Source organism: Celeribacter sp. (assembly GCF_048259695.1).
Lineage (GTDB): Bacteria > Pseudomonadota > Alphaproteobacteria > Rhodobacterales > Rhodobacteraceae > Celeribacter.
Genome location: NZ_JBLXHL010000007.1, coordinates 1 through 113,707 on the forward strand (window position 1 = coordinate 1; position 113,707 = coordinate 113,707).

General features: G+C 58.8%; 105 protein-coding genes and 1 pseudogene (1 of these 106 cut by a window edge). 61 read left to right on the forward strand and 45 right to left on the reverse strand.

Going from position 1 to position 113,707, the window contains the following annotated elements:
• Positions 1–331 precede the first annotated feature (331 nt).
• Positions 332–2,194 (reverse strand): CheR family methyltransferase, encoded by a 1,863-nt coding sequence (locus ACN0Q0_RS12985; RefSeq protein WP_417244012.1) that lies wholly within the window; start codon positions 2,192–2,194, stop codon positions 332–334.
• 141 nt (positions 2,195–2,335) lie between these two features.
• Positions 2,336–2,686: pseudogene (locus ACN0Q0_RS12990) on the reverse strand (chemotaxis protein CheB); the annotation flags it as partial.
• A gap of 262 nt (positions 2,687–2,948) precedes the next feature.
• Between ACN0Q0_RS12990 and ACN0Q0_RS12995 the strand changes: the two are divergent.
• Both ACN0Q0_RS12995 and ACN0Q0_RS13000 read left to right on the forward strand, forming a co-directional pair.
• Positions 2,949–3,320, forward strand: a complete 372-nt coding sequence (locus ACN0Q0_RS12995; RefSeq protein WP_417243830.1) for a response regulator — start codon at positions 2,949–2,951, stop codon at positions 3,318–3,320.
• A gap of 178 nt (positions 3,321–3,498) precedes the next feature.
• Entirely contained in the window at positions 3,499–5,655 is a 2,157-nt protein-coding gene (locus tag ACN0Q0_RS13000; RefSeq protein WP_417243831.1) for an ATP-binding protein, read from the forward strand.
• On the opposite strand, the gene ACN0Q0_RS13005 is transcribed toward ACN0Q0_RS13000, so the two are convergent.
• A complete protein-coding gene (locus ACN0Q0_RS13005; RefSeq protein WP_417243832.1) occupies positions 5,544–7,547 on the reverse strand; it encodes a putative bifunctional diguanylate cyclase/phosphodiesterase in 2,004 nt (667 codons plus the stop codon). The genes ACN0Q0_RS13000 and ACN0Q0_RS13005 overlap by 112 nt on opposite strands.
• A 533-nt stretch (positions 7,548–8,080) precedes the next feature.
• Between ACN0Q0_RS13005 and ACN0Q0_RS13010 the strand changes: the two genes are divergently transcribed.
• Complete coding sequence (locus ACN0Q0_RS13010; RefSeq protein WP_417243833.1) at positions 8,081–8,707, forward strand: cysteine hydrolase family protein; 627 nt, start codon at positions 8,081–8,083, stop codon at positions 8,705–8,707.
• A 138-nt stretch (positions 8,708–8,845) separates the two neighbouring features.
• Here ACN0Q0_RS13010 and ACN0Q0_RS13015 read toward each other — a convergent pair whose 3' ends face one another.
• From ACN0Q0_RS13015 to ACN0Q0_RS13030, 4 genes are all read right to left on the reverse strand, one after another.
• Positions 8,846–10,588 carry an FAD-binding protein gene (locus tag ACN0Q0_RS13015; protein WP_417243834.1) on the reverse strand — a complete coding sequence of 581 codons (1,743 nt, stop codon included), beginning with the start codon at positions 10,586–10,588 and terminating at the stop codon, positions 8,846–8,848.
• Complete coding sequence (locus ACN0Q0_RS13020) at positions 10,588–11,274, reverse strand: ferric reductase-like transmembrane domain-containing protein (protein WP_417243835.1); 687 nt, start codon at positions 11,272–11,274, stop codon at positions 10,588–10,590. The genes ACN0Q0_RS13015 and ACN0Q0_RS13020 overlap by 1 nt, the downstream gene beginning before the upstream one ends.
• Before the next feature lie 2 nt (positions 11,275–11,276).
• Positions 11,277–11,552, reverse strand: coding sequence for a 4Fe-4S dicluster domain-containing protein (locus ACN0Q0_RS13025; protein WP_417243836.1), 276 nt, complete (start codon positions 11,550–11,552; stop codon positions 11,277–11,279).
• Positions 11,553–11,658: 106 nt separating this feature from the next.
• On the reverse strand, positions 11,659–12,261 hold the full coding sequence (locus ACN0Q0_RS13030) for a class I SAM-dependent methyltransferase (RefSeq protein WP_417243837.1): 603 nt from the start codon (positions 12,259–12,261) through the stop codon (positions 11,659–11,661).
• A 269-nt stretch (positions 12,262–12,530) separates the two neighbouring features.
• Between ACN0Q0_RS13030 and ACN0Q0_RS13035 the strand changes: the two genes are divergently transcribed.
• A complete protein-coding gene (locus ACN0Q0_RS13035; protein ID WP_417243838.1) occupies positions 12,531–14,147 on the forward strand; it encodes an alpha-glucosidase family protein in 1,617 nt (538 codons plus the stop codon).
• Here the strand turns inward: ACN0Q0_RS13035 and ACN0Q0_RS13040 are convergent.
• From ACN0Q0_RS13040 to ACN0Q0_RS13075, 8 genes are all read right to left on the reverse strand, one after another.
• Complete coding sequence (locus tag ACN0Q0_RS13040; protein WP_417243839.1) at positions 14,144–16,537, reverse strand: glycogen/starch/alpha-glucan phosphorylase; 2,394 nt, start codon at positions 16,535–16,537, stop codon at positions 14,144–14,146. The two genes, ACN0Q0_RS13035 and ACN0Q0_RS13040, sit on opposite strands and share 4 nt — an antisense overlap.
• A 206-nt stretch (positions 16,538–16,743) precedes the next feature.
• Positions 16,744–18,375: an alpha-D-glucose phosphate-specific phosphoglucomutase gene (locus ACN0Q0_RS13045; protein WP_417243840.1), complete on the reverse strand. Its 1,632-nt coding sequence runs from the start codon at positions 18,373–18,375 to the stop codon at positions 16,744–16,746.
• Between the two features lie 47 nt (positions 18,376–18,422).
• Positions 18,423–20,507 (reverse strand): glycogen debranching protein GlgX, encoded by a 2,085-nt coding sequence (gene glgX / locus ACN0Q0_RS13050; protein WP_417243841.1) that lies wholly within the window; start codon positions 20,505–20,507, stop codon positions 18,423–18,425.
• Positions 20,504–21,934, reverse strand: coding sequence for a glycogen synthase GlgA (gene glgA / locus ACN0Q0_RS13055; RefSeq protein WP_417243842.1), 1,431 nt, complete (start codon positions 21,932–21,934; stop codon positions 20,504–20,506). Before glgA ends, glgX begins: the two co-directional genes overlap by 4 nt.
• A complete protein-coding gene (glgC, locus tag ACN0Q0_RS13060) occupies positions 21,931–23,187 on the reverse strand; it encodes a glucose-1-phosphate adenylyltransferase (protein WP_417243843.1) in 1,257 nt (418 codons plus the stop codon). Before glgC ends, glgA begins: the two co-directional genes overlap by 4 nt.
• Before the next feature lie 59 nt (positions 23,188–23,246).
• Entirely contained in the window at positions 23,247–25,448 is a 2,202-nt protein-coding gene (gene glgB / locus ACN0Q0_RS13065; protein ID WP_417243844.1) for a 1,4-alpha-glucan branching protein GlgB, read from the reverse strand.
• A gap of 329 nt (positions 25,449–25,777) precedes the next feature.
• The gene (locus ACN0Q0_RS13070; protein WP_417243845.1) at positions 25,778–27,796 is read right to left on the reverse strand and encodes a PAS domain S-box protein; all 2,019 of its coding nucleotides are present in this window, start codon (positions 27,794–27,796) and stop codon (positions 25,778–25,780) included.
• A gap of 139 nt (positions 27,797–27,935) precedes the next feature.
• Positions 27,936–29,120, reverse strand: a complete 1,185-nt coding sequence (locus ACN0Q0_RS13075; protein ID WP_417243846.1) for an NAD(P)/FAD-dependent oxidoreductase — start codon at positions 29,118–29,120, stop codon at positions 27,936–27,938.
• Positions 29,121–29,287: 167 nt separating this feature from the next.
• Here ACN0Q0_RS13075 and ACN0Q0_RS13080 point away from each other — a divergent pair, with 167 nt between their 5' ends.
• The 7 genes from ACN0Q0_RS13080 to ACN0Q0_RS13110 all read left to right on the forward strand — a co-directional run bounded on the left by ACN0Q0_RS13080 (position 29,288) and on the right by ACN0Q0_RS13110 (position 36,803).
• Positions 29,288–29,965 carry an HAD family hydrolase gene (locus tag ACN0Q0_RS13080; RefSeq protein WP_417243847.1) on the forward strand — a complete coding sequence of 226 codons (678 nt, stop codon included), beginning with the start codon at positions 29,288–29,290 and terminating at the stop codon, positions 29,963–29,965.
• 2 nt (positions 29,966–29,967) lie between these two features.
• Positions 29,968–30,927: a sugar-binding transcriptional regulator gene (locus tag ACN0Q0_RS13085; RefSeq protein ID WP_417243848.1), complete on the forward strand. Its 960-nt coding sequence runs from the start codon at positions 29,968–29,970 to the stop codon at positions 30,925–30,927.
• Between the two features lie 113 nt (positions 30,928–31,040).
• A complete protein-coding gene (locus ACN0Q0_RS13090) occupies positions 31,041–32,342 on the forward strand; it encodes an ABC transporter substrate-binding protein (RefSeq protein ID WP_417243849.1) in 1,302 nt (433 codons plus the stop codon).
• Between the two features lie 190 nt (positions 32,343–32,532).
• A complete protein-coding gene (locus tag ACN0Q0_RS13095) occupies positions 32,533–33,399 on the forward strand; it encodes a carbohydrate ABC transporter permease (RefSeq protein ID WP_417243850.1) in 867 nt (288 codons plus the stop codon).
• Between the two features lie 12 nt (positions 33,400–33,411).
• Positions 33,412–34,242: a carbohydrate ABC transporter permease gene (locus ACN0Q0_RS13100; RefSeq protein ID WP_417243851.1), complete on the forward strand. Its 831-nt coding sequence runs from the start codon at positions 33,412–33,414 to the stop codon at positions 34,240–34,242.
• 11 nt (positions 34,243–34,253) lie between these two features.
• Positions 34,254–35,261, forward strand: a complete 1,008-nt coding sequence (locus ACN0Q0_RS13105) for an ABC transporter ATP-binding protein (protein ID WP_417243852.1) — start codon at positions 34,254–34,256, stop codon at positions 35,259–35,261.
• Positions 35,262–35,309: 48 nt separating this feature from the next.
• Complete coding sequence (locus ACN0Q0_RS13110) at positions 35,310–36,803, forward strand: mannitol dehydrogenase family protein (RefSeq protein WP_417243853.1); 1,494 nt, start codon at positions 35,310–35,312, stop codon at positions 36,801–36,803.
• Here the strand turns inward: ACN0Q0_RS13110 and ACN0Q0_RS13115 are convergent.
• The 3 genes from ACN0Q0_RS13115 to ACN0Q0_RS13125 are packed head-to-tail and all read right to left on the reverse strand — an operon-like array spanning position 36,800 to position 38,840.
• Positions 36,800–37,597, reverse strand: coding sequence for a metal ABC transporter permease (locus ACN0Q0_RS13115; protein ID WP_417243854.1), 798 nt, complete (start codon positions 37,595–37,597; stop codon positions 36,800–36,802). The two genes, ACN0Q0_RS13110 and ACN0Q0_RS13115, sit on opposite strands and share 4 nt — an antisense overlap.
• Positions 37,594–38,361 carry a zinc ABC transporter ATP-binding protein ZnuC gene (gene znuC, locus ACN0Q0_RS13120; protein WP_417243855.1) on the reverse strand — a complete coding sequence of 256 codons (768 nt, stop codon included), beginning with the start codon at positions 38,359–38,361 and terminating at the stop codon, positions 37,594–37,596. The genes ACN0Q0_RS13115 and znuC overlap by 4 nt, the downstream gene beginning before the upstream one ends.
• A complete protein-coding gene (locus tag ACN0Q0_RS13125) occupies positions 38,358–38,840 on the reverse strand; it encodes a transcriptional repressor (RefSeq protein ID WP_417243856.1) in 483 nt (160 codons plus the stop codon). The genes znuC and ACN0Q0_RS13125 overlap by 4 nt, the downstream gene beginning before the upstream one ends.
• 92 nt (positions 38,841–38,932) lie before the next feature.
• Between ACN0Q0_RS13125 and ACN0Q0_RS13130 the strand changes: the two genes are divergently transcribed.
• The 8 genes from ACN0Q0_RS13130 to ACN0Q0_RS13165 all read left to right on the forward strand — a co-directional run bounded on the left by ACN0Q0_RS13130 (position 38,933) and on the right by ACN0Q0_RS13165 (position 46,258).
• A complete protein-coding gene (locus ACN0Q0_RS13130; RefSeq protein ID WP_417243857.1) occupies positions 38,933–39,937 on the forward strand; it encodes a zinc ABC transporter substrate-binding protein in 1,005 nt (334 codons plus the stop codon).
• 54 nt (positions 39,938–39,991) lie between these two features.
• Positions 39,992–40,786: a S49 family peptidase gene (locus tag ACN0Q0_RS13135; protein ID WP_417243858.1), complete on the forward strand. Its 795-nt coding sequence runs from the start codon at positions 39,992–39,994 to the stop codon at positions 40,784–40,786.
• Between the two features lie 168 nt (positions 40,787–40,954).
• Entirely contained in the window at positions 40,955–41,911 is a 957-nt protein-coding gene (locus ACN0Q0_RS13140) for a calcium/sodium antiporter (protein ID WP_417243859.1), read from the forward strand.
• A 10-nt stretch (positions 41,912–41,921) separates the two neighbouring features.
• Positions 41,922–42,704, forward strand: a complete 783-nt coding sequence (locus ACN0Q0_RS13145; RefSeq protein ID WP_417243860.1) for an SDR family oxidoreductase — start codon at positions 41,922–41,924, stop codon at positions 42,702–42,704.
• A gap of 303 nt (positions 42,705–43,007) precedes the next feature.
• Positions 43,008–44,888, forward strand: a complete 1,881-nt coding sequence (gene uvrC, locus ACN0Q0_RS13150; RefSeq protein WP_417243861.1) for an excinuclease ABC subunit UvrC — start codon at positions 43,008–43,010, stop codon at positions 44,886–44,888.
• Between the two features lie 18 nt (positions 44,889–44,906).
• The gene (pgsA, locus tag ACN0Q0_RS13155) at positions 44,907–45,578 is read left to right on the forward strand and encodes a CDP-diacylglycerol--glycerol-3-phosphate 3-phosphatidyltransferase (RefSeq protein ID WP_417243862.1); all 672 of its coding nucleotides are present in this window, start codon (positions 44,907–44,909) and stop codon (positions 45,576–45,578) included.
• Positions 45,574–45,819: a molybdopterin converting factor subunit 1 gene (gene moaD, locus ACN0Q0_RS13160; RefSeq protein WP_417244013.1), complete on the forward strand. Its 246-nt coding sequence runs from the start codon at positions 45,574–45,576 to the stop codon at positions 45,817–45,819. The genes pgsA and moaD overlap by 5 nt, the downstream gene beginning before the upstream one ends.
• A gap of 1 nt (position 45,820) precedes the next feature.
• Positions 45,821–46,258: a molybdenum cofactor biosynthesis protein MoaE gene (locus ACN0Q0_RS13165; RefSeq protein ID WP_417243863.1), complete on the forward strand. Its 438-nt coding sequence runs from the start codon at positions 45,821–45,823 to the stop codon at positions 46,256–46,258.
• Positions 46,259–46,405: 147 nt separating this feature from the next.
• Here the strand turns inward: ACN0Q0_RS13165 and ACN0Q0_RS13170 are convergent, their stop codons facing one another.
• Positions 46,406–47,908 carry a CoA-acylating methylmalonate-semialdehyde dehydrogenase gene (locus tag ACN0Q0_RS13170; RefSeq protein WP_417243864.1) on the reverse strand — a complete coding sequence of 501 codons (1,503 nt, stop codon included), beginning with the start codon at positions 47,906–47,908 and terminating at the stop codon, positions 46,406–46,408.
• 180 nt (positions 47,909–48,088) lie between these two features.
• Between ACN0Q0_RS13170 and ACN0Q0_RS13175 the strand changes: the two genes are divergently transcribed.
• Complete coding sequence (locus tag ACN0Q0_RS13175) at positions 48,089–48,973, forward strand: LysR family transcriptional regulator (protein WP_417243865.1); 885 nt, start codon at positions 48,089–48,091, stop codon at positions 48,971–48,973.
• A 19-nt stretch (positions 48,974–48,992) separates the two neighbouring features.
• Here the strand turns inward: ACN0Q0_RS13175 and ACN0Q0_RS13180 are convergent, their stop codons facing one another.
• From ACN0Q0_RS13180 to ubiA, 3 genes are all read right to left on the reverse strand, one after another.
• Positions 48,993–49,322 (reverse strand): hypothetical protein, encoded by a 330-nt coding sequence (locus tag ACN0Q0_RS13180; RefSeq protein ID WP_417243866.1) that lies wholly within the window; start codon positions 49,320–49,322, stop codon positions 48,993–48,995.
• On the reverse strand, positions 49,309–51,243 hold the full coding sequence (locus ACN0Q0_RS13185; RefSeq protein WP_417243867.1) for an OmpA family protein: 1,935 nt from the start codon (positions 51,241–51,243) through the stop codon (positions 49,309–49,311). The genes ACN0Q0_RS13180 and ACN0Q0_RS13185 overlap by 14 nt, the downstream gene beginning before the upstream one ends.
• Positions 51,244–51,313: 70 nt before the next feature.
• A complete protein-coding gene (ubiA, locus tag ACN0Q0_RS13190; protein ID WP_417243868.1) occupies positions 51,314–52,279 on the reverse strand; it encodes a 4-hydroxybenzoate octaprenyltransferase in 966 nt (321 codons plus the stop codon).
• A gap of 11 nt (positions 52,280–52,290) precedes the next feature.
• Between ubiA and ACN0Q0_RS13195 the strand changes: the two genes are divergently transcribed.
• The 3 genes from ACN0Q0_RS13195 to ACN0Q0_RS13205 all read left to right on the forward strand — a co-directional run bounded on the left by ACN0Q0_RS13195 (position 52,291) and on the right by ACN0Q0_RS13205 (position 54,976).
• Complete coding sequence (locus tag ACN0Q0_RS13195) at positions 52,291–53,016, forward strand: 16S rRNA (uracil(1498)-N(3))-methyltransferase (protein ID WP_417243869.1); 726 nt, start codon at positions 52,291–52,293, stop codon at positions 53,014–53,016.
• Positions 53,016–53,522: a hypothetical protein gene (locus ACN0Q0_RS13200; RefSeq protein WP_417243870.1), complete on the forward strand. Its 507-nt coding sequence runs from the start codon at positions 53,016–53,018 to the stop codon at positions 53,520–53,522. The genes ACN0Q0_RS13195 and ACN0Q0_RS13200 overlap by 1 nt, the downstream gene beginning before the upstream one ends.
• A gap of 83 nt (positions 53,523–53,605) precedes the next feature.
• Entirely contained in the window at positions 53,606–54,976 is a 1,371-nt protein-coding gene (locus ACN0Q0_RS13205; protein WP_417243871.1) for a glutamate--cysteine ligase, read from the forward strand.
• Between the two features lie 18 nt (positions 54,977–54,994).
• Here the strand turns inward: ACN0Q0_RS13205 and plsY are convergent, their stop codons facing one another.
• The 5 genes from plsY to ACN0Q0_RS13230 are packed head-to-tail and all read right to left on the reverse strand — an operon-like array spanning position 54,995 to position 58,891.
• Positions 54,995–55,591: a glycerol-3-phosphate 1-O-acyltransferase PlsY gene (gene plsY, locus ACN0Q0_RS13210; RefSeq protein ID WP_417243872.1), complete on the reverse strand. Its 597-nt coding sequence runs from the start codon at positions 55,589–55,591 to the stop codon at positions 54,995–54,997.
• Between the two features lie 3 nt (positions 55,592–55,594).
• On the reverse strand, positions 55,595–56,860 hold the full coding sequence (gene pyrC / locus ACN0Q0_RS13215; RefSeq protein ID WP_417243873.1) for a dihydroorotase: 1,266 nt from the start codon (positions 56,858–56,860) through the stop codon (positions 55,595–55,597).
• Complete coding sequence (locus ACN0Q0_RS13220; RefSeq protein ID WP_417243874.1) at positions 56,857–57,372, reverse strand: aspartate carbamoyltransferase catalytic subunit; 516 nt, start codon at positions 57,370–57,372, stop codon at positions 56,857–56,859. Before ACN0Q0_RS13220 ends, pyrC begins: the two co-directional genes overlap by 4 nt.
• Positions 57,369–57,932: a hypothetical protein gene (locus ACN0Q0_RS13225; protein WP_417243875.1), complete on the reverse strand. Its 564-nt coding sequence runs from the start codon at positions 57,930–57,932 to the stop codon at positions 57,369–57,371. The genes ACN0Q0_RS13220 and ACN0Q0_RS13225 overlap by 4 nt, the downstream gene beginning before the upstream one ends.
• Positions 57,929–58,891 (reverse strand): aspartate carbamoyltransferase catalytic subunit, encoded by a 963-nt coding sequence (locus ACN0Q0_RS13230; protein ID WP_417243876.1) that lies wholly within the window; start codon positions 58,889–58,891, stop codon positions 57,929–57,931. The genes ACN0Q0_RS13225 and ACN0Q0_RS13230 overlap by 4 nt, the downstream gene beginning before the upstream one ends.
• A gap of 162 nt (positions 58,892–59,053) precedes the next feature.
• Here ACN0Q0_RS13230 and ACN0Q0_RS13235 point away from each other — a divergent pair, with 162 nt between their 5' ends.
• The 4 genes from ACN0Q0_RS13235 (at position 59,054) to ACN0Q0_RS13250 (ending at position 65,446) form a co-directional block, all read left to right on the forward strand.
• A complete protein-coding gene (locus tag ACN0Q0_RS13235; RefSeq protein ID WP_417243877.1) occupies positions 59,054–59,884 on the forward strand; it encodes a uracil-DNA glycosylase in 831 nt (276 codons plus the stop codon).
• 11 nt (positions 59,885–59,895) lie between these two features.
• On the forward strand, positions 59,896–60,438 hold the full coding sequence (locus ACN0Q0_RS13240; protein ID WP_417243878.1) for a molybdenum cofactor synthesis domain-containing protein: 543 nt from the start codon (positions 59,896–59,898) through the stop codon (positions 60,436–60,438).
• A gap of 143 nt (positions 60,439–60,581) precedes the next feature.
• Positions 60,582–62,066, forward strand: a complete 1,485-nt coding sequence (locus ACN0Q0_RS13245; protein ID WP_417243879.1) for an efflux RND transporter periplasmic adaptor subunit — start codon at positions 60,582–60,584, stop codon at positions 62,064–62,066.
• A gap of 2 nt (positions 62,067–62,068) precedes the next feature.
• Positions 62,069–65,446 carry an efflux RND transporter permease subunit gene (locus tag ACN0Q0_RS13250; protein WP_417243880.1) on the forward strand — a complete coding sequence of 1,126 codons (3,378 nt, stop codon included), beginning with the start codon at positions 62,069–62,071 and terminating at the stop codon, positions 65,444–65,446.
• 6 nt (positions 65,447–65,452) lie between these two features.
• Here ACN0Q0_RS13250 and ACN0Q0_RS13255 read toward each other — a convergent pair whose 3' ends face one another.
• Positions 65,453–66,256: a protein-disulfide reductase DsbD domain-containing protein gene (locus ACN0Q0_RS13255; RefSeq protein WP_417243881.1), complete on the reverse strand. Its 804-nt coding sequence runs from the start codon at positions 66,254–66,256 to the stop codon at positions 65,453–65,455.
• A 131-nt stretch (positions 66,257–66,387) separates the two neighbouring features.
• Here ACN0Q0_RS13255 and ACN0Q0_RS13260 point away from each other — a divergent pair, with 131 nt between their 5' ends.
• The 6 genes from ACN0Q0_RS13260 (at position 66,388) to ACN0Q0_RS13285 (ending at position 71,209) form a co-directional block, all read left to right on the forward strand.
• The gene (locus ACN0Q0_RS13260; protein WP_417243882.1) at positions 66,388–66,960 is read left to right on the forward strand and encodes a YqgE/AlgH family protein; all 573 of its coding nucleotides are present in this window, start codon (positions 66,388–66,390) and stop codon (positions 66,958–66,960) included.
• Between the two features lie 122 nt (positions 66,961–67,082).
• Entirely contained in the window at positions 67,083–68,795 is a 1,713-nt protein-coding gene (locus ACN0Q0_RS13265) for an acyl-CoA dehydrogenase (RefSeq protein ID WP_417243883.1), read from the forward strand.
• Positions 68,795–69,826 carry an MBL fold metallo-hydrolase gene (locus tag ACN0Q0_RS13270; protein ID WP_417243884.1) on the forward strand — a complete coding sequence of 344 codons (1,032 nt, stop codon included), beginning with the start codon at positions 68,795–68,797 and terminating at the stop codon, positions 69,824–69,826. The genes ACN0Q0_RS13265 and ACN0Q0_RS13270 overlap by 1 nt, the downstream gene beginning before the upstream one ends.
• A 3-nt stretch (positions 69,827–69,829) precedes the next feature.
• On the forward strand, positions 69,830–70,321 hold the full coding sequence (locus tag ACN0Q0_RS13275) for a DUF6173 family protein (protein ID WP_417243885.1): 492 nt from the start codon (positions 69,830–69,832) through the stop codon (positions 70,319–70,321).
• An 87-nt stretch (positions 70,322–70,408) separates the two neighbouring features.
• Positions 70,409–70,543, forward strand: a complete 135-nt coding sequence (locus ACN0Q0_RS13280; protein ID WP_417243886.1) for an aa3-type cytochrome c oxidase subunit IV — start codon at positions 70,409–70,411, stop codon at positions 70,541–70,543.
• Between the two features lie 27 nt (positions 70,544–70,570).
• Complete coding sequence (locus ACN0Q0_RS13285) at positions 70,571–71,209, forward strand: hypothetical protein (protein ID WP_417243887.1); 639 nt, start codon at positions 70,571–70,573, stop codon at positions 71,207–71,209.
• Here the strand turns inward: ACN0Q0_RS13285 and ACN0Q0_RS13290 are convergent.
• The 4 genes from ACN0Q0_RS13290 to greA are packed head-to-tail and all read right to left on the reverse strand — an operon-like array spanning position 71,198 to position 73,753.
• Entirely contained in the window at positions 71,198–71,521 is a 324-nt protein-coding gene (locus tag ACN0Q0_RS13290) for an AzlD domain-containing protein (RefSeq protein WP_417243888.1), read from the reverse strand. The two genes, ACN0Q0_RS13285 and ACN0Q0_RS13290, sit on opposite strands and share 12 nt — an antisense overlap.
• Positions 71,521–72,234 carry an AzlC family ABC transporter permease gene (locus ACN0Q0_RS13295; RefSeq protein WP_417243889.1) on the reverse strand — a complete coding sequence of 238 codons (714 nt, stop codon included), beginning with the start codon at positions 72,232–72,234 and terminating at the stop codon, positions 71,521–71,523. The genes ACN0Q0_RS13290 and ACN0Q0_RS13295 overlap by 1 nt, the downstream gene beginning before the upstream one ends.
• A 4-nt stretch (positions 72,235–72,238) precedes the next feature.
• A complete protein-coding gene (locus ACN0Q0_RS13300) occupies positions 72,239–73,252 on the reverse strand; it encodes a hypothetical protein (RefSeq protein ID WP_417243890.1) in 1,014 nt (337 codons plus the stop codon).
• A gap of 30 nt (positions 73,253–73,282) precedes the next feature.
• Entirely contained in the window at positions 73,283–73,753 is a 471-nt protein-coding gene (gene greA, locus ACN0Q0_RS13305) for a transcription elongation factor GreA (RefSeq protein ID WP_417243891.1), read from the reverse strand.
• A gap of 255 nt (positions 73,754–74,008) precedes the next feature.
• On the opposite strand from greA, the gene ACN0Q0_RS13310 reads away from it, so the two are divergent.
• The 3 genes from ACN0Q0_RS13310 to ACN0Q0_RS13320 all read left to right on the forward strand — a co-directional run bounded on the left by ACN0Q0_RS13310 (position 74,009) and on the right by ACN0Q0_RS13320 (position 78,307).
• Positions 74,009–75,661 (forward strand): electron transfer flavoprotein-ubiquinone oxidoreductase, encoded by a 1,653-nt coding sequence (locus ACN0Q0_RS13310; RefSeq protein ID WP_417243892.1) that lies wholly within the window; start codon positions 74,009–74,011, stop codon positions 75,659–75,661.
• 185 nt (positions 75,662–75,846) lie between these two features.
• Positions 75,847–77,487 (forward strand): tetratricopeptide repeat protein, encoded by a 1,641-nt coding sequence (locus ACN0Q0_RS13315; RefSeq protein ID WP_417243893.1) that lies wholly within the window; start codon positions 75,847–75,849, stop codon positions 77,485–77,487.
• Positions 77,477–78,307: a 4-(cytidine 5'-diphospho)-2-C-methyl-D-erythritol kinase gene (locus tag ACN0Q0_RS13320; protein ID WP_417243894.1), complete on the forward strand. Its 831-nt coding sequence runs from the start codon at positions 77,477–77,479 to the stop codon at positions 78,305–78,307. Before ACN0Q0_RS13315 ends, ACN0Q0_RS13320 begins: the two co-directional genes overlap by 11 nt.
• A 16-nt stretch (positions 78,308–78,323) precedes the next feature.
• Here the strand turns inward: ACN0Q0_RS13320 and ACN0Q0_RS13325 are convergent, their stop codons facing one another.
• Entirely contained in the window at positions 78,324–79,322 is a 999-nt protein-coding gene (locus ACN0Q0_RS13325) for a polyprenyl synthetase family protein (RefSeq protein WP_417243895.1), read from the reverse strand.
• Between the two features lie 79 nt (positions 79,323–79,401).
• Here ACN0Q0_RS13325 and ACN0Q0_RS13330 point away from each other — a divergent pair, with 79 nt between their 5' ends.
• From ACN0Q0_RS13330 to ACN0Q0_RS13340, 3 genes are all read left to right on the forward strand, one after another.
• The gene (locus ACN0Q0_RS13330) at positions 79,402–79,620 is read left to right on the forward strand and encodes a DUF2007 domain-containing protein (RefSeq protein WP_417243896.1); all 219 of its coding nucleotides are present in this window, start codon (positions 79,402–79,404) and stop codon (positions 79,618–79,620) included.
• Positions 79,617–80,387 (forward strand): tRNA1(Val) (adenine(37)-N6)-methyltransferase, encoded by a 771-nt coding sequence (locus ACN0Q0_RS13335; RefSeq protein ID WP_417243897.1) that lies wholly within the window; start codon positions 79,617–79,619, stop codon positions 80,385–80,387. The genes ACN0Q0_RS13330 and ACN0Q0_RS13335 overlap by 4 nt, the downstream gene beginning before the upstream one ends.
• Positions 80,388–80,531: 144 nt before the next feature.
• Positions 80,532–80,699, forward strand: coding sequence for a YdcH family protein (locus tag ACN0Q0_RS13340; RefSeq protein WP_417243898.1), 168 nt, complete (start codon positions 80,532–80,534; stop codon positions 80,697–80,699).
• Between the two features lie 26 nt (positions 80,700–80,725).
• On the opposite strand, the gene ACN0Q0_RS13345 is transcribed toward ACN0Q0_RS13340, so the two are convergent.
• The 4 genes from ACN0Q0_RS13345 to ACN0Q0_RS13360 form a co-directional block, all read right to left on the reverse strand.
• Positions 80,726–81,589, reverse strand: coding sequence for a DMT family transporter (locus tag ACN0Q0_RS13345; RefSeq protein ID WP_417243899.1), 864 nt, complete (start codon positions 81,587–81,589; stop codon positions 80,726–80,728).
• Positions 81,590–81,684: 95 nt separating this feature from the next.
• The gene (phbB, locus tag ACN0Q0_RS13350; RefSeq protein WP_417243900.1) at positions 81,685–82,407 is read right to left on the reverse strand and encodes an acetoacetyl-CoA reductase; all 723 of its coding nucleotides are present in this window, start codon (positions 82,405–82,407) and stop codon (positions 81,685–81,687) included.
• Between the two features lie 280 nt (positions 82,408–82,687).
• Complete coding sequence (locus ACN0Q0_RS13355; protein ID WP_417243901.1) at positions 82,688–83,863, reverse strand: acetyl-CoA C-acetyltransferase; 1,176 nt, start codon at positions 83,861–83,863, stop codon at positions 82,688–82,690.
• Between the two features lie 180 nt (positions 83,864–84,043).
• Positions 84,044–84,868 (reverse strand): EAL domain-containing protein, encoded by an 825-nt coding sequence (locus tag ACN0Q0_RS13360; protein ID WP_417243902.1) that lies wholly within the window; start codon positions 84,866–84,868, stop codon positions 84,044–84,046.
• Between the two features lie 284 nt (positions 84,869–85,152).
• Between ACN0Q0_RS13360 and ACN0Q0_RS13365 the strand changes: the two genes are divergently transcribed.
• Positions 85,153–86,466, forward strand: a complete 1,314-nt coding sequence (locus tag ACN0Q0_RS13365) for a hypothetical protein (protein ID WP_417243903.1) — start codon at positions 85,153–85,155, stop codon at positions 86,464–86,466.
• A 21-nt stretch (positions 86,467–86,487) separates the two neighbouring features.
• Here ACN0Q0_RS13365 and ACN0Q0_RS13370 read toward each other — a convergent pair whose 3' ends face one another.
• Entirely contained in the window at positions 86,488–87,081 is a 594-nt protein-coding gene (locus tag ACN0Q0_RS13370; protein WP_417243904.1) for a TlpA disulfide reductase family protein, read from the reverse strand.
• Positions 87,082–87,094: 13 nt separating this feature from the next.
• On the opposite strand from ACN0Q0_RS13370, the gene argH reads away from it, so the two are divergent.
• The 4 genes from argH to ACN0Q0_RS13390 are packed head-to-tail and all read left to right on the forward strand — an operon-like array spanning position 87,095 to position 92,517.
• Positions 87,095–88,486 (forward strand): argininosuccinate lyase, encoded by a 1,392-nt coding sequence (gene argH, locus ACN0Q0_RS13375; RefSeq protein ID WP_417243905.1) that lies wholly within the window; start codon positions 87,095–87,097, stop codon positions 88,484–88,486.
• Positions 88,483–88,650, forward strand: a complete 168-nt coding sequence (locus tag ACN0Q0_RS13380; protein WP_417243906.1) for a hypothetical protein — start codon at positions 88,483–88,485, stop codon at positions 88,648–88,650. Before argH ends, ACN0Q0_RS13380 begins: the two co-directional genes overlap by 4 nt.
• Positions 88,651–88,690: 40 nt before the next feature.
• Positions 88,691–89,956, forward strand: coding sequence for a diaminopimelate decarboxylase (gene lysA, locus ACN0Q0_RS13385; RefSeq protein ID WP_417243907.1), 1,266 nt, complete (start codon positions 88,691–88,693; stop codon positions 89,954–89,956).
• Between the two features lie 47 nt (positions 89,957–90,003).
• Complete coding sequence (locus ACN0Q0_RS13390; RefSeq protein WP_417243908.1) at positions 90,004–92,517, forward strand: DUF4175 domain-containing protein; 2,514 nt, start codon at positions 90,004–90,006, stop codon at positions 92,515–92,517.
• Positions 92,518–92,520: 3 nt separating this feature from the next.
• Here the strand turns inward: ACN0Q0_RS13390 and ACN0Q0_RS13395 are convergent, their stop codons facing one another.
• Positions 92,521–93,564, reverse strand: a complete 1,044-nt coding sequence (locus ACN0Q0_RS13395) for a zinc-ribbon domain-containing protein (protein WP_417243909.1) — start codon at positions 93,562–93,564, stop codon at positions 92,521–92,523.
• A 157-nt stretch (positions 93,565–93,721) separates the two neighbouring features.
• Here ACN0Q0_RS13395 and ACN0Q0_RS13400 point away from each other — a divergent pair, with 157 nt between their 5' ends.
• Genes ACN0Q0_RS13400 through ACN0Q0_RS13410 form a run of 3 tightly spaced genes read left to right on the forward strand, consistent with a single transcriptional unit; the run spans position 93,722 to position 96,026 of the window.
• The gene (locus ACN0Q0_RS13400; protein WP_417243910.1) at positions 93,722–94,393 is read left to right on the forward strand and encodes a cell division ATP-binding protein FtsE; all 672 of its coding nucleotides are present in this window, start codon (positions 93,722–93,724) and stop codon (positions 94,391–94,393) included.
• Positions 94,390–95,289, forward strand: coding sequence for a cell division protein FtsX (locus tag ACN0Q0_RS13405; RefSeq protein ID WP_417243911.1), 900 nt, complete (start codon positions 94,390–94,392; stop codon positions 95,287–95,289). The genes ACN0Q0_RS13400 and ACN0Q0_RS13405 overlap by 4 nt, the downstream gene beginning before the upstream one ends.
• Entirely contained in the window at positions 95,289–96,026 is a 738-nt protein-coding gene (locus tag ACN0Q0_RS13410) for a lysophospholipid acyltransferase family protein (protein WP_417244014.1), read from the forward strand. The genes ACN0Q0_RS13405 and ACN0Q0_RS13410 overlap by 1 nt, the downstream gene beginning before the upstream one ends.
• A 90-nt stretch (positions 96,027–96,116) precedes the next feature.
• Here the strand turns inward: ACN0Q0_RS13410 and ACN0Q0_RS13415 are convergent, their stop codons facing one another.
• Both ACN0Q0_RS13415 and ACN0Q0_RS13420 read right to left on the reverse strand, forming a co-directional pair.
• Positions 96,117–97,079, reverse strand: coding sequence for an acetyl-CoA carboxylase carboxyltransferase subunit alpha (locus ACN0Q0_RS13415; RefSeq protein ID WP_417243912.1), 963 nt, complete (start codon positions 97,077–97,079; stop codon positions 96,117–96,119).
• 165 nt (positions 97,080–97,244) lie between these two features.
• Entirely contained in the window at positions 97,245–98,204 is a 960-nt protein-coding gene (locus tag ACN0Q0_RS13420) for an L-malyl-CoA/beta-methylmalyl-CoA lyase (protein ID WP_417243913.1), read from the reverse strand.
• A gap of 303 nt (positions 98,205–98,507) precedes the next feature.
• Here ACN0Q0_RS13420 and dgcN point away from each other — a divergent pair, with 303 nt between their 5' ends.
• Genes dgcN through ACN0Q0_RS13435 form a run of 3 tightly spaced genes read left to right on the forward strand, consistent with a single transcriptional unit; the run spans position 98,508 to position 101,394 of the window.
• On the forward strand, positions 98,508–99,530 hold the full coding sequence (gene dgcN / locus ACN0Q0_RS13425; RefSeq protein ID WP_417243914.1) for an N-acetyltransferase DgcN: 1,023 nt from the start codon (positions 98,508–98,510) through the stop codon (positions 99,528–99,530).
• 11 nt (positions 99,531–99,541) lie between these two features.
• Positions 99,542–100,507 (forward strand): N-acetyl-D-Glu racemase DgcA, encoded by a 966-nt coding sequence (dgcA, locus tag ACN0Q0_RS13430; protein WP_417243915.1) that lies wholly within the window; start codon positions 99,542–99,544, stop codon positions 100,505–100,507.
• Positions 100,508–100,533: 26 nt separating this feature from the next.
• On the forward strand, positions 100,534–101,394 hold the full coding sequence (locus ACN0Q0_RS13435; protein ID WP_417243916.1) for a D-amino-acid transaminase: 861 nt from the start codon (positions 100,534–100,536) through the stop codon (positions 101,392–101,394).
• A gap of 118 nt (positions 101,395–101,512) precedes the next feature.
• Here the strand turns inward: ACN0Q0_RS13435 and ACN0Q0_RS13440 are convergent, their stop codons facing one another.
• Both ACN0Q0_RS13440 and ACN0Q0_RS13445 read right to left on the reverse strand, forming a co-directional pair.
• Positions 101,513–102,760 carry a calcium-binding protein gene (locus ACN0Q0_RS13440; protein ID WP_417243917.1) on the reverse strand — a complete coding sequence of 416 codons (1,248 nt, stop codon included), beginning with the start codon at positions 102,758–102,760 and terminating at the stop codon, positions 101,513–101,515.
• Between the two features lie 179 nt (positions 102,761–102,939).
• Positions 102,940–103,725: an N-formylglutamate amidohydrolase gene (locus tag ACN0Q0_RS13445; RefSeq protein WP_417243918.1), complete on the reverse strand. Its 786-nt coding sequence runs from the start codon at positions 103,723–103,725 to the stop codon at positions 102,940–102,942.
• A 135-nt stretch (positions 103,726–103,860) separates the two neighbouring features.
• Between ACN0Q0_RS13445 and pyk the strand changes: the two genes are divergently transcribed.
• From pyk to pheS, 5 genes are all read left to right on the forward strand, one after another.
• A complete protein-coding gene (gene pyk, locus ACN0Q0_RS13450) occupies positions 103,861–105,306 on the forward strand; it encodes a pyruvate kinase (protein WP_417243919.1) in 1,446 nt (481 codons plus the stop codon).
• Positions 105,307–105,342: 36 nt separating this feature from the next.
• Positions 105,343–105,564, forward strand: a complete 222-nt coding sequence (locus ACN0Q0_RS13455; RefSeq protein ID WP_417243920.1) for a hypothetical protein — start codon at positions 105,343–105,345, stop codon at positions 105,562–105,564.
• Between the two features lie 148 nt (positions 105,565–105,712).
• Positions 105,713–105,913, forward strand: coding sequence for a 50S ribosomal protein L35 (gene rpmI / locus ACN0Q0_RS13460; protein ID WP_058247396.1), 201 nt, complete (start codon positions 105,713–105,715; stop codon positions 105,911–105,913).
• 14 nt (positions 105,914–105,927) lie between these two features.
• Positions 105,928–106,287, forward strand: a complete 360-nt coding sequence (rplT, locus tag ACN0Q0_RS13465; protein ID WP_062216829.1) for a 50S ribosomal protein L20 — start codon at positions 105,928–105,930, stop codon at positions 106,285–106,287.
• Positions 106,288–106,440: 153 nt separating this feature from the next.
• The gene (pheS, locus tag ACN0Q0_RS13470; protein ID WP_417243921.1) at positions 106,441–107,511 is read left to right on the forward strand and encodes a phenylalanine--tRNA ligase subunit alpha; all 1,071 of its coding nucleotides are present in this window, start codon (positions 106,441–106,443) and stop codon (positions 107,509–107,511) included.
• Here pheS and ACN0Q0_RS13475 read toward each other — a convergent pair.
• The gene (locus ACN0Q0_RS13475) at positions 107,502–107,942 is read right to left on the reverse strand and encodes a hypothetical protein (protein WP_417243922.1); all 441 of its coding nucleotides are present in this window, start codon (positions 107,940–107,942) and stop codon (positions 107,502–107,504) included. The two genes, pheS and ACN0Q0_RS13475, sit on opposite strands and share 10 nt — an antisense overlap.
• On the opposite strand from ACN0Q0_RS13475, the gene ACN0Q0_RS13480 reads away from it, so the two are divergent.
• From ACN0Q0_RS13480 to ACN0Q0_RS13490, 3 genes are all read left to right on the forward strand, one after another.
• Complete coding sequence (locus ACN0Q0_RS13480; protein ID WP_417243923.1) at positions 107,920–108,363, forward strand: ASCH domain-containing protein; 444 nt, start codon at positions 107,920–107,922, stop codon at positions 108,361–108,363. The two genes, ACN0Q0_RS13475 and ACN0Q0_RS13480, sit on opposite strands and share 23 nt — an antisense overlap.
• A 54-nt stretch (positions 108,364–108,417) precedes the next feature.
• Positions 108,418–110,811, forward strand: coding sequence for a phenylalanine--tRNA ligase subunit beta (pheT, locus tag ACN0Q0_RS13485; RefSeq protein ID WP_417243924.1), 2,394 nt, complete (start codon positions 108,418–108,420; stop codon positions 110,809–110,811).
• Between the two features lie 70 nt (positions 110,812–110,881).
• Positions 110,882–111,325, forward strand: a complete 444-nt coding sequence (locus ACN0Q0_RS13490) for a YtoQ family protein (protein ID WP_417243925.1) — start codon at positions 110,882–110,884, stop codon at positions 111,323–111,325.
• A gap of 1 nt (position 111,326) precedes the next feature.
• Here the strand turns inward: ACN0Q0_RS13490 and ACN0Q0_RS13495 are convergent, their stop codons facing one another.
• The gene (locus ACN0Q0_RS13495; RefSeq protein WP_417243926.1) at positions 111,327–112,031 is read right to left on the reverse strand and encodes a glutathione S-transferase N-terminal domain-containing protein; all 705 of its coding nucleotides are present in this window, start codon (positions 112,029–112,031) and stop codon (positions 111,327–111,329) included.
• Between the two features lie 165 nt (positions 112,032–112,196).
• On the opposite strand from ACN0Q0_RS13495, the gene mscL reads away from it, so the two are divergent.
• The 3 genes from mscL to ACN0Q0_RS13510 all read left to right on the forward strand — a co-directional run.
• Positions 112,197–112,628, forward strand: coding sequence for a large conductance mechanosensitive channel protein MscL (gene mscL, locus ACN0Q0_RS13500; RefSeq protein WP_417243927.1), 432 nt, complete (start codon positions 112,197–112,199; stop codon positions 112,626–112,628).
• 207 nt (positions 112,629–112,835) lie between these two features.
• Positions 112,836–113,294 (forward strand): Lrp/AsnC family transcriptional regulator, encoded by a 459-nt coding sequence (locus ACN0Q0_RS13505; protein WP_417243928.1) that lies wholly within the window; start codon positions 112,836–112,838, stop codon positions 113,292–113,294.
• Between the two features lie 80 nt (positions 113,295–113,374).
• Positions 113,375–113,707, forward strand: the start of a protein-coding gene (locus ACN0Q0_RS13510) for a GAF domain-containing protein (RefSeq protein WP_417243929.1). It continues 618 nt past the right edge of the window; 333 of the gene's 951 nt are visible here — the first part of the coding sequence; it begins with the start codon at positions 113,375–113,377; the stop codon falls past the right edge of the window.

The following is a 113,707-nucleotide window of genomic DNA, read 5'->3' on the forward strand; positions in this document are numbered from 1 at the left end:
TGGCTCGATAAACAGAGCAACTGTTCATGGTACGTCTCTTAGGCCACCCAAGGAAGCCGCTTGGCTGTTGCGAGCAGCCGCAAAGGAGGCCTTCTCATTGACCAAAGCTTAGCCGACGAAACATAACTAAGTGCGGGTCAAATCTCGGTGACATCATCGGGTTAGTTCTCAATGACATTCAATATGGTTCGTGACTTACAACTTCGGGACTTACAACAATGGAAGCCCAAACATGGGCATCGGCGGCATGACCCCGATGCAGAAACTGAAAGCAGCTTAGAGCTTACTGATACGTTCTGGGGGGATTACCATCGCCCCTGAGCGTTTCGTGTTACGCGGCTGGCAGGCTTTTGAAAATCAGGACCGCAGACGGCATTTCGCCGCCGACCATATCGGTCTGCATCGGGTGAACTTCGATTGCATAATTGGTTCCGTCCTGCGCGCCGCTGACAAGCGCAATTTCATTATTTTCTATCACTTGGGCCGTCAGAGCGGGCAGATCAACAAAATCAAGTCGTGGGCCAATGATGCGCAGATTTCGCCTCACATCATGTGCTTCCATTTCGAATGCGGAAGCCACCAATGTACTGAACCGCAGAATCCGCAGATCGGCATCGACAACGATCACGCCAATGCCGAGTGCCTTTAGCAGATAATCTGTTTCGGAATTGAGAGCCGTATAAAGCTCGATCTTGCGTTCATGCTCGGTGCTGAGCGAGACGAGTTCCTCGTTCACGGCATGCAGCTCCTCGTTCGAGGCCTGAAGTTCCTCTCCACTCGCTTCGAGGCGTTCTGTGACATGCTGCAGGGTTTCTTCGGTCAGCTTCAAGTCCCGTTCCAACTCGCGAATGCGGCGGGCGAGCAAGGCTGTGTCCTCGGAGGTTGTTGTCGACACTTCGAGGCTTTCCGCGGCGCGTGGTTGTTCGTCCGGATCCTCTTCGAGTTGGATGCGGACAAGCATCAATTGCGGTGTGAGCGACATTTCGAGAGCTTCGAGCGTCAATACACAGGTTTGCCTGTGATTGGTCCCCATATCGACGCTCACTTTGCGGCTGAGGCTTTCCAATTCGCCTGAACGCAATTTCTGGATGCCCACATTGATCACAAATTGCAGGTCGGGATGAATGACCCCTTCGACCGTCCATTCGGCCATGTTGTTCATGGTGTCGATGAATGCCGATGCCGTGCCAAACCAACTGAGCACGGAACCATCCGACGTAATCAGGATGGACGACGGGGCATATTGTTTGAGCAACAAATCATAGCTGCGCATTAAGGTTTCACGGCTGCGCGTTTCAGAGACATCCTGAAGCATTGAATTGCGCTTGCGGGCGGGTACAGGTTCGATCAAATCCTGATAGGGACGATTTACGCGGCGCCCGACAGTTGACGACAACAACGCGGGATTGAGATGACGACTGCGCGTCGATTTCTTCTGAAACAACCGCCAGCGACTTTCGATCACCGTAAAATCGTCCGAATGTTGGCCAAGGCTTTCGGATGGGCCCAAAAATAGGTAGCCTTCGGACTTCAAGCCGAAGAGGAACATCGCAAGGACGCGGATCTGGGCCTCGTCCTTGAAATAGATGAGCACATTGCGAAACGATACCAGATCCAGATCCAGAAACGGCGGGTCAGTGAGGGCGTTGTGAATCGAGAAAATAATGCGTTGGCGAAGATCATGGGAAACGGTCCAGTTATCGCCTGAATTCTGGAAATACCGGTGGCGCAACTCCTCGGGAATGTTTTGTATCGAATCGGTCGTGTAGACACCGGCCGATGCGATATCCAGGGAGCGCTTGTGAACATCGGTCGCAATTATGCGAAACTGGCATGTGGCCTGGGATTCACGGATCGTTTCGGCAACGAGCATGGCGATGGTATACGCCTCCTGCCCGCTCGCGCAGCCGGGGACCCAGATGCGCAGTGGCTTATCAGGCGTCGCGTTCGCCACCAAAGGCTCTATCACCATTTTGCGTAATAGGATCATAGCCTGAGGATCACGGAAAAAGTGGGTCACCCCGATGAGTAGGTCCTGATACAGCTCGTCGATCACACTCGTGTTCTCATGCATCTGCTGAAGGTAGGCATCCATGGATTTGAGCCCGCGCAAATGCTGACGGCGCTCGATGCGGCGCACCACGTTGTCCGCTTTGTAGGGAGTAAAATCGATATTGTGTTGTTCTTCGAGCAAGCGCAGGATTTCCTTGGCCGTATCCTGGCGCTCCCCGCCAAGGTTAAGCTGAACCCGCCGCCCCTGTTCGAATATCTGTGCAATTGCAGATGGCATATCAGCCGCTTTGAGGATGTGGTCGGCATTGCCCGCTGTGATCAGCGCTTTGGGCATGGACGGGAAATCGGCCTCACTCGGGGATTGAGCAATCACGGCGCCGCCCGAGTTGTGTACGGCTTGCGTGCCGCGCGTTCCGTCACTGCCCGAACCCGACAGGATCACCGCTGCTGTGTGAGCCATATTGCGCGGTGGAAGCGAGGCAAAAAACGTGTCAATCGGCAGATGGGGCAGATTATCGTTGCTCTGGTACTCGCGCGTTCTGAAGACGCCATCTTCGAGCACTGCCGACGAATTGGGGCGATTCAGAAACACCGTATTCGGTTCGATCTGCGTCCCATCGTCGATATGCTTTATCTTCATTGTGGTCTTGCGCCCGAGCAGCTCGTTCATCATCGAGCGAAAATCCGGCGACAGGTGTTGGATGACCACGTAGCATCAACCCCGATCCGTGGGGGCATTTTTGAAAAATACTTCGAGCGGCTCAAGGCCACCTGCCGACGCGCCGATCGCGACAAGAGGGATGCCGCTTAGCTCGCGGGACGTCTTTGCACTGACTTTGACCGAACTCATAGCACGCCCGCGCCTCCCCTACACGACTTGTGTTTCACATTAGGCTAACACATAGTAAAAGTTAAACAACCTCAGGGAGTGCGTGATGGCCAGAATTCTGATTGCAGATGATGATGCCGATTATCGCCGTGCATTCACCGCAGGCATGACCGCGCTTGGCCATGATGTTGTCAGCGTGACATCCGGGTCAAGTGTGCCGGATGCACTGAACGCCGCTCCGGACGGGTTCGATGTCGTTTTTCTTGACATCATGATGCCCGATGGCGGGGGGGCCACAGCCTTGCATCATGTCAAGAGTTTCGACCCCGATTTGCCTGCCGTTATTATTACGGGGCGAGCGGAGTTGTTCGATTCTCCCATCTTCAAACGAGGGTTTACAACCGCAGAAGCACGGATCAAGAAAACGGTCTCTCTGGCCGAACTCGATACACTCGTGCGTGATATTCTGGGCATATAGGCGGGAGCGGCGCCAATGAGCGGTATGTCGAAATGAGCGCCGCACTGAACTGCACGACCGCGAAAGGTTGCGGAACGGTTTTTGCCCTATGTGCGCTTGTTCTTGCTACGCTCGTTCTGGCGCTCGGGGGGGAGGCGGGATCGATTTTTTCGTTCGTGTCCACCCCCGCTACGCAGCAATGGTCCCTTCGACCGCAGCCTCCGTGGCGTTGCTTGCTACCGCAGCCATAGCCGCCCAAAGCGGGGAGCGCTACACGCGAAAATTCGCAGTCGGCGCCACCATAATTGTCTGTGCGGTTGCGGTGACCACGTTGGCGGGTTCGATCGCTTCGGTGGACGATCTTTCGCCGCACACCGGTCGCATGTCCCTCACAAGTTCAGGGGCGCTTCTGGCTCTGTCCTTGTCTTTGATTCTCAGCCTACAAACAGGCAAGATCACGGCCGCCATCCACGCAGGCCTGACCACAATCGTGGCCTTGCTCAGTGGTGTCATTATCGCAGGCTATCTGTTCGACGCTCCGGCCCTTTACGAGCTGTTTATCCTGTCGGCCACCTCCCTCAAAACGGGGATCAGTCTGGCCCTGTTGTCCTTTTCCATCCTGTTGTTGCGCAGCACTGAAAACTGGACAGCAAGCCTATTCCAGACGACACAGGCAAGCCGAGCAGCCTTATGGGCAATGCCGGCGGTTATCGCGGTGCCGATTCTTCTTGTCTGGCTTTTGAATGTCACGCCGGCAGGCGAATTCATTCCCCCTTCGCTCAAAGTACCCGTTCTGGCCATTGTTCTCTCTGTGTTGGCCGTCACAATTACAATTCTGGTGACCCGCAATCGCAGCTTTCAAGAATTGGAAGCGCGCAGGACCATTACCCTGTTCGAGGCCATCCTGAATGGCATAGAGGTCGGTGCATTCGTCTTTGACGCGCAGGGAAATCTGGTGACACACAACGCCAAGATCGCGGAATTCGTCGGGCAAGGCGACGATGCGATGACGTGGCTATCAACGACACGTTTCTTTACGCCCGAAACCCGAAGTGTGTTGGAGGAGCGTGATCGCCCATATGAACACTTGGTGCTTGATCGCTCGGACACAACGCTGCACGTGGCCTATCTCGCCGCGGATGGATCCGAACGCGTTCTGATGTTCGCATGCAAACAGACCGGAGCGGTGGCGCAGTTAGACACATCCGGCATCACGTCGCTGACCGTTCTGACCGTCCGTGATCAAACGCAAACATGGCGCCTGCGTCAGAGCCTGTCCGAGATGGAGCGCCACGATGCAATCGCGGTTGTCGCGGGCGGTGTGGCCCATGAAATGGGTAATTTTCTTGGCGCAATTCGGCTATCGGCGGATACCGCGGCGCTACAAAACCCGTCCGAGCAACTGAAGGCACAGCTTGATGTGATCGCGCACGCGTGTGAGCGCGGAGTGGAATTGAGTGCCAAGCTTCTCGACCTGACAAGAAACGAACGTATGTCGAGCACCCCCGTCGACATCGCACGCGTTCTTGCAACGCTTCCAGCCATGGCCCGTGCGGCCGGTTATCCGCCTGAATTCGCGTTGGAGATCCACCCTGTCGACGCGCATTTGATCGCGCTGACGGCACACGGGGAATTGGAAGCGGCGCTGATCAATTTGATTTTGAATGCTGGACATGCGTTAGCGGAAAGTGGCGCTGCAGAAGGCAAAGTTAGCATTACGGCATATGCGCGCGACCACGACACCATTGATATCGTGTGTGAAGATAACGGGCCGGGCATATCCGCCGAGATGCTTGACCGGGTTTGCGAGCCTTTTTTCACCACCCGCGCCCACACTGGCGGGACCGGTTTGGGCCTTGCGATGGTTGACCGCTTTGCGGCCCAATCAAAAGGAAAATTCTCCATTGCATCGCGGGTCGACGTCGGCACCACCGCGACCCTGTCTCTGTCGCGCGGCGATCATGATCACATACCGGCCTTGCCTGACGAGGCTGACAGCTTGGATGGCGCAGTCATTGTCGTGATTGAAACGAACGAGGAGCTGTGCTCCTTGTTACCCGAGGTGTTGAAACTGCGCGGGGCGCGGCCTCACGTCCTAAGTAATGTGACGGAGATTGCATCACTGGATCCCGGTATTCTTGATGCATGCGCAGCTGTTGTGATTTCAAGCCACCTTTGTGAGGGCCACGATCAACGCGTTCACAGCGCACTTCCCAATGCTGCGATCCTGCTTTTGGCCCGTTCTCATGCCTTCGATGCGGCCTGTGCTCGCGGTGCAGCGTTGGTGCTGCAAAAACCGGTCTCAGTCAAAGCAATTGTCCAATCACTGTCGATGCTTTTGACCGGAAAATCGTGAACGGTATTCGTTTCATCGTCACTTTGTGATTTCTCCAGATCCGCCTTTAGGTCGTTCCAGTTTTTGGCATTTAACATGGCGCGAGCGATGAGATCGGCCCGCTGCGGACGCGAGTAGAGATATCCTTGCCCGGCAGTACAGCCCAGATCCGTCACAAATTTATGGACCGCGTCTGTCTCTACGCCTTCTGCCACTACACTCAAATCCAGTTGTGAAGCAATCTCGACAATCGCTTTCACGATGACGCGGTTCCCATGGGTTTCTTCAATGTTGGTCAGAAAGGACCGATCAATCTTCAAGATATCAATCGGCCAGTCTTTCAAGTGCTGAAGGCCGCCATACCCTGTGCCGAAGTCATCAAGGGCAATGCGGGCCCCACGCGACCGCATTTCAGATACGGTGCGAAAGACGGGACCGTTGATCGGTCCCATCATGACTTTTTCTGTAACTTCAATATCCAGTGCCGCCCACGGCAGGCCGGCCTCTTGCAACATGTCGTCCATCGCAAAGACAAATTGGGGATCGATCAATTCGCATGTCGACAGGTTGATCGATACACGCTCCGTACCGGTTTGCGAAAACGAGCGTATTTGCGCCAGTTGTTTGAAGGCCTGTTGGGCCACAGCACGGGTGACCTCCTGGGCCATATCGGGGTCCTTGAACACCTGACGGAAATCGGCGGGGACCAGATAGCCAAGACGATCATCATGCCACCGGGCCAACGCCTCAAAGCCGGATATTTCGCCGGACTGAAGGTTCACAATGGGCTGCAAAAACGGAACGATCTGGCCCGTCTCGATGGCCCGCTTGAACCGGCGCTTCAAAAGCCGGTTGCTAAATGCGTAATGATTGTCTGCGTCAAAGACCAATGGCTGCTTGTTTTGTGGGCCACCCTTGTTGGCATAGACCGCCGCATCAGCCAATTCGATCAAGCGTTCCAGATTGTCTGATTGCAACGGATAAATGGCCGCGCCCATGCTCACATCACCAAGATCGGCCTTGCCAAGTTGCTTGATGGCTTTGCGCACCTGATAGGCGCAGCGACGCATGACATCTGTTGTGAAGCTTTTCATCCATTCATCAAGCCCGCGCGATGACGTGAATTGAATGCGCTGTAAGGCCATCGGCAACGGCACAAATGCGGCAAATTCATCTCCGCCCATGCGCCCGATGATTGACCCTTTTGGCAAACTCGCTGCCATCGCCCGCGCGATCTGCTTGAGATACCGGTCACCGAATGGATGGCCAAAGACATCGTTGACCGCTTTGAAATTATCCACATCCAACAAGATGAGAGTCGCCATTTGAGACGTTTTGCCAAGTATGTCATCGGCGCGCGATTTAAAGGCTGCGGCATTGTTCAACCGGGTCAAATGATCTTGTTGTCCGACTCTCTCAAGCCGTTTGCTACGTTTTTTTTCTGCGACCAACTCAAGTTCGATTTGCAGGTTTGAAAACCAGAGCTGGATGAAGTGTGTGACAATGCCTTGCACATGATCGCAAAGGCGTCGGGCGTCTCTGTGTTCAACTTCGCTCGCCAGGAACCCAACCATAGACCAGACAAGGAGAGTCCCATCCGGGCCGAAGACGCGAAACAAATAGGTGTCCAGATTTGTCACGCCGGTCTCGACATGCTCACATTTTGCTGCGCCATCAGGGGAATCATTCCCGTGATGCTCCACAATCGCGAATAATTCGGCATCCGAAAGGCATGCGGTGGTGCCGTTCCTGTAAATGTGCTCTTCAGCAAACAAGGACCGATCCGCGCCAATGGCAAAATCGGCAACCCCCAATCCACGCACACTGTCATAAATACGCTCGGCGATCGCGTAGAACTGATCCGCATATGGATCATCGGTTTCGCAAATATGGTAGGAAAAACTGGAATCCATCGCACACACCATCGCACATCGTTTATTTCTCATGACGACAGGGAAATCCGCCTTCACATCAGTGGTTTGGAAAATAATGGGACTTGGTTAAAAGAGTCTTTCGATAAAAACGAGATACGTGCCGCCATTTTTCAGGTGTTCTGGCGGTCAATTTTGCTCAGGCGGAGCCCGACAGCCCCCTTTATGTTCTATGCGCATCGGGCTGTTGAGAGTGGTCGGTAACGCATCGGATCAAGCCAAAAGGGATGACGAACTGCCTCCCGCAATGGCACGGGCCCGACAATATAACATGTTGGTCTTTGGGGCAGTTCAACAATCGTCGCCTGCTCGACCCTGTCGCATATACCACGCCACCCGAGGCTGAGGAGGCGTTCTATGCAAAGGTGAACACAGTCGGTAAAGTCGTATAAGATGAACGTAACAGTCTCCGTTAAAACGGGGGCGATTCACTTGGGCATTACTTTTGACGGCGATGAGGTCGGGGATGGTCCTGACCATCTGCGAACCGCGCAAAGGCATTTCGGGAGACACATATGGCACTGGGATATCTAATTGGTGTGCTTATGCTAAGCGCTCTTGTTTGGCTGGGATACGGCGCTTGGCGCATCGGGGCGATCAGTCGCGGTCAGCAAATCGGTGATCGCGCGGGGACGGCATTGCTGCTTATCGATCTGCAAACCGTTTTCTGGGATGATGGGCCTTACTCCGGGGGCGCGAAAGCCGCGGTACAGAAACGAATTCTAGATGAGGTTGACGTCGCGCGAAGCTCTGGTGCTCCGGTGATTGCTGTGCGTCAAGAATGGTCAATACCGTCCACCAAAGCGATCGCCCGTATTGCGATGCACAGTCAGGCCATTGAGGGGACATCGGGAACCGAATTGGCCGAACCATTTTCCGAGTGTGCTGACCATGTATTGATTAAACGGGTTCAGGACGCGTTTGAAACCACAGAGCTAGATTCTCTTCTACAAAAGTACGAGGTTGGGCGCCTTCGTGTTGTCGGATTGGACCTCAGCTATTGCGTGCTGAAAACCGTCCTTTCCGCACGAAAAAGAGGCTACGATGTGACTATCGTTAAAGACGGTACATTGGCGGCCGATCCTAACGCGGCGGCGCGCGCAGAGCGTTTGATGCTGTCCCAAAACGTAAGCATTCAATAGGTTTGTGCCGTGAGCCAAGGCCGCTTTTGAACCGCACGGAACCTTGAGTTTCCGTTCGCCCGGATGATAGCGGGCCTGTGGTCATTGCAAGTGTCTGTGGCGTGTTTCGCCAGTCATGTCGCGCAGGGTTTCGAGCCCTTACGCGGGCCATGTCCCAAACGGTTGTTTTTCTAGCTGCATGGTCCCATCGGCCCCCTTGAAAAGATTGATCCAGGCACGCCAGTTTTCGTCGTCCACATTCGGGTAGTCGAGGCGGTAGTGGCTGCAACGACTCTCCGTGCGCATCATCGACGCGCGCAGTTTCATTTCTGCCGAGAGGATCATGTTTCGCGTCTCATGAGCGAGGCGCAGCTCGTGCATATTGGCGGCTCGTAACATCGGTGCATGGTGATCGCGCAGCTCTTCGATATAGGTCAGGGCCGCCGCCATCATGGTTTCCTTTTTGATGTAGAGCACAAAGTTCGGGATCATGACGCCTTGCAACGTTTGCGTCACCCACGCAGGGCCATAGCCCGCCTCGCGCTTCAGCGGGGCCAGAATGTCCGCGGTGATTTGCGCCAACAGGCTTTCGGAGACGGCAACTGCCGACATACCTGCGGCGTCGGCGGCGGCCGCTTCGCCCGCAATCGCGCCCTGTACCGCCGATCCCGCCAAAGAGGAGCCGATTTGTGTGTAGATGCCGCCCGCCATGTAACTGCCAAGCGCATCGCCCGCCGCATAGAGACCGGGGATTGTGGTGAGGCCCGTTTCATTCACAGGTACGAGGCCTTCGGATTTGTGGATCGCCATGCCCGCAGATGCGCCCCCCATCGAGGGGCTCATTTGTCCGCCACCCGGAGGGCCACCTGGTGCGCCGCCTTCGCCACTGCCAGGGGGCGGGCCAGAGGGCGCCCCACCTTCGCCGCCACCCGAGGGCGGCGCACCCATGTCGCGGACAAACTCCGCCGGCGTGTAGGGGCCGCCCTCGACGGTTCCGGAACTGCGTCCGGGGCCACCCGTGACGGGGTTTCCGGACATATAGGCGGTGTAGTTGTCGTCGACGCCGAGGTCATGGTGGATTTCCACACCGTTTGTCGCAGGGATGCGGTCAAACATATCCCCCCAATTGTCGTAACACGCGGCGGGGTTCACCGACTTGGTCGTGTGTCCGTCATTCCACTCTTTGCCCGTTACCTTTGCGCCGATCTCATAGGCCATGATGGTGCCGTCGTGGGTGAGGTCACAGACAGGGAAACCGCTCGGTTTGAACCCGCCCGCGCCTGTACACAAGACAACGGTTTTCGCCAGAATGGTCACGGTTTCCTCGGTATCTAGCCGAAACCCCGCTGCGCCGACGGCTCGGCCGCCTTCCTTGATCAGATGGGTGACCATCACCCGTTCGACCAACGGGATGTCACGCTCGTTTATAGGGGTCATGAAGGGGCGGTTGGCCAACGTTTGGTCAAAAAATCCCCATTCCTGTAACTCTTGTGCGCGGGCTTTGGAGTGCACGGCAAGTTGCTTGGTGAATACGGGGTTGGATGTCCCAAGGGCCGAGCGTTCAACCGTTTCGGCGAATTCGTCGGGGGTCAGTGTCTCGGTTGCCGCATCGTAGGCGAAAAATCCCTTGGCAAAGGGCGTGAGGCCAGAGGAGCCCAACCGCCCCTTGGATACGATCATCGTGCTTGCGCCTGCATCGTGCGCTTTCACGGCTGCGAACAGGCCCGCCATGCCGCCACCAATCACAAGGACATCCGTGACGTAATCCGTGTTGGTGAGAGCGTCGGGATCAAACTCGACGTTATTGGCGGCCCATGCGGTCATACCCAGACCTGCAATCCCTGCCGCTGCCCCTCCGAGGGCGAGGAATTGTCGACGGTTCGGAGTGAGGGTGCCGGACATTATTTTGCTCCTTGCGGAAAGGTGGTGTCGAGTGGCGCGGGGGGCGATTTTCGGGTGCGTTCGGGCCGATATAGACCCGCGAGCATTCCCACTCCGAGGGTTGCGATGACGAGGAAAAAGCTGCTCATGGCCAGATCTGTATGACGGCCAAGCTCGATCGCATGCCAGATCGCCACCACGGTAAAGCTGACGGCGAGAAACGCATGAAACGCACGCCACCCGCGGTAACGGTTTTTGAAACGGCGCATCATATTTGTGCGAGCATAGGCAGTGATCCCGAGAGAGATCATGGCGGCCCAAGCGATCAGACCCAACACCACGCCGAGGCTGTTGACGTTTGTGACCATGATCCAAAATGCATCCCACGGTTTGATGCCCGCCTCGAAATAGCGCGGCAAAACGATCAGGAAGGGGTGCAGGGCGAGGATCGATATTGCGCTGTAGGCAATGTATTTATGTACTTTTTGCACACTTGGGCCTTTGAACAGGCGCAGCAATGTTTCGTTTGAGCGGGCAAGAAAATATTGCATCAGCATGAGGGTAAAGGCGAGGATCGTGAGGACCGACAGGCCCTCTTTGAGCCAACTGCGTACGGGCGCTTCACCTTGGACATAAAGAAGAAGGGGCAGACCTATAAACGTGGTGGCGGTTAAGGCAAACACAAACGGTTGGGCGTTGAGCTTCATGACTACCCCCACGGCACAATGACGGGAATGGATTTTTCCGGAGACATCTCGATGGCGTCAACGGGGCAATACATTCGGCACAGATGGCAGATTTGGCAGTCAGCGGGATAGGTGATCACCGCTTTTCCGCGGTCCATCCGGATGACGTCGCAAGGGCAGGATTTGACACATTCCCCGCACCCGATACATCCATTGATGCTCTTGATCGTCATGGCCCGTTCTCCAACTGTATTATGCCTAATGTTGGCAGTCTTCCTTTTTACGGATGGGCCGGGCATTTCCGTCGCTGATCAAAGGTCGGGGGCGTTTACCGCATCCCGTCACGAATGGGTGAATGTCCCGACCGTGATGCAAGATGTCTTGTCTTTGGGCTGTCGCAGGGGTTCAGCCCGTCATAAACACGTCGTAACGTGTTGATTTTCCGAGGATCTGGTGGGAGCAGGGGCGAACTCCGTTGATCGGATCGGCTTTGGCGGGCCATTTCAACACAACCCGTTTGAGAGCATGTTCAAGCGCGACACGCACCAGATCAGCGGCGTCCTCATCGGTGCCGACGATCTCGCGGACTTGACGCAATTCGCGTTTGACCAAGGCCGAGTTTTTGCGGGGTGGGTGCATGGGGTCGATCAGGATTGCCTCACCAGACAGAGTTGGCAAAAGCTCTTTGGCGTCGCCTTTCAACAGTGTCATGCGGTCAATGATATCACGAAACTCGCCGCCCTCTTGACGGGCGCGGTCCATGCCGTCGACCAATAAGGCGTGCATTTTTTCGGACCGCTCAATCATGACGACCTGTGCGCCGAGTGACGCCAACAAAAAGGAATCCCGACCCAAACCTGCGGTGGCGTCGACGATCATCGGGGTCTTTCCGGAACGCAGCCCCATTGCTTTTGCGAGTGCTTGTCCGCGCCCGCCACCAAACCGAAGCCGGTGCGCGACGGCTCCGCTGACAAAATCTACGCGCAATTCCCCGACATCCTGCGTCATACCGCACCCATTTTACGTTTTGAATTGGCCCTCTGGCATACGTCATAGCCGCCAGCGCCCGAAATTGAAGACTAAAACACAGCAATGACCGGAGGAAAGTTTTTATGGGGCAAAGGAACCGCATTTCGCAACCTGAACACAGGTTTTTTGGTGTGCTTGCGTCTTGGTCCACCAAGGGGCTCAGGTGGCTATAAAATGCGTCACCATGGTCGTCCGCCCTTTTCATCATGTAAGCGAATGATAAGGTGAAAAGGTCAAGGAGACAGCATATGAACGAATGGTGGCGCAGCGCGGTAATCTATCAGGTCTATCCCCGGTCCTATCAAGATGACAACGGTGACGGGGTTGGCGATCTCGCAGGGATCACCCGCAGACTGGATTACATCGCGGCACTGGGAGTTGACTGTATCTGGCTGTCGCCGATCTTTGCATCGCCACAGGCTGACATGGGCTATGATGTGTCCGACTATAAGGCGGTTGACCCGCTGTTTGGTGACATCGCCGCCTTTGACACGCTCATTGAATCCGCTCATGCGCGCGGGCTAAAGGTTATTGTCGATCAGGTTCTCTCCCACACCTCCGAGAAACATGAGTGGTTCGAGCAGTCGCGCAAAAGCCGCGATAATGCCAAGGCCGATTGGTACGTTTGGGCCGATCCGTTGCCGGACGGGTCGCCACCCACAAACTGGCACAGTCACTTTGGCGGCCCCGCGTGGGAATTTGATCCGCAGCGTGGCCAGTATTACCTCCACAACTTTCTGGCCTCACAGCCCGATTTGAATTTTCACAACCCGGATGTGGTTGATGCAATTCTGGATACCTGTAAATTCTGGTTGGAGCGCGGGTTGGACGGGTTCCGGCTGGATACTGTGAATTACTATTTCCATGACCAAAAGCTGCGCTCGAACCCGCCCGCACAGGCCAAGCCACAAGTGATGGCAACGGATCTGTATGGGATGCAGAACAACATCTACAACAAAACACGCCCCGAAAACCTCGCGTTTCTTGAGCGTTTGCGGCGCCTCACGGATCAGTATCCCGACACGATGATGGTCGGGGAAGTTGGCGAAATGGGGAACCGCTCGATCGAGATTATGGGCGAATACACCGCCGGGACATCGCGGCTGCACATGGCTTACAGCTTTGCCATGCTCGGTCCTGATTTCAACGCAGAACATTTTCGCAATTGCATCGAAGGCTTCCAACGCGGTGCTCCTGATGGCCACCCGTATTGGTCGTTCAGCAACCACGACGTCCCGCGTCAGGTGAGCCGTTGGGCCGATCACGCGGTATCCGAGGATGCGATGGGGCGGCTTGCCTGTGCGATGTTGATGTCGTTTGAGGGGACCATCGGCATCTACCAGGGTGAGGAATTGGGTCAGACCGAAACCGCGTTGACCTATGATGAGCTCACCGACCCGCCCGCAATCCGCTATTGGCCCGCCGTAAAGGGGCGTGATGGATGTCGTACGCCGATGGTGTGGGAAAAAGATGCCCCGAACGCAGGGTTTTCGACAGGGACGCCGTGGCTTCCCGTTAAGGCACCACAGGCCGCTAAGGCCGTGGATCAGCAGGGCAAAGACAGCATTCTGGCGTTTTACAAAGACATGATGGCGTACCGCAAAGCCAGTGCGGCTTTGGCCAGAGGCACCACGACATTCATCTCGTTGCCCGAACCCATTCTGGCCTTTACCCGTACTGCCGGGGGCGAAACGCTCACCTGTGTGTTCAACCTGTCGCCCGACGTGCATGTCATCCGTGTGACGGGCGCCCCGATCGTCACCCTCGCCAATGGTGCGGCATTTGACGAGGGTCTACTGACCTTGCGCGGGAACGGGTTCGCCTATTTCGCGCATGAGGCCGAGGTCGCGCTGACCAAAGTCTAGCCGAGGCTTCGGGTGTGCCATATGTCGGTCATATAGCTTTTGATTGTGCGGTCTGACGAAAAGAATCCGGATCCCGCAATGTTGCGCAGCGCCAGAGTGTTCCAGTGATCCGGGTCGCAATAGGCGCGGTCAACGGCGGCATGGCTCGTGCGGTAACTGTCGAAATCCGAGGCCACAAGGAACGGATCGTGGGTCCACGTCAGATCGACCAGACCGTTATAACGGCTCTTGTCGTCGGGGCTGAAACGGCCCTCAACAATCATTTGTAAAACGTCTTGAAGCGGCTGACTGGCAAGGATCGCGTGGCGGGCGTGATCGGCCGTTTTGTAGCGCTCTTGCACTTGCGCAGCGGTCATTCCGAATAGAAAAAAGTTCTCTGCGCCGACATGGTCGCGGATCTCGACGTTGGCTCCGTCAAGCGTGCCGATGGTCAATGCGCCGTTCATTGTGAACTTCATATTGCCCGTGCCAGACGCCTCTTTGCCCGCGGTCGAGATTTGTTCGGACAGGTCGGCGGCGGGGATCAACCGTTGTGCCATCGAGACATTGTAGTTCGCAGGGTACACCACTTTGAGCAGATCGCCCGTGACGGGATCGTTGTTGATGGTGGTGGCGACATCATTGATGAGATGGATGATGTCCTTGGCCACGAAATACCCCGGAGCCGCTTTGCCGCCAAAGATTTTGACGTGCGGGACCCAGTTGCCTTGTGGGTTGGCGCGGATGGCGGACCAACGGGCAATCGTTTCGAACACGTTCATCAACTGGCGTTTGTATTCGTGCATCCGCTTGATTTGCACGTCGAACATCGCATCGGGATCAAGCGTGATGCCAAGTTGACCGGAGGCCCAATTGGACAATGCAACTTTGTTGTCGCGTTTGGCCGCACCAATCGCGTCGCGCACGGCGCGGTCGCTTTCATGTGCGCGAAGATCGGCAAGGCGATCCAGATCGTTTTCCCATCCTGCGCCAATGGTGTCGGTCAGAACGCGCGACAGTGACGGGTTCGACAGGCGAAGCCACCGGCGCGGTGTGACGCCGTTGGTTTGGTTGAGAATGCGGTGCGGGTATTGCCGGTTCAAATCCGCAAACACCGTTTCTTTCATCAACTGCGTGTGCAGCGCAGATACGCCGTTCACATGTGAGGCCATGACAAAGGCGAGGACGCCCATGTGGACTTGGTCGTCTTTGACGATAGCGAGGTCGGGTGAGGCTCCTGTGGCCGCCAGATGTTCGTGGTCGATGCGCTCGATGATTTGCATATGGCGCGGCAACACGCGTCCCATGAGCCACGTTGACCATGCCTCCAGAGCCTCCGGCAAAAGGGTGTGATTGGTGTAGTTCAAACATCCCTGCGCGATGCGTTTTGCCGCTGCCCACTCCAAGCCATGCACATCAACCAACAGCCGCACCAATTCCGGCCCTGCCAAGGCGGGGTGGGTGTCGTTCATCTGGATTGCGACCTTTTCAGGGAGCAGTGCAAGATCGTCATACTCGGTCAGGAACCGTCGCAAAATATCCTGTAGGGCGGCGGAGGTGAGGAAGAACTCCTGTTTGAGGCGCAACTCTTTGCCGCTCTCGGTCGTGTCCTCGGGGTAGAGAACGCGCGATAGGGTGCGGGCCAGTTCCTCCGGGGCGGCGGCCGCGGCGTGATCGCCCGAATTGAACCGTTCAAGGTCGAACAACTCGGTCGAATGCGCGCCCCAAAGGCGGAGGGTATTCGCCCATTTTCCCTGCCATCCGACCACGGGAATGTCATATGCCCGTGCATGGACTGTTTCGGCGGGGTGCCAGAATGAGGCGCCATCCACCGTCTCTACGTGACCTTTATACGGGATGGTATAGCGGGCTTCGGGGCGTTCAAATTCCCACGGATGGGGTTGGTCGAGCCAGTCTTCGGGGTGCTCGACCTGTCGTCCGCCCTCGAATTTCTGCCGGAACAATCCGTGCTCATAGCGAATGCCATAGCCGTAGGCGGGACAGGCAAGTGTGGACATGCTTTCCAGAAAACAGGCGGCCAAACGGCCCAATCCGCCATTGCCCAATGCGGCGTCCGGCTCGTCCTCGATCACGTCATCAAGTGCGATGCCTTCGCCGTCCAGAACCTCTTTGACGGTGTCCAAAAGGTCCAGGTTGACGATGGCATCGTCAAGGATCCGCCCGATCAAAAATTCCATCGACAGGTAGTAGACCCGCTTGCCGTTTTCGGCATAGGTCTTGCGTGTGGCGTCGAACCATGGCGCGATAATGAGGTCGCGCACGGCGAAGCTGACGGCCATGCGCCAGTCGTAAAGGCTCGCATGTGATTTGTCCTTACCCAACGTGTAGGTCAGGTGCTGTGTGATGCCGAGGCGCAATGAGTCAGCGGACAGATCATTCATGGTGTGCATGGATATTCCTCATGTCGTCATGGTCGCCGCACCGCGTCAAACGGTAGCGGGTCAAATTGTTGTGGGGCCGCGGTTATGGCCGTGGCCGTTTGTGGGCGCGTCTTTAAACACCGCACAGTTTCGGTTGGTCCCTGCCATGTCTTGGAGACGTCCGAAAGACAAGGCAGAGAGCCAATAGTTATGCAAAATTCCGGAGTGTTACGGGGTCAGGTAATGACATCCGGGTCGGTTCTACCGGTTTTTGCAACCAGATCCGTTACGATCAACGCGGCATTGCGCACCTCCGCCAGAGCAACTTCGGGGGCGGCTTGAAGCCTGTCCGTACCGGTTTCCAATTGCTCCAGATAGATGCGGATGGTCGCCCCTTCGGTCCCTGTGCCGGACAGGCGGATGACAACCCGCGCCCCTTGCGTGAACACGATCCGGATGCCCTGACCGGCTGAACGGGACCCGTCAACCGGATCGTCATAGGCGAACTCATCGGCACTTTCGACCGTGAGACCGCTCAGGGAGGTCCCTGAAAGGGTTGGTAACTTGGCGCGTAGCGCGTCCATCATGGCGTTGGCCTTGTCGCTCTCGACCCCCTCGTAATCGTGGCGTGAATAGTAGCATCGCCCGTAGGTGGCCCACAGATCTGCCATCAGATCCGCAACAGATAGTTTGGTCTCCGCAAGGATGTTGAGCCAAAGCAAAACGGCCCAAAGCCCGTCTTTTTCACGCACGTGATCCGATCCCGTGCCGGCACTTTCCTCACCGCACAGCGTCACCTTGCCTGCGTCGAGCAGATTGCCAAAGAATTTCCAACCCGTCGGGGTTTCATAGCATCCGATGCCAAGCTGATCTGCAACGCGGTCGACGGCGCGTGAGGTTGGCATAGAGCGGGCAACCCCTGTCAGGCCGGCTTTGTAGGCAGGGGCCAGATGCGCCTTGGCTGTCAAAACCGCGAGACTATCGGACGGGGTGACATACATATTGCGCCCGACGATCATGTTGCGGTCGCCGTCACCATCGGAGGCCGCACCAAAATCAGGGGCGTTTGCGCCGAACATTTCGTCCATCAACGCCTTGGCCCATGTTGGGTTCGGGTCGGGGTGGCCGCCACCGAAATCGGGACTTGGGGTGCCGTTCACAACCGTGCCTTCGGGCGCGCCGAGTATGCCCTCGAGGATCGCGTGGGCATAGGGGCCTGTTACGGCGTGCATGGCGTCAAAGCGCATGGTGAACCCGCCCGCGAACAAGGCCCGAATTTTGTCAAAATCGAATAGGGTCTGCATCAGGGCGGCATAGTCGGCCACGGGGTCGATGATCTCGACCGTCATCCCACAGGTCTTTACCGTACCCAACCGTTGCAGGTCGACATCGGGCGAGGCCGTGATCTTGTAAAAATCGATCTCTTTGGTGCGTGCGAAAATCTTGTCCGTGACTGCCTCGGTCGCGGGGCCACCGTTCGGGCCATTGTATTTGAGACCGAAATCGGCGTTCGGGCCTCCGGGGTTGTGGCTCGCCGAGAGGATCAGCCCGCCATCTGCACCCCGCTTGCGAATGAGGTGGGATACGGCGGGGGTCGAGAGAATACCGCCTTGGCCGACAATACATTTTGCCGCCTCATTGGCCGCCGCCATACGCAAAATGACCTGAATGGCCTGATCGTTAAAGTAACGCCCATCGCCCCCCACCACGAGGACCTTGCCCTGAACGCCGCCAATCCCGTCAAACGTCGCCTGCACGTAATTCTCAAGGTAGCGGGGGCGCTTGAAAACAGCGGTCTTTTTGCGCAAGCCGCTTGTCCCGGGCTTTTGTCCATCAATCGGGTTTGTCCGAACCATCTGTGTAGGCATTGAAAGCTCTCCCTTATTTTCCCAAGGCGTGGCCGTTCGTGAACGGGTTAATCGCCGTCTCGTTCGTGCGAAAAGACCACAACGGCATTGGCCGCAACGTGCATCCCTTCTGTGACTTTGATCGCGTCATCCTGACTGGTATCGAACCGGCGCACCCATGCTCCGCCATCGTGTAGCGCAGGCGCGGTAATTTCCACGGCGTCGCCGCGATTGAGAACGATCAACAACGCGCCCTCACGCTGTACATATTCGGGTGTGCCGGAGGCCATACGCATTTCGGCCACGATGATGTTTAAATCGGGATTGTCCCAATCATCCTGCCGCATCGGATCGCCGTTGGCCTGACGCCAAAACAAATCGGGCTCGCCATCAATCAGGCGTTGTCGCGAATGCAAGAACCGCCGTTGACGCAACAGCGGGTGCATCCGGCGAAACGCGATGGCCTGTTGGCAAAAGGTGAAAAACGGATCGCCCTCGTCGGGCCAGTTCACCCACCCGATGTCGTTGTCTTGGCAGTAGGCGTTGTTGTTGCCGCCTTGCGAATTGCTCAACTCGTCACCCGCCAAAATCATGGGTGTCCCTTGGGACAACATCAGTGTCGCGATGAGGTTGCGTTTGCGCCTGATGCGTGCGGCGATGATGTCGGGGTCGTCGCTTGGTCCCTCGACACCCATATTGTCGGAATGGTTGTCGGAATGGCCATCACGATTGTTCTCGCCGTTGGCCAGATTGTGTTTGGTGGAATAGCTCACCGTGTCGTGCAGGGTGAATCCGTCGTGCGCGGTGAGGAAATTGAGCGACGAGGTTGCAGGGCGGCCACTATGGTCGAAAAACGGCGCGGAGCCGGAAATGCGTTCCGCCATATCCGCGACCTTGCCGCGATCACCGCGCCAGAACTCGCGGGTATTGTCGCGGTATTTGTCGTTCCATTCCGCAAACGGCGCGGGGTAGGCACCGAGTTGATACCCGCCAGGTCCGATATCCCACGGTTCGGCAATCAATTTGACGCGGTTGAGGACGGGGTCCTGACCGATGGCGCGAAAGAATGGCCCGTCGCGGTTGAAGCCGTCGCGGGTACGGCCCAATGCCGAGCAAAGATCAAACCTGAACCCGTCGACGTGCATCACCTCGACCCAATAGCGCAGGCTGTCCATCACCAGACGCATGACAAACGGGTTTTCGAAATCAAGCGTATTGCCGCAGCCTGCATCGTCGATGTAGTAGCGCTTATCGTCGGCCAAGCGATAGTAGCTCGCGTTATCAAGCCCTCTGAACATCAACGTCGGGCCCATTTCGGACCCTTCGGCGGTGTGGTTGTACACCACGTCCAAAATGACCTCGATGCCCGCGCCATGAAACCGCGACACCATCTGTTGGAACTCGGCGATGTCGTTGCCTTGCATGTAGCGCGGGTCGGGGGCAAAGAACCCGTAGGTCATGTAGCCCCAGTAATTTGTCAGCCCGCGATCCAACAGGAATTTTTCGTTGAGAAAGGTCTGCACCGGTAAAAGTTCAACCGTGGTGACGCCAAGGGTTGTGAGGTGTTCAAGGATGGGATCGGACGCCATGGCAAGATAGCTGCCCGCGTTGGAAATATCCGTGCGCCCCGCCGTCAATCCCTTGACGTGCGCCTCATAGATGATGGAGTTTTCAAGCGTATGGTTCGGGCGCGGCGCGTCGCCCCAGTCAAACGAGGGATCGACCACGACACAGCGCGGCATGTAGGGGGCGCTGTCGGTCTTGTCAAAGCTGAGGTCTTTGTCCTCATGCCCGCTCTCATATCCGAACAATGCGTCATTCCAAACCGGATGCCCCGTTAGCCGTTTCGCATAGGGGTCGATCAGCAATTTATGTGGATTGAACCGATGGCCGTTGTTGGGGTCATACGGGCCATCCATGCGCAAACCGTATTGTTGGCCCGCCTTTATGTCAGGCAAAAACCCGTACCAAACATCGCCCTCGCGCTCGGGCAGGGGGATATTCTGGGTTTCGTTCCCGCCCTCATCGAACAAGCACAACACAACCTTTGTCGCATTGCGAGAGAACACCGCAAAGTTGACACCCCCGTCCATAACAGTGGCCCCGAGCGGGGATGGAAAACCGGGCAAAATGGCAAAGGATACAGGGGTCAACGGCTGGCCTTTGATAGGGACGCATAAATCGCATGGTATTTAGCCGCCGATGCGGACCATCCCACGGGGTGGCTCATGGCGTTACGTTGCAACGTTTTCCACAGTTTCGGCTGTTGATGCAGCTTGCATATCCGCGCAATAGCATTTGTGAAGGCTTGGGCCGTGATCGGGAAAAACTGCACACCTGTGGCCACCTCGCGGGCAAGGGCCGCAGGAGAGGCATTGATGACCGTATCGGCAAGCCCCCCCGTGAGGGACACAAGCGGCAACGTGCCATAGCGCAAACCGTACAGCTGTGTCAGGCCGCATGGCTCGAACCGTGACGGTACCAAAATCACATCGCCGCCCGCCATCATCTGATGTGACAGCGCCTCGTCATAACCGATTTTGACAGCCACGTTGTCATGCGCGGCTGCGGCTTCAAGCAGGGCCACCTCCAAACGCGGATCGCCCGATCCGAGAAGCGCCAACTGGCCCCCGTTTTCGAGCAGCGTGGGCAAGGCGGCCAAGAGCAAGTCGATCCCTTTTTGTTCGGTCAGCCGCGATACGAGCACACAGAGCGGGCCATCTGATGGCCCAAGCCCAAATGTTTTTTGCAGCGCTTTTTTGTTTGCGGCCTTGCCTGCTGCGGTTTTGTACGGGGTGATATCGGGGTCGGTCTGCGGGTTCCAAATGTCCTCGTCGATCCCGTTTACGATCCCTGACAGATCCTGTTGACGGTGGCGCAAAACGCCCTCCATGCCCATGCCGAATTCCGGCGTCAGCAATTCCTCGGCATAGGTTTGGGACACGGTGGTGATTTTGGCGGCGCCCATGAGAGCCGATTTGAGTGCTGAAATTTGCCCCCAAAACTCGAAGTGGTCAGCGTCAAACCGATCCGTGTCCAAGAGCAACGCGTCGATCCGGTCCGCGCCGGTATTGCCGTGGAATGCGATGTTATGCACCGTGAATACGAACGGGGTCTGTGTGCCTGCTGCCTGTAAATACTCCGGCGTGAGCCCCGCTTGCCAATCGTGGCCATGTACAATGTCGGGTGTCCACCCGTCCGCGCCCGATGCGGCGATTTCGGCCGCGACAAATGACAGCGCCGCAAACCGTTCGGGATTGTCGGGCCAATCGTGGCCGTGCGCGTCCACATAGATGCCACCGTCACGGTCGAACAGGTGGGGCGCGTCGATCACAAAGAGGTCCAACCCAGCAACCGCGCAGGCATGTAGTTTTGCAGGTCCACCAAACAGGTCGTCATATGTTCCGACCACTTTGGTTTTGCCGAGGCGCGGCATGACGGATCGATATCCCGGAAGGAGCGTGCGCACCGCGTCGCCGTAGGCCGCAAGCGCATTCGGGAGGGCGCCCGCCACATCGGCGAGCCCCCCTGTTTTAATCAGGGGAGCGCATTCGGATGTGACGGAAAGGACTTTGCTCATAGTTTGGCGGCTCTCTTATCCAACATGTCTTTGGTGATGAGGGTCGTGCCGCGCTCCGTGACGCGGAACCAACGGGCGTCTTCGGTCGGATCTTCGCCGACAACGAGGCCTTCGGGGATGATGACGTTACTGTCGATGACGACCTGACGCAAACGTGCGGAGCGGCTGACGGTCACGTTTGGCAGGACCACGGCCTGATCCAGAACTGCGTAGGAATTGCTATGCACGTTTGTAAACAGACACGAATTGCGCACCTCGGTGCCGGAAATAATACAGCCCCCCGATACCATTGACGAAATCGCCATGCCGCGTCTGTCGCGCTCGTCGTGGATGAATTTTGCAGGTGGCACACTTTCGTTATAGGTCCAGATTGGCCAGTCGCGATCCCAAAGGTCCAGTTCGGGTGTGAAATTCGTCAGATCGATATGGGCCTGCCAAAAGGCATCAACGGTGCCGACATCTTTCCAATAGGCCGGTGCGCCCTCCGGCCGCACACAGCTTTCGTCAAACCGGTGGGCCATGGCCTTGCCGTGTTTGACGATTTCGGGGATCAGATCATTGCCAAAGTCGTTGGTGGAATTGGGGTCTTCGGCGTCCTTGAGCAAAAGGTCGCGCAGGAATTTCCAGTCGAACACGTAAATCCCCATCGATGCGAGTGCCATGTTCGGGTCTTCGGGCGTGCCGGGGGGATTGGCGGGCTTTTCCAGAAAACTGGTGATCCGCCCTTCTTTGTCAGTGTCCATCACGCCAAAGGCCGTGGCCTCAAGGCGCGGCACGGTCAAACAGCCGACGGTGACATCCGCGCCGGTCTCAACGTGTTGGCGCAACATGATTTCGTAGTCCATTTTGTAGATATGGTCCCCCGCAAGAATGATGACATAATCGACGCCATAGCTGTCTACGATATCAATGTTCTGGGTGACCGCATCGGCGGTGCCTTTGTACCAACTTTCGGTTCCGCCGCGCTGGGATGCGGGGAGGACGTCGAGAAATTCGTTGCGCTCCGCTCCGAAAAAATTCCACCCGCGTTGAAGGTGGCGGATCAAACTGTGGGCCTTGTATTGCGTTGCAATCGCCATTTTACGGATGCCGGAATTCATTGCATTCGACAGGGCGAAATCAATAATGCGCCCCTTGCCTCCGAACGGAACAGCCGGTTTTACGCGCCGGTCTGTCAGCTCCTTGAGGCGACTGCCGCGTCCCCCTGCAAGTACGAAAACCATGGATCTTTGTGTCAGACGTTTCGTTTTCATCGTGTTTCCTCCATCCCTTTTTTCAAATCCGGTTGGTTTGTCTCGCAACCCGTGTCTTCTCAGGGCTTTTGCCTTAGCCGCAACACGACAACAGACAGCGGCGGAAGGGTCATTTCCAAGGACTGCGCAAGCCCGTCCGCTGTGACATCTGTCGTCTCCACGCCGCCAAAATTCCCGCGATTCCCGCCGCCATATATTTCGGCGTCTGTATTCAGTACCTCCTCCCAAAACCCTGCCTGAGGGACGCCCAGTCGAAAGCTTGACCGCTCAACAGGTGTAAAGTTGCACATGACGACAACCGGCGCATCGTCCATGTCACCATAGCGCACATAGCCAAGAGTGGATTGCGCTGGATCACCATTGAGCCAGGAAAACCCGTCCGGATCGCAATCTTTTGCATGCAGTGCGGGCGTGGAACGGTATAGCGCATTCAGGTCCTGAACGAGTTTCTGGATGCCTTTGTGGGCGGGTTGATCCGCGACGCCCCAGTTGAGCTCGCCGTTGTGGTTCCATTCCTCGGGCTGCGCAAATTCGCACCCCATGAACAACAGCTTTTTACCCGGTTGGGTCCACATAAACCCGTAATAGGCGCGCAGGTTCGCAAGCTTTTCCCACGCGTTACCAGGCATTTTTTCCAACATCGACCCTTTGCCGTGGACCACCTCATCGTGGCTGATCGGCAAGATGAAATTCTCGGTGAATGCGTAATGAATGCCAAAGGTCAGCAGATCGTGATGGTGTTGACGGTAAACCGGATCGTATTCGAAATACCGCAACGTGTCGTTCATCCACCCCATGTTCCATTTGTACCCGAAGCCAAGCCCGCCCGTGTGAACAGGTTTGGAGACGGCGGGAAAGGACGTGCTTTCCTCGGCGATTGTCATAATGCCCGGGTCTGCGCCATAGGTGGCCGTGTTCATTTCCTGAAGGAATGCGATGGCCTCGTAGTTTTCGGTGCCGCCGTCCTTGTTCGGTATCCATTGCCCCTCTTGGCGTGAATAATTGCGATAGAGCATCGAGGCCACGGCATCGACGCGCAGCCCGTCAAGGTGGTATTCCTCGAGCCAATAGAGTGCGTTCGAGACGAGATAGTTTTTTACCTCACGCCGACCGTAATTGTAGATCAGTGTATTCCAGTCTTGGTGGAAGCCTTCGCGCGGGTCGGCATGTTCGTATAAATGCGTTCCGTCGAATGTTGCCAAGCCATGCGGATCGGTCGGAAAATGACCCGGAACCCAGTCCAACAGGACGCCGATTCCGGCGGCATGGGCGGCTTCGACAAAGTCGCGAAACTCGTGTGGCGGGCCGAACCGAATGGTTGGCGCAAAAAGGCCCACGGGTTGGTAGCCCCATGATCCATCAAACGGGAACTCGGATACGGGAAGCAATTCGATATGGGTGAAACCCATGAATTTGACATAGGCCACAAGGTCTTTTGCCAACTCTTTGTAGCTTAGTGGACGTCCGCCATCATCATAGCGCCGCCGCCATGACCCCAGATGCACCTCGTAGATCGAGATCGGGTTGGCGCGGTCGGCACGGGTCGCGCGCTCTTTCATCCATGCGTCATCCGTCCATCCAAAGCCTGTAATGTCGCGCACGACCGAGGCCTTTTCAGGCGGGTGTTGCGAGCCAAATCCAACCGGATCCGCCTTGAGCGCCACGGATCCGTTCGCGCCGATAATTTCGTATTTATAGAGATCGCCGTCACCAACGTCGGGCAAAAAGACTTCCCATACACCCGTCTGGCCCGCGGGGCGCATCGGATTGCGGCGCCCGTCCCAGTGATTGAATGGCCCGACCACACTGACGCGGCGGGCGTTGGGCGCCCAAACGGCGAAATGCACGCCGTCCACATTTTGATGTGTGGCCACATGCGCGCCGAGCACACGCCACAGCTCTTTGTGGCTGCCTTCGCCGAGTAGATATTGATCGAAGTCTGTCAAAATGGGGTCAAAGGCAAACGGGTCATGTATTTTTTGTTCTGCACCGTCTTTGAACCGCATGGTCAACGTGTAGGCTTTTCCGGCGACAGGGGCCGAAAACACGGCGCCCCCAAGCCGGTTTAATGTGGTTTCCTTGCCCGCAACTGTTGCGATAACTTCGGTGGCGTCAGGTTGGTAGGTCGTGACCCATCGCCGCCCCCCGCTTTTATGTGGGCCAAGAACATCGAAGGGTGCGGCATGTGTTCCGGCGTTGAGGGCGTCCACATCGGGTTGTGATAGGAAGTCCGGGAATTTAGCTGTTGGAGCGAGTGTCATGCCGTTCTCCATCGTTGTGAAATTTAACAGTCAGACTGATAAGGCTAATCGGCACGTGGGATCTTAACGTTAATGAAACACCTCCGCGCTGCGGACGTCAACAGGCCACGGGGCCGCTGTCGCGGCAAAGGGCGTTCGCGGTTTGATTTGAGTGAGCCGTGGAATGCGCAAGGCGGGATAAAAGAAATCGCCCTGTTTCCATTGCCCGGCGCCATATTTCGGACAATGCGCCCTGTGGCACCGGTCGAAGGTCAATTTGACAGGGGACGAGCGCACAAAACCCCGCCGTTAAATGGGCGGGGCTGTGTTCGGGCGTCAGGTCTCCGCGATCACACGCGGAAGTACTTGGCCTCGTCATTGAGGGTGCGTGCCTGTTGGGTCAAAACGGACACCGCCGCAGAGCTTTCTTCGAACATGGCGGCATTTTGTTGTGTGACCTGATCAAGCTTGTGGACGGAATCGTTGATCTCGGCGAGGCCGGTTGACTGTTCGGACGCCGAGGTCGCGATGTCTTGGACCAAAGCATTGACGTCAGTAATCAGGCTTTCGATATCTGTGAGTGCGGTGCCGGATTCATTGGCCAGTTCCACGCCGGATTGAACCTGTTTTCCGGAGGTTTCGATCAGTCGGGCGATTTCGCGTGCGGCGTCCGAGGAGCGTTGGGCCAGAGCGCGGACTTCCGAGGCCACGACGGCAAAGCCGCGCCCGCTTTCGCCGGCCCGCGCCGCCTCGACGCCGGCGTTCAAGGCCAGAAGGTTGGTTTGAAATGCAATGTCGTCGATCACCGATGTGATTTTCGAGATGGCTTGGGAACTGGTTGCGATGTCTGCCATGGCTTGCACCGTCTGGTCTACGAGGTGCTTTCCCTCACTGGAACGCGTGCGTGCAAGGGTTGAGGTTTCTGCAGAATCCTTGGCGCGCTTTGCGGCCATGTCAACGGATTCAGTCATTTCGGTGATGGCGGATGCGGTTTGGACGAGGGCGGCGGCTTGGCGTTCCGTCCGTTGGCCGAGATCGGCGGAGGATGCCGCAATGCTCTCAACCTCGTGTTGCATATGTCCCGTGCCGGTCGTGATCTGGCTGATGAGTGTTGAAAGGCGCTTGATCGTATCGTTGAAATCGGTGCGCAGGTGTTCAAGCTCACCGGGCATTTCGTCGGGCAAATGCACCGTCAGATCCCCATCGCGCAAATGTGCAACCGCGTTTTGAAAGGCGTTGATTGCCGTTTTTTGCGGCGTCACATCCGTGGCGAATTTGACGATTTTGGAGACGCGCCCATACGCATCAAAGATCGGGTTGTAGGAGGCCTGAATAAAAACATTGTGGCCGTCTTTTGCAACTCTGTGGAATTCACGGGCTTGGAATTCACCTTTTTTCAAGGAGGCCCAAAACGCAGCATAGTCTGCGGAGTCGCGTTCTTGCGGGGCCACAAACATCGCGTGATGCTTGCCAACAATTTCGTTTTGGCTGTAGCCAATGACGTTCTGGAAGTTGGTATTGGCCTTGAGAACAATTCCCTCGGGTGAAAATTCGATGACCCCTTCAGAGCGGTCAACAGCGGCAAGTTGTCCTGCATTGTCGAGGCGCTGAATGGTTTCCGCGGTAATGTCACTGGCAATTTTTATGACACCCTGCGCCGTTCCGTCCTGATCGAAAACCGGATTGTAAGAGGCCCGAATGTAGACGTCTTTGCCGTTTTTGGTGCGCCGTGTGAATTCTGCCTCCTGGAAATGTCCGGCTCTCAAATTGTCCCACAACTCCGCGTAGGCCGGACTGTTCTTGTCGGCCTCGCTGACGAACATGGAATGGTGTTTGCCCTGCACTTCGCTAAGGGAGTACCCCATCAGGTCCAGAAAGTTTTTGTTGGCCGTGGTGATCTCGCCCTCGAGTGTGAACTCGATGACCGCGGCGGAGCGGTGCAATGCCGTGATGATAGACCTGTCGCGCGCTGCGGCAACTTCCTTTGCGGTTACATCGGTTGCGAATTTGACGATACCTGTCACATGTCCGGCAGGATCAAGGATGGGGACATAGGAGGCCTCGATGAAAATCGTGTCGCCGTTTTTGCATTGCCGCGCGAATGTCTTTTGCTGCGTTTTTCCACTCGCGAGGTCGCTCCAAAACTGACGGTATTCAGCCGAACTTGCGTCTTTGGGGGACAGGAACATCGAATGATGCTGACCTCTTATTTCGTCAGCCGTGTACCCTAACGTGTCGCAAAATTTCTGATTTGCATCTGTTATGGTCCCCTCGATGTCAAACCAGATAACGGCCATCGACCCAGACAAAGCGGTCATGGTTGCCTGTTCGGGAGATGTCGAGATTTTGGGCTGTCGAAAATGGAACATAGCGCAATCCTGATTTAGGCCTGCGCCATCCTTAAGGCCTTATGTTCTAACATTGGGTTTACGATTTCAATTTTCGCCGTGTTCAATGTGTAGATGGTTAAGGCCCCCCGAAGCCTACAGCGCGCTCGTCAATGTCGCTTTAGCCGAACACCTTGTGGCGCAGTTGTTTGCCCACAGCTTTGAGCATCATCGACAGGGTGAATTCGCTTTTGACGAGCGACACAACTTCGTCCTCGCCAAGACGTGCAAGGCGATCAAGGCTTTTGTCCCAGTCGTCGGCGCCATAGGTGGCGATGCGTTCGTTCGCGGTAAAGCCGAAGCTGTAGTTGCGCTTTAACTCTTTGCGGCATGCCAATTCGTAGCGCACGAGCGGGGCGCGGCAGCCTTGGGTCAGGGTCGCGCCGAGTTGCTCGCCTAAAAGGCGTCCGAATTTGATCGCGATGCGGATGCCTTCGCCAACCGTCGGGGTGGCGAAATTGGCAGTGTCGCCCACGCGGATCACATTGCCGAACACGAGCTTGGGGTCGTAAGGCACGGAGGGAATAATGCCCGCGTTGACCTGTACGGGCGGGCCAAGCTCAAGGCCGTAGCTCGCGAGGAATTCGGGTGTCACCACGGCGTTATAAATGTCGCGCGGCGACAGATCGCTATCGGGTTGAATGATTCCAACTCCGATCCGTATGTGATTGTTGGGCGCGGGAAAAATCCACCCGTAACCCGACTTCACGGCCTCACCGACAAATAGGACAGCGCGGTTTTTTGCGGCCGATCTGATCTCGAACTCATGTTCGATGCCGACGCCAATGCGGTCGGGTTTATCGACCAATCCCAGATCGGCCAAAACTGCGTGAGGGGTGCCAGAGGCGTCGATGATAAACTTTGATGTGATGCGGGTCGCACCGATTTTACGTGACCGGATTTCAGAGGTGAACCCGTCGTCCGTCTCGACGGTGTGGATGAACTTCGTGTCGGTATAGATGTCCGCGCCCGCCGCACGTGCCAGTTCCGCAAGCCATTGATAGGTTCCCGTAATGTCCAACACCGCGCATTTGCGCCGCTGCAAATGCTGGCGCACCTCGCGGTTGTCCGACCGGAACAGGATTTCGTCTATTTGTTGGTAGAGGTGAGGCGGCACGCCAAGCGCCACCATATCCTCCACCCATGTGCCACCCGATGTGCGCACGGGCCTGCCGATTGCGCGGTCCTGGTGGATCACGATGGTTCTGGCATGGGGGGCAAGCGTTTGCGCGGTTGCCAGCCCCGCAGGGCCGCCGCCGACAATCAACACGTCGCAGCTTAAGGTCTCAGGTGTCGGTTCGGTCATTGTGTCGGCTCGCCTCGGGTTTGGTCCATCACAGGTATAGACGCCTTGGCGAGATTTGACGAGATACGCAACTACGGCTTGGAAACCCGCCGTCACTCGCGCATAACGGGCGCGGTCGCATCCCGCGCGACGGTAATTTTCAACGGAGGCGGTGACGGAGCTTGGCAATGGCTGATTTCGATCTGGTGATATTCGACTTCGACGGTGTGATCGTCGACAGCGAGGTGATTTCCGCGCAGATGTTGATTGCCGAGTTGAAACACTATGGCGTTAATGTCGATGGTGCCTATGTCGCGCGGCACTTTTTAGGGCGCAGCTATCCCGTTGTGTTACAGCAAATCCGCGATGAGTTCGGGGTTGCTTTGCCCGACGGGTTCGAGGTCGACTATCGTGCGCGGCTTCTCGCGGCCTTTGAACAAAACCTCACCGCTATGCCCGGGATAAAGGGCGTTCTCGACCAGATCCGCACGCCGTACTGTGTGGCGACAAGTTCAAGTCCCGTGCGCCTGAAAAGTTCGTTGCAGGTGGTGGGGCTGACCTCCTATTTCGAGGGGCGGTTTCATACGGCCTCCGAGGTGGCGCGTGGCAAACCCGCGCCTGATCTGTTCTTGCATGTGGCACAGCGGTACGGGGTTGCACCCGCACGGTGTCTGGTGATCGAGGATTCGTTGGCGGGTGTGCGCGCGGGCCTTGCGGCGGGAATGGTCGTGTGGCGGTTCGTCGGCGGCAGCCATTTGACCGGTCTCGAGCTTCCGACCGATACGGGCGCACAGCCACATCGCATGTTTGACCGGTTTGATGATCTCTTCGAGTTGGCTCCGGAATTAAAAGACGAGATGGAATAGCAATGGCACAGGCAAACTCAGACGATAGCGACCGCTCGAACCGCGGGTTGGCGGCGCGGGCGGCATGGATGTCCTATGTCGGCGGCATGACACAGGACCAGATTGCACAGGAGTTGGGCATTTCGCGCCAACGCGCACAGCGGCTTGTGGCGCGGGCAGGGGCCGAGGGCTTGATCCGTGTCCGCATTGATCATCCGATTGCCGATTGTCTGGAGCTTGAGCGGGGGTTGAAAAGCCGCTTTTCCTTGAACTCTGTGCGTGTGTCGCCCAACGCAGGTGACTCTGTCGACCCGAGTATTGGCATTGCGACCTTTGCCGCCCCTTTCGTGGAAAGCATCCTTGAAGATCCCACTCCTCAAGTGATCGCCCTGGGGACGGGGCGGACTTTGAGCATGGTGGTGGATCAAATGCAGGCCTTTGACGGGTCGCATCACAAGTTAACGTCCTTGATTGGCAACGTGTCCCCCGACGGATCGGCCTCGTTTTACGAGGTCATTATGCGGTTGGCGGAAAAGGTCAACGCGCCGCACTACCCGATGTCTGTTCCGGTTCTGGCACGCAACGAGGCCGAGATGGGCCTCTATCTGTCTTTGCCGCATGTCAACTCGGCACGTAAACTGGCCAAACAGGCCAACACCGCGATTGTCGGTGTCGGACAGATGAGTGACGATGCGCCGCTTTTTGTTGACGGGTTCATTTCCGCCGAGCAGTTGAGCGAGGTTCAGGCGCTTGGGGCGGTGGGTGAGATTTGCAGTCACATCTTTGATGGCGACGGCAAACTGATTGACCACCCCGTGCGGCGACAGATGGTCGGCCTCCTGCCGGATGTGTCCCAAATGCGCGTTATTTGCATTGGCGGCGGTGCCAAAAAGCTGCCCGCGCTACGTGCGGCTCTGCGTGGCGGGTTGATTTCGGATCTTGTGACGGATGAAATTTCTGCGCAAGTCCTTATAAAATCTTAATTTTTATAACGCCCTCAAAAATTGGTGCGAAACCATCTTGACAAGAATCATGTCTGTAGTTGAGTATTTGCTCAACGGATGAGCAATTGCTCACCGTCCAACGGGAGGAAATCATGAATACGACTATCCGCGTCCTTATGGGCGCCACCGCGTTGTCCGCAGCAGCTGTATCCGCGCAGGCCGAGACGCTTACAATCGCAACCGTGAACAACGGCGACATGATCCGCATGCAGGGTCTGACCGAAGATTTCACCGCTAAAACCGGCCATGAGGTCGAGTGGGTGACGCTTGAGGAAAACGTGCTGCGTCAGCGCGTGACGACCGACATCTCCACCAAAGGTGGCCAGTTCGACGTCATGACAATCGGCATGTACGAGACACCGATCTGGGGCAAAAACAACTGGCTCGTCGCACTTGACGATCTGTCCCCCGAGTATGACGTAGACGACATTCTGCCCGCCATGCGCGGTGGCCTGTCCGTTGACGGCACGCTCTACGCCGCACCGTTCTACGGCGAGTCCTCGATGATCATGTATCGTTCGGATCTCATGGAAAAAGCCGGTCTCGAAATGCCCGATGCTCCGACATGGGACTTCGTCGCCGAGGCTGCGCGCGCCATGACCGACAAAGACAACGAAGTGTACGGCATCTGTCTGCGCGGCAAAGCGGGTTGGGGCGAGAACATGGCGTTCCTCACCGCAACAGGCAACGCATTCGGTGCGCGTTGGTTTGACGAAGAGTGGAACGCACAGTTCGATTCCGAAGCATGGTCCAACACCCTCAACTTCTACATCGACCTGATGACAGACGCGGGCCCTCCCGGTGCAGCCAACAACGGCTTCAACGAGAACCTCGCATTGTTCCAGCAGGGCAAATGTGGCATGTGGATCGACGCAACTGTTGCGGCCTCCTTTGTGACCAACCCCGACGACAGCACCGTTGCTGACAAGGTTGACTTCGCTCTGGCACCTGACACGGGTCTCGGCAAGCGCGGCAACTGGCTCTGGGCTTGGGCGCTCGCAATTCCTGCCGGCACACAAAAAGAAGATGCCGCCAAGCAGTTCGTTGAGTGGGCAACCTCGAAAGACTACATCGAACTCGTCGCAGCAAATGAAGGTTGGGCCAACGTTCCTCCGGGCGCACGCACATCCCTCTACGAGAACGACAACTACAAAGACATCCCGTTCGCCAAAATGACGCTTGAAAGCATCCTTTCGGCTGACCCGACCAACCCAACGGTTGATCCGGTACCATACGTCGGTGTCCAGTTCGCAGCTATCCCCGAGTTCGCAGGTATCGCAACTCTGGTCGGTCAGGAATTCTCTGCCGCTCTCGCAGGTCAACAGACCGCCGAAGAGGCTCTGGCCAAAGCACAAGCTTTGACCACAGAAGAGATGGAAGCCGCAGGCTACTAATACGTCCTCCCAAAGGACCTAGAGGGTCGGTTCGCCGACCCTCACCCCTCACTTTATCCTGTCCCGTTCCGGCGGGCGGTTCTTGAAAAGAGAACTTGAGCGCTGTTCTTGACCGCGCGGTGTCGCAAGTTCTCTTTTCAAGCCCCGATAATCAAACCGCAATTTCGCATACGAACCGGAGGAGGCCAGTATGGCTACCCAGCATTCCCGCTCAGCGGCCCGCCTGATGGTCATGCCCGCCATCATCGCCCTGTTTTTGTGGATGATCGTTCCACTGGTGATGACGCTCTATTTCTCGTTCACCGATTATCGCCCCTTGCGATTGACGTTCGAATGTTGCGTGGGCTTTGAAAACTATTCCCGCTTTATGGGGTCCACGGCCTTCTGGTCATCTGTCTGGACGACGCTCACAATGGTCGGCGGTATTCTGGCGATCACTGTGGTTGGTGGTGTGGCTTTGTCCTTGCTGTTGGATCGCGCGATGTGGGGGCAGGGCATTGTGCGCATCCTTGTGATTGCACCGTTCTTTGTCATGCCCACCGTGTCTGCTCTGGTGTGGAAAAACATGTTCATGAACCCCGTGAACGGCCTGTTTGCACACCTCTATAAATTCTTTGGCGCCGAGCCGGTCGACTGGTTGAGCCAGGCCCCGTTGGGGTCGATCATCTTTATCGTGTCGTGGCAGTGGCTTCCCTTTGCGACGCTGATCCTTTTGACGGCCATCCAGTCGCTCGACAGCGAGCAACTTGAAGCCTCCGAAATGGATGGCGCCCCCGCACATAAACGGTTCTGGTACATCATTCTGCCGCACCTGAGCCGCGCGATCACGGTTGTGATCCTGATCGAAACCATCTTCCTTCTGTCGATTTTCGCCGAGATCTTTGTGACCACCGGCGGTTCCTTCGGCACCCGCACACTCACGTACCTGATCTACCAGCGCGTTATCGAAAGCCAGAACATCGGTCTTGGCTCGGCTGGCGGTATCTTCGCCGTGATCCTCGCAAACATCATAGCGCTCTTCTTGATGCGCATCGTTGGCAAAAGCCTCGATAAGTAAGGAGCACGAGATATGGCACGCGCAGTTTCAAACCAAAAGAAAGCCTTTAACACCGCCATTGCGTGGGGTGTGGGCCTCCTGATTTTCTTCCCGATCTTCTGGATCGTTATCACGAGCTTCAAAACCGAAGCCGAGGCAATCGCTGATCCGCCCTCTTTCCTGTTCTTCAACTGGACGTTGGAAAACTACTCTGTGGTGCAAGAGCGCTCCGACTACGGTCGCTTTTTGTGGAACTCGGTGGTGCTGTCGGTCGGGTCGACCATCCTTGGCCTCATTATCGCGGTGCCTGCCGCATGGGCCATGGCGTTTGTTCCCGGAAAACACACCAAGGACGTGTTGCTGTGGATGCTCTCCACAAAGATGCTTCCCGCCGTGGGCGTGCTTTTTCCAATCGTGTTGGTTGCACGTACTCTCGGGATTTACGACAGCTACACGTTGCTCATCACGGTTCTGACGTTGATCAACCTGCCGATCATCATCTGGATGCTCTACACCTATTTCAAAGAGATCCCCGGTGAAATTCTGGAGGCTGCACGTATGGACGGGGCCTCGCTCAAAAGCGAAATCCTGTACATCCTGACGCCGATGGCCGTGCCCGGAATTGCGTCGACCATGTTGCTCAACATCATCCTTGCATGGAACGAGGCGTTTTGGACGCTCAACCTGACAACGATTAAAGCGGCCCCTCTGACGGCCTTCATCGCTAGCTATTCAAGCCCTGAGGGCCTGTTTTACGCCAAACTTTCCGCTGCCTCCACGATGGCGATCGCACCGATCCTCATCATGGGTTGGTTCAGCCAGAAACAACTTGTCCGGGGCCTGACCTTCGGCGCGGTTAAATAAGGAATACGACCATGGGACGCATTACACTTGATAAAGTTCGCAAGGCTTTCGGGGACGTCGAGGTTATTCCGCCGTTGGACCTGACCATCGAAGACGGCGAGTTCACCGTCTTTGTTGGCCCGTCGGGTTGCGGCAAGTCCACGCTGCTGCGCTTGATCGCGGGTCTTGAGGATGTCAGCTCCGGTCAAATCCGGATCGACGGACAAGATGCGACAGACTTGCCTCCGGCCAAACGCGGTCTGGCGATGGTGTTCCAAAGCTACGCCCTTTACCCACATATGTCCGTGCGCAAAAACATTGCCTTCCCCATGAAAATGGCGGGCATGGAGCAAGCCGAGCAGGACCGCCGCATCGACGCGGCTGCCAAGGCGCTCAACCTCACGGATTACCTTGATCGTCGCCCCGGGCAACTGTCGGGCGGTCAGCGTCAACGTGTTGCCATCGGTCGCGCCATTGTGCGGGAACCATCGGCGTTCCTGTTCGACGAACCCCTGTCCAACCTCGATGCGGCGTTGCGCGTTGGCATGCGTTTGGAAATCTCCGAGCTGCACAAACGCCTCGCCACCACGATGGTCTACGTGACCCACGATCAGGTCGAAGCCATGACAATGGCCGACAAAATCGTCGTGCTGCGCGCGGGTTATATCGAACAGGTCGGCACGCCTATGGAGCTGTATCGCACCCCGCGCAACGTCTTTGTTGCGGGCTTTATCGGGTCGCCAAAGATGAACCTCATCACCGGCGCAGAGGCCGAAAAGCACGGCGCGACAACCATCGGGACGCGGCCTGAACATATTGCCATCGATAGCGCAAAAGGCGAGTGGAAAGGTACGGTTGGTGTGTCCGAGCACCTCGGGTCCGACACGTTCTTTCACGTCACCGTCGAGGGGTTCGCTGAGCCATTGACCGTGCGCGCATCGGGCGAAGTGGCCTTTGCCTATGGCGATACCGTGTTCTTGACGCCTGATCCCGAACATTTGCACCTCTTTGGCGCAGATGGTTTGCGGATTGCTGACTAAACACCGCGTGCCGTCCTGGTGCGGCATGTTTGAAACGGGCGGGAGCCGATGCTCCGGACGATTGGAAATATGACGATGAACCTGTGTAATGCCACATTGAATGAGCTTCCCGACGCGATTGAGCGCCCGACCTATGACCGGACGGCGCTTACGGCGGGGATCGTCCATATCGGTCTTGGCAATTTCCACCGCGCCCACCAGTCGTGGTATTTGCACCGCCTGATGCAGCAGGGCCATGCCCATGACTGGGCCATCGTCGGCGCAGGCGTGCGGGCCTATGACGAGGTGATGCGCGAAAAGATGGCCGCACAGGACTATCTCACCACGCTGATCGAACTGGATCCGGCAAGCTCCTCTGCCGAAGTGGTCGGGTCCATGATCGATTACGTGCCTGTCGTGGAGGGCCACGGCCCGCTGATCGAACGCATGGCGCAACCCGATATCCGTATCGTTGCGCTGACCGTGACCGAAGGCGGGTATTTCATTGATCCCGCCACGCAAAGCTTTGATCAAAACCATCCCGACATTGTCCATGACGCCGCCAATCCCGCTGCGCCACGCACCGCGTTTGGCGCGATTGTTGCCGCGCTGAAACTGCGCCGCGACCGTGGTGTCGGGCCATTTACGGGCCAGTCGTGCGATAATCTTCAGGGCAACGGTGGCATTTTGCGCCAAACGGTCGTGACGCTTGCACGCATGTCCGATCCTGATCTGGCGGAGTGGATCGATGCCAATTGTACGTTCCCCAATTCGATGGTGGATTGCATCGTGCCGGCCACGGGGCCGCGCGAGCTTGAGTTTGCCCGTGACTTTGGTGTGGCTGACGCCGTTCCCGTCACGCACGAGAATTTCCGCCAATGGGTGATCGAGGATGATTTCTGCGCGGGTCGTCCCGATTGGGACAAGGCCGGTGCGACGTTTTCCGACCATGTGCATGATTACGAAGTAATGAAAATCCGCATTCTCAACGGTGGCCATCAGGTGATTTCGGTCGCGGGTGAAGTCCTTGGCGTCGAGACGATTTCCGGCTGTATGGAACACCCTGCGATTGCGGCGCTGTTCGATAAGGTCGAGCGTGAAGAGATTATGCCGAACGTGAAACCCGTCCCCGAATTTTCGCCCGAGGAGTATGTCAGACTGATCCATGACCGCTTTTCGAATGCCAAAATCGTGGACACCACACGCCGCGTGGCCTTTGACGGCTCATCGCGTCAGCCCGGGTTTATTATCCCCTCTGTACGTGAAAGTCTGGCGGCGGGCCGCTCCGTTGAGGGCTTGGCGCTCTGTTCGGCGATCTGGGCGCGGTATTGCCTTGGCACACGTGAAGATGGCACGACGGTAGAGCCCAATGATCCGTTTTGGGCCGATCTCACCGCCTTGGCGCAAAAGGCGCAGGACGATCCCAAAGCGTGGCTCTCCATGCGTCACATTTATGGTGATCTGGCGGATGATCCGCGCTTTGCCGATGTGTTCGAGGCATGGCTTTTGACGATCTACGCCGATGGGACCGAGGCCGCGATTGCCAAATATCTCGCGGCCTAAGCCGTCCGTACCAACCGCATGACCTGACCCAGCGCAAAGATGAGCGCCGCAGTGCAGACAATCGTCGGCCCTGTTGGCGTGTCGAGTGCAAATGCGGCCTCGATCCCCGCGATGACCGATGTGATCCCGATGCCCACCGCGATCAGCGCCATGCGCTCGGGCGAGTTGGCAAAGGGACGGGCCGCAGCGGCAGGGATCAACAGGATTGCGGCGATTAACAATGCGCCGACCACCTTGATCGCAACCGCCACGACCATCGCGAGGGCAAGCGACAAAATGAGTTGCTCGCGGCGCGGCGACAGGCCCGCCGAGGTCGCAAGGTCGGGGTTGAGTGTCGAGGTCAAAAGCCCCTGCCAACGCCACACCAACAGCGCCGACACCAAAGCCGCCCCGAGCCAGATCACCACGAGGTCGGCGCGGTCAACGGCGAGGATGTCGCCGAACAGGTAGGACATCAAATCCACCCGCACCCCGTCAATGAACGACACGGCGACAAGGCCGAAGGCCAGTGACGAATGGGCCATAACGCCGAGCATGGTGTCAATCGCCACCCCGCGCCCGTTGAGCGAGGACACCGCCAGTGCCATGATGAGCGCCACGGCCATCACGCCCCCAAAGACCGAGACGTTAAAGGCCAGTGCCAAAGCGACACCAAGGATCGCGGCATGCGCGGTGGCATCGCCAAAATACGCCATCCGCCGCCAAACGACAAAGCACCCCAAAGGCGCGGCGGCAAGTACAACGCCGATGCCCGCAAGCACGGCGCGGACCATGAAATCATCCAGAAAACTCATGGGGCGCTCCCGTGGTTGTGCGTGTGCTCGTGATCGCAAACATCGTCATCACAGGCATCGTGGGTGTGGCTGTGTTCGTGGCGATACAGTGCCAGAGCGCCATGGGTGCCTGTGCCGAACAGGGCGCGGTATTCGGGGGCCGAGGCCACGTGTTCGGGTTCGCCTTGGCAGCACACATGGCCGTTGAGACAGATCACCCGATCAGAGGCGGCCATCACCACATGCAACTCGTGGCTGACCATCAAAACGGCACAGCCAAAATCGCGGCGCACGCGGTCGATATGGTCATAGAAATCCGCCGACCCAGGCTGATCGAGGCCCTGGGTGGCCTCGTCAAGGATCAACAGGTCAGGTTTGGCCAGAAGGGCGCGGGCCAAAAGAACGCGCTGAAACTGACCGCCCGACAGATCGGTCATTTGACGATCGTGCAGGTGACCTGCGCCGGTTTCGGTGAGCGCCATGCCGGCGGCATCATCGGTCACGCGGCGGGGCAGGGATAAAAACCGCCGCACCGTCATTGGCAGGGTTGGATCAATGTGGAGCTTTTGCGGCACATAGCCGATTTTGAGCCCCGTTTTGCGCGTCACGCACCCTTTGGTCGGGGTGATCGCACCAATAATGACACGCAGCATGGTGGATTTTCCCGACCCGTTCGGGCCGACAATGGTGACGATTTCGCCCTTGTTCATTGTGAAGGACACATCGCTCAGGACATCACGCCCGCCTAGGGTGACGGCAACATGATCCAGTGCGACCAAGGTCATGTGCGTGGCTCTTTTTGGCAGTTGGGGCATAGGCCCTCGGCCTCCAACACCGCGCATTCGATGCTGAACCCTGTGGTTTCGGCGATCCGGCTCAACAGGCCGTGTTCGGGGTTGGTTTCGGCCTCCGCCACAGCGCCGCAGATGCGGCAGATGAGGAACGCAGGCGTGTGGCTGTCGCTCGGGTGGGCGCAGGCAACAAAGGCGTTGAGGCGCTCGATTTTATGGGCAAATCCGTTGGTGGTCAAAAAATCAAGCGCGCGGTAGGCCACCGGCGGCTGGGCGCCAAATCCGTCCTCGCGCAGGCGTTCCAACACGTCATAGGCCCCAAGCGCACGGTGGTCCTCTAACAGGATTTCCAAGGCCCGTCGCCGCACGGGCGTCAGTTTAAGTCCGCGTGTCTCGCACTGGCTGTCCACCTGTGCCACGGCATCCGTGACGCAGTGGCTATGATCGTGGCGTGCGAATCCGAGCGGCCCCATGATGATGTCCTTTTTAGGTTTCGGGGTATTGATATGTTATACCATTGCATATATCAAGTCTGCAAAGTGTAATATTATAACAGGATCTTCCGATGTCTTTTGTGCGCTCTACGGCCCTCGCCTTTCTCGTGTTTCCTCTGTCTGCTTTGGCCGATGCCCCGAATGTTGTGACGGATATTCCGCCTGTTCACGGCCTTGTCGCGCGGGTGATGCAGGGGGTGGGTGCGCCGGTCCTGTTGCTCGACAAGGGGGCATCGCCCCATGATTACGCGCTGCGTCCCTCGGATGCGGCGGCGCTACAGGGCGCGGATATCGTGATCTGGACGGGGGCGGGGCTTGCGCCGTGGGTCTCGCAAACGATTGACCGTGTGGCGCCGGATGCGGTGTCTTTGCCGCTGTCCGATTTGCCGCAGACGTTGCGCCTGCCGTTCCGCCAAAGTGCGACCTTTGAGGCCCATGACCATGACCACGAGATTGACCATGACCACGCGGATGAGCCCCACGACGAAAACCACCATGATGAGGTCGGCCACGCCGAAGACACTCACGGTGCTGACGACCACATAGAGGCTGTGCATGATGGTGCGGGTGACGATCCGCATATGTGGCTCGACCCCGAAAACGGGAAGCTTTGGCTCAACGCCATTGCGCAGGCCCTCTCGGACCTCGATCCGGAAAATGCCACCGCATACGTGGAAAATGCAGCGCAAGGACGGGCCGAGATCGACGCGACGACGGCGCGGATTGTCTCCGCGCTTGCCCCGCTTCGTGACCTGAACTTTATCGTGTTCCATGATGCCTACCACTATTTCGAGGCGCGGTTCGGGGTTGAGGCCGTTGGGGCTATTGCGATGAGTGATGCGACGACGCCAAGCCCGAAACGCATCGCCGAGGTCCGTGATGCGGTGGACGCTATGGGCGTGACCTGTGCGCTCTCCGAGCCGCAATTCAATGCAAAGCTCGTGGATACGGTTCTTGGCGATCACGTTGCCGCCCGCGCGGTGATCGACCCGCTCGGGGCGCATCTGGACACCGGGCCACAGTTCTACACGGCCCTTTTGGATCACATTGCGGCGGCGTTTGTGTCATGTCGATAAAATGGCACGCCAACGCCCCTTGTTTGAGGGAGAGTGCCGCTTTACATCCGTTGTATGAAACACTTGATCCCATTTTTAAAGTCCGGGCCGCGCGTCAACGTGGTGCGTCTTAACGGCGCCATCGTGACCAAGCGTGGCGGGTTGAACGATCAGGCGATTGCCCCCGCCATAGAGCGGGCCTTTCGCAAGGGCAAACCTGCGGCTGTTGCCTTGTCGATCAACTCTCCCGGGGGCTCGCCGGTCCAGTCCTCTTTGATCGCAGCGCGTATTCGTCGCTTGGCGGATGAAAAGGGCGTGCCTGTCTTTGCCTTTGTCGAGGACGTGGCCGCATCGGGTGGCTACTGGCTCGCCTGTGCTGCGGATAAAATCTATGTGGATCGCAGTTCGATTGTCGGCTCGATAGGCGTGATTTCGGCGGGCTTCGGCTTTGATCAACTGATTGCCAAACATGGGATCGAGCGGCGGGTCTACACGGCGGGTGGGTCAAAAAGCCAACTCGACCCGTTCAAACCCGAACGCGACGAGGATGTTGTGCGGCTTAAGGCGCTGCAAGAGGACATCCATGTCGCCTTTGTCGATCATGTGAAAACCTCCCGCGGGAGCCGGTTGTCACAAGAAGCCGAGCTGTTTGACGGCTCCTACTGGACCGGCAAAACCGGCGTTGATCTTGGCCTTGCCGATGGGCTCGGGCACCTCTTGCCATGTATGAAAGAGATGTTTGGTGCCAAAACACGGTTTGCGGTCTTTGGTCCGAAAAAGCCGCTCCTCGGGCGGTTCGGGGCGCAGATTTTAGACGGCGCCATGAGCACGGTCGAAGAGCGCGGTCTTTGGGCGCGTTACGGGCTCTAATATGATTTTCAAAATCATCTCGGTCTTTATGATCTTTATGGCGGTCTTGGCCCTGTTCGGGCGCTTTCGCTTTCCAGGCCAGACAAAACTCGCCTCAATGAAGTGCCTTAAATGCGGGCGCTACGTGATTGGCAAAGGCCCGTGCGCCTGCTCGAAAGGGAAACCGTAATGGACTTCTTGTATGCTGCTTTAGGGCTCGCGCTGTTGCTTTTGGCGGGTGATGCCTTGGTCCGGGGGGCGGTCAACCTGTCGCTGCGCCTTGGTGTGCCGGCCTTGATTGTGAGCCTGACTATTGTGGCGTTCGGTACGTCCGCGCCCGAACTCCTGATCTCGGTCTCCGCAATCCGTGAGGGCGTTCCGGGCTTGGCGCTTGGGAACGTGGTCGGGTCAAACACCGCCAACGTGTTGTTGGTCATGGGTATTCCCGCGCTCATCACGACACTGCATGTGGTCGATAATTCAACCCGGGCCAGTTACCTTCAGATGATTGCCGCAACGGCGCTGTTCACCGTATTGGCCTTTATCGGGCCGTTCGGGTGGGTGTCTGGCGCGATTTTGCTCACCGCTTTGGGATTGATGTTGGTCCATGCGGCCCGCGCGGCACAGTGTCACCGCGCCGAGGCGGCGAATACCGCCGCCTGTGCCATGGATGAAAGCGAACTGGAGGGGGCCGACCCACATATGGGGTGGCCCAAGGTTATCGGCTTTCTCGTCGTTGGTTTGGTCGGGTTGCCGATTGGGGCGGAATTGTTGGTCAACGCCGCGACCAATATCGCGAAATCGTTTGGTGTGTCGGATACAGTCATTGGCCTGACGCTCGTGGCGCTTGGCACATCCCTGCCCGAGCTTGCCACCACGGTCATGGCCGCGCTGCGCCGTCAGGCGGATGTGGCGTTTGGCAACGTTATTGGTTCGAACATGTTCAACCTGTTGGGCATTATCGGTATTGCGTCCTTTTTCGGGACGATCCCCGTTGTGCCCGAAATTATGGCATTCGACATCTGGGTGATGATTGCCTCGTCTGTTTTGCTTGGCCTTTTCGTGCTGCGCCGAAAAAGTATCACAAAGGCATGGGGTGTCGTCCTGACCGCCCTATATGTCCTCTATATCGCGATGGTACTCTGAGAGGGACGAGATGAAATCAGGACGGGCATTGGTTACGGGCGCGGGCAAACGGTTGGGCCGCGCGATGGCGCTCTATCTCGGTGAGCGTGGCTTTGATGTCGCCGTTCACTATGCGACCTCGGCCGACGAGGCGCATGAGGTCGTGGATAAGCTGCGCGCGATGGGGGTGGCCGCCGCCGCTGTCCACGCCGATCTGTTGAACGAGAGCGAAGCCGCAAGTTTGGTCGACCGTGCCGCTGCTGCCCTTGGCGGGCCATTGACGGTTCTGGTCAACAACGCCTCGATCTATGAGGCCGACAGCATCGAGACGGGGACGCGCACAAGTTGGGACCGCCACATCGAGAGCAATTTGCGTGCGCCTGTGGTGTTGACGCAAGCCTTTGCCGCGCAGGCCCCACAGGCGGGGCGTGATGTTCGTGGCGAGGCCGTGGCGCAAGCGCTCGTGATCAATATGCTCGATCAGCGCGTTCAAAAGCTGACCCCGAAATTCATGAGTTATACGATTGCCAAAATGGGGCTTTGGGCCTTTACGCAAACCGCAGCGCAGGCCCTCGCGCCGCGCATTCGCGTCAATGCCATCGGGCCGGGACCAACGTTGCAAGGGGCGCACCAAGAGCGTGATATGTTCGAGGCACAGCGGTCCGCAACCATTTTGGAACGTGGGTCGAACCTTGAGGATATCACTGCGGCACTCGGGTATTTTCTCGATGCGGATGGGGTCACGGGACAGCTCTTGTGCGTAGATGGCGGGCAGCATCTGGCATGGAACACGCCGGACATCCTGACCGATTGAGAGGGCTGTCAGGCGAAGCGTTAATGAAGTTGTGCACCGAGCCCGTTCGCGGCGAGTCAATGTAAATAAAATGTAAATATTTTCAACGACTTGCTTGGCGCTATTAAAAATATCCTTTGTAAACAAAGAGATATTGTAGTGCCTATTTTTTAGGCAAAACCCAGAAATCGCCCTATAACAACGGAAAAATCGCGATCACGAAAACTTATCATCAGAGTTATCCACAGATTCCGTGGATGAGTTTCCTCTTGCAGCAAGTGCGCTAAGGTTGCAGCCACAGGCGAGAATCAGGCAAAGGTCGACATGGTCGAAGAGACAGGCGAAAAACGCGAAAAAAACGTTCCCCGCGGTCACAAGGTGATCGACGGTTATCTGCGTATGCTCGACGGATCGCCGGGGGTGTACCGGATGCTCGACCCCGAACACAAAGTGCTCTACGTTGGCAAAGCCAAGAACCTCAAGAACCGAGTGTCCAACTATGCGCGTCCACATGGGCACAGCCCGCGGATCGCGCGTATGATCTCGGAGACATCGCAAATGATGTTCCTGACAACGCGCACAGAGACCGAAGCGCTGTTGTTGGAACAGAACCTGATCAAGCAACTCAAGCCGCGCTACAACGTGTTGCTGCGGGATGATAAATCCTTCCCGAACATCCTTGTGACCAAGGACCATGATTTTCCACAGATCATAAAGCATCGCGGCGCGAAGAAACGCAAAGGGGCCTACTACGGGCCATTCGCCTCCGCGGGCAATGTGAACAGCACGCTCAACCAGTTGCAGCGGGTCTTTTTGCTGCGCAACTGTTCGAACAGTGATTACGAGGGGCGCACGCGTCCGTGTTTGCAGTACCAGATCAAACGGTGCATGGCGCCCTGTGTGGGCAAGATTTCCAAGGAGGATTACGGGCAACTGGTGGCCGATGCCGAGCGGTTTTTGCAAGGTAAGGATACAGGCCTACAGGCGCGATTGGCTCAGGAGATGGGGGATGCCGCCGAGGCGATGGAGTTTGAAAAAGCTGCGGCTCTGCGCGACCGTATCCGTGCGATGACCAACGTCCAAACCGCTCAGGGGATCAATCCGCGCACGGTTTCGGAGGGGGACATCATCGGCCTTCATATGGAGGGCGGACAGGCCTGTGTTCAGGTGTTCTTTATCCGTGCCAACCAAAACTGGGGCAATCAGGATTTCTACCCGCGTGTCGGGGCGGATGTGTCCGAGGCCGAAGTCATGGGGGCCTTTATCGGTCAGTTCTATGATCAAAAAGAACCGCCACGCCAGTTGATCCTTAGTCACGATGTTGACGACAAGGATCTGCTTGAGGAGGCGCTGTCGCAAAAGGCCGAGCGCAAGGTCGAGGTGCTTGTCCCCCAGCGGGGTGAAAAGTTCGAATTGGTGGCGGGGGCGGTGCGCAATGCGCGCGAAAGTCTCGGGCGCAAAATGTCCGAAAGTGCGGCGCAGACCAAACTGCTCAAGGGCGTGGCGGAGGCCTTTGGATTGCCGGAAATGCCGACACGGATCGAAGCCTATGACAACTCGCACATCCAAGGCGCCCATGCCGTCGGCGCGATGATCGTGGCGGGGCCCGAGGGCTTTATGAAATCCCAATATCGCAAATTCGATATCAAGGGGGACGGGATCACGGCGGGCGATGATTTCGGCATGATGAAAGAGGTCATGACCCGCCGGTTCAAGCGTCTGTTGAAAGAAGACCCCGAGCGCAAGGGCGACACATGGCCGAGCCTGTTGTTGATCGACGGCGGCGCGGGTCAGGTCTCCGCCGTGCAAGAGATCATGACGGAGTTGGGTGTGGCCGACATCCCGATGGTGGGCGTCGCCAAGGGGGTGGACCGCGATCACGGGAAAGAAGAGTTCTACCGCACAGGCAAACGCCCCTTTGCGCTGCAACGCAATGATCCTGTGCTGTATTTTATTCAACGCATCCGCGATGAGGTCCACCGCTTTGCCATTGGTACCCACCGCGCAAAACGGTCCAAAGCCATCGGGGCCACGCCTCTTGATGATGTGCCGGGCGTGGGGGCGGCCCGCAAACGGGCGTTGCTTGCGCATTTCGGATCGGCCAAGGCCGTGGGACTTGCCAACCTCGCGGACCTCAAGGCGGTCGACGGTATTTCGGAAACGGTCGCACAGACGCTCTACGACTTCTTCCATGAGGGCGGATAAGGTTGTAAGGACATTGGCATGATATGGAACATCCCTAATATACTCACCGTGTTTCGGTTGCTGTGCGCGCCTGCCATTGCAATCGTCTTTCTTGTGTTGCCGCATCCCTATTCCGATTGGGCGGCCATAGTGTTGTTTGTGGGCGCCTCGTTCACCGACTATGTGGACGGTTATATCGCACGGGCATGGAAGCAAACTTCGCGCTTCGGGGCGATGCTTGATCCGATTGCTGACAAGGCGATGGTGATGACGGCGATTGCGGTTTTGACCATGAACTTCGGGGCGTCGTTCTGGATCGTGTTTCCGGCGGCGTTCATCATTTTGCGCGAGACATTCGTGTCGGGTTTGCGCGAATTTTTGGGCACCACGGCAGGGTTGTTGAAGGTCACGAAACTGGCCAAATGGAAAACCGCGTCGCAAATGGTATCCATTGCGGTTCTGCTCTCGTATGGCCTGTTCTCGCACTACGTTGGCATGGGGACATTCGGCATGGATGGCGTGACCGTCGACGGTATTCTGGCGGGCGATATCGAGGACGTAAACGGTCTTGCGTGGAAATACTCCGGTATGGTTTGGAGCTACACAGGTGGCATCCTGTTGTTCTGGATCGCGGCACTTTTGACCGTCATCACGGGGGCCGATTACCTGCGCAAGGCCATGCCGTTTTTGCGGGAGGCAAGCGATGATTGATGTGGTGTATTTCGCATGGGTGCGCGAGCGCATTGGCGTGCCGCGCGAACAGGTCGAGACACAGGCCAAAACGGTGGCCGGTCTCATTGATGAGCTAAAGGCCCGAGAAGACAGATATGCCTTTGCATTCGAGGACTTAAGCGCACTGCGCGTGGCGGTTGATCAGGAATTGGTCGACTTTGACGCGCCCCTGAACGGTGTGCGCGAAGTGGCGTTTTTCCCGCCTATGACAGGTGGCTGAGATGCGCGTTTCGGTACAGGCGGAAGACTTCGATCTGGCCCGCGTTCTGGACGGCTTTGGCCGTGCGCCGAACACGGGTGCGAGCGTGAGTTTCACGGGTCTTGTGCGCGACGACACCGGCGACCTTCAGTCTATGGAAATCGAACACTATCCCGGCATGTGCGAGGCGGCGATTGACGCGATTGCCCGCGAGGCCGTGGCGCGGTGGTCGCTCTCCGATTGTCTGGTCATCCACCGTTATGGAAAGCTCGTGGTGGGCGACCAGATCATGATGGTGGCCACGGCGGCGCGTCACCGTGTAGAGGCGTTCGAGGCGGCGCAATATTTGATGGACTACCTCAAATCACGTGCGCCGTTCTGGAAGAAAGAAGTGACCAAATCGGGGGCCGATTGGGTCGCGGCCAAGGACGTGGACGAGGACGCGTTGAAGCGTTGGTGAGGCCTCGAAACACGCGATCGGATATGTGTCGGCTCTGCGTCGGACATCTGTCGGACCCTGCGAGCGTTGCGTTCATAGATAGCCCAAAGCATAGGACATGAAAAAGGCGCCCCGGGAGGCGCCTTTTGTTTTGGGATGTGACCCGGATCACCCAAGCGTCGGCATGGTGAATTCGGCGTCGGTGCGTTGACCCGTGGGCCACCGTTGGGTGGTGGTTTTGATGCGGGTGTAGAACCGCACACCTTCCATGCCGTGCATGTGGTGGTCGCCAAAGATCGACGCTTTCCAACCGCCAAACGAGTGGAAGGCCATCGGCACGGGAATTGGCACGTTGATGCCAACCATGCCCACTTCGATATCCTGGGCAAAGGCGCGGGCGGTGTCGCCGTCACGGGTAAAGATCGCGGTGCCGTTGGCGTATTCGCACTGGTCGATCAGGGCGACAGCATCGTCATAGGAGTTGCGGCGCACGACGGAGAGAACCGGTCCGAAAATCTCTTCTTTCCAGATTTTCATATCGGTGGTCACATTGTCGATCAGGGTGCCGCCGACGAAGTACCCGTTCTCGTAGCCTTGTTTGTCCTGTTTGAACGTGCGGCCATCGACGACGATTTTGGCCCCGTCCTGTTCGCCGCTGTCGATGTAGCCGAGGATTTTCTCTTGGGCCTGTTTGGTGACAACGGGACCCATTTCGGCGCCTTTCATCGTGGAGGGACCGATTTTGAGGGCTTCGATCTGTGGCACGAGTTTCTCGATCAGGGCATCGGCCACGGCGTCCGTTACGGGGACGGCCACGGAGATCGCCATGCAGCGTTCACCGGCAGAGCCGAAGGCCGCGCCCATCAACGCACTTGCCGCCATGTCGAGGTCGGCATCGGGCATGATGATCATGTGGTTTTTCGCCCCGCCCAGAGCCTGAACCCGTTTGCCGTTGGCGGTGCCTGTCTCATAGATGTATTTCGCGATGGGGGTGGAGCCGACAAAGGACACGGCTTTTACATCGGGGTTATGGAGCAAGGCATCGACGGCCTCTTTGTCGCCTTGGACCACGTTGAACACGCCATCGGGCAGACCCGCTTCCTTGAGCCAGTCGGCCATCAGGAGCGAGGCGGAGGGATCGCGCTCGGACGGTTTGAGAACGAATGTGTTACCCGTGACCAGTGCAATGGGGAACATCCACATGGGCACCATTGCGGGGAAGTTGAACGGGGTGATGCCCGCCACAACGCCAAGGGCCTGACGGATGTTGAAACTGTCGACGCCGGTGCCGACGTTTTCGGAAAACTCGCCTTTGAGGAAATGCGGTGCGCCAACGGCGAATTCGACCACTTCGAGGCCGCGGGTCACTTCGCCCAAGGCGTCATCGTGGGTTTTGCCGTGCTCGACGGAAATGGCGCGTGCGAGGTCTTCGGCGCGCTCCCACAGGATGTTTTTGAATTTGTCGAGGATACGCGCACGGCGCAGGGGTGGGGTTTTCGACCACTCGGGCCATGCCGCTTTGGCGGCGGCGACAACGGCGTTCACCTCGTCCGTGGTGGCCAGTGCGACGGTTTTGTCGCTCTCGCCCGTGGCGGGGTTAAAGACGGGTTGGCTGCGGCCTGATGTGCTGGCCACGTGGGCGTTGTTGATGAAATGTGCAATCTCGGTCATGGGAAACTCCTGCGGTGGGTCATCAGCGGGTCATCGCGCGACTGACGCGGTTGACGTGATTCAGATAGGGATTGCCGTCACCGTATACGGTTTGCTTTTTGCAACAAACTAATCAATTTTGTGGATTAGGTATGCGTTATTGCATATCAGGGTGCGACTGTGGCGGGGGAAGGTCAGGCGATGAATTGGGATGATGGAAAACTGTTTCTGGCGGTGGCGCGTGAGGGGACGATGCTTTCGGCGGCGCGAAAGCTCGGGTTGAATCAGGCCACGCTCAGCCGGCGGTTGGCGGCGTTGGAGACGGAGTTGCAGGCCACGCTTTTGGTGCGCGGTCCATCGGGGTGTGCGTTGACCGAGGATGGCGAGGCGCTTGTCACCAGACTGGAGCGGGCAGAGAGTGCGATGCTTGAGGGTCAGGCGCTGTTCAACTCGACCGATACGCGGCCCAGTGGGGTGGTGCGCATCGGTGCGCCGGACGGGTTCGGGGTCTCGTATCTGACGCCGCGCCTTGCGCCGTTGTTGGACCGGTATCCCGATTTGCGGATCGAGCTTGTCGCCATTCCGCGCAGTTTTTCGCTGTCCCAACGCGAGGCGGATCTGGCCATCATGGTCGGGCGGCCTGAAAAGGGCCGGCTGATTGCGCGCAAGCTGACGTCCTATTCTCTCGGGCTTTATGCCTCGAAAGGCTACCTTGACCGGCACGGGCGGCCACCGGCGGCGGCGCCGTTTACGGGGCATCGGGTGATTGGCTATGTCGAGGATCTGTTGTTTTCACCCTCGCTTGATTACGCCTCCGACTATTTCGGGGGGACGCGGGCGCAGCTCGGGATTTCATCGGCGGTGGCGCAAATGGAAGCGGTTAAGGCGGGGGCGGGGATCGGGGTGTTGCACGATTACCTTGCGGCGGATCACCCCGATTTGGTGCGCCTGTCCTCGTCGGTGAAAACCCGCCGTGAATACTGGCTTGCCTACCACGAAACCCAAAAAGAGTTGCGCCGTCTCAAGGTCGTGTCGGACTATATCACCGGACTTGTGAGTGCCGACAAAGGGTGGGTTATCGACTGATCTGCCGCGCACCGTTGCTTTATTGTGGCGCGTTCAGGCGTTCGATATAGCCACGCAGCTCTTCGGCCTCGTGGCGGGCTTCGCGTAGCCCGTCCATTGCGGCGCGCAGTTCGGCCTCGGTCTGGTTGAGCTGATTGGTTGTTTCCTGTTCCCGCTGTTGGAAATAGGTGATCGCCTGATCGCGCTGTTCCTCGGCTTCGTGAACCTGTTGTGCCATTTGGTCCAGATCGGACATCTCGCCCTGTCCAACGCGGACAAACCGGTGAACGAGCCAATGGGCGAACCATCCCAGAAGGAAGGCCAGAAAAAGCACGACCGCCGTGGCGAAAATCAATTCAGTTCTGTTCATTCTCGGTCTCGTCCCCGTTGGTTTCTTCTGGCGCGGTCTCGGTCTCGGTCTCGGTCTCGGTCTCTGGCGCGGTTCCGGTCCGGGCGTCCGGATCGCCGTCCGGTGTGGCATCCGCAGTGGTGTCGATGAGTTTGAACGCGATGCGGCGGTTGGCTTCGCGGCCCTCTTCGGTCTCGTTGTCGGCAATCGGCTCTGCCTCGCCATAGCCTTTGGCGGTGAAATCAACGCTGACAACGCGGCGTGAGATCAAGGCGTTCAGGACCGAATTTGCACGTGCCTGACTCAGTTGCAGGTTCATGTCCTCGCCACCCTGACTGTCGCTATGTGCGCCGATTTCGATCTCCATGCCTTCGCATTTCTCGAACGACTTTGCGAGGCGGTCAAGCGTATCCGTGGACGAGTCGTCGACTTCGGTTGATCCGGGAGCAAAGACAATTTTGCTTGCGGAGATGATGTCGTTGGCGCGGCTCACGCATTCATCGGCCGTGGGCAGGTCCAGAACGGGGTCGAGTTGGCGGACATAATCCACCTCGATGTCAAAGGTCTGGCCGCTGCCAAGTTTTTCGGCCAACAGGCGTGTGATCGTTGATTTGGCGGCCGGATCGCCGGTGCGCCCGCGCACACGGACCGACCCCGGTTGCATCGTGACGGAGCCGTTATCGAGTGTTGCGAGGGCCTCGATCGCGGCGAGGGCGCGCACGGACCACCCTTTGGGCAGGCCCTCCACCTGACGCAATGCGGAATAGATCGTGTTGGACCCGAACGCGGATTTTGCATAGGCCTCAACGGCGATCTGGCTGCGCTCGTCGCCGATGCGGCCCCGCAGTTGCACCTGACCCTCGGGAGAGCGCAGCGCGACAAACTGCGCGGTGTCCGTCGCGGTGTCGTTTTCGGGCTCCGGCAAGGTGGTGTAGAGCGTGAATGTGGCGGGCAGGGCAGCTTCGAGCTCGCCGGCGACCGTGTCGAACAGCGCGGCGTTTGTCGTGGGGGTTCCGACCAAGGTGACTTCGCTATCCGAAAAGGTGATGGATCCGGCGCCGAGTGCCTGAATGGATCGCATCCCCGTTTCAACGGCACGCGCCCATTCGGCGGTGGGGGATCCGAGCCCGATTTCACAGGTCGGTTCGGCAATGCCCGCGGCGCGTGCAGCGGCCAGAATGCGGGTTTGGCCCTGTACGGTTTCGGCGGAACAGGCATCGAATTGCGGACCGGACTCGTCGATCAAAAACCGTGCCGTAAAGGGGGTGATGATCGGGCGCGGTGCGGAGATTTTTATGTCCACCGGCAGGCCTTTGGGCATTTTATCGGTCAGGGTGCGTTCGAACCGGCGTTTTTGATCTTCGCTGTCGGCCAGACCGGTGACGGTGATCTGATCGGCCGCCAGAGAGATTTTCGAGCGCGGCAGCAGTTTGATCGCGTCGAGACCGAAATCCATCGCGGTGTCCCATGCCTCTGGCACGGTATAGTCCGCTTGCTCCAACAGGTCCGCAATCGAGCCTGTGGAGCCTGCCGATTTCAGGTCCTCGATGAAGGTGTCGCGCGACCATGTGCTTGGCACCAGTCCGATGAGCGAAATGCCGTCGTCATTGCGCAGGATTTCGATCGAAAACCGCGGTGCTACAATTTTTTCCTGCGTTTCGATGTCCATGACGTTGATCACCCGCGCGGGGTCGACCACGTGACCTGCGGCGCGTTGGGCCGCCAGTTGTTTGGTCTCGTTGGGGGCGGTGCCTGTGAGCACAACCTGAAGCCCGTCGGATTGGACCTCGACCCATTCGTAGCCTTCGAGTTTCAGCTTTCGGGCCACTGCGTGTTCGGACACCGTTTCAATCGCGCGCGCGCTCAGGTTCGCGCCAAGGAGTGCGAGGAGGGCGGCGCAAACGAATGCAACGAGTGTCGGAACAAAAGAAGGCAGGTGCATGGAACGGGTCGATGTCCAGAATTAATCTATAAGTCTCCATGTCTTTAGGGGGTTAAGCCGCCCCCTGCAATCACAGGAAAATCGATGCGGCGAAAAACAGCGCAGCGATAAGGCCCGCATCCCTGTTGGAGCGAAACAGTTTGAGGCAGGTGTCGGGATTGTCGATGTCGAGTCGCGACATTTGCCACACCATGTGCCACCCCATGCCCCACGGCGCCCCGATGGCGATCACGGTGGCAAAGAGGGAGCGGTCGGACAGGGCCTCGATCACGCCACCGGCCATGAGCAAAACGGTGACGATAAAGAAGCGTTTGAGCCATTGCGCGGTGTTGTCGCCGAACAGGCGGGCGGTGGATTTGACGCCGATCAGGGCGTCGTCTTCTTTGTCCTGATGGGCATAGATGGTGTCGTAGAACAGTGTCCATGCAATGCCCGCGAGGTAGAGAAAGACGGGGGCCATGGTCAGTTTGCCCGCAACGGCGGCATAGGCCAGAAGGGCGCCCCAGTTGAACGCGAGGCCGAGGAACACCTGTGGCCACCATGTGAACCGTTTGGCAAAGGGGTAGATCGCCACGGGCAAAAGCGAGGCGATGCCGAGCAGGATTGCGAGTTTGCCAAAGGTCAGCAGGATGAAAAGCGACAACAGGCATTGCAGCCCCATCCAGAGCAGCGCCTGTTTGACGGTGATCTGGCCGGAGGGAATCGGGCGGCTTTTGGTGCGGGCGACGCTTGCGTCGATGTGGCGGTCGGTGATGTCGTTCCATGTGCATCCCGCGCCGCGCATCAAGAACGCGCCAAGGGCCGAGGCGCACAGAATCCACGCTGTGCGCAGGGTGATTTCCCCCGCCGAGGATGCTGCCAGAAGGGCGCCCCACCATGTGGGGATCAGCAACAGCCATGTGCCGACAGGGCGGTCCGCGCGGCTCAACCGCAGGTAGGGTCGGGTCCATGCGGGGGCCAGTGTGTCGACCCAGTTGCCTTTGACGGCGTCAAAAACCTGTCCGTCTGTCTCTGGCGTTGTGCGCTCGTCGGTCATATGTAGGTCTCATGGATAAAGCAAAAATACGCCTCTATGTAGATCAGCCCTTGTCCGAAGGGCAAACCGTTCCTCTGACAAAGGAGCAATCCCATTATCTTTTCGGGGTGATGCGTCAGGACAACGGGGCCTTTGTGGCCTTGTTTAATGGCGTGGACGGTGAATTTGTGGCCGAAGTGACCAAGGCGAATAAAAAGAATGGCGAATTGGTGTGTCGTGGCAAAACGCGTGACTTGCTGATGCCGCCCGACCTGTGGCTGATGTTTGCGCCGATCAAAAAGGCCCGTACGGATTTCATTGTCGAGAAGGCCGCCGAGATGGGCGCACGGCGTATTGTGCCTGTGAACACCGAATTTACCAACGCGGAGCGTATCCGTCAGGACCGGTTGCAGGCCCATGCCCTTGAGGCCGCCGAGCAATGTGGCGGTACCTATGTGCCGCAGGTGACGGAGCTGCAAAAGCTCGACCGTTTGTTGGCGGATTGGGACGAGACGCGGCAGATCATGTTTTGCGACGAAAGCCTTGTCGGTGCGGCGCAGGTCCTGGGCGCTGTGGCGGGCGACAAATGGGCCATTCTGATCGGACCCGAGGGCGGGTTTTCCGAGGCCGAGCGTGCGCGCCTTCAGGCGTTGCCCTATGCCCATGCGATCTCGCTTGGCCCGCGCATATTGCGCGCGGATACGGCCGCCGTTGCGGCGTTGACCCTGTGGCAGCAACAGTTGGGGGATTGGTCCTGATGCGTCCCGAAGTCCGTGCCTTGATGTGGCGGTGGCGCGAAGTGATCGTGGCGCTTGTCGTGGTTGCCGTGATGGCGTGGTGGGCTGCGTCCTCGTTCGGTGTGGTGCGTTGGGTGGCGATGGCCGTCACGGCAATTGCCGTGGTGTTCGCTTTTGCCGCCGTGCAACGCGCCCGTTTCGGACGTCTTGAGGGCGGGGTCGGCGCGGTGGAGTATGACGAGGGCGTCGTGAGCTACCTCACCCCCATGACGGGCGGCCAGATCGAGATCGCGGCGATGACATCGGTGATGTTGTTGCCTGCGCTGCGCGGTCCCGCCCATTGGCAGCTTGACGCGCCGGGTCAGGCGCCGTTGCTGATCCCGCTTGATGCCTTTGGCGCGGAAAAACTGTTTGACGTTTTCGTGACCCTGGACGGGATCGAAACGGAGAAAATGCTACGCCAGATCAAGGCAGCCCCGCAAACGCCGGTGGTGATCTGGCGTAAACGCACAGTCGCGCTGCATTGACTTCCCGCGTGGCTTGACCCACTTGTTAGCGCACAGACGGAACCCTATATCACCGCATAAACACACATACCGGAGACCTCCATATGTCCATTCCCCAGTCCGGCGGCGGCATGATCGAAAGCTATGATGATCTTGTCACCTTCTTTGAAAAGGGCTGTAAGCCGAAAGACGCATGGAAAATCGGAACCGAGCACGAGAAGTTCGGCTATTGCAAGGACACGCTCAAACCGCTGCCCTATGCCGGTGAGCGCTCGATCAAGGCGATTCTGGAATCCCTTCAGGACCGTTTCGGGTGGAACCCTATTTTCGAGGGCGAACACCTGATCGGGCTCGAGTTGAACGGGGCGAATATCTCGCTTGAACCCGGTGGCCAGTTGGAGCTGTCGGGGGCGCCGCTCGATACCATCCACCAGACCTGTGACGAGGTGAACGAACACCTGCGCGAAGTGCAAAGCGTCTCCGACGAGATCGGCGCACGGTTCATCGGTCTGGGCATGGCGCCGCACTGGACCCATGACGATATGCCGTTGATGCCCAAGGGGCGTTACAAATTGATGGACGCCTATATGGATCGCGTCGGCACCACAGGCACACAGATGATGCGCCGCACCTGTACGGTTCAGGTGAACCTTGATTTCGGGTCCGAGGCCGACATGGTGCAAAAGTTCCGCGCGGCCCTCGCGTTGCAGCCCGTGGCCACGGCGCTGTTTGCCAACTCGCCCTTTAAAGAGGGCAAACTCAACGGCCATAAATCGTGGCGCTCCTACATCTGGCGGCACCTTGATCCCGCGCGCACGGGCATGTTGCCGTTCGTGTTCGAGGATGGCATGGGGTTTGAACGCTATGTCGAATACGCGCTCGATGTGCCGATGTATTTTGTCTACCGCGATGGCAAGTATATCAACGCGTTGGGCCAGTCGTTCCGCGATTTTCTCAAGGGAAAGTTGCCCGCGTTGCCCGGTGAAAAGCCGACGCTGTCCGATTGGGCCGATCACCTGACGACGATTTTCCCCGAGGCACGGATCAAGCAATACATGGAAATGCGCGGGGCCGATGGTGGTCCGTGGCGGCGTTTGTGTGCGCTACCGGCGTTCTGGGTCGGCATGATGTACGACCAGAATGCGCTCGATGCCGCGACGGATCTGTTCAAGGACTGGACGCCCGAGTTCCGCGAGGAGCTGCGCGTTGCGGCCTCGGTCGACGGGCTTCAGGCCGAGGTGGGCGGTGTGAAGATGATCGACCTTGCACGCGAATGTGTGACGATTTCCGAGGCGGGTCTGGTGGCGCGTGGCCGTGAGGGCGCGGGTGGTTTGGTCCCCAATGAGACGCATTTCCTCAACGCGGTCAAAGACAGTCTTGAGACGGGCAAAGCGCCCGCCGACGAGTTGATCGAGCGGTTCGAGGATGATTGGAACGGCGATGTGACCCGCGTGTTCGGCGAGTTCAGCTACTAGGGCGGATCACCGCAGGCATCAGGTGGCTTTGTCGCCCTTTTTCCCGATCTTTGTCTCGGTGCCTGCGCGCAGACGGGCGATGTTTTCGCGGTGCTTGAAAAAGATCAGGCCGGTGAGGACCAGAACCAAAATCGCGCCGTGCAGGTGGTAGAGCCATGCGGTGTAGATCGGCGCGAGCAGGGCGGCGACAAGGGCCGAGAGGCTCGAATACCGCGTCGCAAAGGCCACGGCGAGCCATGTCGCACAGGTCAACAGACCCACGGGGAATGACAGGGCCAGAAGCGTGCCGAGGAAGGTTGCAACGCCTTTGCCGCCTTTGAATCGCAAGAACACGGGATACAGGTGGCCGATCATCGCGAACAGGCCCGCCGCCCCTGCGGCCTCTTCGCCGATGGTGGCGCGGGCCAGTAAAACCGCCGCGGCCCCTTTGCCGCTGTCGCCCAGGAGGGTCAGGATTGCGGCGGGTTTGTTGCCCGTGCGCAAAACGTTGGTGGCGCCGATGTTGCCCGACCCGATGGCGCGTAGATCGCCAAGGCCGAACAGGCGCGCCATGACGATGCCGAACGGGATGGAGCCAAGCAGGTAGGCGGCGAGTGCGGTCAGTAGCATGGTCATCAATCAGCCCTCATACACGCGGAAACCCGCGACCCATGTGCCGCGCACTTTGCCCTGTAGGCGTGCGCCGTCGAAAGGTGTGTTTTTGGATTTGGATTTGAGTTTGAAGCGGTCCAGAACAAAGGGCGCATCGGGGTCGAACAGGATCATGTCGGCGGGGGCGTCATCGGACAGGCGGCCAGAGGGCAGGCCGAGGCGCTTGGCGGGGTTGAGCGACATGGCCCGCATGAGTTGCGGCAGGGTGATCTGGCCCGCATGGACAAGGCGCAGGGCGGCGGGCAGCAGCGTTTCCATCGCCACGGCGCCCGATGCGGCCTCCTCAAAGGGCAGGCGCTTGCTCTCTTCGTCCTGAGGGGTGTGCATGGAGCAGATCACGTCGATCAGGCCGCGTTCGACCGCGTCGATTATCGCGAGGCGGTCGTCTTCGGAGCGCAGCGGCGGTTTGACTTTGAAGAAGGTGCGATAATCGCCCACGTCCAACTCGTTGAGCGTCAGGTGGTGGATCGACACGCCGGCGGTGACGTCAAGGCCGTTGGCCTTTGCGCGCTCGAGCGCGGGCAGGGCGCGGGCGGTGGTGATCTGGTCGAAATGGTAGGCGGCGCCGGTCATTTCGATCAGGGCGATGTCGCGGTCCAACCCCATGCGCTCGGCCATCGGCGACACGGAGGGCAATCCGCGCAGGGCCGCGAATTTGCCGGATGTGGCGGCGGCGCCGTTGGACAGGCACGGATCCTGAGGGTGGCCGATCACCAGAGCGCCGCAGGATTTGGCGTAGGTCAGGGCGCGTTGCAACACTTTGGCGTTTTCCACCACGTGGTCGCAGTCGGTAAAGGCCACGGCACCGGCGTCTTTCATAAACCCGATTTCTACCATCTCGCGGCCCGCGCGGTCTTTGGTCAGGGCGGACATGTGTTTGACGTTGACGATGGCGTCGGTCGCGGCGCGGCGCTGCACGAATTCCAACACTTCGGGCGTGTCGATGGCGTTGATGGTGTCGGGGCGGGTGATCATTGTGGTCACGCCCCCTGCGGCGGCGGCGCGTCCGGCGGAGGCAAAGCTTTCCTTGTGGCGCTCGCCCGGCTCGGAGACTTTGACGCCCAGATCGACGATACCGGGGGCGAGGCATTTGCCGCCGCAATCAATGCTCTCGCCGCGGGGCGGGGTGCCTGTGCCGCGTTCGGCGATGCGGTCGCCCTCGACACGCAACCACCCGGGGGTGTCGGTGAGGGCCTCGGGGTCGATCAGTCGGGCATTGGTGAAAATGGTCATGCGATGCCTCTTTGGATGTCGCGGATCAGCGCGAAAACCGCGCGTGCGTCAGGAATGGTGTCGAATTGCGGCGTGGTCAGTGTTTGATTGCCCGTGATACTCACGGCCTCGGCGCGAAAGCGGATCGTGCCGGGATCGTCGCCGTCAAAGTCGATGCCCGTGTGCGGGGTGATCTCGATGGCGTTGAGCGACGGACCGGCCAAGGGAATGCGCATGGCAAAGAATGCACGCGAATTGGACAGCGAGAACCACGTGTTGCGCCGCGCGTACATGCCGAGCCATTTCGGGCCAAAGCCAACGATGAGGCCAACGGCCATGTGGATCAGGCCAAAGGGCCAGAAGCCGCCGGTTTTATAGGCCGAGATCATCCAGAGCACCGCGGCGAGGCAAAATCCCAGTCCGGCCACCATCGTGACAAGTTCATGTTTGGACATGGGGTGTGTTGGCACGGGTTGCCCCTGCCACAGGATGCGCTCGCCGGAACGCAGGATGCCGTCCCATCCGTCCGTCATCCCGAAATCCACACGAACAGCGTGACGAACAGCGCGAGGAAGATCAGGACAAAGGTCGCCACCATGCCGCCAATCCGTGCGTCGGATTTGACGGGTTTGCCTTGGGGCAGGAGGCCCTCGGCACTGGTGGAGGTTAGTTTCTCGTGGGTGGGCAAGTCCACGGGCAAAGCGTACCGGCCAATGAACGAGAGTGGTGCTTTGGGGGCAAAGCGCGTCTGGCCGCCTTTGAGGGCTTGGGAAAAGACCAAGGCGACACCGCCGCGCAGGGCGTCGAGTTTGGCGGCGTCCTCGCCGATGTCCATGCCGTTGGCCTCGGACAGGTAGCGCGAAAATCCGAAGTCTTGGATGGTGTCGAGATCAAACAGCTCGACGAAATCCTGATCGGGATAGGGCGACAGGCCAAGCGCGTCGCCAAGCGGCCAGTGCACGTTGTCGTCGTCTGTGTGGTCCTCATGGCCGAAGGCACGCAGGTCGTTCTCGGGCAGGTCAACGGCAAAGACCCAAACGTAACGGCGATCAGAGTCGGGGACTGTGAGCGGATTTGTGAGGGGATCGGTCATGCCATCACGCCCTGATCCGCCGCCTCGCGGTCGGCTTTGAGGTTGCGGGCAAGCAAGTCCATCGCGGCCATGCGCACAGCCACGCCCATTTCGACCTGTTCCTGGATCACCGAGCGGTTGATGTCGTCGGCAATGGTTCCGTCGATCTCGACGCCGCGGTTCATCGGGCCGGGGTGCATGACGATGGCGTCGGGTTTGGCATGGGCCAGTTTTGCCGCGTCCAGACCGTAGCGGTGGAAGTATTCACGCTCGGACGGGATGAACCCGCCGTCCATGCGTTCCTTTTGCAGGCGGAGCATCATCACGACATCGACGTCCTTGAGGCCCTCTTCCATGTTGTCATAAATCTCGCAGCCGAATTCGCTGAACTGGGCGGGGACCAAGGTGGGCGGCCCGACGAGGCGCACGCGGTTTTCCATTTTTCCCAACAGGATCAGGTTGGAGCGGGCCACGCGCGAATGGGTGACATCGCCGCAAATGGCAATGCTCAACCGGTGCAGGCGGCCTTTGGCGCGGCGAATGGTGAGTGCGTCCAGTAACGCCTGTGTCGGGTGTTCGTGTTTGCCGTCGCCTGCGTTGAGCACGGCGCAGTTCACCTTTTGCGCCAACAGGTCCACGGCCCCCGAATGCGGGTGGCGCACCACCAACAGGTCGGGGTGCATGGCGTTGAGCGTGAGCGCGGTGTCGATCAGGGTTTCGCCCTTTTTGATCGAGGAGGCCTGCATCGCCATGTTCATCACATCCGCACCAAGGCGTTTGCCCGCAAGCTCGAACGAGGCCTGTGTGCGCGTCGAGTTCTCGAAGAACATGTTGATCTGGGTGAGACCCTTGAGCGCGTCGGAATGTTTGTGCGTCTGGCGGTTGAGATCGACATAGCTGTCGGCCACATCAAGCACCGTTTTGATCTCTTCGGGATGGAGCGGTTCGATCCCAAGCAGGTGTTTCTGTCGGAATGCCATATGTGCCTCCCTAAAGCGCGACGGTTCAGGCGTGCCACGCGTGTCGGGTGCGCGGCGGTGCAGGTTTGCCACGCTTATAGAAACTGCGGAGCGGGGCGGCAATGGCGCGCAATGTCGAATGCGTAGATTTACCTCGCCTGCGTGGCGATGTAGCGTGCGCATATGGAGACTCATCTGGATCATATCGACTATTGGGACGCGCATGCCCTGTTGGAGTGGCAAGTCGAGCTTGGCGTGTCCGAACCGATCGGCGAGCAGCCGGTGAACCGCTATGACATGCCCGCCGCCGCACCCAAGCCCGCGCCGCAAGCCGCAGCACAGGCCGCAGCACAGGCAAGGGGCAACACCCCGCCCGTGCGCCCCGTTGCGATGGCGGAGGTCGAGGTGGACGGGATCGGAGAGGCGGCGCGGGTGGCCAGAGCCGCGACCACGCTCGAGGATTTGCGCGACGCCATCGCCACCTTCGAGCATTGTGCGCTCAAACGCGGGGCGCATAATCTGGTCTTTTGCGATGGGACGCCCAAGGCGCGTGTGATGGTTATTGGCGAGGCCCCGAACCGTGACGAGGATCGTGAGGGCAAGCCCTTTGTCGGGCGGGCGGGGGCGTTGCTTGACCGGATGTTCGCGGCCATTGGACTGGATCGCACATCGCCCGATGGCCAGAATGCGCTCTATCTTGCGCCCGCATTGCCGTGGCGCCCGCCCGAAAACCGCGAAGCCTCGGCGGAGGAGCTTGCCATGCTCACGCCGTTCTTGATCAAGCATATCGAACTGGCTGATCCCGATGTGATCGTGATTATGGGCAATCTGGCGTGTCAGGCGTTGACGGGGCGTGCGGGGATCACGCGGTTGCGCGGGGCGTGGCAAGAGGTGTCGGGAAAGCCCGCAATGCCGATGACCCATCCGGCGTATTTGCTGCGCACGCCTGCGGCCAAGCGCGAGGCATGGGCCGATCTTCTGGAAATTCAGGCGCGGTTGCGCACTCTTAGCTAAAGGAACACGACGTGCCGAAAATTGACGAAAGCCTTGAGTTTATCCCTGTGCGTATCGCGGTATTGACCGTCTCTGATTCGCGGACTGTGGCCGAGGATGTCTCGGGCGACACATTGGTGTCGATGATCGAGGCGGCGGGGCATATCGTGGCGGACCGTCAGATTGTCACCGATGATCGCCCGCTTATTCGCGACCGGTTACAGGCCTGGGTCGATGGCGATGCGGTCGATGTGGTGATCTCGACGGGCGGCACGGGTCTGACGGGGCGCGATGTGTCGGTCGAGGCGCACCGCGATGTCTACGAGAAAGAGATCGAAGCCTTTGCGACCATGTTCACCATCGTGTCGATGAAAAACGTTGGCACATCGGCGGTGCAGTCGCGGGCCACGGGCGGGATTGCCAAAAGCACCTATCTGTTTGCCCTGCCCGGATCGCCCGGCGCGTGCAAGGATGCGTGGAACGAGATCCTGATCTGGCAATTGGACCACCGTCACCGGCCGAGCAATTTCGTGCAAATGATGCCGCGCCTTGAGGAACACAAGCGCGTCAAATAGGCCGCGCCGTCGTGCCGCACGTTCAAATGACAAAAAAGTGCGACGGAATTGCGCAAATCATTCGTAGAATGATGTAGATGGACGGCTCGGGCAGATGCGCTAGGTCTGCTGTTAGTCATGCAATTTATATTCGGGGACACGCGATGCGTTTTCTTCGCCGCTCTTTGGTTGGTCTGTTTCTAATGTCGCTCACCGCCGCCCTTCTGGTTGCGGGGGGGTATAAATTCTATTCGGCGTTTCAGGAGCGTATGGCCCGCGAAGGCATGTCGGCGCCTGCGCGTGAGCGTCAGTTTGCGGTCAATGTCATAACGGTTGAGCCCGCGCGCCTTGTGCCTGTGCTGTCGACCTACGGTGAGGTCGAGGCGAGCCGGACGTTGGAATTGCGGCTGCCAACGGGCGGGCGCATTATCGCGTTGTCCGACCGGTTCGAAGAGGGCGGCGCGGTCAAGGCCGGTGATGTATTGATGCGTATCGACCCTGCCGATGCCGCCGCCGCTGTTCGTGTTGCCCAAGCGGATGTTCAGGAATCACAGGCCGAACTGAGCGAGGCCGAACGTGCGTTGTTGATTGCGGCGGATGATCTGGAGGCGGCGCAGGCCCAAACGGATTTGCGCACCGCGGCTCTGGAGCGGCAACAGAACCTGCAAACCCGCGGCGTCGGATCGGCCAGTGCGGTTGAAACGGCAGCCTTGGCCGAGGCGTCGGCGCGTCAGGCGGTCTTGTCCAAACGCCAGTCTCTCGCCAATGCCGAGGCGCGGGTGGATCAGGCCAAGACCGGCGTGTTGCGGGCGGAAATCGCACTGGAAGAGGCCGAGCGCGCTTTGGACGACACGGCGCTTGTTGCGGAGTTTGACGGTGTGTTGACCGGTGTGGTCGGGGCTCTTGGCGGTATTGTGAATGCCAATGAACAGGTCGGTTCCCTGATTGCGCCTGATGCGCTTCAGGTCGCGTTCCGCATCTCGACACAACAATATACCCGCCTTGTCGATGGTCAGCGCAGTTTGCCGCGCCTGCCGGTCTCGGTGTCTTTGGATGTCGCGGGTGTTGATGTGACGGCCACAGGCGAGGTGACGCGTGAAAGTGCCGCCGTGGGGGACGGGCAAACGGGGCGGTTGTTGTTTGCGCGACTTGACCAAGCGGCCGGTTTGCGTCCGGGGGATTTTGTGAATGTGCGCCTTGACGAGCCGGAGTTGGCCAATGTGGCGCGGATCCCGTCCAGTGCGGTGGATGCCGCGCAAACCGTTTTGGCGATCACCGGTGATGACCGTCTCGAAGTGGTCGATGCACCGGTTTTGCGCCGTCAGGGCGATGACGTGATCGTGGATGCCGCCGCGATTGCGGGGCGCCGGATTGTGGCCGAGCGCAGCCCCCTGTTGGGGGCGGGTATCCGCGTGCGGGTGAACGGCGCGGCACAGGGTGAACAAGGCGGCGCAGGGGCGCAAACCCCGCCAGACGGGGCGGGCGGGATGGTTGTGCTCAGCGCCGAGCAACGTGAAAAACTCATCGCCTTTGTCGATGGCAATACGCGGATGCCCGAGGAGGCCCGCGCACGGATCAAGGAGCAACTGGCGGCCGAGGAGGTACCTGCGGAGTTGGTCACGCGTCTTGAAAGCCGGATGGGGAGTTAGAGATGGCCGCGAAACGCTTTGATAAGGCGGGTGGTGTGCTGTCCTATTTCACCCGCCACCGCACGGCGGCCAACCTGTTGTTGGTGCTGCTTTTGGCGGCGGGGCTATATTCGTTGCCACGGATGCGGGCGCAGTTTTTCCCCGATGTCGTCGTCGATACGGTTCGCGTTTCGGTGGCGTGGGACGGGGCCGGTGCCGAGGATGTGGATCGCGCTGTCGTGCAGATCCTCGAACCGACGCTTCTGGCGGTCGAGGGCGTGATGGAAAGCGCGTCGACTTCGACCGAGGGGCGCGCGTCGATCAGTTTGGATTTCGAACCGAACTGGGACATGCAGCGGGCGGCTGATGACGTAAAGGCGGCGATTGATACCGTGTCGAACCTGCCGGACGGGGCCGATGACGCCACCGTGCGATGGGGCGGGTGGACGGATTCCGTGACGGATGTGGTGATCACGGGGCCTGTGGGCTTGGATCAGTTGGCGCGGTTTTCCGACGAATTGGTGGTGCGGCTGTTTGCCGAGGGCGTGACGCGGACCAGTATTGCGGGTGTTGCCGCCCCCGAAACCATCGTCGAGGTCGAGACGATCGACCTGATCAAATATGATGTGACCATGGCGGAGATCGCGGCGGCGATTGCGGCGGAGGCGGACACGAGCCCTGCGGGCAGTGTCGGCGGCGGCACGTCACGGGTGCGCACGGGTGTCGAGAAACGCACGGCGGTGCAGATTTCCGACATTGTGCTGCGCTCGAATGACGACGGATCGAAGCTTACCGTTGGCGATGTGGCCGACATCCGTGTCGAGGGGATCGACCGCGAGGAGGCCTATTTCGTCAATGGCAATGGCGCGGTGAGTGTCAAGGTTGCCCGCTCCGACCAAGGGGATGCGATCGAGTTGCAAGGCATTGTCGAGGACGTCACGGCGCAGATGCAATTGAGCCTGCCCGAGGGGGTGACGCTCGATTTGTTCCGCACGCGGGCCGAGGCGATCAAGGCGCGTTTGGACATTTTGGTGACCAATGGCGCGATGGGGCTCGCTCTGGTCGCGGCGTTGCTGTTTTTGTTCCTCAACACCCGCACGGCCCTTTGGGTGGCCGCGGGTATTCCTGTCTCGATGCTGAGTGCGATTGCGTTGATGTATGCGGCGGGTTTGACGCTCAATATGATTTCCCTCTTTGCGCTTATCATCACGCTCGGCATCGTGGTGGACGATGCGATTGTGGTGGGCGAGCACGCCGATTTTCGGGCGCGTCGTTTGGGTGAGGGGCCTGTGGAGGCGGCGGAAAATGCCGCGCGGCGGATGTTCGCGCCTGTGTTTTCGTCCACGCTGACAACGGTCATCGCGTTCTTTGGTCTGACGGCGATTTCGGGTCGGTTCGGGGATATGATTTCCGACATTCCGTTCACGGTGATTGTGGTGTTGATGGCGTCCTTGATGGAGTGTTTTATCATTCTGCCGAACCACCTGAGCCACACGGTGGCAAGCCACCGGAACGCCCATTGGTACGATTGGCCATCGCGGCAGGTGGACAAGGGGTTTCGCGTGTTTCGCGAGCGGGTGTTCCGTCCGTTTGTGACATGGGTGGTGTGGCTGCGGTATCCCGTGGTGGCGGCGGTGTTTGTGCTTTTGGCGGTTCAGGTGTCGCAACTGATTACGGGCGCGGTGCAATGGCGGTTCTTTAACTCACCCGAGCAACCGGTGATCTCGGGCAACTTTGCGATGGCGCCGGGGGCAACCCGCGAAGATTCGCTGGCGATGATGGCAGAGTTGCAACGCGCGGCGGAGGCCACGGGGCGCAAGTACGAGCAGGAGCACGGGGTCAATCCCGTCGCCTATGCGGTGGCGCAAATCGGCGGCAATGCGGGCCGCGGCCTGTCGGGTTCGGACAGCAAGGAGAGTTATCAACTGGGCGGGATTTCCATCGAGTTGATTGATGCCGATCTGCGGCCCTATACGTCCTATGCCTTTGTCGCGGAGTTGCAGGAGGCGGTGGTCAACCATCCCTTGGCCGAAACGGTATCGTTCCGGCGCGGCAATTTCGGACCGGGGGGCGATGCGATCGATATCGAACTGGTCGGGGCGGATTCCGAGACGCTCAAGGCCGCCGCAGAGGGTCTGAAGGCCAAGCTTGCCTTGTTCTCGGAGGTGTCGGCACTTGAGGACAGTCTTGCCTATGACAAAGAAGAGTTGATTCTGGAGCTGACCCCACAGGGCGAGGCGCTCGGCTTTACCATTGATGCCTTGGGGCGCACCTTGTCCAACCGGCTCGGGGGGATCGAGGCGGCGAGCTATCCCGATGGCACCCGCACGGCAACCGTGCGTGTGGAGTTGCCCGAGGACGAGTTGACGGCGGATTTTCTGGACCGCACCCAAATGCGGGCTACCTCGGGTCAATATGTGCCGCTGTCCGATATCGTGTCGGTCACGCGCCAAACGGGGTTCTCGACGGTGCGGCGTGAAAACGGTCTGCGGGTTGTGACGGTCTCGGGGGATCTGAGCGAAGATAACCCCGTGCGGGCAACCGAGATCCAGACGGCGATTTCCGGGACGATTATGCCGCAAATCGAAGAAGAGTACGGTGTCACCTATAAGGTTGCGGGCCTGTCCGAGCAGGAAAACCAGTTTTTGTCGGATGCGTTACTGGGGATGATGGCGGCGCTGCTCGGGATTTATCTCACCCTGTCGTGGATTTTTTCGAGCTGGACGCGCCCCTTGGTCGTGATGTCGATCATTCCGTTCGGGTTGATCGGCGCGATCTATGGCCATGCGCTTTGGGGTATTCCGCTGTCGATGTTCTCGGTTGTGGGGCTGATCGGCATGACGGGGATCATCATTAACGACTCGATTGTGTTGGTCACGACGATTGACGAATACGCCGAGGATCGGGGGTTGATGCCCGCCATTGTCGATGCGACGGTTGACCGTTTGCGCCCTGTGTTCCTCACCACCATGACCACCGTTCTGGGTCTGGCGCCACTGTTGTACGAGGGCTCCGCGGATGCGCAATTCCTCAAGCCGACGGTGGTCACACTGGCCTATGGTCTCGGTTTTGGCATGGTGATTGTGTTGATGATGGTGCCGGCGATTGTTGCGATGCAACTGGATGTGGGGCGTGCGATTGCCTCGACACGGCGCACGGTTAACCATCCGCGCCGTGTCGGTGCCGTGGGCGGGGCGACCGTTGCGGCGGGTGTGGGAACGCTTGTGTGGCTGATGGTGACGGTGGGCGCGGTTGCCCTGTCCGGTTCCCTGCCTGCGCTGCTCGGGGGTGGGGGTATGGCCAAGGCATTGGGCGTATTCTGTGTCGGAATTGCCGTGGGCTATGCGATGATCTACGCGGTTTCGGCGGGGGTGATCACACGCCGCCGCCGTGCGGGGTAGCGGGCCTTAGCCGCCCGAACAGCCCCGTGCCTCATAGGCCATGCCGCCACCGATCACGGTGATGATCAAATCGGACCGGTTGACCATAAACGGGGCGGCCTCGGCGGGGATCAGTTCACTCACGGCGGTCAGGTGTCCGCCCTGACGTGTCACCATCGCCTCCGACACCCAGATCGAGACATCGGGGTGTTCGATCACGGCAATTTCATCCGCGCCGAGCGATGGCACGCCGAGACGGGCCGCGATTTTGATCCCGTCGGTGATGGGCGTGGCCTCGCAAACGGCCCCCGTGACCTGTTGCGGAATGTTTGCAAGCGACGCGGCAATATCGGGGTCGCGGTCCGTGGTCTGCGTATCGTTCAGGTCCATGCGCACATGTGCCGACATTGGAATACAGATGTCGTCACAGACGCCGAATTCGATGGTGCCATCGAGGTGGATTGCGCCGTTCGCCGCAGGGATGATTTCGATCGGCAAAACCACATCGCCCTCATAGCCAACGTAGCGCATTCCATTTTGCGCGTAGACCCCGGGCGTGGGCCAGACCACTTTCAGGCCCGCGATATTTTGCGATGCGCCCCAATCAAAGCGGGGCGGGATGCCCGCATCCCCGGGGGCGCGCCAATAGGTATGCCACCCCTCGGCCAGAGAAATGCGCAGGGCTGCCATGTGGTGGCCGTTGTCCATGCGCCACCCGTGCAGCACGGTGAGCTCGGCATGTTCGGCGGCGCGCAGGGGGGAGGCCATGAGAGCGGCGCAGATCAGTGCGGCGGTGCGCGCGTGGCGCAAAGGGGAGGGCGTGTGTGTCATGGTGCAGATATAGGCGCTCTCACGAGCACGCAAAACTCACAAATGAGCGACAATGTGTTTCATTCGGCGGTGTGTTGCTGTGCGGGTGCGGTTCCGCTTGCACCTTTGCGTAAGTTGGGGTGAGGTAAGACATGCCTGAAACCATGTTCAATAACCTGACGGGAAAGTTGCTTGTTGCCATGCCGGGGATCGGTGATCCACGGTTTGAAAACAGCGTGATTTTCATGTGTGCGCACTCCGATGAGGGGTCTATGGGCCTGATTATCAATCAGGTGTCCCACGACATTCAGGTGCGCGATGTGTTCGAGCAACTCGGTATCAATCCCACCGACATGATGGCGCCGCTGCCCGTCCATTTTGGCGGCCCTGTCGAGTTGGGGCGCGGATTCGTGCTGCATAGCGTGGATTATGAGGCCGACAGCGCGTCGATGGCGGTCAGCCCGACCTATTCGATGACGGCCTCGCGCGACATCCTGTCCGACATTGCGTTGGGGGGTGGGCCGCGCGAGCGGTTGTTGTGTCTGGGCTATTCGGGATGGGGGCCGGGTCAGTTGGAGCGCGAGATCGTCGAGAACGGTTGGCTCACAGTCGATCCAACGCCCGAGATCGTGTTTGACGTTCCCAATGCGCAAAAATGGGACGCTTCGGTGCGCTCCATCGGGGTCAGCCCCGCGCTTTTGTCGGGAGAGGCGGGGCGCGCCTAGTCGCGGTCCCCCTGTGGCGTGACGCCACGTTTGGGTTGGCGGTTTGAACGCATCCGGTACAGTTCTTGCGATATTTGAGGGACGGTGCGTGTGCTGCACCCCTATGCGGAGGAGCCTGCGCCATGACCTATCGTGCACCCGTTGCGGATTACGCATTTATTCTGGACCACATCGTGGAGTATGCCCGTGTGGCGCAAACAGCGCGGTTTGCGGAGGCGGATCGCGATGTGGTGGCGGCCATCATCGAGGAGGCGGCAAAGCTGTCCAACGATGTGATTGCGCCTTTGGATCGCGGTGGGGATTTGTCGCCCGCGCGGTTGGAAAACGGCGGTGTGGTTTCGTCGCCGGGGTTTGCGGATGCTTTCGGCCAGATCGCAGAGGGCGGATGGATCGGCATGTTGGCCGAGCCGGACAATGGTGGCATGGGGTTGCCGCTGACACTGGCCTCGGTCGTCAACGAGATGATGTCGGGTGCCTGCCTGTCCTTGGCGCTTGAACCGTTGATGTGTCAGGGTCAGATCGAAGCTCTGGAGCATCACGCCTCCGACGAGATCAAGGCGCTGTACCTGCCCAAACTGGTGTCGGGCGAATGGTGCGGCACGATGAACCTGACGGAATCGGGCGCGGGGTCCGACGTGGGGGCGTTGCGCACCAAGGCCACGCGCAATGATGATGGCAGCTATGACATCACGGGTCAGAAAATCTTTATCACATGGGGCGACAACGATTTTTCCGGCAATATTTGCCACCTCGTTCTGGCGCGTTTGCCTGACGGGGCAGAGGGGACAAAGGGCATTTCGCTCTTTCTCGTTCCCAAGTTCATTCCCGACGAGAACGGCGAGGCCGGCGCGGCCAATAGCCTGAGTGTTGTGAGCCTCGAGCATAAGCTCGGCATCCACGGCTCGCCCACCTGTGTCATGGACTACAGTGGCGCGAAAGGGTGGCTTGTCGGCAACGAGCACGAAGGTATGAAATGCATGTTCACGATGATGAACAATGCGCGTTTGGGGGTGGGCATGCAGGGCGTCGGCGTGGCCGAGGCCGCCACGCAAAAGGCGCACGCCTATGCGATGGACCGTGTTCAGGGGCGCACGCCGCTTGGCGCCGATGGCACAGGTGCGATTATCGACCATGCGGACGTGCGCCGGATGCTCGCCGTGATGCGTGCGGATACCTATGTGGCGCGGTGCATTTCGCTGGCGTGTGGTGTGGCGCTTGATCTGGGGCGCGATGATCCCGAATGGCAGGCGCGCGGGGCGTTCCTGATCCCGATTGCCAAGGCGTTCGGCACCGACATCGGTCACGAGGTTGCGCAGCTTGGCGTGCAGGTCCACGGCGGCATGGGGTTCATCGAGGAAACAGGGGCGGCGCAATACGCCCGCGATGCCCGCATTACCTCGATCTATGAAGGCACCAACGGCATTCAGGCGATGGATCTTGTCGCCCGCAAACTGATGGATGGTGGCGAGGCCGCCAATGCCTTGCTCGACGAAATCGAAGCCTTCGCCGAGGCGGCGCGCGCGTCATTGCCTGAACTGGCCGGACCGGTCTGGAGTGCGGCGGAAACGCTGCGCGAGGGGCTTGAGGTCGTGTTGGCGCTTGATCTCAACGACCGCTTTGCGGGGGCCACCGCGTTTTTGCGGGCGTTCGCGCGGGTCTTGGGCGGGTACTACCATTTGAAATCGGCAGTGGCCGAAGGGGAGGCAGGGACGCGCACACGGCTTGCGCGGTTCTATATTCACCGTATGTTGCCCGAATACGCCCCCTTGCTTGCGCAAGCCCGTCTGGGCGCGCGCGATCTTTATGCCCTCACAACGGAAGACCTATTGGCCTGATGAACACACCGCTTCGTACCCCTGTCGAGCCACCACAGACGGGGGCGGCGGTCGAGATCTCCACCGGTCTTTTGTGGGCGCGTATCCCGATGCCCGGACCGTTGGAGCATGTGAACGTCTACCTGTTTGACGAGGGCGATAGTTGGACCGTGGTCGACACGGGTATCGACACCTCGCGCACCCGTGCGGTGTGGGGCGACTTGATGCGCGGGCCGATGGGCGGCAAACCCGTGTCGCGCGTCATTGCCACCCATCACCACCTCGACCACATCGGTTTGGCGGGGTGGTTCATGGCACAGCAGGGCGCCGCATTGGTGACGACGCGCACCGCGTATCTGTTGGCACGGATGCTCAAACTGGACGTTCAGGATGCCCCGACGCCCGAGATGCTGCGCTTTTGGCGCTCCTGCGGAATGGATGCACAGGTTTACGCCGGTCGCGAAACGGCCCGCCCGTTCAACACCGCCGATGCGGTGGCGGATATCCCGCTTGGCTATACCCGTATCCGCGAGGGCGACGAGATCGAGATTGGCGGGCGGCTATGGGATGTGCGCTGTGGCAACGGGCATGCGCCCGAGCACGCAACGTTCTGGAGCCGTGATGGCGGGATGGTCATCGGCGGTGACCAGCTTCTGGCGTCGATTTCTCCCAACATCGGGGTCCACACCACGGAGCCTGATGCGGATCCGTTGGGCGAATGGTTGGAAAGCTGTGAGCGGTTCAAACCTTTTGCGACCGACGATCAGTTGATTCTGACGGGGCATAAACGGATTTTTACCGGCCTGCCGGCACGGTTGCGCCAGTTGACCGACAATCACCACACCGCCTTGGCGCGGTTGCTCGGGTTTCTGGCCGAGCCGCGCACCGCGTGTGACTGTTTTTCGGTGCTGTTCAAGCGCGAGATCAAGGGGGGCGAATACGGGTTGGCGATGGTCGAGGCGATGGCGCATTGCAATCACTTATTCGCGCAGGGGCTTGTCACCCGCACGCTGAGAGGGGATGGTGCCTACCTGTGGCAAAAAACGGGATAAGGCATGGCGGACGACGATCAGATCCAGACAACAGCAGAAGCACATGAGGCGGCGGCCCTGCCCTGTGCGCGGGCGGTTCACGCCAATCCGGATGCGCCGCTTTCGGCCGAGCAACTGCCGCTGCCCGATGCGATGTCACGTAAACCGGTTGCGCAAAAAAGCCCTGCCGAATGGGCCTATGAACGTCTCATCCTCTATATCAAAAACTTTGAGGAGCAGCTCGACAACGAGCACGAGATCGCGATGGGGTCTACCGGTTCGGAATCGGGGGTGCTGCGGATCGAGGGGATCGGCTATTTCGATCCCGATATTGTGACCTTTTACGGCACGGATGGTGCGGGGGCGAAAACCCAACTGGTGCAACACGTCACGCAACTCAATGTCATGCTGCGGGCCTTGGCCAAGAACAAGCCGGAGGAGGCACCGGCGCGGATCGGCTTCCGTCTTGCGCTTGATTTGGAAAACACAGACGCCGATGCGGGTGAAAAGACGTAAATCCAACGGTGACAGCACGCATTGAATCGTCTAAATCACTATCAAATGAGGCGCAAAAGACGCCGCTAGATCAAAGGAAATTGCACAATGGCTGACCATAAACACGGCGAAATGGACATTTCGGTTCAGGAAAAGGCCTTTGCGGGCTTTATCAAAGGCTCCACCTATGTGGCGATCGCCTCTATCGTGGTGTTGATTATTCTTGCCGTTTTCAACGGTTAACCGGATCAGAAATGAAGGATCACTGGTATGTCGCTGTCGCGCCTTTTGGTGGTCCTTTCCCTTTTTGTCCTGACGGCCTGTGGCGCGGCTGAGCCGCGGTGGGCCTCTGAGGCCGATGTGTCGCGTGCGCGATACGTTAGCGGGGCGCCTGCGTCGCTGACGCTGTTTACGGTTGTCGGCAAGCGAAGCGGATCAGGCGCGCATTCCGGCCTTTTGGTCAATGCGCCGTCGCAACGCGTGATATTCGATCCCGCCGGTACATTCAAACACCCCCATCTGCCCGAGCGCAATGACGTCGTGTTCGGCATGAGCGATGCGGCGGTGGCCTTTTACGTCGATTACCACGCCCGCGAGACATATAACGTGATCGAACAAACCATCGTGGTCCCGCCACAGGTGGCCGAGTTCGCATTGGCCCGTATCCAGAGCTATGGCGCGGTGCCAAAGGCGCAATGTGCGCGGAGTATTTCGAGTATTCTGGCCAGTTTGCCAGGGTTTCAGGATGCGCCGGGCACGATGTTCCCCAACAGGCTCACCGCCTATTTCGAGGCGAAGGGCGCCACATCCAAGACGCATTTTGACGACTCGCCTGATGACAACTCCGGCCTTATTCAGGCGCCGGACCTCCGGTTGCGTGGTGATGTTGTGGCGGCGTTAGCCGAGTAACGCACCAACGCCGAACAAGATCCCGAACCCCGTTGCGATGGCCCAAAGCACGTTGCGTGTTGTCAGTCCAACGACGAGCGTGGCCAGTGCCGCGCCAATGCGCAGCGGATCGCCACTATGCGCGCCGGAGCCGATCAGCATCGGGGCGACCACGGCGGGTAGAACCGCAACGGGCGTGTAGCGCAGCATCCGCAACAGCCATTCGGGCAGCGGGCGATCCCCGATCAACCCCATGAACGAGAGGCGGATCAGATAGGTGCAGACGCCAAGGACGCCGATGATGATCCAGATCTGGGTGGGGGAGATGTCCATCACAGGTCTGCCTTTTTCTTATCGGTCCATATCTCGACCTGCGCCCCGACAAACAAGGCGATGAGCGCTGCAACAAGCAGGCCTGACCCGTAGGGCATGAAGCCAAGCGCGAGGACAAGCACGACCGAGGTGAGCGCGGTTGCGACATGGGCCACGGAGCGCATCATCGGGGCAACCACGGCGATAAAGGTGAGCGGAACGGCAAAGTCGACGCCCATGTCCGCGGGGATCCGTTCGCCAAGCAAGGCCCCTGCCAGGGTTGCGGCATACCACGAAATGGCCAAGGGGATGCCAACGCCGAGAAAGTAGCTGACCTTTTCAACGGCTGAGCGGTGTGGCTCTTTTTCGAACGAGATGACGGAGAGCGCATAGGGTTGGTCAAACAGGAAATAGGCCGCCAGAGCCCGCATCCAGAACGGTGATGCGCCAAAGTGTGGCACAAGCGATGCGGAATACATCGCCATGCGCAAATTGACGGCAAGGGCGGTGACAATCACCACCAATGTCGGCGCGTTATCCAACATCAACTGCATCGCGGTCAGTTGCGCCGCCCCCGCAATCACAAGCACGGTAAAGCCCATGACCTGCACGAGGTTCAGGCCGGCTTCGGTGGCGATGACGCCAAAGATGGCGCCAAACGGTACGAGAACCAGATGAAATGGCAAACCGTCAACGGTGCCGCGCCAAAAACGGGATCGGATGAGTGTGGCCATAGCGTCAGTCGAACGTGCCGGTGACGCGTCCGAGCAACATAAACGCGCGGGCGGTACGGGTGTTGGAGAGGGCGGAAATCTCTTCGTCCGAGGCGGAGTTTTCAAACTCGGCCAATGTCTTGTCGAACTTGCGCAAGAAATGGTGCGCGGCATCGCGGAAAATCGCGTCTTGTTTCATCCGGGCGGAGGTCAGCGCCAGAGACGAGCGGTCGCGCACCCCGCCAAGGGGCGCCACGGAAGCGCCACGGTCGCCTTTGGCGAACTTGCGCCACACTTCGGGGCGGGCGCGGTCGGGGGTGAGATCATCCATGTAGATGCCATCCTGGCTCAGCAGTGTCAGGATATCTTGCGCGGCGTGGACCAACTGGCTCACCTTGTGATCCGACAGGGCGCGGCGCAGGGCGCGAAAGCCCTCTTTGTCTTCGGCGGTTTCGGGGAAATTCAATGCCTTGATGAAATCGGCCACGGACAGGGGCGGGGCCAATGCCTCTGACGGGGTTCCCAGTTCGAGCGAGGCCTGTTCATCCATCTGCAACGGAGACGGAATGGCCAAACGGTCCTCGGCGGGGGTCGCGGCGGGACGCACGGAGGTAAAGGTGGCCAGTGTGCTTTCGGTTTTGCGTTGTGCCGCTGCGATTTCTTCGAGCTTTTTCTCGACCGATTGAGAGGTGCCACCGTTGTGTTGTTGGGCCAGATAGCTTTGGCGCATCGCGGAGATGGCAGTTTGCAGGCGGCGGCTTTCCTCGCGCATGGTGGCCGAGGCCCGCACCGCAAGAGCGCCGACCCAGATCATGGCAACGGGCATGAAAATCGCGATCAGAATCATCACAAAGCGGATGCTGTCAAACGGCGCTTCTGTGCCGCTGCCATCGACGATCAGGAAAAACCCCGCCGTCATGGCGAGCCAGATCAGCGACAGCACGCCCGCGATAACCTCGGTGGCGGTGATGCGCTGATCTGCTTCGGGGCGCTGATAGACGCCGAGTTCGATGTGCGGTCTGGATTTCTCTTCAGCCAAAGCGGCCTCCACGAGCAAAGAGTGCGGGGCTTAGATAAATTCGACTTTGAGAATTTCGTAGCTTTTTTCACCGCCGGGGGTACGCACGGTCACGCTGTCGCCTTCCTCTTTGGCAATCAAGGCACGCGCGATTGGCGATTGGATGTTGAGCAAACCACGTTCGATGTCGGCCTCGTACTGGCCAACGATCTGATAGGTTTTTTCCTCGTCTGTGTCCTCGTCAACAATCGTGACGGTGGCGCCGAATTTGATGCCACCCGACAGGGTTTTGGGGTCGATCACTTCGGACAGTGACAGAATTCCTTCGAGTTCCTTGATCCGGCCCTCGATGAAGCTGTGTTTCTCGCGCGCGGAGTGGTACTCGGCGTTTTCTGATAGATCGCCATGCTCACGCGCCTCTGCGACCGCCTGAATGATTGCGGGGCGCTCAACGGATTTAAGGTTTTTCAGCTCGGCGTTCAATGCGATGTGACCCGCCCGGGTCGTCAAGATTTTTTCCATGGCACTCATTCTCAGATACGAAAAACGCGAGACCGGCCCGTGGGCCTCCCGCGTCGCTTTTTGTTTGTGTCACAACACCACAACAGTACTCATCAGGCAAATGCAAGAGGCAGGGCGACCAATCGGCGGGGAAGGGGCAAAAAGCGTCCTAAATGCACTGGTTCGGACGCCACGAAACGGTAGGATCAAATTGACCCCACCCTTATGATGGGGGTAGGAAGGCGCAACGAGCCGCTGGATTGAGGGAGTAATATAATGTCAAACATTGAACGCGAAACGATGGAATATGACGTCGTAATCGTAGGCGCGGGGCCGTCCGGCCTATCTGCGGCCATCCGTCTCAAACAGTTGGACGCGGATTTGAACGTCGTCGTTCTGGAAAAGGGCTCCGAAGTCGGTGCACATATTCTGTCGGGTGCGGTTCTTGACCCGTGTGGTCTGGACGCCTTGATCCCTGACTGGAAAGAGCGCGGTGCGCCGGTTTCCACCAAGGTGACGAAAGACAATTTCTATATGCTTGGCGAAGCGGGTCACATTCGCATCCCCAATTTCCCTATGCCGCCATTGATGAACAACCACGGCAATTACATCGTGTCGATGGGCAATGTGTGTCGTTGGATGGCCGAGCAGGCCGAGGACATGGGGGTCGAGATATTCCCCGGCATGGCGTGTTCCGAACTGGTCTATGGCGAGAACGGCGAGGTCAAAGGCGTGGTTGCGGGCGAGTTCGGCAAGAACCCCGATGGCACCCCGTCCGAGGGCTATGAGCCGGGGATGGAGCTGCACGGCAAATACGTGCTGTTGTCGGAGGGTGTGCGCGGATCGCTCGCCAAAGACGTGATTGCGAAATACGACCTGTCCAAAGGCCGTGAGCCGCAAAAGTTCGGCCTTGGCATGAAAGAGATTTGGGACATTGATCCCGCCAAGCACAAAGAGGGCACTGTCACCCACACGATGGGGTGGCCGTTGGGTGGCAAAGCGGGCGGTGGCGCGTTCATCTATCACGCCGAAAACAACCAGATTTTTATCGGGTTCGTTGTCCACCTGAACTACAAAAACCCCAACGTGTTCCCCTACATGGAATTCCAGCAGTTCAAACATCACCCGATGGTGGCCGAATTGCTCAAGGGCGGAAAACGTGTCGCCTATGGTGCGCGTGCTATTTCCGAGGGCGGGTATCAGTCGATGCCAAAGGCGGTCTTTCCCGGAGGGGCGTTGCTCGGGTGTTCGGTGGGTTTGGTCAACGTGCCGCGCATCAAGGGCAACCATAACGCGATGTTCTCGGGCAAGGCGGCGGCGGAAGCGGTTGTGGCGGCACTCAAGGCGGGCCGGTCGGGCGATGTGTTGGAGGCCTACGAGGCCGAATTGCGCACAGGCGTCGTGGCCAAAGATCTCAAGCGCGTGCGCAACGTCAAACCGTTGTGGTCCAAGCTCGGCATGTCCGCATCTTTGGCCCTCGGTGGCGTTGATATGTGGACCAACAACCTGTTCGGGTTTTCTATGTTCGGGACGCTCAAGCACGGCAAAACCGACGCGGCGGCCACGGGCAAAGCGGTGGATTATCCCGAAATCACCTACCCGAAACCCGATGGGGTTTTGTCGTTTGACCGGCTGACCAACGTGTCCTTTGCGGCGACCAACCACGAGGAAAGCCAACCCTCGCACCTTCAACTCAAGGATCCGGGTGTGGCCATTGATGTGGATTACGCCGTCTTTGGGGGACCGTCCCAACGGTATTGCCCTGCGGGGGTTTACGAATATGTCGGGGAGGCGGGCGATGAGCCCAAATTCGTGATCAACTTCCAAAACTGCGTGCATTGCAAAACCTGCGACATCAAGGAACCGAGCCAGAATATCACATGGACCGTTCCCCAAGGGGGCGATGGGCCGAACTACGGCAATATGTGATCTCTCACAGGATCGTGTCTGAAACAGTTGAAACGGGAGCCGCAATTGGCTCCCGTTTGCGTTGCGGTGCATTGGACGTGCGGTTAGGGTGAAAGACGTTCATACAAGGAGACCGCCACGTGTTCACACGCGCATCGTTTTTGACCCGAGCCTTAAGTACCGTTGCTTTGAGTATGAGCCTCGGGATGGGTAGCGTTGCTCCGCTTCATGCGGATGCGGGGGCCTATCTGGCGTCACGTCAGGCCACTTTTGACAACAACTTCAAAGAACTGGCGCATTACGCGACCGCGGCACTGGTCGAGGCGCCCAAAGATATTGCGCTGTTGGAGGCGGTGGTGTCAGCCCATATCGCGCATGGTGATTTCGACAAGATCAAAGGGTACGCGACCCTTTTGGAAAGCCTTGAGCCGGGCAACCAGATCGCGGCGATGGCGTCCTTTTCCCTGATGGTCAAGGCGGGTGATTTTGATGGAATCATCGCCGCGCTTGACGCCGGACAATCTATTTCCTCGGTCGTGGACGGGTTCATGCGGGCATGGGCGTATGTCGGCAAGGGCGAAATGGATGATGCTGTTGCGGCCTTTGATGCCGCGACCCGCAAGGGGCAGGCCTCCGAGTTTTTCGGGCCGTTCAACAAGGCGATGGCCTATGCGATGGTGGGTGATTTCGAAAGCGGCGAGGCGCTTTTGTCCGAGCCGGGCGCCCCGGAGACCCGGGATGCGTTGATTGCACGGATTCAGATGCTGAGCCAACTTGAACGCAGTGACGAGGCCTTGGCCCTTTACGACAAATTTTTTGCGGGGGCGGCAGATCCGGAGGCGGATGCTTTGGCCGAGGCCATGCGGGCGGGCAAAACGGTGCCCTTCGTCGAGCTGACGACCGCCACCGACGGATTTGCCAATGTGTTCTATGAAATCAGCGCTGCTTTGGTGGGGGGGCCGAGCAATGCCTATACGTTGCTCTATGCGCGGATCGCGTTGGAGCTGCGCCCCGAGCGGGCGCAATTCGTGCTGTTGACGGCCGAGCTTTTGAACTCTTTGGGGAACTTTGACCTTGCCGCCGAGGTCTATGAGAGCCTGCCCGAAAACGACCCGAATTATCACCTTGCGGCCTTGGGGCGTGCCGAAACGTTGCGCAATGCGGGGCGTGAGGACGCCGAACTGGAGGCTCTGCGGCAGTTGGCCGAGGCGCGTCCCGAACGGGCCGATGTGCTTGTGTCCTTGGGCGATGCCTTGCGCCGCGGTGAAGACAATCAGGGCGCGATCAAGGTGTATACACAGGCGATTGATCTGTTCGAGACCCCAACCCGTGCGCAGTGGCCGTTGTTTTTCACCCGCGGAATTGCCTATGAACAGCTCGATATGTGGGACGAATCCGAAGCCGATTTGCGCAAGGCGCTTGAGTTGGAACCGGGGCAGCCATCGGTGCTCAACTATCTGGGCTATTCGTTTCTCGAACTGAATATCAATTTTGACGAGGCCATGGCCATGATCCGTCAGGCGGTGGCGGCGCGACCCAATGACGGCTATATCACCGACAGTCTTGCATGGGGTCTGTACCGTTTGCGGCGGTATGACGAAGCCTTGGCCCCGATGGAAAAAGCGGCGGCCTTGATGCCGGTTGACCCGATTATCAATGACCACCTTGGCGATGTGTATTGGGCTGTGGGGCGCGAGCGCGAGGCGCAATTCCAATGGCACCGCGCCCTGTCGTTCGAGCCCGAAGAGGAGGACGCAGAGCGTATCCGCCTTAAACTCGACATCGGTCTGGACCGTGTTTTGATTCAGGAGGGTGCGCAGCCCACGCGCCCGCTCAATGACGGTTAAGGTTTTCGCCCCCGCCAAGATCAACCTCACCTTGCATGTCACCGGACAGCGCGAGGACGGGTATCATGTGCTCGACAGTCTGGTGGCCTTTGTCGATACGGGCGATCAAATCACCGCAAGCGTGGCCGAGGATAACAGCCTGACGGTCACGGGACCCTTTGCGGACGGGGTCCCGACCGATGGTTCCAATCTTGTGATGCAAGCGGCTCGACTGGCGGGTTTGCCGATGCAGATCGGCCTCGATAAACGGCTTCCGCCCTCATCGGGCATGGGGGGCGGATCAACGGATGCCGCCGCCACGCTCAAAGCCGCCGCACGTTTGGGGGCGGACCCCGTGACGCCTGAACGCGCATTGGCACTGGGCGCGGATGTGCCGGTGTGTTTGCGGGCCAAACCGATGCGGATGCGCGGCATCGGCGAGGATGTTCACCCCGTGACATTGCCCGCGCTGCACATGGTGTTGGTGAACCCGCGGATCGCGGTCTCGACGCCTGAAGTGTTCAAGCAGTTGCAGGTCAAGGACAACGATCCGATGCCCGTGGATTTGCCGCAGTGGCCTGATGGGGTGGCGTTTGCCGATTGGCTGACCACACAGCGCAACGATCTGCAACGCCCCGCGATCACTGTCGTGCCTGAAATTGCGGCCGTGCTGACGGCGCTTGCGCTTTTGCCCGAAGTTCTGATCGCCCGTATGTCGGGATCAGGGGCGACCTGTTTTGCGCTGTTCGAACACAGGGATGCCGCCGCACGTGCCGCCGCGCAACTCTCCGAAGGCAACCCGTGGTGGTGGGTCAAGTCGGCAAGCACATTGCCCGCCTGATCCCCGAAACCCGCCGTTATCGCAGCCGTTCAACCACGTAATCGGCGATCTGGGACAACATGTCGTTGATGTCGCCCGCAGGCACTGTGCTGAGGGCTGCCTTGGCCTTGTCGGCCCATTCGAGGGCGACCTGACGGGTCTCGTCCAACGCGCCGTGTTTGGTCAAAAGGGCGATGGCGTGTTCGAGGTCACCCTCGTCCTGTTTGCCCTTTTCAATTGTGCGGGTCCAAAACGCGCGCTCCGCGTCATCGGCTTTGGCCACGGCCTTGATCAGCGGGAGCGACATTTTGCGTTCGCGGAAATCATCGCCGATGTTCTTGCCGGTTTTGTCCGAGCCCCAGTAGTCGAGCAGATCGTCAACGATCTGGAACGAAATCCCGAGTGCATCGCCATAGTCGAACAGGCCCTGAATGACGCTTTCGTCAGCGTTGGCCAACACGCCGCCGACTTCGGTCGCGGCCGAAAACAGGGCGGCGGTTTTGCCGCGGACAACCTGCAGGTAAACCTCTTCGCTGGTTTTGAGGTCCTGGGCTGCGGTCAGTTGCAACACTTCGCCCTCGGCGATGGTTGCGGCGGCGTTCGACAGGATGTGCAGAACCCGCATGTTTTCGCTGTCTGTCATCAACTGGAACGCACGGGCAAACAGGTAGTCCCCGACCAGAACCGATGATTTGTTGTCCCACAACAGGTTGGCCGTGGGGCGCCCGCGCCGCTGTGCGCTTTCGTCCACCACATCGTCATGCAGCAGCGTGGCGGTGTGAATGAACTCGACCGTGGCGGCGAGGTGGATGTGGTAGGGGCCGTCATAGCCACACAGTTTCGCGGCGGCGAGTGTGAGCATCGGGCGCAGACGTTTTCCGCCCGCCTCAACCAGATGCGCGGTCACTTCGGGAATGCGCGGCGCGTGTTTGGACGCCATGCGTTCGCGGATCAGCGTATTCACATCGGCAAGCTCACCCGCAAGATGCGTGGCGAGGCGTTCATGTGGTTTCTCGACGACCTTATCCAAACCCATCAGGTTTCATCCCTCATTGCCGTGATTGCACCGTCGACAGTTGCTCGACATTTGCAATCATCTGTTCTTAAATTGACGCATGAAACAATTGCTTCGCACCAATGATCCGACACAGATTGCCTTCGCTCAGGCGTTGCTTTCGGGTGAGGATATAACTTGCTTTGAAATGGACGTCCATATGAGCGTCCTTGACGGGTCCATTGGCATATTGCCGCGCCGTTTGATGGTGCGCGATGAGGACCTGTTCCTTGCGCGTCATATCCTTAAGGACAACGGTTTCGATCTGGAGCCGATGTGACGCCCGCGTCCACGCCGACGTCCGACGAGACGTGTGATGATTTTTTGGGGGGGCGGGTGCGGTTGGTGCAACCCGCCAAAGGGTATCGCGCAGGTGTCGATCCGGTTTTATTGGCCGCCGCAACCGGCGCACAGGCCGGCCAACAGATTTTGGAACTGGGCTGTGGCGCAGGTGCTGCGTCGCTGTGTTTGAATGCGCGCGTTTCGGGTCTGTCGTTTGTCGGCATCGAGATGCAAGCGGAGTATGCCGGTCTGGCGCGGCGCAACGCACAGGCCAATGGCGCCGCGATGCAGGTGATCGAGGCCGATCTGCGTCACTTGCCGCCCGAGGTCAAAGCCCGACGGTTCGATCACGTCATCGCCAACCCGCCCTATTACCAACGCGGCAAATCGACATCGGCACAGGACGCGGGGCGCGATGTGGCGCTTGGCGGGGATACGCCGCTTGCCGCGTGGGTCGATGTGGCGGCGCGGCGGCTTGCGCCCAAGGGGTACCTGACCATGATCCAGAAGGCCGACCGCCTGCCTGATGTGCTTGGGGCGCTTTCCGGACGGCTCGGATCGGTGCGTGTTTTGCCGGTGCAACCGCGTGTGGCCCGCCCCGCACAGTTGGTCATCGTGCAGGCGCGCAAGGGCGGACGAGCGGATTTTGTCCTACAGGCGCCCCTGATGATGCACGCGGGCGCGCACCATGAACGCGATGCAGACAGCTATACGCCGCAGGTCAGCGGAATCTTGCGCAATGCACAGGCAATTGCGTGGGCATAGGTTAACTCTTTGGCAATATTTCGCGTGTCACCCTGCACTGGTCATATCGTTACAAATCAACCCCGTGACACGACTCAATTTCTATGCTGCAATCGTTACACAGCTTTTACAGTAGAGCTGAGTTTTACAGAGAGAGGAGACACAATGAGTTTGAGTTCCCACCTGGAAGAATTGAAGAGAAAACACCAATCCCTGTCGGAAGCCGTCGAGGCGGCACAACGCGCACCGAGCGTAGATGATGCTCGAATTACTGATCTCAAAAAGAAAAAACTGCGCCTGAAGGAAGAGATTTTGCGTCTCTCCACGACCTAACACACGTTAGGCGTTGCTTGCGTATATCATTCGGAATGGCGGCTCGCATAAGCTGCCATTCCGGCGCCACAGGTGATCAGGATCGCCGAAAGCACCAGTGTTGCGCGGGGCTCTGCGATGCCCGCGACGATCAACGCGATGGTCGACAGCAACGGAGCTGCGTAGGACGCGGTGCCAAGCAGTTGGATGTTGCCGCGTTTCACCCCGATATCCCAGACATAGAAAGCCGCGCCAACGGGACCGATGCCGAGCGCAATCATGCTTGCCCATCCGTGTGATGTGGAGGGCCAGACCGTTTGCTCAAGCGCCATATGGGCGAGCAACGACAGTGCGGCGGTGGCAAGGCAATAGACCGTGACCACCATGCTCGACACCGATCCGAAGCGGCGCGACAGGACCGAATAGCTCGCCCATGTCAGCGCGCATCCCGCGGCCAGAAGATAGCCCAAACCGTTTGCGCCCGAGAACGCCGCCCCTTGGGCGACGATCAGGGCCGCCCCGACAAAGGACACCGCCGCGCCGATCAGATGCAGCGGCCGCAGGCGCTCGCCCGGTAGAAGACCGGAGAACAGCACGATCAACAGTGGCCAGAGGTAGGCGATAAGCCCCGCTTCGGCGGGGGGCGCTGCCCGCAGGGCGGAAAAGTAGAGAAAGTGATAGCCGAACAGACCGACGGTGCCAAAGGCGTAGATCGAAAGCGGCACAGTGCGCAATTCGCCCCACCGTTTGCTCACCGTGGTCCAGATGACGCCAATGGTGCCGCCGATGGCAAAGCACACGGCGTTGAGTTGCAGCGGGGGAACCTCGTGGGCGCCAACGGTAAACAGCGCCAACAGCGCCCATAGCAGGACGGCGACAAATCCGATGAGTGTGGCGGTTGTTTTTGACATGGGGGCATTAAGCCTGAAAGGCGGGACTGCGCAATAGCGCATGCATATAAAAGGCCGCCCCGAAAGGCGGCCTGTTCATTTGGTTTGATCGTGGCCTAGACGAAGAACTGTGCGCCGTTGGCGGAGATCGTCGAACCGTTGACAAATCCCGCGTCGTCGGAGGCGAGGAAGGCCACGCAGCGTGCGATCTCTTCGGGCTCTCCCAGGCGTCCCGCGGGGATCTGGCCAATAATGGATTCGCGGACTTTTTCCGGCACGGCCATGACCATTTCGGTCGCAATGTAGCCGGGGCAAATTGCGTTGGCGGTGATGCCTGCGCGTGCGCCCTCTTGGGCCAGTGATTTCACGATGCCAAGATCGCCCGCTTTGGTCGCGGCGTAGTTGACTTGCGCAAACTGGCCTTTTTGACCGTTGATCGACGAGATCACGATCACGCGGCCGAATTTGCGCTCGCGCATGCCGGGCCAAACGGGGTGAACGGTGTTGAACACGCCTGTGAGGTTGGTGTCGATGACCTCCTGCCACTGTTGCGGTGTCATTTTGTGAAAGGGCGCATCGCGGGTGATGCCGGCGTTGGCGACAACGATGTCGATGGGGCCGAGGTCGGCCTCGACCTGTTCGATGCCCGCCTTGGACGCGTCATAATCGGCGACATTCCATTTATAGGTCTTGATGCCTGTCTCGTCGGTAAATGCGGCGGCGGCCTCGTCGTTGCCGGCGTAGGATGCGGCGACGGTGTAGCCTTTGTCTTTCAGTTCCTTGGCGATTGCCGCGCCAATGCCGCGCGACCCGCCCGTAACAAGTGCAACTCTAGACATGGTGACTCCTCCCTATCATATTTCTCTCAGTAATGTTGTTATCCAAACACATTTAACTTAGCAACAAAATTACTTAGCCGGTGCAGAAAAATATTGCGCTGCAGCATGTGAGTTTGTTGATTCCGTTCGGACTATGTGAATTGGACCTTCAATCATCTCCGTCTATGACAAGGTGTAAGCCGCGATTAAGCAAGAGTTATTTTAGAAAACCGGTGCTTTAGGCAGGTGAACAAAAAAGGGGCGCCTCTTGGCGCCCCTTTGTTTCGTGATGTGGTGGCGATCAGTCGCGCTCAACGCACAGCGCGACGCCCATTCCGCCGCCGATGCACAATGTGGCGAGCCCTTTTTTGGCGTCGCGGCGGATCATTTCGAACAACAGGGTGTTGAGGATCCGTGCGCCGGAGGCCCCGATCGGGTGGCCGATGGCGATTGCACCGCCGTTGACGTTGACCACGGCGGGATCCCAATCCATGTCCTTGTTTACGGCACAGGCCTGTGCGGCAAAGGCTTCGTTGGCCTCCACGAGGTCAAGGTCTGAGGCTTTCCAGCCTGCTTTCGCGAGTGCCTTTTTCGAGGCATGGATCGGGCCGACACCCATGATGGACGGGTCGAGGCCGGCGGTGGCGTAGGACGCGATGCGGGCCATCGGTTGAATGCCGCGTTTGGCCGCGTTCTCGGCGGACATCAGCAACACACCTGCGGCGCCATCGTTCAGGCCCGATGCGTTGCCCGCTGTAACGGACCCCTCACGGTCGAAGGCAGGGCGCAACTTTTGCAAGCTCTCAAGGGTGGCGCCGTGACGGATGTATTCATCCTTTTCGACAACGGTTTCGCCGCGGCGGGTTTTGACGGTGAACGGAATAACCTCGTCGTCAAATTTACCCGCGAGTTGCGCCGCTTCGGCTTTGTTTTGTGAAGCCAGAGCAAAGGCGTCCTGCATCTCGCGGTTGATTTCCCACTGTTTGGCCACGTTTTCGGCGGTGGTCCCCATGTGGTAGCCGTTGAACGCATCCCACAGGCCATCTTTGATCATGCAGTCGATCATTTGCATGTCGCCCATTTTCTGACCCGCGCGCAGGTAGGCAACGTGGGGGGACAGCGACATGTTTTCCTGACCGCCGGCACAGACAATGTCGGCGTCGCCGAGCATGATGTGCTGTGCGCCGAGCGCGACAGTGCGCAGGCCGGAGCCACAGACCTGATTGATGCCCCACGCGGCGGACTCAATGGGAAGTCCGGCGTTGATGTGGGCTTGGCGTGCTGGGTTTTGTCCCTGACCTGCAGTCAGGACCTGACCGAGGATGGTTTCGCTCACTTCGCCCTTTTCGATGCCGGCGCGGGCGACAAGCGCCTCAAGCACGGCGGCGCCGAGGTCATGTGCAGGGGTGTTGGCGAAGGCTCCCGAAAAACTTCCGACGGCGGTTCGTGCTGCAGATGCGATAACGACATTGGTCATGGTAGCATTCTCTCCCAAATGATGTTTGGGGAGATTGCCCAATGGGCGTGGTATTTGCAACAATGTTGCGCCTCCCCTCGGTATAAAGGTGTATGCTGCGCGTGCAGCGTAATCAACCTTTGCGAGGGGGCGCGGTCCATTTGTTAGCGCAAAATCACGAAATGCGACAGTCGAGCGCGGTTAAACAGCGATTTTGTGGGCCGCTTGGCGTCGCCACGGCGGATCAATCGTTGCGGCGCCAAAGTAGTGACCCTGCATACAGTCGATCCCTGCGCCGACGAGATAGGCGGCGTCCTCCTGTGTTTCGACAAATTCGGCGACCGTGAACATGTTGAAATGCTGTGCCACGGAAATCAGCGAGGCGGTGAGGACCTGATTGTCAGGGCTCTGGGCGATGCCGCGAATGAACGAGGAATCGATTTTGATCATGTCAAAATAGAAATCGCGCAGATAGCGGAAGGACGTGTATCCCGCTCCGAAATCATCCAGAGCAAACGATATGCCGCGATCTTGTTGTTGTTGCATAAAGACGGTCACCAGATCGGGCATGATGATCGCGGAGCTTTCGGTGATCTCGAGGATCAGACGTTCCCCAACGGTCTGGTCGCGTTCCAGACCACGTTTGAGTGTTTCCATCCACCTCGGGTAGCCGATGGAGCGCGCCGACATGTTGATGGAAAGGCGCAGTTCGGGGTTTTCGGCCAGGGTTTCAAGGCCGTATTCAAGGGCGAGACTGTCGAGAATACGCCCCATTTCCGATGTTTCCGCCGTATGTATGAACTCCCGCGCGGGGATGACGCGACCATTGTCGTCAAGGACGCGGATCAGCCCCTCCCAAAAGGCGGGTTTGTCGGGGCGTGCGGATTGTACAATCGGTTGATATGCGAGCAGCACCTGTTTTTTGCGGATGGCATCGCGCACCATTTGAAGCGTGTTTCTATCACGTTCGGCCACGGCGGCCGCCAGTGGGGATTCCATATCGTTCTGCATGTAAGAATCGATCATCTGACTTGGCCCTTTCTGACGTGACCCTTATCGGGAAGCTGGTTTGCGTCGCTGTGTTGATATTCACATTGCAGCCAAGAGAGATAACAGCGGGTAAAATGCCGGATTTGTCGTTGGTTTGTGTAAAACTTTTAAACCTCTGACATCATGCCGGAATTTTGATTTTGGTGCGGAAAGCAGAGAAGTTTACGTAAATCCAATACGAAATATGGTCCTGCGGGAGACTTTAACCGAATCGAAATCTCGTGGTGGTTTTATGCGTGACGATAACCAGAAGGTGCGCAATGAACATACAGACCACATCCCCCGAGTTCACGAACAAGAGCGAGGACGTGCCGTTCGAAATTGATGAGCTGTTCTTTTCCCGGACGGATGAGCGCGGCGTGATTGAATCCGGAAACGCGGTGTTCCGGCGCGTTTCATGTTACGACTGGGATAATTTGGTGGGCGCACCCCACAAAATCATTCGCCATTCCGACATGCCCAAAGGTGTCTTTTTCATTCTCTGGGAGCGCATTAAAAAGGGTTTGCCAACAGGGGCCTACGTTAAAAACCGCGCACAGGACGGACGTTACTATTGGGTGTATGCCATCGTGTCCCCCATTGACGGCGGCTATGTGTCGGTGCGTCTCAAGCCGTCATCGCCGGTTTTTGAAACGGTCATTGCCGAATATGCCGAAGCGTTGCGATCGGAGCGCGAAGACGGGTTGACGCCGGAACAGAGTGCGGCGCGTATTCGCGACCGCCTGCGCGGTCTGGGGTTTCCCACGTATGCGGCGTTTAGTTCCTATGCAATTGCCCATGAAACGGCGGCGCGGGATCATGCGCTCGGGCGCGGCGAAGACGGCCGGACGCAAAGTCTGAAACTGTTGCTGCCGGAGCTAAAGAGTATCGATGAGGACCAGAAAAAGCTGTTCGTTGCGTTCGAGGCCATTCGCGGTATCCCGTCGAATATGCGTATCGTTGCATCCCGACTGGAGCCCGCAGGCGGTCCGATTTCGGCCATTTCGCAAAACTACCGGTTAATGTCCAATGAGGTGACGGATCATTTGGGGGCATTTTTGGCAGATGGCGGCAAGCGCAATCTCTCGGAATCCATTCTGGCGCGGGTCTACCATGCCATGTTCATTGTGGCGGCATCCCGTGTGCAGCGTGAGGTCAGAACTGTCGCGCAAGCGGCGCTTGTCTCGGGGGAGGAACGCCCCGGATTCGAGTTGGAAACAGAAATTCTCACGACGGTATTGGAAGATTACACCCGTAAATCGGCGGAGACACTGGCAACGGTTTACCATGATATCGCCCGTCTGATGCAATCCTCCAAAGACCTTAAACAACTGGTGACGGGTCTCGATTCCATTCGTGTGTTGTGTCGCGTGGAGGCGGGGCGTCTGGGATCCAATTCGGCGGCGTTAACCCCTGTTATCGATCAACTGGACCGGTTCCATATCGAAATCGACAATACGCTCGAACAAATTCTGGAGCATGCCGACGAGGTGAAGGATCTGGTTGAAAAAGCAATGCCGCGCACCGTTAATCGCACATTGTTGCCGAAACACGGTGGTTCGGCGTCGCGGGGCCGGGGGTTCCGGTTCGCTTGATGTTTGCGCGTGGCGCGGCCCCTACTCTTTGTCGGCGGGGGCCGTGGCAACCGGCATGTTTGCGAGCAGCGCCGATATAATGTTCCGCGCGGATTGTGAGTGCCAATCGGCATCTCCGGTCAACCGTGCCAGTTCACGCCCCTGCGCATCCAGAATTAACGTCACCGGAAGGCCCAGAACCCCCATGTCACGGGCCAGCTGGCTTTTCGCATCGAGGGCGTAGTCGATCGTCGTGATGCCGGCCTCGTCGAAAAACCGCTCGATCGCTGGGAGGGGATTATGCCCCGTAGCGATGGGGATCACTGTCAAACCGGCCTCGGAAAATTCGGCGGCGAGGGCGTCGAGCGCAGGCATTTCCTTGCGGCACGGCGCACACCATGTGGCCCAAAAGTTCACAACACTTATTCCGTCCGAGATTTCGGACAGCGACAATTCAGTGCCGTCTTGCAATGTAAACGGCACCCGGGATGTGTCTTTTGCGGCGCTATGCACCACAAGTTTCTTCATGCTGCCGTCGCGCAGAGCCTCGATGTCGCTCGCACCGGACGCCTGCGCAGCAATTGCAGATAGGCTCAGGGCCGTATAAAGGGTGGCAGCAAGCAAAGTTTTCAACATGTGGGGCAGGTCCATGAGTGACAAAAAATCCAATGCGATGTGGGGCGGACGGTTTGCGGACGGACCCGACGCCATCATGGAAGCGATCAATGCGTCTATCGACTATGATAAACGTCTCGCGTCTCAGGACATCGCGGGGTCGCGCGCACATGCCGCCATGCTCGCCGAACAAGGCATCATTGACGCTAACGATGCACAGGCCATTCGGGAAGGCCTTCTCACGGTTTTGTCAGAAATCGAGGCCGGAAAATTCGAATTTTCGGCGGCGCTCGAAGATATCCACATGAATGTCGAGGCGCGGCTCAAAGAGATCATCGGCGAGGCAGCAGGGCGTTTGCACACCGCACGCTCGCGCAATGATCAGGTGGCGACAGATTTCAAACTGTGGACGCGTGACCAAATGGATGCCGCGATTTCGGGAATAGACGCGCTTATCCGCGCCCTGATCGCGCAGGCCGAGGCAGGCGCGGATTGGGTGATGCCCGGCTTTACCCACCTGCAAACGGCGCAGCCCGTCACATGGGGTCACCATATGATGGCTTATGTCGAGATGCTTGGCCGCGACATGTCACGGTTCAAGGACGCCCGCGCCCGGATGAATGAAAATCCGCTCGGCTCGGCGGCCCTTGCGGGGACGGGGTTTCCGATTGATCGCCACATGACGGCCGAGGCGCTCGGGTTCGACCGCCCGACCGCCAACTCCCTCGATGCCGTGGCCGACCGCGATTTTGCACTCGAATTTTTGTCCTGTGCGTCGATCACCGCCATGCACATGAGCCGCTTTGCCGAAGAGTTGGTAATCTGGTCCTCGGCCCAGTTCCGCTTTGTGACGCTGTCGGACCGTTTTTCCACCGGTTCGTCCATCATGCCGCAAAAGAAAAACCCCGACGCCGCCGAATTGATCCGCGCCAAAATCGGCCGTATCTTTGGGGCCAATGTCGCGTTGATGATGGTGATGAAGGGTCTGCCGCTCGCCTATTCCAAGGACATGCAGGAAGACAAGGAACAAGTGTTCGACGCCGCCGACAATCTCATGTTGGCCTTGGCCGCGATGACGGGGATGGTGTCCGACATGAGCGCCAACATCGACAACCTGCGGGCTGCGGCGGCCAGCGGGTTCTCCACCGCAACCGATTTGGCCGACTGGCTCGTGCGTGAGGCGGGGATGCCGTTTCGCGACGCGCACCACGTCACAGGCGCATTGGTGGCGATGGCCGAGAAAAAGGGTTGTGACCTGCCCGACCTGTCTTTGGCCGATATGAAATCCGTTCACGATGCGATTACCGGGGACGTGTTCAACGTCTTAACGGTTGAAAACTCGGTCGCCTCGCGCACAAGCTACGGTGGCACGGCCCCGCAACAGGTGCGCGTGCAAATCGCGCGTTGGAAAGAGGTGCTTCAATGATCCGTATCGCAACTGTTTTGGCTTTGCTTGCCACACTCGCGGCCTGTGGGGCCGATGGTGCGCCGTCCAGGCCTATCGTGTCGGGCAAGCAAACTGTCGGTGTGAATTCGAACACCGGTGCGTATTCCGAAACGAAAATCGGGATCACCTTTCCCATCAATTGACCCGCACCCTGCGGGGACCTGATTTCAAGGGCCGCCATTCATGGACCACTTTCTCTACCGCGACGGCACGTTGCACGCCGAAGATGTGCCTGTAAACGACATTGTTGCCGCTGTTGGCACGCCGTTTTATGTCTATTCCACCGCGACATTGACGCGCCACTTTACGCTGTTCGACGAGGCGCTTGGCGGCATGGATCACCTGATCTGTTTCGCGATGAAATCCAATTCGAACCTCGCCGTGCTCAAGCTTATGGGCGAGCTTGGCGCAGGCATCGACGTGGTGTCGATGGGGGAATACCTCAAGGCGAAAGCGGCGGGGGTTCCCGGTGAGCGGATCGTGTTTTCGGGTGTGGGAAAAACCCGCGAGGAGATGCGCGTGGCGCTTGAAGGCGGGATCCGACAGTTCAACGTCGAGAGCGAGCCGGAGTTGGACGCGCTCAACGAGGTCGCGATGGCGTTGGGCGTCAAGGCCCCGATTGCGCTGCGTGTGAACCCCGATGTCGACGCCAAAACCCACGCGAAAATCGCCACGGGCAAAAGCGAAAACAAGTTCGGTATCCCGATTGCCACCTGTCGCGATGTCTATGCGCGGGCGGGGAAAATGGACGGCATCGACGTGGTCGGGATCGATGTGCATATCGGGTCGCAATTGACACAGCTCGAGCCGTTCGAACTGGCCTTTACCAAGGTCGCCGAGTTGACCGAAGCGCTGCGCAGTGATGGTCATAACATCCGCCGTCTCGACCTTGGTGGCGGACTGGGCATTCCCTATGAACGCTCTAATGACGCGCCGCCGCTGCCCGTCGAATATGGCAATGTCATTCGCAAGACGGTGGGGCATCTGGGCTGTGAGATCGAGATTGAACCTGGCCGTTTGATTTCGGGCAATGCGGGGATTCTTGTCTCCTCGGTGATCTATCTCAAGCATGGCGAGGGGCGTGATTTTCTCATTGTCGACGCGGCAATGAATGATCTTGTCCGCCCGTCGATGTATGACGCGCACCACGATATTATTCCCGTGATCGAACCCGTGGCCGCGACGGAACAAGCGCCCGTGGATATCGTCGGCCCCGTTTGTGAGACGGGTGATACCTTTGCCAAGGGGCGCAATATGCCGCCGCTTGGCGAGGGGGATCTGGTGGCGTTCCGGTCTGCCGGGGCCTATGGCGCGGTGATGGCGTCGGAATATAATTCGCGCCCGCTTATTCCCGAAGTTTTGGTGCATGGCGATCAATTCGCTGTCATTCGGCCCCGTCCGACCTATGACGAGATGATAAACCGCGATACCATTCCCGAGTGGCTTTGATCCCGCGCCCTCGTCGGGGTGCGGCACAGGCCCGAACGGATGAGTGAATGGATTACAAAACGCACCTGCCCAAAGGACCCGCCGCGCGGGTGAGACGCGCCATTCGCGCGACCTATGCGGGCGTGCTGTTCGAACAGGTCGCAGGAGCGTTCTGGCCGTTGTTTTCCGTGCTCGCAGCCCTTGCGGGTTTGGTGCTTCTGGGCGTGCATGAGGCGGTGCCAACGGTGTTGCGCCTGCCCGCCTTTGGTGTCGCTGTCGTGCTGTTTGTGGTCCCCTGCGGGTACGGGGTGTGGCGGTTTTCGTGGCCCGCCAAGGGCGAGGCGCTTTCGCGCGTCGATGCCACCCTGAAAGGCCGCCCGCTTCAGGCCTTGAGCGACACGCCGTTATCGGGGGCGACCGATCCCGCATCCCGTGCTATTTGGACCGCGCATATGGCGCGCATGGCCACCCGTGCCTCCGCCGCGCGTGCTGTTGGCCCCAACCCTACATTGCCGCGCCATGACCCGTTCGGGCTGCGCCTTATGGCGCTGACGGTTCTGGGAATGGGGCTTGTGTTCGGGTCCGTCGATCAGGCCAAAACCGTGGCCATCCGCGGGGGCGAGACGGGCATTGCGATGGGGCCCGTGTGGGAGGGATGGGTCAAGCCGCCTGCCTTTACCGGCAAGCCGACGTTGTACCTTGCGGATTTGGGCGCGGGGTTTGAGGCCCCCAAGGGGTCCGAAGTTACTGTGCGCCTGTATGGGGACGGGCAGGGCGATGTTTTGAGCCTGCGTGAAACAGTGTCGGGTGTGGGCGAAAGCGAGGCCACAGATTTCAGCGTGGTGCAGTCTGGCGATATCGAGATTGACGGCCCGACAGGACGACTTTGGTCTGTCGCACTTGTGCCCGATGCCCGGCCCGAGGCCGAATTGGTGGATGCGATGACCCGCGCGGCCAGTGGTGAGACGCGGCAAGGTTTCCGCCTGCGCGATGATTTCGGGGTGGCCAAGGCCGTGATGGTGTTCGAGCGCGACATTGCCGCCGTGACGCGACGCTACGGGTTTGTTGTCGACCCTGAGCCGCGCGCCGATCTGGCCGTTGAGGTGACGCTGCCTCAGACAGGGAACCGCACCGAGATCGAGGGTGTGTTTGCCGAGAATTTTTCCGAGCATCCGTTCGCGGGACTGCCGGTGATGATCTCCTTGCGGGCCTATGACCAAACAGGGCAGGTGAGTGAGGATGCCATCGGCGAGGGTGTCTTGCCCGGTCGGCGCTTTTTCGATCCCTTGGCGGCGGCGCTGATTGATGTGCGGCGCGAGTTGTTGTGGAACCGCGTGAATGCCGCCCGCAATGCGCAGGTGTTGCGGGCTGTGTCGTTCCAGTCCGGCGAGTTGATTGATGATGCCGCCGTGACGCAGCAGTTGCGCGATGTGATTGCCAAACTGGAGGGCCGCGGTGATCCGGTGTCTGACGCTTTGGTCGATGAGGTTGCCGCACAGTTGTGGGAGATTGCAAACCTGTTGGAAGATGGCCAGTTGAGCGAGGCCTTGGAGCGGTTGCGTCAGGCGCAAGAGCGCTTGCAGCAGGCGATGCGCGATGGGGCGTCGGACGAGGAAATCGCCCGCCTGATGCAGGAGTTGCGCGAGGCGACACAGGATTACATCCAACAACTGGCCGAACAGCAGGGCGAGCAAGAGAGTGAGCAACCCGAGGGCGAGAGCCAACAGATGTCGGCCGATCAGTTACAGCAATTGATGGATCGTATTCAGGAGTTGATGGAGCAGGGCCGCATGGCGGAAGCGCAACAGATGATGGATATGCTCAACCAGTTGTTAGAGAACATGCGTGTGACGCAAGATCCCGACGGGCAGGGCGGCGAGGGCAATCCGTCGATGCAAGGCATGCAGGATATGCTGCGCGAGCAGCAGGAACTGAATGACGATACCTTCTCCGATTTGCAGGACCAGCAGGGCCGAAATACGCAAGGCGAGAGCGATGATGGCCAAGACGGCGAAGGTGAGGATCTGGGCGCGGGTCAAGAGCAGGATCAGGCTCGGGACGGGCAGGGTGCGGATGGCCCCCCCGATATGGAGGCGCTGTCGGATCGGCAACGGGCGCTGCGGCGCGAATTGGAGCGTCAGCTTGGCAATGTGCCGAGTGGCGAGAATGCCGAAGGGATCGGTGAGGCGCTTGAGGGGGCGGGCCGCGCGATGGATGATGCCGAACAGGCGCTGCGCGACAATGATCTGGCGGGTGCCCTCGACAGTCAGGCCGAAGCTTTGGAAGCGCTGCGTGAGGGTATGCGCCAACTGGGCGATCAGCTTGCCCGGAATAGCCAACAGGATCAGGAGGGGCAGCAGGGTCAGGCGGGCGGTGCCGATGGTGTCGAGGAACGCCGCGATCCGTTGGGGCGCTCCCCCGGCAATACGGGGCGGTTTGGCTCGGACGAGGAAATGGCCAATGGCGAAGATGTCTATCGCCGCGCCGAAGAACTGCTTGACGAAATCCGCCGCCGTTCAGCCGAACAGTCCCGCCCTGAGGCCGAGCGCGATTATCTCAACCGGTTGTTGGACCGGTTTTAACCCTTAGCTGTTGAGTTGGCTCAAAAGCGCGTTCAAGCGTGAGCTCAACGCGGACATGCCGCCATCAAGCCATGCGCGGAATACGTTGGCGGCATTGACGTATGTTTCCATCAGTGGCGCGAGTGCGGGAACCGCATTGGCAATGGCCGGTGCGAAAATGTACAGCACGACCAAGAGCGATGCGACGATGATGAACAGGGCAAAGACCGTCCGCGATGTGCCACGCCGAACGCGGGTGAGGCGCGTTTGTGCGTCCGGAACCGTGCCATCGGCGTCGCGTTCCGATGAGGCACTCAGGGTCGAGTTGATTTCTTCGATATCGGGAAGAAGGTCGCGCCGCTTTGCGTGCACTCCCAAGGAACCCGCTGCCAATGCCGGATCGGCGGGATCAAGGCCGCGCAGGCGTGCCATCTTTTCACGCATGGCCTGATCTGTGGCAATTTCGGCCTCTTCGAGGCCAAGATCGGTTTGGACTTCAAAGGGTTCGGTTGATGCCGGCGGGGCGCTGAATTCTTGCTCCTCGCGCAGCATTTCCCGTATCGAATCGTCGATGGACGGACGGGCGCGCGCCTCCATCGCGGGCGCGAGGGCCTCTTCGTCTTCGCCTTCGTCCTTTTCTTCGTCGTCGTCAGAATCGCTGTCGTCGTAGCTGTATTCGGGTTCATGGGCGGGAGTGTCCGCCGCCTCACTGTGCGCATCGTCTACGTGCGGTTCGCCCCATGCGGTGTCGTCATCGTCACCGCTGTCGTCTTGCGCCTCATCGAAATCGGGCGCGACTTCGTTGGGTTCCACATCGTGGAACTGGTCTTCGTCCGTTTCGAAGTCGGGCTTTGGGGGATGCTCGGGGAGTGGCGCCTGGCCAAGGTCGCCCGCGCCATCGGGCGCAATTTCGTACCCCATCTCGTCTGCGAGATCGGCATCAAGATGCTCAGGAGTTTGGAACCACGTGTTACCGCAGTTCGAACATTGAACATCACGCCCGTTCTCGGGAATGACCTTTTCGTCGACCTCGTATTGAGCGTCGCAGTTCGGGCACACTAGCCGCATTACTGACCCCATCCACAGTTCTACCGTGGTATATCTTGCGTATTTTCCCAAAATGTTAACCGCTGAAGCAGGATTGTCCATGTTTTTGCGACAGTTGCATTGAAACACCGTTCACTGTGAGGCAAAACTGTCGCGAATGAGAGACAGGGGTTCCCAAGTGATCGAGTTTCATGACGCGGCATACGGATATGGTGGGCAAGAGTTGCTCACTCAAATAAACCTGTCACTTGCGCCGGGGTCGTTTCACTTTTTGACGGGGCCGTCAGGAGCAGGAAAAACCACATTTCTCAAGCTATGCTACCACGAATTGCAGGCGACTGCGGGACGTGTGTCGTTGTTGGGAATGGACAGTCGTGCTCTCGATCGCAATGACGTGGCCTTGCTGCGCCGGAAAATCGGGGTCGTTCATCAGGATTGTCAATTTCTCGATCACCTCAGCCTGTGGGAAAATATTTCGTTGCCATTGACAGTTGCGGGGCGTCCGGTCGTCGAGACCGATCTGGCGGATCTCATGGCGTGGGTCGGGTTGAGCGATCATGCCAATGCGCTGCCGCCCGAATTGTCAGGGGGCGAACGCCAACGGGCCGCACTTGCCCGCGCGATCATCATGTCGCCGGACGTTATTATTGCCGATGAGCCAACGGGCAATGTCGATTGGGAGATGTCACTGCGGTTGTTGAAGCTGTTGGTGGAACTCAATCGCATGGGGAAAACCGTGGTTATTGCGACCCATGACATGCATTTGATTCGTCAGGCGAAATCACAGGTTAACGCGCGTGTTTTGCGAATCGCGGATCGACGCATCCATCAAGCGGGAGCGGACCTATGAAAAGCATTCTCCTGCCGTTTCTTAAGTTCGAGGATAGCAAGCATGACCGTGTGGTGCCGCCCTCTGGTTTCACCGCGCAACTGTCGCTGTTGACCTCGGGCGCCATGGCCTTTCTGGCGGTGTTTGCGATGGCGTTATCATTTGCCACCGGACGGTTGGCCGATCAATGGGGAAGCGAGTTGGCGCGGGCGTCGACCGTGCGCATTTCCGCCCCCGAAGATCAGGTCGAGGCGCAAACGCAAGCGGCGCTCAATGTGCTTTTGACCACACCCGGTATTGCCTCGGCGCAGGCGTTGACGGCGGAGGATGAGCGGGCCTTGTTGGAGCCGTGGTTCGGGCCGTCGTTACCCGTGGAGTCCCTGCCTCTGCCTGTGATAATCGAGGTCAGGGAAACCGCCGAAGGGTATGACGCCGAAGGGTTGCGATTGCGCCTTGTCGGGGAGGCGCCGGGAGCTGTGCTGGATGATCATAGCCGTTGGCGTTCGCCACTGGTCAAGGCTGCGAGTCGTTTGCGGATGCTCGGGGTCTTGTCCTTGGTGCTGATTGCGGCGGTGACGGCCGGCATGATCACCTTGGCCGCCAATGCGGCGTTGGCCGCCAATGGTCAGGTGATCCGTGTGCTGCGTCTGGTTGGCTCAACCGACCACTATATTGCGCGTGCCTTTGTCCGGCGATTTACAGTGCGCGGATTTACAGGTGCTGTGATTGGTACGTTTTTCGGCATGGTTGCGATTGCGCTTTTGCCCGACGCGCAGGTCGAGGGTGGATTTCTGACAGGGCTTGGATTTCGCGGGGCGCAATGGCTTTGGCCGTGTATCATCCCGCTTCTTGCCGCAATTGTCGCCTATGTCGCGACCCGTGTAGCAGCCACGCAAGCGCTGCGGAGATTGATGTGATGTTCTACCCGATCCAGTGGCTTCTCTCGCTCATTTTCGTCATCCAGATGTATGTAATGTTGGTTGTTCTGGCGATTTTTTACACGCCACTCACCATGATCAACCGTGAATATGCGTTTTCCGCGATCCATGCCTATTGCAACTGGGTGCGGTTTTCGGCGCGGATCATCGTCGGGCTGCGGTCCGAGATCCGTGGCGAGGTGCCGACCGACGAGGTGATCGTCGCGTCAAAGCACCAGAGCTTTTTCGACATCATCATGATCACATCGGCGCTTCCGCGGCCGAAATTTATCATGAAAAAACAAATCACCATGACCCCCATCGTGGGCTATTACGCCAAGCGCATCGGGTGTGTGGCGGTGGACCGTGGCAAACGTGGTGCTGCGATCAAACGGATGGTTGCGGATGTAAAATCGGGTGCGACCCAAGCGGGTCAGTTGATCATTTTCCCACAGGGGACCCGTGTCGGTGCGGGAGAGCAAAAGCCGTATAAGGTTGGAACGGGCGTGTTGTACGAGCAAACCGGTCAGGCCTGTGTCCCTGCGGCGACCAATGTCGGCGTATTTTGGAAACGTCACGGGATTTACCGCGGGCGCGGCTTGGCCGTTGTCGAATTTTTGCCGCGTATTGAACAGGGGCTCGCGATTCCGGCGTTTATGGCGCAACTCGAAGAGACGGTCGAGGTGTCATCCGATGCGCTGATGGCCGAGGCGGGGTTTGTGCCGCGCAAGGGTTGACGGCACGCGATCCTTGATACGAGAAGGGCGCCCGTTTTTACGTGGCGCCCTTTGTGTGTCGTGTGTCCGGTTTCGCGATCGGGCGCGTGATTACGCCGCCAGCCCCTTGGAGCCGATATCGAGGAATTTCTTCCGACGATCCGCGATGAGGGCCTTGGGCGCCATTTTCGACAGCGGTGTCAGCATGGATTGGATGGCCTTTCCGACGGCGGTAATGGCGGCTTGCGGGTCGCGCTGTGCGCCGCCCATCGGTTCGGGAATAATCTGGTCGATCACGCCGAGTTTGTAGAGATCTTGCGCGGTCAGGCGCAGCGCTTCGGCGGCTTCGCGCATTTTTTCGGCGTCTTTCCAGAGGATCGAGGCGCAGCCCTCGGGCGAGATGACCGAATAGACGGAATGGTCGAGCATCGCGACTTTGTTGGCCGAGGCAAAGGCAACCGCGCCGCCCGATCCGCCCTCGCCGATAATGATGGAAATCATCGGTACACCCAGTTGCAGACATTTCTCTGTGGCGCGGGCGATGGCCTCGGACTGGCCACGCTCCTCGGCGCCTTTTCCGGGGTAGGCGCCGGGGGTGTCGACAAGGGCAATGACCGGCAGGCCGAATTTGTCGGCCAGTTCCATCAGGCGGATGGCCTTGCGGTAGCCTTCGGGGCGGGCCATGCCGAAATTGCGCTCGATACGGGATTTGGTGTCGTTGCCCTTTTCCTGGCCGATCACAACGACGGGTTGGTCGTTAAAGCGGGCAAGCCCGCCCATCACGGCGTGGTCGTCGGCAAAATTGCGGTCACCCGCGAGCGGCGTGTATTCGGTGAACAGGGCGTCGATGTAGTTTTTGCAATGGGGGCGGTCGGGGTGGCGGGCCACCTGACATTTGCGCCATGGTGTCAGGTTCTTGTACAGGTCGACCAACATATCGGCCGCCTTTTTGTCTAGTGCAGCGGCTTCTTTCTCGACATCCATCTCCTCATTGGCACGGGCCAGAGCGCGTAGCTCCTCCGCTTTGCCTTCAATTTCCGCGAGGGGTTTTTCAAACTCGAGATATTGCGTCATTTCAGAACTCCGGACAGATAGTTACATCCGTATATGGCGGCACGGCGGGGCAAATGCAATCCGTGAGCGTGCGAGCGGATCCGTGATGGCAAACAAACGCCGCGGGGGGCCTCCCGCGGCGTTCTCTTCGACAAGCGGGCTCCTCCACCCGTTCGGAAGCTCGGGTTAGCTGCTTGCGAGCAGTTCGGACTGGCTGACGATCACTTCGGCCTGTTTGATCGAGGCAATGTCGACCAGGCGGCCTTTGTAGACGGTTGCACCCTCGCCGTTGGCCTTGGCGGTTTCCATCGCTGCGAGGATTTCGCGGGCCTCGGCCACGGCCGCCTCGGAGGGCGTGAATACTTCGTTGGCCAGTGCGATTTGTTTGGGGTGGATGGCCCATTTCCCGACCATGCCAAGCGTGGCGGAGCGGCGGGCTTGGGCGCGGTAGCCCTCGTCGTCGGAGAAATCCCCGAACGGGCCGTCGACGGGCAGGATGCCGTGGGTGCGACAGGCCGCGACGATGGCGGTTTGCGCCCAGTGCCACGGATCGGAATAGTGGCGCGTCTCGCCGTGCAGCATGTAGTAATTTTCCTGTGTGCCGCCGATGCCCGTGGTCTGCATCCCCATCGAGGCGGCAAAATCGGCGGCCCCGAGGCTCATGGCCTGCATCCGCGGGGAGCTTGCCGCGATGGCTTCGACATGGGCGAGGCCCGCCGCACTTTCAATAATGACCTCGAAGGCCACCTTTTTCGTGCGACCCTTCGCGCGTTCAATTGCGGTGACGAGCGCGTCGACGGCATAGACGTCCTCGGCGCAGCCCACTTTGGGGATCATGATCTGGTCAAGGCGCTCGCCCGCCTGTTCCAACAGGTCCACCACATCGCGGTACCAATAGGGTGTGTCGAGCGAGTTGATCCGCACAGCGAGCGTTTTGGATCCCCAGTCGATCGTGTTGATTGCCTCAATAATATTGGCGCGGGCCGCCTCTTTGTCGGATGGGGCCACGGAGTCCTCAAGGTCGAGGTTGATCACATCCGCGTTTGACGCCGCCATTTTCGGGAACAGTTTTGTATTCGAGCCCGGGCCAAACAGTTGGCAGCGGTTCGGACGGGCGGGCGGCGTGGGTTGGAGGCGGAAGGACATGTGGTGGACCCCTTTGGCAATGATATGTCTCAATTGTTGCCTTGTTTGGTATTATCTTGCGCTCCCGTGTGCAAGAAATTTCTGCACTGCGGCGATGCCGGTGTTGAAATTGGTCGACGGGACTCTTTTCCCATGTTGGCATTCCTTGGGTGTATATCCCGATATTGTAATTTTTTATGGGATTTTATCCCGAAAGACGCCTTTTGTGCGATGCAAACGCAAGCACATTCCATCAAAAGCGCTGCATATTGGGTGAAACACATTGGTCACAGTTGCTGACCTTATTGCCACCGGAGAACTGCCATGATTGAGACCCCATACCTGTTGTTCCTCGGGGACGCCCCCGACCAACTCGCCGCCAAAGTTGCACAAGGCATCAAGGACTGGCGTCCCGAATATGCGCTTGGCCAGTTCCGCATGGAGGGCTGTAAAGCCGACATGGGGGTTCCCGACATGACGCTTGTCGAGGCGAAAGCCGCAGGCGTGAAAACACTGGTGATCGGCGTGGCCAACCGTGGCGGCGTTATCAGCCCCTCGTGGAAAAAGGTGCTGATCGCGGCGCTCGAAGAGGGCTTTGACATTGCATCGGGCCTCCACAATCTGCTGCGTGACGAAGAGGATCTGGCCGCGGTGGCCAAGGCCTGTGGTCGCCAGTTGCACGATGTGCGCGTCCCGTCCGTAAAATACCCTATTGCGACAGGCGTGAAGCGTACGGGTAAACGTTGCCTCGCGGTTGGGACCGATTGTTCGGTCGGTAAAATGTACACCGCTTTGGCGATGGACAAGGTGATGAAAGAGCGCGGTGAAAAGTCGACGTTCTGCGCCACGGGCCAGACCGGGATTCTGGTGACGGGCAAGGGTGTGCCGCTTGATGCCGTCATTGCCGATTTCATGGCGGGCGCTGTGGAATGGCTGACGCCCGATAATGATCCCGACCACTGGGACATGATCGAGGGACAAGGCAGCCTGTTTCACGTGTCTTATTCGGGCGTGACGCTTGCGCTTGTCCATGGCGGTCAACCCGACGCGCTTATCCTATGTCACGAGCCGACCCGCGCCCATATGCGCGGTCTGCCCGACTACGACTTGCCGACCCTTCAGCAGTTGCGAGATACCGCTCTTCCCCTTGCGCGTGTCGCAAATCCAGCCTGCGAAGTGGTCGGCATTTCGGTCAACACCCAACACCTGTCCGAGGTGGAGGCCGCCGCCTATCTGGCCAAGGTCGAGATGGAGATGGGCCTGCCGGCGGTTGATCCGTTCCGTCAGGGCGCCGAGCGCCTTGTCGATGCGCTATTGGGACTGCACACTACTCTCGCAGCGCAATAACGGGGACGGCTATGACCATTACAGTAACAGCACAGGCGTTCCGCCTGGCGGAGGCCTTTGTGATCTCGCGCGGGGCGCGCACCGAGGCACATGTGCTCACCGTGCGGATCGAACGTGGCGGCGTTGTGGGGCAGGGCGAATGCGTTCCCTATGCCCGTTACGGCGAAAGCATGGACAGTGTGATGGCTCAAATCAACGCACTGCCGTCGGGCATCACCCGTCAGGCGTTACAAGAGGTGCTGCCCGCAGGGGCGGCGCGCAATGCCGTGGACTGTGCGCTGTGGGATCTGGAGGCCAAGGCGGCGGGCAAGCGGGTCTGGCACTTGCTCGACCTGCCCGCGCCTGTGCCGTTGATCACCGCCTACACGCTCTCGCTTGGGGAGCCCGAGGCCATGGAACGGGCCGCGGCGAAGCATGCGCATCGCCCGTTGCTCAAGATCAAGCTTGGCACCGCCGAGGACATGGCCCGTCTTGAGGCTGTGCGCCGTGGTGCGCCTAAATCGCGGATCATCGTGGATGCGAACGAGGGGTGGAGCGCCGATGTCTACGCCGACCTCGCCCCGCATATGGTGCGTCTCGGGGTCGATCTGGTGGAGCAACCGATGCCCGCGGGTGAGGATGACATGTTGGCGGAGATTGCGCGGCCCTTGCCCGTGTGTGCCGATGAGTCGTGCCATGATCGCGCAAGCTTGCCCGCGCTCAAGGGTAAATACGACATGGTCAATATCAAGCTCGATAAAACGGGCGGCCTCACCGAGGCTCTTGCGCTGCGCACTGCGGCGCTTGCCGAGGGCTATGGTTTGATGGTCGGCTGTATGGTTGGCTCGTCCTTGGCAATGGCGCCCGCCGTGCTTTTGGCGCAGGGGGCAAAGGTCGTGGACCTTGACGGCCCGCTGCTTTTGGCGGAAGACCGTGCGGACCCCTTGGCCTATGATGCGGGTGGCGTTCACCCGCCTGCCGTAGCACTTTGGGGCTAACGCGCATTTAGATTTAGGAGAGCGACATGACCCGCACCGTTTATGTCAACGGCGACTACCTGCCCGAGACCGAGGCCAAAGTTTCCATTTTTGACCGTGGCTTCCTGATGGCGGACGCGGTGTATGAGGTCACGTCGGTGATCGGCGGCAAGATTATCGATTTCGAAGGTCACTCCGTGCGTCTGCAACGCTCGATGAGCGAGTTGGAAATGGTCTCTCCCGTGACGATGGACGAATTGCTCGCCATCCACCGTGAATTGATCATCAAGAACGATCTCGATGAGGGTGGTATTTATTTGCAGATCACGCGCGGCGCCCCCGGGGATCGTGATTTCGCATGGCCCGACCCCGAAGAGGTGCCATGTGGCATTGTGCTGTTCACCTTTGCAAAGCCGCTTGTGGACAGCAAAGTGATGGATGAGGGCATCAAAGTGATCTCGATCGCAGACGAGCGTTGGGGCCGTCGCGACATCAAGACCACACAGTTGCTCTACCCCTCATTCGCCAAGATGCAGGCCAAGAAAAAGGGCTGTGCGGATGCGTGGCTTGTCGAGGACGGCCTGGTCACCGAAGGCACCGCGAACAACGCCTATATCGTCAAGGACGGCACCATCATCACGCGCCAACTTGGTACGGACATTTTGCACGGGATCACCCGCGCGGCGATCTTGCGGTTCGCGCGTGAGGCACAGATGCAGGTCGAAGAGCGCCCCTTTACCATCGAAGAGGCCCAAGGCGCGGATGAGGCATTCGTCACCTCCGCCACCGGATTTGCCCAACCTGTGATCGAGATCGATGGTGCGACGATCGGTACGGGTGTGCCGGGGACAATTTCCAAACGCCTGCGCGAAATTTACACCGAAGAAATGATCAAAGCGGCGATCTGATTTCGACACGTCCATTGGGCGCCAAACCCGAAAGGCCCGCCAGTCCGGCGGGCCTTTTTCTATTCCGGTGGGGCGTGTCCAGATGGGGCCACGGGCCACTTGCCGCTTTTGTACGCCGTTAGGCCGGAGCGGAGGATGCGTAGGAAAACGAACCGGTGATATTAGGAATGTCGGCGGCTGTTAGCCCGTTGAGTTGGACAATTTCGATGCCGTCATAGGTTCCGATTAGGCCATCAGCGTTTTCGGTAAAGATCACGGTATCGCCTGTTTGGACGTCACCGACCCATTCCAGAACCAACACGTCCTCGGCCACATCGAAATCTGTGATGGTCACGATATCCGCTGCGTCTTGTGTGGAGCGGATCACGTTAAAAAGATCCTCGCCCGCCCCGCCTGTTGCTGTGTCGCCGTTGTCGATTGCAATCGTGTCATTGCCGTCGCCGCCCTCGACCGTGTCCGGGGTCGGGACATAATCCGTAACGCCTAAAAAGTCCCTGTCGACGGCGAAAATAAAGTCATTGCCCGCGTCACCGTAAAGCGCGTTGCTGCCCGAGCCATCAATCAGAACGTCATTGCCGCCCCCGCCGTAAATCGTATCGTTTCCGCCGTCATCGGCTTCGCTGGGGGGGGCGGTTGGATCGTCGGTCGGTGTGGTCATGTCGTCGCCATCCCCGAGGTAAATCGTATCATTGCCGTACCCGCCCGTCACAAGGTCGTCGCCGATGCCGCCGTAAAGGGTATCTTCGCCCGCGTTGCCAAACAGGGTGTCATCTCCTGCGGAGCCACGAATGATGTCATCGTTCTGGCCGCCGTCGATGGTATCTTTGCCGTTGCCGCCGTCAATTGTGTCATTGCCGGAGTCACCAAAAAGTGTGTCGGCACCTGCGCCGCCGGTCAGGATGTCGTGGCCAATGCCGCCGTCGATGGTATCGTTGCCATCCCCGCCGTCGATCGTGTCCTCACCATCCTCGCCACGCAGGATATCGTCGCCCGCGCCGCCGGTGATGATGTCGCGTCCGCCAAAGCCCGCAATGAGGTCGTCGCCTGCATCGCCGTTTAACGTGTCGTCGTTTGCTCCGCCGAAAATGCGGTCATCGCCGTCGCCGCCATTGATGGTGTCATTACCGCCAAGTCCATACAAAATGTCGTCGCCGCCATTGCCGTTGATCGTGTCGGCGGGGCCATAACCACGTACGTACTCTGCGTCATCGCTCCCCTCAAAGGGTAGGCCGTTGGAGATGAAAATGTCCTCTGTACCCTCTTCGACGGGGGTGTCGGTCTCGTCACCGCTGTCGTCAGCGTCGTCGTCCCCCGAAAAGGAATCCACCAGAAAACCAAGGCCAATCGCCCAGGGAAGTAGCGTCAAAACCGTAAGCATCGTTCACCCCGAAGTTTAAAATAAAAATCGCAAAATTGCATACTCAATCACCCCTGATTGATCGGGTCACAAGACGCCTGACGGCTTGAGGCGTCAAGAAGAAACAGGCTTTTTAGAGGCGACTGTTGACGGCATGGAGACAGTTCCGCCCCCTTGGGTCGATTGCGTTAAAGATCAATCCGGACAAGCGTGTCGTGTAGGATCGGGGCCAGCAGGTGTGCCCAGTGGCGTTGCGCGTCCGGCGTCTCGATCAGGTCGGAGCGCAGCTCGATCAGAACATTCAGCCGCCCCTTGTGCAGGGCGTGTTGATCAATGGCATCTCCGGCGAACCATCCATCGTAGGGCTCGTTGTTCCCGATACAAAGTCGCTCGCCAAGCCTGTCAGCTGCGGCCAAAAGGGCGGGAGAGGTTTCCATCGCGGCGATCAGCGGATCGGTCAGGCGTTTGTCATAGGCTGAAAGGATGCCGATTTGCCACGGGCGGCGCGGGCGCGATTTGAGTTGGGGGGTGAAGCTGTGAACAGCAACAATCACTGTGTCTGCCCGCCGTGCCGCCAGTGCTTCATAGGTATCATGGTAGGGGCGGTAATAGGTGTCGATCCGGCGGGTGATCTCCGCGCTGTCGGCATGGCGATTGGCGGGGATGATCGTTCCGTCATAGATCTTGCGCACCAAGGTGGGGTCATCCGCGCCGCGGTTCGGGTCAATCACAAGGCGCGAGAAGGTCGACGCAATGGCGGGGCTGTCCAACAGCTCTGACAAGGCCACGGTGACACCGCGTGCGCCAATGTCATAGGCAATGTGGCGCGCCATCTCGGCGGGAGGCAGGCCCAAGCCGCATATCCCGTCGACGGCAATGTCGTCCGGCACGCGGTTGCTCGCATGGTCGCAGGTCACAAGCCACCGTCCGGTGCGGGCAGGTCCGATAATTTCAAAGGGTAAAGGTCGGGTCATCGGTCCATCACATTTGATTTGCAGACTTGTTTAAAGTGTTTGCGCTAAAACCGCCAGTTGTGCCGCCCTCGTGTTTGCGGCATAGAGGGAACGGCCCTGAAAGAAATTTAATGACTTAAAAGGATGTAAGGCAGTATGCGACGTTTACGGAACGTGAAAATCGTGGCCACTCTTGGGCCCGCCTCCAATGACTATAAGATGATCCGCGCGCTCGCCGAGGCCGGTGCGGATGTCTTTCGCCTCAATATGAGCCATGGAGATCATGACGAAATCCGTGTTCGCCATGAGATTATTCGCAAGGTCGAGACAGATCTCGGTCGCCCGATCGCGATTCTCGCCGATCTTCAGGGCCCGAAATTGCGCGTTGGAAAATTCTCGTCCGGGGCGCATGACCTCGAAGAGGGCGATAAGATCCGCCTCGATCTTGATCCGGCTCTTGGCGATAGCAATCGCGTGCAACTGCCGCACCCCGAAATTTTCGCAGCCCTGAAGCCAGGCGCGAACCTGCTCGTCAATGACGGCAAAATCCGCCTTCAGGTCGAGGACTGCGGCGAGGATTACGCCAACTGTGTTGTCATCGTCGGGGGGACGATTTCCGACCGCAAGGGCGTGAACGTCCCGGACGTATTGCTGCCGCTTGCTGCGCTGTCCACCAAAGACCGCAAGGACCTCGAGTTCACCTGTGAACTGGGTGTCGACTGGGTCGCGTTGTCGTTCGTTCAGCGCCCCGAAGATATGGTTGAGGCCAAACAGCTGGTGAATGGCCGCGCTGCGGTTCTTGCCAAGATTGAAAAGCCGTCTGCCGTCGAGAATTTTGACGATATTCTGGCCGCATCCGACGGGATCATGGTTGCCCGTGGTGATCTTGGGGTCGAGCTTCCGGTGCATGCCGTTCCACCGATCCAGAAACGCCTGATCCGCAAGTGTCGCGCCGCCGCCAAGCCGGTGATCGTGGCCACGCAGATGCTTGAGAGCATGATCGAAAGCCCGATGCCGACCCGTGCCGAGGTCTCTGACGTTGCGACCGCGATCTATGAGGGCGCCGACGCGATCATGCTGTCCGCCGAATCCGCCGCAGGGAACTACCCGATTGAGGCCGTCACCACGATGAATAACGTGGCGATGGAGGTCGAGAACGACGCAACCTACCGCGAAGTGATCGATGCCTCCCGTTCGGCCGCCAAAGATACCGTGGCCGATGCCATCGTGTCCGCCGCCCGCGAGATCGCCGAGACCACCAACGTCAAAGCCATCGTATGCTATTCCGAGAGCGGCACCACCGCCTCCCTGACAGCCCGCGAGCGACCTCATGTTCCGATCATCGCCATGACATCGCGCCGCAACACCGCCCGCAAGCTGTGTCTCTATTGGGGCATGCACTGTGTGATGACCGGCGAGGTCGAGCGCTTTAAAATGGCTGTGGTCAACGCGGCGCGGGCCGCGCGCACCGCGGGGTTCGCCACGGAGAAAGACATGATCGTTGTCACGGCGGGTATTCCGTTCAATCAGCCCGGCTCGACCAACATTCTTCGTGTTGCGCCGTGCGAGGAACGCTTGATTTTCAACACCGATCCCGAATAATTGCGTCCGTAAAACGTTTTTGGGGCGGTGGGGACTATGGATACCGATCTATTTCTTGTTATCGGCACGGCTGTTTTGGTCCTCGCCATTCCTGCCGTTATCGGCGCACTGTCGGAAAGCCGTCCGCCCCGTGCGGCGGCCATGCTCGTGATGATCGGCGGGGGTCTTTTGATCCTCGCCGTCACCCAACACCCCGGTGGATATGCCGTGGGCGACATCCCGATGGCGCTCACCCGTGTGCTCGGGCGCTATTTCTAAACGAATTCGCCCGCAAGCCCGACAATCTTTACAAACAGACTTGCCAAAGGCACCCCCCCCGTGTACTTGCACGCGCTCATGGTGCGTGGCCGGCTAAACGGCATGCCGAGTCGCGCGTTACAACCATCGAAATACGAAGGAGATGGAAATGCCCAAGATGAAGACGAAATCGAGCGCTAAGAAGCGCTTTAAAGTGACCGCCACAGGCAAGGTCATGGCAGGTCAGGCCGGCAAACGCCACGGCATGATCAAACGCCACAAGAAATTTATCCGTGACGCACGTGGTACAACCACGCTCTCCGCACCCGATGCGAAGATCGTGAAGTCCTACATGCCATACGACCGCTAAGAAGGAGCTAGGATATGTCCCGCACCAAAGGTGGTACTGTTACCCACGCCCGTCACCGTAAAATCGTTAAGGCCGCGAAAGGCTATTATGGCGCCCGTAGCCGTAACTTCCGCACCGCAACGCAGGCTGTCGACAAGGCAAACCAATACGCGACACGCGACCGTAAAAATCGCAAACGCAATTTCCGCGCTTTGTGGATTCAGCGTATCAACGCTGCTGTTCGCGCCCATGACGATGGCTTGACCTACTCCAAGTTCATCAACGGCCTGTCCCTCGCGGGCATCGAAGTGGACCGCAAGGTTCTCGCCGATCTCGCCGTGCATGAGCCCGAAGCGTTTGGTGCCATCGTCGATAAGGCGAAGGCCGCGCTCTAAGCTACTCACCCTTTTCGGGTAGATATTTGAAGCCGCGGACCTCCTATGGGGTCTCGCGGCTTCTTGCTTTTCAAACCCTCCGTGATACCAAGCGGGGGAACAGGAATACGGAGCATTCCCTCTGTGGGTGCGTCCAGAATACAGGGGTGCCAGATGGACGACCTAAAGACCAAATACCTCACCGCCATTTTGAATGCGGCTGACGAATCCACGCTTGAGGATATCCGCCTGCAAGCGGTCGGTAAAAAGGGCGAAGTGGCTCTGAAAATGCGCGAGCTTGGCAAGATGACGCCGGAGCAACGTCAGGAGGCCGGTCCAAAACTCAACGCCCTCAAGGACGAGATCAACGCCGCCCTCGCCGCCAAAAAGGCGGGCCTCGAAGATGCCGCACTTGATGCCCGTCTGGCCGAAGAGTGGCTTGACGTGACATTGCCCGCCCGTGATCGTCGCCAAGGGACGTTGCACCCGATTTCGCGCGTCTCCGAGGAAATTTACGCGATCTTTGCCGATCTCGGGTTTGCCGTCGCCGAAGGTCCGCAGATCGAGGATGACTGGCACAATTTCGACGCGCTCAACATCCCGCCGCACCACCCCGCACGCCAAGAGCATGACACGTTCTACATGCACCGCGGCGAGGGCGACGACCGCGCCCCGCATGTGTTGCGCACCCACACGTCCCCCGTGCAAATCCGTGCCTTGACCGAACAGGGCGCGCCCATTCGCATCATCGCACCGGGCCGTGTGTACCGCTGTGACTACGACCAGACCCACACGCCGATGTTCCACCAAGTGGAGGGCATGTGCCTTGGCAAAGACGTGTCGATGGCCAACCTCAAATGGGTGCTCGAAGAGTTCTTTACCGCGTTTTTCGGCACCGAAGTCAAAACCCGTTTCCGCGCCTCGCACTTCCCGTTCACAGAGCCCTCGGCGGAGGTGGACATCCAGTGCAAATGGGACAACGGCACCGTCAAAGTGGGCGAGGGCGACGATTGGCTCGAAGTTCTGGGCAGCGGCATGATGCACCCCAACGTGCTCAAAGCGGGCGGCATTGATCCCGCCGAGTGGCAGGGCTTTGCCTTTGGCATGGGCATCGACCGCCTCGCCATGCTCAAATACGGCATTCCAGATCTGCGCGCCTTCTTCGACAGCGACCTGCGTTGGCTGCGCCACTACGGCTTCAACCCGCTGAGCGTCCCGACGTTGGCGGGGGGGATTCACGGGTGAACTTGAGTTGGGTTCAAAAGGTTTGGGTGATGTTGTACCCGACGCATAGGGAGTATCGCGTACTCAAGCAGGTTAGTGCGCAGCGAGGCGGTCCCAATGTTAAACTGATGGACTTGAAACTCACGGATCACTCTTTGCTCACAGATCTTGAAGCGCAAAATCATCTGGCGAATGTGCATATATCTGGTGATCAAGCGGTAGCTCGGATTACGCCTGGCGGACGGGATCGCCTTTGTCAACTTCGTAAAAGGCAACTTTTTTGCCAGCTGATTTTCGGTGGGCCCCTTGTTTTCGCCTTCTTCTTCAATGCCCTGAATGCCCTGTCTGCGACTACTGTTTGCCCGTTGGTGCCGTTTGGATGGGAAACTCATTTCGCAAAGTGCGAGAGCTTCGTAAAAGAGAAAAATCATGACCAACAACTCTGACAACATGGAAGACCTCCAAGATACCTATCCCGGCGCGGGGACGTTTCGGTTGGCGGAGGATGAGGCGCGGTGCAATGCGCTCAACAAACTCGTCGCTGCGGGCAAGAAAACCGCGACCTGTTTGCCGTTTTCCGAGTTCGACAATGATCCTGACGCCCTGCCGCAAGTGGGGCGTGCCGACATCATCGCCAACTGGGACGGCACCCCCGCAATGGTCGTGCGCACGCTCAAAGTGGACCGCATCAAGTTCCGCCATGTGACGCCGCAAATGGCCAAGCTTGAGGGCGAGGACAAAGATATCGACGCATGGCGCAAACGCATCACCAAGGCCTTTGGCACCAAGGGCGAAAAGGGTGTCGAGTTGGACCGTGATACGCTTTTGGTATTTGAAACATTCGAATTGGTTGAGGATCTCGGCGTCCGTTAACGCCGCCCTCCCGACACGCAAACCGACGCCCGCGCGGGCAAAGGAGACACCGACATGAAATTCACTCTCTCTTGGCTCAAAGAGCACCTCGACACCGAGGCCTCCCTCGACGACATCCTCTATGCGCTGACCGATCTGGGTCTCGAAGTGGAAGGCGTGGAAAACCCCGCCGAGGCGCTCAAGGGCTTTAAGCTCGTGAAAGTGCGCGAGGCCGTGGGCCACCCCGACGCCGACAAGTTGCGCGTGTGCACCGTCGACACCGACGAGGGCGAAACCCAGATCGTCTGTGGTGCGCCCAATGCGCGTGCGGGGATCACCGCCGTTCTGGCCAAGCCGGGCATGTATATTCCGGGTCTGGATATTACGATTTCGGTCGGCAAAATCCGTGGTGTCGAAAGCTTTGGCATGATGGCGTCGATGCGCGAATTGAACTTGGGTGAGGACCACGACGGGATCATCGAGCTTGAGGGCGGTGAGATCGGCATGGAGTTCGCCGACTATCTGGCGCAACACGACCCGTCAAAGGTCGAGCCTGTGATCGAGATCGCGATTACGCCGAACCGTCCCGATGCGCTCGGCGTGCATGGCATTGCCCGTGATCTGGCCGCGCGTGGTCTTGGCACGCTCAAAACCCCCGCGACCCCGACTGTTGCGGGCGCGTTTGCCAACCCGATCTCCGTGACAATCGAGGACGCGGCCAAGGATGGCTGTTTCGTCTTTGCGGGGCGTTTGATCAAGGGCGTGAAAAACGGCCCTTCGCCACAGTGGTTGCAAGACCGCTTGACCGCGATTGGTCTGCGTCCGATTTCGGCGCTTGTCGATGTCACCAACTTTTTCACCTATGATCGCAACCGTCCATTGCACGTATTCGACGCGGGCAAAGTGGAGGGAGGCCTGTCCATCCATCGCGCCAAAGGTGGCGAAACACTCGTGGCTCTGGACGAGAAAACCTACACCATGCCCGAGGGCGCTATGGTGATTTCGTCGGGCGGCAAAGTGGAAAGCGTTGCGGGGGTTATGGGCGGTTTGGAAACCGGCTGTACCGATGACACCGTGGACGTGTTTGTCGAGGCGGCGGTGTGGAATACGCTCGATATTGCCAAGTCCGGCCGTGCGCTCAAAATCAACTCCGATGCGCGGTACCGCAACGAGCGCGGCATTGACCCCGCCTACAACATGCAAGCGATGGAAGACGCCACCGCGATGATCCTTGATCTGTGCGGCGGCACCCCGTCCGAGGTTGTGGTCGCCGGCGACGTGCCCGATGTGCGCCGCGCCTATCCTCTCGATACCGACCGCGTGCAGTCGCTGGTGGGGATGGAAATCACGCCCGCGCGTCAGGTCGAAATTCTCACCGCATTGGGGTTCGAGATGGATGGCGATATGGCCAAAGTGCCGTCTTGGCGTCCCGATGTGCTTGGTTCGGCGGATCTCGTTGAGGAGGTCGCCCGCGTTGAAAGTCTAACGCATCTGGAGCCGAAACCCTTGTCGCGCCCTACGGGCGTGGCCAAACAAATCCAGACCCCGATGCAGGTGCGCGAAAGTGCGGCGCGTCATACGGCGGCGGCTTTGGGTTACAACGAATGCGTTACCTATTCTTTTGTGGACGAGAAAAGTGCGCAATTGTTCGGTGGCGGCTCGGATGCGGTGAAATTGCAAAACCCGATTTCGTCGGAGATGAGCCATATGCGACCTGATCTGTTGATCGGCCTGTTGCAAGCGGCGAGCCGCAACCAAGCGCGCGGATTTTCCGATCTGGCGTTGTTCGAATGCGGGCCTGCGTTCCATGGTGGTGAACCTGGTGAGCAGCATGTGCAGCTTGGTGGTTTGCTCGTTGGTGCGACCGGTCCAAAGGATGTCCATGGCGCACGTCGTATGATTGATCTGTTCGATGCCAAGGCCGATGCAGAGGCCGTTCTGGCCGCCATTGGCGCCCCTGCCAAGGCGCAGATCATGCGCGACACGGCGGCGTGGTTCCACCCCGGACGGTCGGGGAAAATCTGTCTTGGCCCGAAAAAGGTCCTCGCGCAGTTTGGCGAAGTGCATCCCAAGGTGCTCAAACAGATGGGCGTCAAAGGTCCGGCTGTGGCGTTCACCGTCTATCTCGAAGCAGCGCCCATGCCGCGCGGCACCAAGGTGGCGCGTTCGGCGTTTTTCACCAATGATCTGCAAGCGGTTGAGCGGGACTTTGCGTTTGTCGTCGACAAAACCGTCAATGCGCTCGACGTGGTCAACGCGGCGGGTGGCGCGGACAAGGCGCTGATCGAAGAGGTGCGTGTGTTTGATGAATTCATCGGCGGCTCGTTGGGTGAGGATAAAAAATCCCTCGCCATCACCGTGCGCATTCAACCGACAGAGGCGACGCTCAAGGAAAAAGACCTTGATGAATTGTCAGCCAAAGTGGTGGCGAAAGTCGAAAAAGCCACGGGTGGCACCTTGCGCGGATAACGCACGCCATTAGGATCATGATATGAAAAGGGGGCTTCGGCCTCCTTTTTGCCAAGAGCGGGAGAGAGATATGAAGGTCTATTTGTCAGGCGAAATTCACACCGATTGGCGTGATCAAATCGTTGCAGGTGCAGCGCAACTTGATGTCGACTTTTCAGCGCCTGTCACCGATCACGGTGCTTCGGATGATTGTGGCGTTGCGATCCTTGGTGGCGAGACGGATAAATTCTGGCACGATCACAAGGGCGCGAAGCTCAATGCGATCCGCACCCGCATGGCCATCGAGGCGGCGGATGTGGTCGTGGTGCGGTTTGGTGAAAAGTACAAACAATGGAACGCCGCGTTTGATGCGGGCTATGCCGCCGCCAAAGGCAAGGCGTTGATCGTCATGCATGGGGCCGATCATCAGCACGCGCTGAAGGAAGTGGATGCTGCGGCGCTTGCCGTTTGCGAAACGCCGCAGCAGGTGGTCGAGATGCTGACCTATGTTTTGAACGGAACCTTGCCGTCCTGATTTACTCGGGGCGTGCGGGAATGTTTTTCGCGCGCTGCACGGCGGGCCGTGCGTAAAAGCGGTCAATGTAGGCGGGGACGTTTTTAAGCTGATCCGCACCTGTGATCTCTTTGGCGCCGTAGAAATCAAGCGCGTTGAGCCACGGGGCGAGGGCCATATCGGCAATCGAATAGTCTCCCATCATCCAATCGCGTCCTTCAAGGCGCGTCTCGATGACATTCAACAGCCGCTTGGCCTCGTTCGCATAGCGGTCGCGGGCGGTTTTATCCTCCATCGCGGCCCCTGCGAATTTGTGGAAAAAACCCAATTGTCCGAACATCGGGCCGACGCCGCCCATTTGGAACATCACCCATTGGATGGTTTCAATGCGGGTTTTGGGATCAGAGGATAGGAATTGCCCCGTTTTCTCAGCGAGATACAAAAGGATCGCCCCGCTTTCAAACAGCTCGATCTGTTGTCCGTCCGGTCCGTTGGGATCAATGATGGCCGGAATTTTGTTGTTGGGATTGAGCGCCAGAAAAGCATCACTTTTGACATCGGCGTCCGACAGGGTGACGAGATGTGGCTCATACGCCAACCCCATTTCCTCAAGCGCGATGGAGATCTTTACGCCGTTGGGTGTCGGGAAGGAATAGAGCTGTAAAACGGTCGGGTTTCGAGCGGGCCAACGGGTAGTGACCGGATGGGAAGAGAGGGTGCGTGACATGTGGCGGCTTTCTATGAGGGTCTGTGACTTTCAGGCGTCTGTTATACTTAAGTGTGCGCGGTGCGCGCCAAAAGGGCTAGAGACTGTTCGGAATTCTGCTATGCAATGTGCGGGGTTGTGACAGGTTGTCGCAGCCATTGGTGGGACTTAAGTGGGAAAAATTCCATGTTGAAAGAATTCAAAAACTTTATCGCCAAGGGCAATGTCATGGACATGGCCGTTGGTATTATCATCGGTGCGGCCTTTACCGCGATCGTGAAATCCTTGGTCGACGACCTGATCAACCCGTTCATCGGCTTGTTCATGGGCGGCATCGATTTTGCGAATAAATATGTGGTTCTGTCTGGTGATGTTGCGGCGGGGACGCCCCTTGCGGATGCCCGCGAAAGCGGTGCCGCGATTTTCGCCTATGGCTCGTTCATCATGGCGGTCATCAACTTTCTGATCATCGCGTTTGTGGTGTTCATGTTGGTGCGCAGCGTGAATAAAATCAAAGCCGCCGCCGAGAAACCCGTCGAGGCCGCCCCCGCAGCGCCCGCGGGCCCATCGGAGCTTGATGTGTTGCTCGAAATTCGCGACTCGCTCGCGAAAAAGTAAGTGGCCACATCATCGCTCGCGTTCGTGGAGCACACAAATAGGCCCGTCGGATTGCTCCGGCGGGCCTTTTGCGTGGCAGGGTGCCACGACTTGGGGGACACATCATATCATACGGGGGATGCCGCGGGTTCCGTCGCCGCTTGCGTATAAAAAATGGCTGTGGAACACTCTCCCGTAATTCGGGTCAGCTTGGGACAATCCGCCGCCATGACAACACTGGACGATACCGACCGCCGCATCTTGCGTATTTTGCAGCGCCATGGCCGCATTTCAAACGCGGATCTGGCGGTTCAGGCCAATGTGTCGTCGTCGGCCTGTCATCGCCGCGTACAGCGGATGGAGGCGGAGGGTGTGATCCGTGACTATGCCGCCATGATCGATCCGCGCCACGTTGACCGGCGTGCCACCGTTTTTGTCGAGGTGACACTCGACAGTCAGGCTGACGAGACCCTGGATGAGTTCGAGCGGGCCGTGGCTCTGGTCGAGGATGTTTTGGAGTGTCACCTGATGGCGGGGTCGGCGGATTACATGCTCAAGGTGGTCGCCGCAGACACCGAACATTTCGCAATCGTTCACCGCCAATTGGTGCGCCTGCCCGGGGTGCAGAAAATGCAATCCTCTTTCGCCATGCGCACGGTGTTCAAGACGACCGCCCTTCCGGTGTGAGGGGCGTGCGCAGTAGTGTTTTGGGAAATACGGGTGTCTATGCTACTCATGGTGCTGTCGTTTCGGGGAGGATGCGATCTATGGCACGGATAAAGCACGCAGATAATGTGATTTCTGCCGTCGAATCGGGATCTGTCGGATCGCGATTGACGGCCAGTTGGCGTCGATCCCTCAACAAGCATGGCCTTGATCCCGCGCTGAGCCACGCCCCGCGCCGGTTTGAACGCGGCGAAGTCAATGAGCGCCGCGACAGTATGGGGCCGTTCATGGAACTCGCCACCCCGAAGCTCGATCACCTGTTCCAGATGGTTGGCCAAACGGGCTGTTGCGTGGTGTTGACCGACCGCGAGGGGGTCGTCCTTGATCTGCGTTCGTCCGATGGCGATGCCGCAACGTTTGACAAGTGGGGGCTG

Coding starts and splice junctions, on each gene's coding strand:
- ACN0Q0_RS12995 (WP_417243830.1), top strand. CDS start 2,949: ATGGCCAGAATTCTGATTGCAGATGATGATGCCGATTATCGCCGTGCA.
- ACN0Q0_RS13000 (WP_417243831.1), top strand. CDS start 3,499: ATGGTCCCTTCGACCGCAGCCTCCGTGGCGTTGCTTGCTACCGCAGCC.
- ACN0Q0_RS13005 (WP_417243832.1), bottom strand. CDS start 7,547: ATGGATTCCAGTTTTTCCTACCATATTTGCGAAACCGATGATCCATAT.
- ACN0Q0_RS13010 (WP_417243833.1), top strand. CDS start 8,081: ATGGCACTGGGATATCTAATTGGTGTGCTTATGCTAAGCGCTCTTGTT.
- ACN0Q0_RS13015 (WP_417243834.1), bottom strand. CDS start 10,588: ATGTCCGGCACCCTCACTCCGAACCGTCGACAATTCCTCGCCCTCGGA.
- ACN0Q0_RS13020 (WP_417243835.1), bottom strand. CDS start 11,274: ATGAAGCTCAACGCCCAACCGTTTGTGTTTGCCTTAACCGCCACCACG.
- ACN0Q0_RS13025 (WP_417243836.1), bottom strand. CDS start 11,552: ATGCCCGGCCCATCCGTAAAAAGGAAGACTGCCAACATTAGGCATAAT.
- ACN0Q0_RS13030 (WP_417243837.1), bottom strand. CDS start 12,261: ATGACGCAGGATGTCGGGGAATTGCGCGTAGATTTTGTCAGCGGAGCC.
- ACN0Q0_RS13035 (WP_417243838.1), top strand. CDS start 12,531: ATGAACGAATGGTGGCGCAGCGCGGTAATCTATCAGGTCTATCCCCGG.
- ACN0Q0_RS13040 (WP_417243839.1), bottom strand. CDS start 16,537: ATGCACACCATGAATGATCTGTCCGCTGACTCATTGCGCCTCGGCATC.
- ACN0Q0_RS13045 (WP_417243840.1), bottom strand. CDS start 18,375: ATGCCTACACAGATGGTTCGGACAAACCCGATTGATGGACAAAAGCCC.
- glgA (WP_417243842.1), bottom strand. CDS start 21,934: ATGAGCAAAGTCCTTTCCGTCACATCCGAATGCGCTCCCCTGATTAAA.
- glgC (WP_417243843.1), bottom strand. CDS start 23,187: ATGAAAACGAAACGTCTGACACAAAGATCCATGGTTTTCGTACTTGCA.
- glgB (WP_417243844.1), bottom strand. CDS start 25,448: ATGACACTCGCTCCAACAGCTAAATTCCCGGACTTCCTATCACAACCC.
- ACN0Q0_RS13070 (WP_417243845.1), bottom strand. CDS start 27,796: ATGTTCCATTTTCGACAGCCCAAAATCTCGACATCTCCCGAACAGGCA.
- ACN0Q0_RS13075 (WP_417243846.1), bottom strand. CDS start 29,120: ATGACCGAACCGACACCTGAGACCTTAAGCTGCGACGTGTTGATTGTC.
- ACN0Q0_RS13080 (WP_417243847.1), top strand. CDS start 29,288: ATGGCTGATTTCGATCTGGTGATATTCGACTTCGACGGTGTGATCGTC.
- ACN0Q0_RS13085 (WP_417243848.1), top strand. CDS start 29,968: ATGGCACAGGCAAACTCAGACGATAGCGACCGCTCGAACCGCGGGTTG.
- ACN0Q0_RS13090 (WP_417243849.1), top strand. CDS start 31,041: ATGAATACGACTATCCGCGTCCTTATGGGCGCCACCGCGTTGTCCGCA.
- ACN0Q0_RS13095 (WP_417243850.1), top strand. CDS start 32,533: ATGGCTACCCAGCATTCCCGCTCAGCGGCCCGCCTGATGGTCATGCCC.
- ACN0Q0_RS13100 (WP_417243851.1), top strand. CDS start 33,412: ATGGCACGCGCAGTTTCAAACCAAAAGAAAGCCTTTAACACCGCCATT.
- ACN0Q0_RS13105 (WP_417243852.1), top strand. CDS start 34,254: ATGGGACGCATTACACTTGATAAAGTTCGCAAGGCTTTCGGGGACGTC.
- ACN0Q0_RS13110 (WP_417243853.1), top strand. CDS start 35,310: ATGCTCCGGACGATTGGAAATATGACGATGAACCTGTGTAATGCCACA.
- ACN0Q0_RS13115 (WP_417243854.1), bottom strand. CDS start 37,597: ATGAGTTTTCTGGATGATTTCATGGTCCGCGCCGTGCTTGCGGGCATC.
- znuC (WP_417243855.1), bottom strand. CDS start 38,361: ATGACCTTGGTCGCACTGGATCATGTTGCCGTCACCCTAGGCGGGCGT.
- ACN0Q0_RS13125 (WP_417243856.1), bottom strand. CDS start 38,840: ATGGGGCCGCTCGGATTCGCACGCCACGATCATAGCCACTGCGTCACG.
- ACN0Q0_RS13130 (WP_417243857.1), top strand. CDS start 38,933: ATGTCTTTTGTGCGCTCTACGGCCCTCGCCTTTCTCGTGTTTCCTCTG.
- ACN0Q0_RS13135 (WP_417243858.1), top strand. CDS start 39,992: ATGAAACACTTGATCCCATTTTTAAAGTCCGGGCCGCGCGTCAACGTG.
- ACN0Q0_RS13140 (WP_417243859.1), top strand. CDS start 40,955: ATGGACTTCTTGTATGCTGCTTTAGGGCTCGCGCTGTTGCTTTTGGCG.
- ACN0Q0_RS13145 (WP_417243860.1), top strand. CDS start 41,922: ATGAAATCAGGACGGGCATTGGTTACGGGCGCGGGCAAACGGTTGGGC.
- uvrC (WP_417243861.1), top strand. CDS start 43,008: ATGGTCGAAGAGACAGGCGAAAAACGCGAAAAAAACGTTCCCCGCGGT.
- pgsA (WP_417243862.1), top strand. CDS start 44,907: ATGATATGGAACATCCCTAATATACTCACCGTGTTTCGGTTGCTGTGC.
- ACN0Q0_RS13165 (WP_417243863.1), top strand. CDS start 45,821: ATGCGCGTTTCGGTACAGGCGGAAGACTTCGATCTGGCCCGCGTTCTG.
- ACN0Q0_RS13170 (WP_417243864.1), bottom strand. CDS start 47,908: ATGACCGAGATTGCACATTTCATCAACAACGCCCACGTGGCCAGCACA.
- ACN0Q0_RS13175 (WP_417243865.1), top strand. CDS start 48,089: ATGAATTGGGATGATGGAAAACTGTTTCTGGCGGTGGCGCGTGAGGGG.
- ACN0Q0_RS13180 (WP_417243866.1), bottom strand. CDS start 49,322: ATGAACAGAACTGAATTGATTTTCGCCACGGCGGTCGTGCTTTTTCTG.
- ACN0Q0_RS13185 (WP_417243867.1), bottom strand. CDS start 51,243: ATGCACCTGCCTTCTTTTGTTCCGACACTCGTTGCATTCGTTTGCGCC.
- ubiA (WP_417243868.1), bottom strand. CDS start 52,279: ATGACCGACGAGCGCACAACGCCAGAGACAGACGGACAGGTTTTTGAC.
- ACN0Q0_RS13195 (WP_417243869.1), top strand. CDS start 52,291: ATGGATAAAGCAAAAATACGCCTCTATGTAGATCAGCCCTTGTCCGAA.
- ACN0Q0_RS13200 (WP_417243870.1), top strand. CDS start 53,016: ATGCGTCCCGAAGTCCGTGCCTTGATGTGGCGGTGGCGCGAAGTGATC.
- ACN0Q0_RS13205 (WP_417243871.1), top strand. CDS start 53,606: ATGTCCATTCCCCAGTCCGGCGGCGGCATGATCGAAAGCTATGATGAT.
- plsY (WP_417243872.1), bottom strand. CDS start 55,591: ATGACCATGCTACTGACCGCACTCGCCGCCTACCTGCTTGGCTCCATC.
- pyrC (WP_417243873.1), bottom strand. CDS start 56,860: ATGACCATTTTCACCAATGCCCGACTGATCGACCCCGAGGCCCTCACC.
- ACN0Q0_RS13220 (WP_417243874.1), bottom strand. CDS start 57,372: ATGACGGACGGATGGGACGGCATCCTGCGTTCCGGCGAGCGCATCCTG.
- ACN0Q0_RS13225 (WP_417243875.1), bottom strand. CDS start 57,932: ATGACCGATCCCCTCACAAATCCGCTCACAGTCCCCGACTCTGATCGC.
- ACN0Q0_RS13230 (WP_417243876.1), bottom strand. CDS start 58,891: ATGGCATTCCGACAGAAACACCTGCTTGGGATCGAACCGCTCCATCCC.
- ACN0Q0_RS13235 (WP_417243877.1), top strand. CDS start 59,054: ATGGAGACTCATCTGGATCATATCGACTATTGGGACGCGCATGCCCTG.
- ACN0Q0_RS13245 (WP_417243879.1), top strand. CDS start 60,582: ATGCGTTTTCTTCGCCGCTCTTTGGTTGGTCTGTTTCTAATGTCGCTC.
- ACN0Q0_RS13250 (WP_417243880.1), top strand. CDS start 62,069: ATGGCCGCGAAACGCTTTGATAAGGCGGGTGGTGTGCTGTCCTATTTC.
- ACN0Q0_RS13255 (WP_417243881.1), bottom strand. CDS start 66,256: ATGACACACACGCCCTCCCCTTTGCGCCACGCGCGCACCGCCGCACTG.
- ACN0Q0_RS13260 (WP_417243882.1), top strand. CDS start 66,388: ATGCCTGAAACCATGTTCAATAACCTGACGGGAAAGTTGCTTGTTGCC.
- ACN0Q0_RS13265 (WP_417243883.1), top strand. CDS start 67,083: ATGACCTATCGTGCACCCGTTGCGGATTACGCATTTATTCTGGACCAC.
- ACN0Q0_RS13270 (WP_417243884.1), top strand. CDS start 68,795: ATGAACACACCGCTTCGTACCCCTGTCGAGCCACCACAGACGGGGGCG.
- ACN0Q0_RS13275 (WP_417243885.1), top strand. CDS start 69,830: ATGGCGGACGACGATCAGATCCAGACAACAGCAGAAGCACATGAGGCG.
- ACN0Q0_RS13280 (WP_417243886.1), top strand. CDS start 70,409: ATGGCTGACCATAAACACGGCGAAATGGACATTTCGGTTCAGGAAAAG.
- ACN0Q0_RS13285 (WP_417243887.1), top strand. CDS start 70,571: ATGTCGCTGTCGCGCCTTTTGGTGGTCCTTTCCCTTTTTGTCCTGACG.
- ACN0Q0_RS13290 (WP_417243888.1), bottom strand. CDS start 71,521: ATGGACATCTCCCCCACCCAGATCTGGATCATCATCGGCGTCCTTGGC.
- ACN0Q0_RS13295 (WP_417243889.1), bottom strand. CDS start 72,234: ATGGCCACACTCATCCGATCCCGTTTTTGGCGCGGCACCGTTGACGGT.
- greA (WP_417243891.1), bottom strand. CDS start 73,753: ATGGAAAAAATCTTGACGACCCGGGCGGGTCACATCGCATTGAACGCC.
- ACN0Q0_RS13310 (WP_417243892.1), top strand. CDS start 74,009: ATGTCAAACATTGAACGCGAAACGATGGAATATGACGTCGTAATCGTA.
- ACN0Q0_RS13315 (WP_417243893.1), top strand. CDS start 75,847: ATGGGTAGCGTTGCTCCGCTTCATGCGGATGCGGGGGCCTATCTGGCG.
- ACN0Q0_RS13320 (WP_417243894.1), top strand. CDS start 77,477: ATGACGGTTAAGGTTTTCGCCCCCGCCAAGATCAACCTCACCTTGCAT.
- ACN0Q0_RS13325 (WP_417243895.1), bottom strand. CDS start 79,322: ATGGGTTTGGATAAGGTCGTCGAGAAACCACATGAACGCCTCGCCACG.
- ACN0Q0_RS13330 (WP_417243896.1), top strand. CDS start 79,402: ATGAAACAATTGCTTCGCACCAATGATCCGACACAGATTGCCTTCGCT.
- ACN0Q0_RS13340 (WP_417243898.1), top strand. CDS start 80,532: ATGAGTTTGAGTTCCCACCTGGAAGAATTGAAGAGAAAACACCAATCC.
- ACN0Q0_RS13345 (WP_417243899.1), bottom strand. CDS start 81,589: ATGTCAAAAACAACCGCCACACTCATCGGATTTGTCGCCGTCCTGCTA.
- phbB (WP_417243900.1), bottom strand. CDS start 82,407: ATGTCTAGAGTTGCACTTGTTACGGGCGGGTCGCGCGGCATTGGCGCG.
- ACN0Q0_RS13355 (WP_417243901.1), bottom strand. CDS start 83,863: ATGACCAATGTCGTTATCGCATCTGCAGCACGAACCGCCGTCGGAAGT.
- ACN0Q0_RS13360 (WP_417243902.1), bottom strand. CDS start 84,868: ATGATCGATTCTTACATGCAGAACGATATGGAATCCCCACTGGCGGCC.
- ACN0Q0_RS13365 (WP_417243903.1), top strand. CDS start 85,153: ATGAACATACAGACCACATCCCCCGAGTTCACGAACAAGAGCGAGGAC.
- ACN0Q0_RS13370 (WP_417243904.1), bottom strand. CDS start 87,081: ATGTTGAAAACTTTGCTTGCTGCCACCCTTTATACGGCCCTGAGCCTA.
- argH (WP_417243905.1), top strand. CDS start 87,095: ATGAGTGACAAAAAATCCAATGCGATGTGGGGCGGACGGTTTGCGGAC.
- ACN0Q0_RS13380 (WP_417243906.1), top strand. CDS start 88,483: ATGATCCGTATCGCAACTGTTTTGGCTTTGCTTGCCACACTCGCGGCC.
- lysA (WP_417243907.1), top strand. CDS start 88,691: ATGGACCACTTTCTCTACCGCGACGGCACGTTGCACGCCGAAGATGTG.
- ACN0Q0_RS13390 (WP_417243908.1), top strand. CDS start 90,004: ATGGATTACAAAACGCACCTGCCCAAAGGACCCGCCGCGCGGGTGAGA.
- ACN0Q0_RS13395 (WP_417243909.1), bottom strand. CDS start 93,564: ATGCGGCTAGTGTGCCCGAACTGCGACGCTCAATACGAGGTCGACGAA.
- ACN0Q0_RS13405 (WP_417243911.1), top strand. CDS start 94,390: ATGAAAAGCATTCTCCTGCCGTTTCTTAAGTTCGAGGATAGCAAGCAT.
- ACN0Q0_RS13410 (WP_417244014.1), top strand. CDS start 95,289: ATGTTCTACCCGATCCAGTGGCTTCTCTCGCTCATTTTCGTCATCCAG.
- ACN0Q0_RS13415 (WP_417243912.1), bottom strand. CDS start 97,079: ATGACGCAATATCTCGAGTTTGAAAAACCCCTCGCGGAAATTGAAGGC.
- ACN0Q0_RS13420 (WP_417243913.1), bottom strand. CDS start 98,204: ATGTCCTTCCGCCTCCAACCCACGCCGCCCGCCCGTCCGAACCGCTGC.
- dgcN (WP_417243914.1), top strand. CDS start 98,508: ATGATTGAGACCCCATACCTGTTGTTCCTCGGGGACGCCCCCGACCAA.
- dgcA (WP_417243915.1), top strand. CDS start 99,542: ATGACCATTACAGTAACAGCACAGGCGTTCCGCCTGGCGGAGGCCTTT.
- ACN0Q0_RS13435 (WP_417243916.1), top strand. CDS start 100,534: ATGACCCGCACCGTTTATGTCAACGGCGACTACCTGCCCGAGACCGAG.
- ACN0Q0_RS13445 (WP_417243918.1), bottom strand. CDS start 103,725: ATGACCCGACCTTTACCCTTTGAAATTATCGGACCTGCCCGCACCGGA.
- pyk (WP_417243919.1), top strand. CDS start 103,861: ATGCGACGTTTACGGAACGTGAAAATCGTGGCCACTCTTGGGCCCGCC.
- ACN0Q0_RS13455 (WP_417243920.1), top strand. CDS start 105,343: ATGGATACCGATCTATTTCTTGTTATCGGCACGGCTGTTTTGGTCCTC.
- rpmI (WP_058247396.1), top strand. CDS start 105,713: ATGCCCAAGATGAAGACGAAATCGAGCGCTAAGAAGCGCTTTAAAGTG.
- rplT (WP_062216829.1), top strand. CDS start 105,928: ATGTCCCGCACCAAAGGTGGTACTGTTACCCACGCCCGTCACCGTAAA.
- pheS (WP_417243921.1), top strand. CDS start 106,441: ATGGACGACCTAAAGACCAAATACCTCACCGCCATTTTGAATGCGGCT.
- ACN0Q0_RS13480 (WP_417243923.1), top strand. CDS start 107,920: ATGACCAACAACTCTGACAACATGGAAGACCTCCAAGATACCTATCCC.
- ACN0Q0_RS13475 (WP_417243922.1), bottom strand. CDS start 107,942: ATGTTGTCAGAGTTGTTGGTCATGATTTTTCTCTTTTACGAAGCTCTC.
- pheT (WP_417243924.1), top strand. CDS start 108,418: ATGAAATTCACTCTCTCTTGGCTCAAAGAGCACCTCGACACCGAGGCC.
- ACN0Q0_RS13490 (WP_417243925.1), top strand. CDS start 110,882: ATGAAGGTCTATTTGTCAGGCGAAATTCACACCGATTGGCGTGATCAA.
- ACN0Q0_RS13495 (WP_417243926.1), bottom strand. CDS start 112,031: ATGTCACGCACCCTCTCTTCCCATCCGGTCACTACCCGTTGGCCCGCT.
- mscL (WP_417243927.1), top strand. CDS start 112,197: ATGTTGAAAGAATTCAAAAACTTTATCGCCAAGGGCAATGTCATGGAC.
- ACN0Q0_RS13505 (WP_417243928.1), top strand. CDS start 112,836: ATGACAACACTGGACGATACCGACCGCCGCATCTTGCGTATTTTGCAG.